This window comes from Clostridium tepidiprofundi DSM 19306 (assembly GCF_001594005.1).
Lineage (GTDB): Bacteria > Bacillota > Clostridia > Clostridiales > Clostridiaceae > Clostridium_AC > Clostridium_AC tepidiprofundi.
Genome location: NZ_LTBA01000004.1, coordinates 1 through 112,033, shown reverse-complemented (window position 1 = coordinate 112,033; position 112,033 = coordinate 1). Strand labels below are relative to the sequence as shown.

Genomic DNA, 112,033 nt, shown 5'->3' with positions numbered 1-112,033 from the left:
AATTATATTTCTTTAGATGTATTAGAGGTTTTAGAAAAAAACGAATGTTACAAATAGATATTATTGAAGATATAAGAGATGAAAGATTTACTATAGAAGAAGACTGGATTAATCCAATATTTGCTAAAACATAATTTAAAAACAAAACTGGAAATTAATTATTAAAATTTCTTGGGGTAGGGGGAGGTGTAACTATTTTTAAGGCCTATCGGTTTGCAGGCTTCCCAGTTATTCAAGTAAATGTTAAAAGAATAAATCTTAGTAAAAACAAATTTTTAACTGGAATTTTGATGCGAAATCTCTGGAAGCATTCTTTTTTAGTAGTAAATTTACAATATTAATGATAATATTAAAACGAGTATGTGTTTAGGGAGTGATATTATTATGAAAGAAAAATATATATTAAAGTTAAAACCATTTTTAAGTGAAAAGATATGGGGATGGGAAAAATGGATGCTATCATCTCACAAATATGGAAATGCTGTAGTTGATAATGGAATTTACAAAGGAAAAAAATTATCAGAAGTATTGGAGAATGGTGATGATTTCCCTATACTGATAAAAATCATTAATGCAGAGAAGACATTATCAGTTCAAGTACATCCAGATGATGAATATGCAATGAAAAATGAAAATTCAAAAGGTAAAACAGAATGCTGGTATGTTCTAGAGGCTGATGAAGGTGCTACTCTTGTTTCAGGTATAAAAAAAGGGTTAGATAAGGAAAGCCTCAGCAAAATAATAAATGATAATAAAATTGAAGAATGTTTAGAGTTTATAGATATTAAAAAAGGAGATTTTATTTATATACCATCAGGAACAGTTCATGCAATAGGTGGTGGGATAAAGGTCATTGAAGTACAACAAAATAGCAATATAACATATAGATTGTATGATTGGGGTAGAGATAGGGAAGTTCATATAGAAAAATCGATAGATGTTATAGATTACGAAGGTAAAAATAAAGGTGGTAAAATAGAAAATTTCAGTAAATTAGAAACACCATATTTTACAGTAGAAAAATTAGATATAAATGATAAATATAGATGCAAAGTAACAGAAGAATTCCACAGTTATACTGTTATAGAAGGTGAAGGAACTATAAAGACTGATTCTCAGTTACTTAAATTAAATAAAGAGGAAACGATATATATTCCTAAAGGAATAGAATATGATATAGAAGGAAAATTAAAATTAATAAAAGCTGTGGTGTAAAAGTATTTGTGTTTACAACTTGCAACCTGCCTGATTGACTGTTATTATAATAAAGTATAAAAACAAATAATATGTAAAGTATTATGATTATATATTTTGCATATGTAGGTTTATATAAAAAATTGAGGTGGAATGATATGCGTTTAAGAAAAAATTGGGCTGCAAGACCACAAATGGAAGCAAGTAGATTTTGTATATATAATCCATATGAATTGAAGGGAAAATGGAATGAAGTATTTCAAAATGATAATGAAATACATTTAGAACTTGGATGTGGAAGAGGAGCATTTATAGCTGAAATGGCTCAGAGAAATCCAGATATAAATTATATTGCAGTGGATTTAAAAGATGAAGTATTAATTTATGTGCTAAGAAAAATTGAAAAGTTGAATTTGGAGAACGTTAGAATACTACCTATAAATATAATGCTTATGGATGGCGTTTTTGATAAAAATGATATTGGAAGAATATTCTTGAATTTTTCTACACCATGGCCAAAACCAAGGCATAATAAAAGAAGACTGACTTATGGTAGGTTTTTGGATATGTATAAGAAGTTTTTAAAGCCAGAAGCAGAGATATGGTTTAAGACAGATAATAAGCCATTTTTTATGGATTCATGCAACTATTTCAAACAAAATGGATTTAAGCTTAAGTATTTAACTTTTGATTTGCATAGCAGCATATATAATTCTGAGAGTCCAATGACAGAATATGAGGAGAAATTTACTAAATTAGGTATGAAGACTATGTTTTTGATTGCCAAACTAAAAAGATAATAAAAAATAGTTGAAATGGATAAAATAAATTCAAAGCATATAAATAGCTTTGAATTTATTTATTATGGGTATAAAATTTACTCATAAAAATGGAGGTATGATTATGAATTTAGAATCAAAACATGTAATAACTAAAGTCGTTAAGGATAATAGAGGTGAGATAACAGCTTATCAACTTGAAAATGGAGAAATCATTATGAAAGATCAAGCTATTGAAATGGCTAGACAGGGTGCAATACAAGGTGTAAATGTAGCTACTTCAAAAAAGGGTGAAGAGTTTTTAAGAGGAGTTGGAGATGGTAACATCACAAATAACTTATCTAATCTTCCAACCATAGATGAAAGTGAAATAAGATAGCATTGAAGTTTTAGAGAATATACACAAGTTGATATCGATAAATCAAAAAAGCATCTCATAGGTAGAAATACATATGAGATGCTTTTTTGTATATGTAAATTACAATTTGTTTTGCAATTTTGACATTAGAGTTGATAATTTAAAGGCTATTAAATTATATAGTAAACTTGGTTTTATAAAAGAAGGATTGTTAATAAATGATATTAAAGACGGAAAAAATTTTTACGATACATTTATAATGAGTTATTTCATTTATTAAAATAATAAAAAGGAGTAAATAATAATGACTAATTTGGATTTTTCAATCGGATTATGTATAATGTCTGTAATATTAATTTTGCTAGGTATTAAAGCACTAGTTATCTCTTATAAACCCACTATGAAAGATTGTGGTGTTGATTCATTAAAACTTAGCGGTAAACATGGCATAATTGAAGGTTTCTTATTATTAGGTGTAAGTTTATCGTTAATATTTTCAAATAATACTTTTATTACCTATATTATAGTAATTATTCTTATAATTACTATGATAATTAATCATTTTAAAATGAAAAAATGTGAAAAACGTGAAGAACATAAAATATATGATTATAATATAAATAATAAAAAATAATTTTATAGAAACATTCTTTTGGTTTTGAATATATCTTTAGATTATTTCAGATGATACAGTTCTAGCAGTACCGATATAATATCACCTCCAAAGATAATTATATCATACAGTTGATTATGTTTCTATGTAGCGTTATTATTAATAAATAGATAACAGTGTAAGGAAGTGATATACATGAAATTATTAAATGAAACATTGAAAAGTATTGAACCTTTGAATGAAAATGCTGTTAAGGATGCATGGAAGTATTTGGATGGTCTTACAAAGCCCATTGCGAGCTTAGGTGAATTAGAAAATATAGCTGCAAAAATGGCTGGAATAACAGGTAATGTGCATAATAATATCAACAAAAAAACGATTATAATAATGTGTGCTGATAATGGAGTTCAAGACGAAGGTGTAAGCAGTTGCCCTCAAGAATTAACATGGATAGTCTCTAACAATTTTACAAGAGGTATTACTGGAGTTAATGTACTTGCTGATTTTGTTAATTCTGAAATTACAGTTGTTGATATAGGAATTAAAGGAGAAATAAATAATACTAAAATTTTGGATAGAAAAATAGCTAATGGTACTAATAATATGCTAAAAGGTCCTGCTATGACGAGAGAAGAAGCAATTAAAGCAATTGAAACTGGAATTGAGATTGTGGACAACCTTGTACAGAAAGGATACGATTTATTTGGAACTGGAGAGATGGGAATTGGCAATACTACTACGAGTTCAGCTATATTGAGTGTATTGTCTGGATTAGATGTTGATACTGCTACTGGTAGAGGAGCTGCATTAACAGATGAGCAATTTGAAAATAAAAAGCTTGTTATAAAAAAGGCAATTGAATTAAATAAACCAAATAGGAATGACATCATTGATGTGATTTCGAAAGTTGGGGGTTTTGATATAGCTGGTTTATGTGGATGCTATTTGGGTGCAGCTAAAAACAGAAAGCCTATTGTTATAGATGGTTTTATTGCATCAGCAGCGGCACTATGTGCATATAGATTAAATCCTCTAGTAAAAAATTACATATTCCCATCGCATTTGTCGGCTGAACCGGGAGCAAAATATATTATGAATGAAATTGGATTAGATCCTTTTTTGAATCTAGGTATGAGATTGGGAGAAGGCACTGGATGTGCATTAGCATTTAACATAATTGAAGCAGCACTTCATGTAATAAATAATATGGGTACTTTTGATCAAGCTGGAATTGTTACAGATTATCTTATTGAAATGAGGTAACAATATTTACATAATTTGGGGTGAAGTCATTGAATATATATTTGCTTAGACATGGGCAAACTAATGAAAACAAAGAAAAATTGTATTATGGTGATATGGATATTGATATGAACGAGTGCGGTAAAAAGCAGATTTATATGGCAGCTAAACATTTAAAAAATATAAAATTTGATAAGGTTTTTATAAGTGAAAGAAAGAGAACAAGACAAACTGCTGATATAATATTTAAATGTAAAAGGAATGATTACATTATTGATCCGAGATTAAATGAGTCAAGTTTTGGAATATTTGAGGGATTAACTTATGAGGAAATAATAAATAAGTATCCAGAAGAATATAAAAAGTGGAGTGAAGATTGGGTAAACTATTGTCCATTAAATGGAGAAAGTTGCAGTGATATGTGCAACAGAGTGAATAGTTTTATGGATGATTTAAAAAATATTGATGCAGAAAATATATTAATAATCACGCATTCAGGGGTGATGAGGGCGATTTATTGTTATTTGTTAGATAAGAATATAAATATGTTTTGGAAATTTGGATGCAAGAATGGAGATATAGCATTGCTAAAATATGAATATGGCAATATGTTTTTGGATTCAATTTTGCATTGCAATTCATAAAAATTATGGCAAGAAAACCGCAGTTGCTTGTCTTAGTGGTGGTTGAGAGAACATATGGTAAAGAAATATATAGTAATAAAACAGAAAGTTTATTATTTTATGGTAATTAATAAGAAGCAAAAAATAGAATAGGGGATGGAAAAATGGGCAAGGTAACGCTTATTACGGGTGGAAGCAGAAGCGGAAAAAGTTCTTATGCTGAAAGTATGCTTAAGGGTAAAGATGATGTTTTATATATTGCTACAGCTATTGTGACAGATAAAGAAATGGAATATAGAATAAAGAGGCACAGAGCAGACAGAAATCAAAAATGGACAACTTATGAAGGATATAAGGATTTAGATTTAGCTGTAGAAAATTGGAATAGCAAGTATGTACTTCTTGATTGTGTTACTGTTATGGTTACAAATTTGATGTTTGATGAAAAAAGAGATTTTGAAAAAATGTCACATAATGATATAGATGTTTTATTGAAACACATTAAGTTTCAGTTCAAAAAATTCATAGATAAATGTAGAGATAAAGATATTAATTTAATAATGGTAACAAATGAAGTAGGGTGGGGATTAGTACCAGAATATAAGTTGAGTAGAATTTTTAGAGATATTGCTGGATTTGTTAATCAGTACATAGCAAGTTTAAGTGATGAAGTTTATATTATTTCATGCGGACTTCCACTTAGATTAAAGTAAAACTAGATTGGGGGTAGCTGCAAATTGTAGCATTTAAGTATGAAGAAATTTATGAGCGAGTTATTGAATGATTTTTTGTTGTATTTTCAATTCTTTACAAGAATACCTATAAATAAAAATTTGAATTGTGATATGGAAAACTTTAAAAAAGGTTCTATATTTTTTATATTTGTAGGTCTCTTCATTGGAGTAAGTCAATGGACAGTTTTTTATTTGTTTAATAAAATTTTTCCACCTAAAATAACCGCTATATTTGTAATTATGGTTTCAATATTAATTACAGGAGCAACTCATGTTGACGGTTTAGGTGATGTTTGTGATGGATTTTTTGCATTTAAAGGAAAGCAAAAAGAAAAAATAATAGAAATAATGAAGGATAGCAGAGTTGGTACATTTTCGAGTATAGCAATTGTGTTTGATATACTCATAAGATATGCAGTAATAATAGCCATTATAGAGAAAAATGTAGCATTTATTATAATAGCGGCACCTGTACTTTCAAAGTTTTCAGTAGTGTTTATATCGTATATAGGAAAATGTGCTAAAAAATCAGGCACCGGAAATCTTTTTATAAACAATATAGATTTAAAAAGAGTTATAATATCGGCATTATTTACATTTGTTTTCATATTTAAACTTATAGGAGTAAAATATTCTATAATACTCATGAGTGTAGCATTAATAATTGCATTATTGTTTAACAAATATTGTGAAAGCAAAATAGGTGGACTTACTGGGGATACGCTTGGAGCTAACAATGAATTAGTTGATATGTTTGTAATGCTTGTATATTTAGCAATTATTTAATCAAATGATAATTAACTCAATTTTAATTATTATTAAAATTGAGTTAATATAATAGTATTAATAAGGAGACAAAATATTTGTATGTGTTAGTGAAAAATGTCTAATACATTGATTTTAGCTTATACTGGAGGTGCATTGGAATTAAGGCATTTTCAAAAAAATAACTAGTCAGTATGCTAGTCTATTTTGCGAACTACTTCATCGTTGGAACCCGTTGATAGAACCTACTATCAGCGGAACCCAACTCTTTGTATTTCACAAAATATACGTCGCATCTTTGACTTGTTATTTTCTTTCAAATGCCTAATGCTACTTTTTATGGCATCAAATATGAAGTTTAGGGAAATAATTAATTTAGATATGGTTTCAGCAGAAATAATAAGAGCGATTGCGGGGAGTATAGGATTGGCACTGACAATACCTCTTACTGTAATAATTGCAGCTAATATTAGAAATCATAAGGGTAATAGATAATTTTCATTTTACTATTTTTGGTTTAGTAAAATTTGTACACTAAAAATATTGTATTAAATGCAAAAATATGTTTATTTTTAGAGATATCAGATATAGAAATGGAGTGAAGTATATGAAAATAAGTTTTTGCGAACACAATAAAGCACGAGGGAAGGTACTAGATATGATAAAAAAATATCATCCTGAATTTGAAACTTCAGTTAATCAGTGTATTGGAGAATGTAATAAATGTGGAAGGCTTTATATAGCAAGAGTTGATGGAAAATTAATAGCGGGTGACACTGCAGAAGAACTCTATAATAAAATAATAAAATTTTATGTATAATTGAAAGGCTGTTATTTTGGAATAACAGCCTATTTATCTGATTTTCTGCCAAGAGAAGTTACTTTTACATTAACGTGAACATTTATTTTTGATTTGCAAAAATTATCATCACTAGCTACGTTTTTTTCCCTTCCGTATTTTGCAACAGCATAATATCCTAAATCAAGCCAATCTGTTTTATATACTTGTTGCATTTTTTGTATTTCTTTATAAAGCACTTTTTCTAGCTTTTCTTCGAATGTAGATTGTATTTTTTCTTTATTGCAAAAGCTGTTATCTTCTTCGCAAATGGAATTTACTGTTAGAACTCCTTTTAATGTTACATAAATATCGTAGACAAATATATTATTTTGTTTTGAAACTTTTACTTTGATGCTATTTTTACCTGTAAAATCAGTATAATTTTCTTTATTTGAAGTATTAATGCTTATATAACCAGTTGATTTATTATTTCTTAGTAGATTGATTAATCTAGCTTCATTTAAAGAAATCTTTTCTATCATTGTAGCACCTTTGAATAGTGCAAGTCCTGTTACTTGGGGTCTGCCTTCTTTTAATTCTATGTAGAGTAATGCCATCTTTCTGCCTTCTTGATTGTATGATAACAGCATATTCATTAATGTTGGATTAGTATAAAAAAAATTAGCTTCTTTTGAAAACTGCAATAATGATGCTATTTCTTCTGAATTTGTTGTTGAATAAAAAGGTTCATTTGTAAAAAACTTTTCTGTGCTTTGCTTGGTTATAGCTATATAGGCATTTTCATTTCTATTAGCATCTCTTAAAGTAGCATCCATAAAATCTTTAATACCACTTCTTGCTCTAGATTCACTTATCAAGTATACAATTTCATCAGCGAGCAACCATTCTTTACTGTTTTTTGTTTGTCTATCGTTTTGTGTAGTGTACAAAGTGTATCCCTTACCTGTTAAAGCTGTATGAGATATATTGTTATTTCCTTTAAAAATTAATGTTTCTAGTGTTGCTGAATATGGATAATCACATTCGGTATCTAAATCGTCCCCTATTCCAACTATTAAGCTCAATTCTTCTATAGGGACTGCATCATAGCAACTACATAAAAAAAATGGTGTAAGTGTAATAATTACAAGGCTTTTAAAAATTAATTTTGTTTTATGCATTTTTTTCACCTCTTGTTTTAAAAAAGACTATTATTACTGTAATAGCAACCCAAATGACGAGTATATACGAGACTATTGTTGCTGTTGGTTTCACTACTTTTTTAAAAAAGTTATCATTTTTTAGAGATATATAGCTTAATAAAAATAATACTGGTACAGGTAATAAGCAGGCTTTTTTATAATCTAATTTAAAGACATAAGATAGTGAATAAACCATAGGATAATCAAAAATTGAAGTAGTTAAAAAAATTGAATTACTCCAAAAAATCAAAAAAACTGCTTTTAAATCGGATATTATGTGAAGTCTTTGAGTTTCAAATATAAAAAGTAGTACATTATTCGTCTTAGATGTTAGCTCCCATCCTAGAAAATATATTGTAATAAACACAATATATGCATAAAAAAATGTTACGACTGATGTTATTAGAATAGCATTTTTTTTTAGACTTTTTCTATTTGATATATAACTTGATAAAAAGAAACATACTTCCCCTCCCTGATATGCAAGTAAACTTTTAGGTACAGCTTTTATTATATCTTTGTAACATGTTGCAAAAGGTTGTAGGTTTTTCACATCGCCTTTATTTGCAAAGAATAGAAGCACTATAACAATAGAGAGTATGAAGTATATAGATATTTCACTTAAACGACCGAGTACTTTAATATTGTGCCATGATGTATATGTCATTATAGAAACAAATATCAATACGACTAGAAATTCAGGCATGAATTTAGATATAGAAGTTTTTAATATTTGAGTATAATTAACTACTATTATAGGTATATAGAGCATTGAATCTATTATAAAAATAAAAGGAATAATTTTTGATAAATATTTTCCATAAGTATTTTCTGCAATATATTTGAATTCGCAATAATTAAGTTTTTTAGATATGTAGGCTGATGATAAAAGTACAAATAATGGAAGAATACCACCTATGATAGCGGAAATCCATGCATTTTGCTTAGCATCCTTGCATAAATCACCTGCTAATGTTATTATTCCTATACCTATAAATGAGTTTAATATTAGCGCTATATATTGACGATTGGTTAATTTGTTGTCCATATCAATGCTCCTTATTATTAGGAAATTTAAATAAATTGGTCATTTTATTAAATGAATTAATTGGCATTTTAATAAAAAGATCTTTGAAACCAGTTATCCTCAATGGTGCTATTGGTGTAAAATAAGGTATTCCAAATGAATCTATGCTTGTTAAGTGCACTAGAATAAAAAATGCACCAATTATTATCCCAAAAAATCCAAATAGTTTTGCTAATATTAACATTGGAAATCTCAAAAATCTAATAGAAAGAGACATTTCATAGTTTGGAATCAAAAAAGAAGCTATTACTGAAAGTGCAACTACAACAAGTGTAGTTGGACTTACTATTCCAGACTTTGTTGCTGCATCGCCAAGTATGATACCTCCAATAATACTAAGCGTTTGACCTATTGGTGTTGGAAGTCTTAACCCTCCTTCTCTAAGAAGTTCAATAAAAAATTCCATAAATATTAATTCTAAAAATGGGTTTAATGGAATTCCTAGTCTTGAATTAATTATTATTTTTATAAGGCTAATGGGAATTAACTCAGCATTATATTCTAGCAATACCAAATACATAGGGCCAAGAAAAATTACAATAAAGGAAGATATAACTCGTAATATTCTAATAACGTTTCCAATGAACAATCTGTTTGAATAATCTTCGAATGCTTGAAAAAATTCTATAAAAACAGCAGGCAAAACTATGACCTGAGGAGAACCATTTACCATGACAACAGCTTTGCCCTGTAGCATATCTGAAATTGCCTTATCTGGTTTTTCTGTGGTTTTTGTTTGAGGAAAAAAGCTGAATTTGTGTCCTTCAATGTATTGAGTAATATATCCTGTATCAGGTAAATATTTTGCATTTATAGAATTTAATTTGTTTTTAATATTACCTAATATATTTGGGTCTATTAAGTTATCAATATACATTAGCACAACATCATTTTCGCTTTCTTTACCCAATATAAATTTTTCTATTTTAAAATGGCTATTTCTTAATTTTTGCTGAATAATTGCAATATTCATTTCTAGATTTTCAACAAAAGATTCCTTATCACCTCTCACGTGTCTTTCAACATTCGATTCAGTTACTGCTCTATGTGTTCCACCAGTTGTGTTGCATATTAAACAATTATCGCTATTATCCACAAGAATAACACATTTGCCTCTTTTCAGTGAATTGGTTATTGATATAACATCTTTTGTTATTTTAATGCTATAACTCGGTATATATTTTTCTGCTAGATATCTTGGAAGGTTATTATCTACAAGCAATTCTTCATCTATTTTAAACAAAAGAGGATAGAGTATACTGTTTTCTATATACTGCTGATTAACTAGCCCATTAATGTATAAGATAGAACATGATATATTACCTTTAAGTTTTATATTTCTAGTTATGAAATTATCATTTAAAGCCATATTTGAATATATTAAATTAAGATTTTTTTCAATGTTTTTATCAAGTGTAGTAACCATGCCTATATTCCCACTTTCAATTAATTTATATTATTTTTTGCACTATTAATCAATTATATGCATTTAACTAAAACTATCTTCAATTCGTAGTTTGAATTTTTATCACATATTACAACGAAAAAATGCAGTATGCAGAGATTTTTATAGTGAATATTACGAATTGAAGTAAAACTAGTTAATATATTTATAAAACATATAAATAATGGTAAAATATACTTAATAGATACTATATATGGAAAGAGGTGAAATTCATGAAGGTTGATGCTGTATTTGAAGGGGGAGGAATGAGGGGCATAGGCATAGTAGGTGCTTTAAGGTATTTTGAGAAAAAAGGATATGTGTGGAGAAAAACAGCAGGAACGTCAGCAGGGGCAGTTATAGCTGCACTAATTATAGCTGGATATACTCCTAAAGAATTAGAAAAAATATTAGTTGATACAGATTTTACAAGATTTTTAGATAGAGAAGGTATGCATAGAATTCCTCTAGTTGGTAAGGCATTAGGTTTTTTTAAGGACAAGGGAATATATTCTGGTGAATACTTTGAAAATTGGATGTATGAATTATTAAAGGCAAAAGGAATTGAGAGATTTAAAGATGTTTGTTTCGAAGATGAATCAAAATTAAAGATAATAGCTTCTGATATAACATTAAAAAAGATGTTAGTAATTCCAGATGATTTATCATATTATGGATTAGATCCATTTGAGTTTTCTATTGCTAGAGCGGTTAGAATGAGTATAAGTATACCTTTTTACTTTAAGCCTATTGAGCTTAAGCATAAAGATGGTATTAGCTACATTGTTGATGGTGGAATATGTTGCAATTATCCAATAAATATATTTGATTCAAAAGAAGAATTGACTATTCCAACAATAGGGTTTAAATTTGATAATAATATGATAGGATATACTTATGAAGGTAAAACAGATGCTATGTCTTTTCTTTTTGATATAGCAGATACTATGTCGGCAGAAACAAATGGTTCTAATTTAAGTGAAAGAGATAAATATAGGACTGTTTTTATACCTACTTTAGGAGTTGAAACGACTGAATTTAATATATCTAAACAGAAAAGTATTAGGCTTTTTCAGTCAGGTTATAGAGCAGCAAGAAAGTTCTTGAAAAAGTGGGATTTTGAAAAGTACCTAAATGAATATTGTAAGGATAAAAAAATGGCTTAAAATATAAAAACAACACCTACAAAAATAAATCTTGTAGGTGTAACTGATTTATTACTACTATGTTGTTATTATTCAGCAACAGGAGCACCAACTGGGCAAACATTAGCACAGTTTCCACAATCGATACAAGTACTTGCGTCGATTACATAGATTCCGTCTCCTTCAGTAATAGCGTTAACTGGACATTCAGAAGCACAAGCTCCACAACTGATGCATGCATCTGTAATTTTATATGCCATACCAATTTCTCCTTTCATATTAAAATTTACACAATAATAATATCATAAAAAATTTAATAAATAAAGCGTTTTTCAAAAAAAGAAATGATATTCATTATCAATTGGCTGGACTTACATTTGAGATCAAAGCAAAGTTAAAACAAAGTGAATCAATGAAATCCGCTTAAGCATCATCTTTCATTGATTCACTCTCTTATGTTGCGCAAGATATATTTTGGCTTACACAACACTTTCAAAGAAAACAACACAGTATTTTCTTTGAAAAATGACAGTTATAACTAATGTATATATATAAAAGATGGATCCATCCTAAAAGCAATTAGCTATCAACTATCTAAATTTATTATATGCAAAGTAATAAAATATATACAAAAAATAAAAAATGATATAATATTGATGTATTAATTATAGAAAAAATAAAGAGGGTGATTCATTTGAAATTGAAGGGTAAAGTGGCTGTTATTACTGGAGGGTCAAGAGGAATAGGGAAGGCTATTGCTATTGAGTTTGCTAAAGCTGGAGCGGCGATTATTATAAATTATAATAAAAATGATGAAGAAGCGTATAAAACGACAGAAATGCTTAGAGGATTAGGTGTATATGCAATTTCTTCAAAAGGAGATATAAGCGATTATAATTATGCCAAAAATCTAATTGATTTTGTAATTGAAAGATTTGGAGTATTAGATATTTTAGTAAATAATGCTGGCATATCAAAGGTTAATCTCTTTATCGATAATACCGAAAAAGATTGGGACGATATAATTGGTATAAATTTAAAAGGAACATTTAATTGCTCACATAATGCTACTAAATATATGATAAGCAAGAAGAAAGGGTGCATTATAAATATATCATCTATATGGGGAGAAGTTGGAGCATCATGTGAAGTCATTTATTCCGCGTCTAAGGGAGGAATAAACTCTTTTACAAAAGCATTGGCAAAAGAATTGGCACCATCAAGTATTAGGGTTAATGCAATTGCACCTGGGGTTATTGATACTGAAATGAATAAATGGCTTACATATGAAGAAAAAGATGAATTGAAAAATGAGATTCCTATGATGAAATTTGGTAAAACAGAAGATGTAGCTAAATTAGCATTGTTTTTAGCTAGTGATGATGCAAGCTATATTACAGGAAAAGTATTTACGGTAGATGGGGGCTTATTATAATTAACAAATTTTTAATACTTTTTTAAAGGTTATATATTACAATATAACATAATGTGTGATATAATATATATAGAGGTATTCGTTATATTCTTAAAACGGTACAGTATTCAAAACAAAATTATGAATTTTAGAAATTGATGAGTATAACATAAAAGGAAAGAAGGGATATTATGGTGTATTTGAATGGATATAATTTAAAGAGTTTTCTTAAGATGCTTTTAGTAGCATTGTTTATACTTGGTGTTGGTATAACTATTTTGCCTATAGCGGTTACTTTAGTTTCAGTAGTTTTGTTGTTTATATTTGGAATATGGGGAATAAATAAGCTTATAACATATTTTTCTAATAAGATATTTAAAATAAAGAAAAGAGCAAATTGTAAAAGTAACAGTTTTTCAAAAACTAATAAAGGTGTTGTTGTCGAGATAGTTACAGTGGATACTTCTTATGATGGAGAAGTAATTGATGTGGAATACAAGTAGTAGTAATTATGATGAATAGAATGGTAAGTGAAAAAACGCCCAATTATCCCCCGGGCGTTTTTTCATAAAGATGTGTTAAGAATACATGTCAAGTGAGTTTGCTTTATTTTATATTAATGTATCTAATTAATATATGATACTTTATTTAGTAGATTTTCGAAATTATCTGCTGACAAGGGTTTGCTAAATAAAAAACCTTGTATTATGTCACAATTTTGAGAACTTAATATTTCTAATTGATCATTTTTTTCAACACCTTCAGCAATAACATCGAGATTTAGAGTATGTGCTAATTCTATTACAGTATTTGTAATAGCTCTATCACGGTTATTTGTACTTATTTCGTCAATAAATGATTTATCGATCTTTAATGAATCAATAGGAAGCTTAGTTAGATAATTTAATGAAGAATAGCCTGTTCCAAAATCATCAAGTGAAATTTTTATACCCAAATCATTGAGTTGTTTTAGTATTTCTGTTGAATGTTTAAAATTCTTTATAGCAGTTGACTCAGTTATTTCGATTTTTAACCATTTAGGTTCTAAACAAGATTCAGTTAAAGCATCTTTAATATTCTTAATTAAATTAGGATTTTGAAACTGTAAAGCAGATATATTTACAGAAACGGGAATAGGATAGTAACCTAAATCTTGCCAAAGTTTATTCTGTTTGCAGGCTGTGCGTATAACATAATCATCAATTTCGGATATCAATCCAGTTTCTTCTGCTATTGGAATAAATTTGGAAGGTGAAATAAAACCTTTCGAAGGGTGAAACCATCTTATAAGAGCTTCCATTCCTACTAATTTACCTGTCTTAACGTCAACTTGGGGCTGGTAGTTTATAGAAAACTGTTCATGTTTTAATGCATAGCGTATTTCATTTTCAAATGATTTATGATGCGAACTTGTATTTATACTTTTTTCATATTTTTTTGCTTTAGTAATATCCATTCCTATGGTCAATATAAATTTTACGTTTTTATATTCATCGTAGATTATTTGATTGGTACAAAAAACATTTATGATTTTGTCGTTTGATTTTATTATAAATTCGTTTTCAAATGAATTAACATCTTCATTTAAACTACTTTTGTATGGAAGGATATTATTTTCCCAATATTCAGACAAAATACTGTTTCGGGATGCTTCAACAAAGTTATTAATATAATTGCTTAAGTCTACTATATTTCCTTTTGTGTCCCATAAAACCATCATTACATTACTTTTCTTAATTGCATCATATAAATTCTTTTCTAAATCATATTGTATAGTAAGCATGAATTATACCTCCGGGTGAGTGAAAGATACAGAAATGTGTAATTTTACATAAAAATCCACACATTCTGCGTCATATACAAAAATAATTCTATATAGTAACTTTGAATTCCTTTTTTTTTGAAATTTTTTATAGGATTTATCAATTCTATAAGGAAAATTAAAGTTTTTTGTTTCAAATGGAGTAGAATCTCCAAATGAATTATCGATGTTTTGCTTTAGAAAAACGAGTTAACAAGATTTCAACTTCTATAAAGGGAATATCAAGGTTTTTGCTTTAATAAAACGGGTTTACTGTACTTTGTCAGAAAGTATAACATCCATATTACTCCATTTGCCGCATCTATCCCCAAAACATCCAATTACATTTTTACCATCATATATTCGTACAACTTCGCATTGGTTAGGACAACCATTGCATTCAAAGCTTTTTGAAATAAAAGTTTTATCAGCAGTATTGAAACCTTTAAATAGAGTTTTAGTGCACTTCTGCATTTTTTCTTTAGCCAATATTGCACTTCCGATAGCACCCATTAAATTGTAATGTTTAGGAATTATTATTTCACAATTTAATGATTTTTCAAATGCTGCCTTCATGCCTTTATTGGCAGCTACTCCTCCTTGAAAGAATATTTTTGGTTTAATATCTTTGCCTTTTGCTATATTGTTGAGGTAATTTCTAACAAGAGCTTCACATAATCCACCAATAATATTTTCTTTACTGTATCCTAATTGTTGTTTATGTATCATATCTGATTCTGCAAAAACTGCACATCTACCAGCTATTCTAACGGGGGAATCTGCTTTTAAAGCATAATCTCCAAATTCTTCAATAGGTATCTCAAGCCTTTCAGCTTGCCTATCTAGAAATGAACCAGTTCCGGCAGCACATACTGTGTTCATGGCAAAATCAGTTACAATACCATCTTTTAATATAATTATTTTTGAATCTTGACCGCCAATTTCAAAAATTGTTTTAACTGATTTGTCAATTTCAAGTGCTGCAACAGCATGTGCTGTTATTTCATTTTTTACAATATCAGCTCCAAGTAAAAACGAAGCTATATGACGACCGCTTCCCGTTGTACCAATTCCTTTGATTTGACTATCTGAATATTTTTCTTTTAATATAGAAATACCATTTTGTATAGCTTTTATTGGACTACCCTTTGTTCTCAAATATAATTTATCTATAACTGTATTATTTATGTCAATTAAAACAATATCTGTACTAACTGAACCTACGTCTACACCCATATAATACATTTTTATTTTTCCTCCTTTCAAGCATATCTAAAAATGCTTCTATTCTTGTAATATAACCTGCTTCGCCTGTCATCTCATCAACTATTAGTGACATTACTGGGAAGTCTTCATTTTTTGATATAGAGGGGAGTATAGATTTGGTAACAATTTCAGGCATACATCCCATAGGAAAAATTTGAATAGCACCATCAAAACCGTATTTTTTAGCTAACATGACTTCGCCAATGCATTCTCGTCCATGTCCACCTATGTAAAAAGGTAAGTACTTTTTTGAAGCTATTCTTAAATCTAAAGAATTTAATTTTAATGGTTTTAAAGCAGCATCTTTTACCCACCAACTAGGTGTAAGATGTCTTGAAGATGAAACACCATAATCCATAAGTTTATCTTCAATGTACAAATTTGAGAAAGGTTCTAGAATAGTATAGATTTCACCTATTATTGCGATTTTAAGTGGATTTTTGTCTTTATTTATGGGTACTTTATCAAGTTTGTTTTTATAGTATTTTAATATATTAATCATTTCCTGTGGGGATGTAGACTTTGCAGAATCGAGTTTGCATTTGTTGAGCAATATTTTGCATTCACCTTTGTTTAATTCATATCCTGCTAAGTAATGTGCTTTTGCTTCTATTTTATCTATTAGCGTAATGACATTATAAGAATACTTTAGTGCTTTGATTTTTTCACTATTTTTTTTAGTACTTGCTGATGAAATTTTATTTATTCTGTTTAAGAATTCTTTTTTGCCAATGCCATTCTTAGTAGGGGCATCGATTACAATAAAATCAAGATCATATCCTAATTTTTTTAGTATGTTGATTTGAAGTTCACAGTATTCCCCAAATCTACAAGGGCCACAACTTCCGGTTATAATTACAGTATCTGCACCTTTTTCTATACTTTGTATGTAATTGCCTATCATAATTTTAAATGGAAGACATATTTCTTCTGGTGAATATAAAGAACCAATTTCCAATGCTTTTTTGTTACTTGGTGGAGGAATTACAGAATCAATTCCTAATCCATCAAACAGTGCTTTGCTTGCTAAGTAGGTATTCCCCAAATGAGGAAAGGTTATTTTCATGCTGAGTCCTCCTTTCAAGCATATCTACAAATGCTTCTATTCTTGTATTAAATCCTGCTTCTCCTGTTTGCTCATCAATTTTTAATACCAACATAGGCGTGTCATATATATGTTCTTTAATCAGTTCTACTACAATGGAGTCTATACCACATGCAAAAGAGGATAAATAAATAATTCCGTCAATAGTTTTTGCGTGTGCTAGATAAACAGAAGAACCATATGATTGTCTAGCAAATGACCAAAAAGGTTTTTTAAATAATATTTTAATTTCTTTGTCGATATATTTTGAAGGTACGAATTCCTCTGTAATAATACCAACGCCTAATGAATTAAGTTTTTTGACTAAATTCATGTTTACGAAGCTGTCATACACATTGTAAGGATGACCAACTAAAGCAATTCTTAAAGGATAACTATTATTCTTTATTCCACATGGAAATTTTTTTTGTTCATTCAATGCGGCTAAAAAAGCTTTCTTAATTCTAAATCTATTATTTGTGATTACAGAACCTGTTTTGATTGCCCATTTATATAAATTATTTTTACTAGTTGCATATATTGGGGCAGATAGCATATTGGGCATGTTTGGTATATCGTTAAATATCATTTCTGGAAGTCCACAAAACTTTGGGCATATATATTCGCCTTCATGTATACTCATAATTCTTGGGATTAAAATAAAATCACAGTTATCTTTTATTTCGGCAACATGACCGTGAAAAACCTTAATGGGCAAACATGCTTCATCAACACAATATTTGATTCCTAAATTGAGTATTTTCTTATTCGTATCGTTTGATATTATTAGCTTGCAGTCGAGTGCTTTGAAAAATGATTCGAAAAATGGATAATATTTATAATATAAGAGTCCTTTTGGAATACCAATAATCATAAAAAACCTGATAATGATTTTATACCAGGTATTCACCTACCTTTCAGAAATATCAGCTATACATCTGAATATTATTGACATAAATATATTGTTTATTCATTGATTAGCAATTTTTCATAATAAAACTTATTTTATGACAAAAGCACAGCTTACACTGTGCTAAAGTATTATTAATCATATATTACCATGAATCATAAAATTTCAATTCAATATAAATGGTGTATTGAAGATTTATGATCAAAATGACTTTACTTTACGATTTCTAATAAAGAATGCTATACTTCCGAGTAGTCTAAAGAATGCAGATGCGTATAAAGCAAAATAAATAGAAAAATGATTTTGAATTATATTACCTACTATTGGTGCTATGGATAGTGTGATGCTTGTAAGAGTTACATGAATACCAACATAAAAAATTCTATCTTTATCAGGAGTAACTTCTAATAGAGAATTCAACAATACTGTTACAGTACCAGAAGTAAAAAATGCAGAAATTACTGAAACAGTGGCTAGTATTTTTAAATTTGGGGAAAATGCATACAACAATGGTGTTGCAGCCATACCAAGAGTGGTTACTGCCATTACAGGTGGATTTCCCTTTTTATCTATGAGTACGTTCCAAAATTTATAACAAAAGAACATTGTTATAGACGAAACTATGCTTATTATAGCTATCCAGTGTTCATCAGCACCTAAATATTTTATTTGATAAATGCTGAAGAGGGGCCAACCCATTTGCCAACCAAAATGATATATTAATGAACATAAAATAAATATCCAATATTTTTTGTTGTTTTTTGTGCTAAGTATAACTTCAGGTGTTTTCATTAAATAATAAAATATGCTCTTTTTATGAGTGCTTGAATTTCTATCAATTGATGATGGGGAATTTTCTTTTAATTTGCTAAAAGTATATATTTCAATTAAGCCTATCAAGAAACTTACAATAAAGAATATTTGATATATTTTTAATATTATATTGTTGGTTTTACCAAAATGTTTTAGTATATAGTCAACAAGAAGAACTGTCATTAACTGTGCAATTATTGAAAACATATTTCTTGATGATATAGCAGTAGCTCTTTTTTGTTCAGGAAATATATCACCAGTAAAACTTTGCAAGGAAGTTACAGATACCGATTCAGGATATTGTTTTAAAGATATTAGTATTACGAATATAATAGGTTGATATTCTACGGGTAAAAGGGGTATAGCAGCAAATAGTAATATGAATAATCTGCTGCTAAAAAAGAATTTATTCATTGTCTTTCTTTTATTAATAGTGTCGTTTATTATGAGAATACCAGGAATAGTCGAAAAAACGGCTACTAAACCAGGTAGTGCATTGAGAAGAGAAATATGGAAATCACTACCACCTATTCTATAAAGAAATTTTGCAGTAAAAGGTTTAAATAAATTCATCATTATAGTAAATAAAAAACCATTTAAAACATAGAACATAATATTATGCTTAAATAAACTTTTAGAATATGTTGATTCTGATTTGGAATTTTCATAGCTCATTAATAGCACCCCCAATTGCATTTATTGAAGCTTTTGCTTCATGTGGAGTAGAGTCTCCACCTAAAGTTTCGATGTTTTGCTTTATTAAAACGAGTTCACTGTATTCAACATAATGTATAGTTTATATTATTTATTGTATGAATTTATTATAGAGGATAAATATTTAATTAGATTTTCTTTATCCTCAATGGATAGCTCAGAAGAATGTTTTTTAATAAAGTCAACCCTTTTTTTAATTACATCATTTATCAATGAATGACCTTTTTCAACTGCTTTTACATTAACAACTCTTCTATCTTTTGTATCTCTTGTTCTTTTAACTAAATTATTTTTTTCCATTCTATCTATTATGTCGGTTATTGTACTAGGAGCTAGATAAAGTTTGTTGCTAAGTTCACTTATAGTAATTTCTCCTTCACTAATTATTATTTGAAGAGCATTAAACTGAGGAGGAGTCATATTAAAGTCGCTTAATAATTCTCTTCCGTTTTGCTTTATTATAAAACATAGTTTTCTGAGTAGAAGTTCAATAGATGCATTTTTATCGCTTTGTTTTGTATTCATAAATATTCCCCTTTCAAATATTTAGATTATCGAATTATTATATACTCAAAATATAATTTAGTCAATATATTTTTGTTTATCATTAACAAATATTGAATATGTTTAATATAATGTACTATGAGTTTAATAAAAAGAATGTTAAATGGGTAGTAGAAGAACATAACCTTATAAAAGAAAGGGGCGAAAATATGTTCAATTCTTTCTGTAATGATGATGTTCTACTGGCCATAATTATAATAATACTTCTATTTGGCTTTTGTGGATTTGGCTTATTTGGATATGGCTTAGGATATGGATGTTGTTGCATGCCATGTTGTTGTTAATTTTTGAGAGTTACAATTGTATATAAAATAAATTAAAGAGCATACAGTGATTTTATGTATGCTCTTTTTGCAACTAATTTTCAATGTAAAACGTTATTTATATGTAGAGGTGTTTTATATATTATTTTGTGTGAAGGTGGTTTATTATATGTTCAATAAGTGTAAAATTCTGTTGTATAGTTTTGCTATACTAATGGTTATGATATTTGTGAATTTTTTCTATACAGTAAATGCTTTGGCAGATGGTGATAAGAATAGCAATATTATTTCTAGTGTTAATTCGTATAAAAATTTAAAGTTGCTTTTTAGTGATTTTAATAAAACTTATTTAGATAATGACTTTGATGAGGATACACTAGTTCCAACTTTAACTTATTCAAATATTGATAATGATGTTATGAATAAGTGTAACTCAATAATATCTGATGGAGAATATATATTTAGAATTAATAAGAACAGTATTGAGATAGTCAAGGTGCTTCCCTGTAATGAAATGATGATAGCAAATACGATTGATTTTGGGGATGAGTTTTCTCCTACAAACATGTATGTAAATGATAATAAGCTTTATGTGATAGGGAATTATAGCATACATCAACAAGTTTTTGAGAAGAAAATTGTTAAGACATATGTATTTGATGTTAGTAATAAGGACAAAATCATAAATATCAGAACATTTGAAGTGTATGGAAATTATGTGGCATCACGTATTGTTGATTCTAAATTATATGTTATTACAAATGAGTTAACTAATTATTATTCCATCAAAAAAGGTGAAAATTTAGTGCCAAAATACAGGGATAGTATATTAAATGATGAGTATAATGAATTGGATTTAAGTAACATTGACTTTATTCCTAATTTTAGTGTGCCAAACTATTTGATTATTTCTAGTATGGATTTGACAGACATTGATAGTGAAATACAATTTTATTCATGTATAGGAACAGGAAATAACATTTATGTTTCTGACAAAAATGTGTATGCTGTGATTAATAGTGATGATTGTCAAAATACAAGTGTTTACAAATTTGCTCTAAATGATGAAAAAGCTGAATTTGAGGCATTTTCAGATATAAAAGGTAACATAATAAATCAATTTTCAATAAATGAATATGATTCATATTTGAGAATTGCAGCGAGTATAAGAGATGAAGATACAAAATCAATAAGCAATAGATTATATATACTAGATAATGAATTAAAAGTTGTTGGTGAGCTATATAATATTGCGGATGGTCAAGAAATAAAAACAGTAAAATTTATGAGTGATAATGTGTTTTTTAGTACATTTGAAGAAAGAAGTCCAGTGTACATTATAAATGTTGCTGAACCTTGTGAACCTAAAAAAGTAGGTAGTACTAATATTCCAGTATTAAGCAGTTATATGTATCAGTACGATAAAAACCATTTTATAGGTATTGGATATGAGAAAGAGGACATGTTTGAAATAACATCAAAAGGTGATATAGAAGATTTAGGTCCTCTTGAAAATGGAATGAAGCTATCAATGTACACTATAGATGATAGTGGTAATATTTCTGAGAAATTTTCTTACAAAATAGGCGATAGTGGTACTTATTCAGAAGTGTTGAATAATTGTGAGGCTATTTATTTCTCTAATAAGGATAATTTGTTAGCATTACCAGTATCTATATTTAAGAGAGGGGATAGTGGTGAAAGCAAGTTTGATTTTCAAGGTGTATATGTATTCAATATAGACCCTCAAAATGGTATAAAATTAAAAGGTAATATTATCAATATAGACAGAAAAACTATTGAATCTGAGAATTACCATAATGTAAATGATGAGATAATACAAAAAATATTTTGTATTCGAGATAATCTCTTTACTATTTCCAATAATAAAGTAGCAGCATATGATATTGAGTCATTGGAAGAGAATATGCATATAAATATTGATAAGTATATAAATATTAAGAAATATATTAAATTCAAAAGAGGATGCTTGAGACTTAATGATGTTTTCTTATGTAAATCAAATATAACTCACAAGGGAAAAGATTATTTTATAGAGTTTACTGAAAAAGCTTCTGGCGAAGATAAGTGGAATGTTGATATTAAAGATAGTGATATAATAGCATTAAAAAATGATAAAGTGTTTGAATTAGGAAATATAAAATCTAATTACGATTATGTAAAACATGTATGGAGATTTAAAGCATTAAAGAGTGGAGATACCAAAATAATATTTAGAAGTACAGATAAAAATAATAATAATACAATTGAATTCATTGTTCATGTTGATAATTAGAATATATTAAAAGTTAAAGTTATATTTTACTTGATAAAATGTGATATATAATTTATTATAATGGTGTAACATAATAATAAATTATACGAAAGGAAGAAATAATATGGATTGTAGCGACTGTAGGAAATTTATTGAATTATTAAAAACAGAAGTTGTACCTGCTTTAGGGTGCACAGAACCGATAGCGGTAGCATTAGCTGCTTCAAAGGGTATACAAGCATTGGAAAAAGAAGCAGAAAGTATTGATGTCTTTGTAAGTGGTAATATATTAAAGAATGGAATGGGTGTTGGAATTCCAGGCACAGGTATGACAGGATTGGATATTGCAGCGGCATTAGGTGCAATAGGTGGTAATCCAGATGCTGAATTAGAAGTGTTAAAAGATATTACTAAAGAAGATGTTAATGAAGCAGTTAAAATGGTTGAAGAAGGTAAAGTTACTATTATCCACAAGAATGTACCTGATAAATTATATATTGAGGTAATTTGCAAAACTAAAGAAGAGTACTCAAAAGTAGTAATTAAACAAAAACATACTAACATTGTTCTTATTGAGCGTAACGGTAATGCAATATTTAAAGATAATTCAAGTGAAGAGAATGTAGTTACGACTACTGAAGATAGAGATTTTGCAACTATTGATAATATACATGAGTTTGCTCATGATGTAGAATTAGATGATATAAAATTTTTATTAGAAAGTGTGAAATTAAATAAAAATGTAGCTAAGGAAGGATTAGAAGGCGATTATGGTTTGAAAGTGGGCAAAACCATTGCAGAGAATGTCAAAAAAGGTATTCTATGCGATGATATTCAATCATATGCTATGAGTTTAACAGCTGCAGCATCAGATGCAAGAATGGCAGGGTGTATGTGTCCTGTTATGAGCAATTCAGGAAGTGGAAACCAAGGAATTACCGTGACATTGCCTATTGTTGCGGTGGCAGAAAAGTTAGAATCAAGTGAGGAAAAATTGCTAAGAGCTTTGGCTATTGGTCATCTTACAGCGATTCATATTAAAACTTATCTTGGTAGATTATCGGCACTATGTGGTGCTACTGTAGCAGCAACAGGTGCAAGTGTTGGTATAACATATTTGTTAGGTGGAAATTGTACTCAAGCAAAATATGCAATTAAGAATATGGTTGGAAATGTTGCAGGAATGATTTGTGATGGCGCAAAAATAGGATGTGCATTGAAGGTATCTACATGCACTAGTGCGGCGGTTCAATCGGCACTATTAGCAATAAATGATATAGTGATTTCTGAAAAAGAAGGAGTAATAGATAGAGATATAGAAAAAACTATTAAGAATTTGGGTACGATTGCTACGCAGGGAATGAATCAAACTGATAATGTTATACTCGATATAATGGTTAGCAAATAGTAATGTAAGGTTGTCTCTTTTAGGGACAACCTTAATTAATATAATTATAATGTAAAATATTATAATTCTTTAAAGAAAAATACAAACAAAAATACGAATTTTATAAATTGACAGGTATATCTTTAGAAAAATAACTTGATAAATTCAATGCAAAGGCATAGAATAGTTCATATAATATTATTTTCAGGGGGTTTTTAGAATGAATCCGATTGCATTTACTATATTTGGTTATGATATAAGATGGTATGGCATTATGATTTCTATTGGAATTATTGCAGGAATTCTGCTTTCAATATATTCTTGTAGTAAAAAGGGTGTTGATAATGATATACTTTTAAATGCTGTGCTTTTAGCACTTCCTATTGGAATAATAGGAGCTAGAATGTATTATGTTGTTTTCAATTGGGATTATTATTCAGGCGATATATTGCGTATGATAAACATAAGGCAAGGTGGATTGGCTATTCATGGAGGAATAATGTTCGGTATTTTGACTGCATTTTTTTACTTTAGAAGCAAAAAGGAAAGCTTCATTAAATATTTAGATGCAGCTGCACCTTCAGTTGTGTTAGCACAAGCAATTGGAAGATGGGGAAACTTCTTCAATCAAGAAGCACATGGTGGACCAGTTTCTTATGAGTTCATAAAACATTTTCCTAAGTTTATTCAAAATGGAATGAACATAGGAGGAGTTTATTATCATCCTACTTTTTTATATGAATCTATTTGGGATATTGTTGTTTGCATAATACTCCTTCTAATTTTAAAAAAGAATGAGAATAGAAGAGATGGCATGGTTATAGTCTCTTATTTAGGGTTGTATTCTATTGGAAGGTTTTATATTGAAGGACTGAGAACGGATAGCCTAATGTTGGGTTCTATAAGGGTTGCACAATTAATGAGTTTAATAGGCATATCTATTTGGGTTATTTTTATTATTGTGAGCTTTATTAGAAATAAAAGATTAAATAGCAAATAGATATTCAGTGAAAAAACTCTCAACATTTTTGTTGGGAGTTTTTTATAATAGACAAGTACTAGTAATTGGAAAGATTTTAGGTTTTTAGCACTTATGCTAACTAGAAAGCTACAGGACGAACATGTCTTCTTAAATATTTATTATGTTGTATGTCATATCTTATGTTTTTATGAATTTTATTTAATCTGTTATTATTATTTGAATATTTAGTTGCATTAAAATTATATCCCTTTATACCATCTTGAATTAAATCTATTGAACCTAGAGCAATATGGGCTATACCGAATCCTATTAAGCCACTTGCTACTTTAGGTGCAATTTTTTTGATGCAAAGTGCTGTACCAATACCTGTAACCAATGTACCTAAGCCTGTTTCAATAAATCCTTCCTGAACATTTTTTACCTTCATAATAGCCCCCTTTAAGAAAATTTATAGTTATTATTATGTTTCTCTAATTTTGAACTTTTATTCATAGAACATTATAAAATGGTTGTAAGTATCTCAGTTGCATTGGTTAGTATTAAAATTAATAACAATATATTACAAATAAAAGAAAATTTTCGGAATATTTTTATGAAGGAAATTATATTAATTTGTGGAATAGTAAATATTAAAACAAGATTAAGTATTGGGGGCATGGAATTTGATAGAATTAATTAATGTAAATAAGACTTATGGAGGAACTGTTAAAGCAGTTGATAATTTGAATTTAACGATTTCAGATGGAGAGATATTTGGGTTTTTAGGACCAAACGGAGCAGGAAAAACAACTACAATAAAAATGATTACTGGAATTTTGGAAAGCGATAGTGGAAGTATAAATATTAATGGAATCGATATAAGCAAGAATCCACTTGAAGCTAAAAAACAATTTGGATTTGTTCCAGATAGTCCAGACATGTTTTTGAGATTGAAGGGAATAGAGTATTTGAATTTTATGGCTGATATATATAATATATCAAAGCAAGAAAGAGAAAAAAGGATTCAAAGCTTAGCAGAAAATTTTGAGATGACATCAGCCATAGGTGATCAAATAAAAAGCTACTCTCATGGTATGAGGCAAAAGATAATAATAATGGGAACTCTTATTCATGAACCACCTATATGGATTTTAGATGAACCTATGACAGGGCTTGATCCTAAATCTTCTTTTAGGTTGAAGCAAATAATGAGAGAGTACGCCGATAGTGGAAAAACAGTGTTTTTTTCAACACATGTGCTTGAGGTTGCAGAAAAAATTTGTGATAGAGTTGCAATTATAAACAAGGGTAATATACTTTTCTGTGGAAGTTTAGATGAAATGAAAGAACACTTTAAACAAAATGAATCACTAGAAAAAATGTTCTTGGAGATGATTGAAAATGAATAGATTCATTGCATTAACAAAAGTATTATTTAAAAATACAGGCAGTTCTATAGTGACAAATGGTAATACTAAGCAAAAGTTAAAATCCTATTTGATTGTATTATTTTTAATAGTATGTTTTTTGCCTATGGCTATAAGTTTAGGAGCATTTACAAATAAGGCTTATGGTGTTTTATCATCAATAAATCAAGAAGGACTTATATTGGGACTCGGTTTTGGAATAGGAAGTATGTTGATTTTTATTTTTGGTATTTTTTATGTTATGGGTACATTTTACTTTTCAATGGATATAGAAAATTTGCTTCATCTTCCTTTTAAGCCGTCAGATATATTGGGTGCAAAGTTTGTCATAGTGCTTGCATTTGAGTATTTAACTGAATTTGTTGTTTTACTACCAATATTGATTGGATACGGTGTTGGTTCAAAAGGCGGAGTATTGTATTATCTATATTCATTTATAACTTTTTTAACACTGCCAGTAGTTCCACTCATAATTGCATCTTTAATTGTTATGGTAATAATGAGATTTACTAATATAGCCAAAAATAAAGATAGATTCAAAGTTGTAGGCGGAATGATTGCTATTGTAATTAGTGTTGCTATTAATCTATTTATACAGAGGACTTCACAGAGTGGAGCAAGTACAGAAGAAATTAAAAATATGATTATAAGTGGAAATAATTCACTGATAGGATTAGCAACGAAAATATTTCCTAATTCTAAATTCGCAGCATACGGTGTGGCACAAAGTAGTAATTTATCTGGTGCAGTAAATATGCTTGTATTTCTAATTATTGCTATTGCTGCAATTATAATATTTATTTTAGTGGGTGATATGCTTTATTTAAAAGGTGTTATTGGAATATCAGAAACCACTTCAAGAAGAAAGAAATTGACTAGTGACGAATTAAAAAAGAATACTAAGCAGAACTCTATTATAAAATCATATACTATTAAGGAAATAAGAATATTACTTAGAACGCCAGCATATTTTATGAATTGCGTTTTGATGAATTTCTTATGGCCTGTAGTTATACTTATTCCTATGTTTACGAATTCAAATGGTATGAGTGATATACATGAATTTGGAAAATTTATTTTAAAACCTGATATAATTGGAACAGCTCTAGCATGTGCAGTTGCGATAGTTGTAGTTATAACAGCATCTAGTCCAGTTGCATCTACAGCGATTTCAAGAGAAGGACATAATTTTTTTACTAATAAATATTTGCCTGTTGATTATAGAATACAGATAATGTCTAAGGTTTTTTCAGCATTTATACTAGGAATTTTCAGCATGCTTATTCTATTAGTAGTTTTGATACCATTTATAAGACCATCTGTTATTTTAGTTGTGCTTATTGTATTAGCGGGTACGCTTGGAATTCTCTTTAGCAGTTTTACTGGAGTACTTGTAGATATAAATAGTCCTAAGCTGAACTGGGATAATGAACAAAAAGCTGTAAAGCAGAATTTGAATGTGTTCTTAGGTATGTTACCATGCTTAGTGTATTCAGGAGCAATTGCGTTTATAGTATTCAAATTTAAATTAAGTATTGTGGTAGCTTCTGTTATTTTAGTTGGAGCATTTGGTGTTATAGATATAATACTTTATAGGTTTTTGATGACAAAAGGAGTAAGTATGTATGGAAAAATAAATTAAAGTTTTAATAAAAAAGTTCTTCAATATGAAGGACTTTTTTTGTTGCATAATATAAACTTTAGGTGTATACTAAAAATAGTTCGTATACGAAATATTTTTAGTATAAGGCATTGAAAAAATTAATAGGTAAAAGTATTTTTGGAAGACGTTTAATAGGGGGAGAGTAATGTGGATAAGCTTGATAATGAGAAAAAGTTATTAGGAGATATGATAGATTTATATTGCAGAAAGAATCATAATTCAAAAGATGATTTGTGTCCAGATTGTAAAGAATTAAAAGAATATGCTTTTTATAGGCTCTCAAAATGTCCTTTTGGAAACGACAAAAAAAGCTGTGTGAATTGCAAAATAAAATGCTATGATAATAAACATAAGGATAGAATAAAAGAAGTTATGAAGTTTTCAGGGTGGAGAATATTTTTTAGACATCCTATATTGACAATTAAACATTTTTAGAATTTGAAGTTTTTATAATGTAAACTTGTTTTAATGAGGCAAAATATAGGAAAATTCAGAGGGGACTCTACTCCATTTGAGGCAAGCAGTTTCAACATTCTATTTATAGAGGTTGGAGTCTTGTGAGATTAATAAAGAGGAAGCGATAATAATGAAAGATAAAGTAAAAGGATTACAAATAGGATTGCTTATAAGAGAAATAAATTCTAAGATAAATAGTAATCTCAGAAGTAAGTTTGAAAACACAGGATTAACACTTCCGCAAATTATGCTTGTAAGAATACTACTAAAGTATAAAAAATTAAGGGTAAGTGAAATAAGTGAAAAGATGAGTCTAGCTAAGAGTACTGTTTCAGGAATTATTGATAGACTTGAGAAGCAAGCTATAATAAAAAGAACACGGGATAGCAAGGATAAAAGAATAGTGTATATAGAGCTTGCAAGTGAAGGATATGAATTAGGTATGAAATTTCGTGACAATATAGAAGGGTATTTTGGTAGCATTTTTGATGATACCAGTGAAGAAGAAATAGAAATTATTATTAATGGGCTTAATACATTAAAAAATGTATTAGATAGAGAATAAGGGGGAAGATTTTATGTTGACTTTTGCAATTGTTTTTATAACTAGTGCATTAATTTGTTATACTATTGGAGTTTGGAGTGAAAAAATAGCAGGAATACTTAAAAAGTGGCATTTAGTATTTTTTTGGATTGGTTTTTGTTTTGATACATTAGGTACAACACTTATGGGAAAGATAAGTGGCGGCTTAGAGTTTAATGTACATGGAATAACAGGAATTATTGCTATTTTGCTTATGCTTTTCCATGCTGTTTGGGCTACAACAGTTTTGGTAAAGAATAATGAAAAATCTTTAAAGAATTTCCATAAATTCAGTTTATTTGTGTGGTTTATGTGGTTGATTCCATATTTAACTGGAATGATGCTTAATATGGTTAAATAATTAATGTAAACTTATTTATGACAACATGAATTTTGATTAGTAGTATGCTTAATACTGTTGAATGGTAAAAAAGTCTCCCATCTCATGTAGGTGGGAGATAAATATATATAGAGAAAATATTTCATACTTAACGAAGTGGGCTTGAAATGAATTTGAATAAAATTCATTTATAGGATAGAATAATAAGTAAGTTGTTTTTAATACAAATATAGATTATAAAAAAATTCATTAGCATGAGGGGTGCTGATATGGATAAAGTAAATAACATTCTTTTATCAAGTTGTGAATTAAGTAGATATGATGAAAATGTTATATCTTTAACTTTGTTTGGAAGTTATAATACCAAATATTGGATTGAAGGTAAAAGCGATATCGATATTTTAGTATTAATTAAACATAAGAATTTTGATTTGGAATATAATATTGAGCAATACTATTATTCATCAATATCAAAACACTTTCAGTATGATAAAATTCATTTTACTTTTATAGGTTTAAATGATTTTGATAAAGTATTTGCAGATATTTATATAGATTTTGAGGATAAGATAATTTTTGATATGGACTTACATTATGATTTCCTTATGTATATCAGTAAATTTAACAGAGTTAATGAAAACCTCATAAATTTAGTAAGAAGGGATTGGGAATCAAAATATGGTATATTATAGATATAAAAAAGAAAGATTAAATGACAAATTTAATAGTGCATATGATTTTTTGATAAAAATTAGAGAAGCGGTAAAGTTATATTGTGATATGCCTAATGATGTAATAGCAAGAGGAATGACAGGCTACTTTTCAGACTTTACAGAATATATAATAGATATTTGTGAAACATATTTAGTGATTAATGATAGATATAATACAAGATTAAGTGGCGTTGATTTGGTGAAAAGTGCTTCAAAATTTGGTTTAATGGATGAATTCCTTTGTGATTTCATGGTTAAATGTATCGTTCTCAGAAATAGATTTACACATGATTATTATAAGAGAGATATTGCAGAAAAAGATATAATAGAGTTTTGTCATTCAAAAATGTTATATCTTGATATATTTTTAGAAACATCAAATGAATTTATTAAGTTAAAATATAAGTTCAATAAAGCATAAAATATTTAGAGTTAGCTATAGTACTCATATGTAAGTGAACTCGTTTTGTTAAATCAGAACATCAGGACTTCAGGTGGAGACTCTACTCCACCTGAAGCAAAAGCTTCAATTTCTAAATTATAGAAGTAGAGGTTTTGTAAAATCGATAAAACGATTTTAAATACACAATAGGTTCATAGGTTTTCATGTCCATGACTATATTCTTTCTATTGGGAAATAATAAATTCATCTGAAATGATATGCTAAATAGGAGGAAAAGACTTTGGGAAAAGGTGATTATTTAATTAGCACAATAGATGAATTTGCAAACAATGATTTGATATGGTACCCATGGGAAGAATATGTGTTTGATAAGGCAAGATGTGAGAATAAACCTATTTTTTTAAGTGTGGGTTATAAAAATAATGAAAGTTATGATATCATATATAAAGAGTGTATAAATAATCAGAAAGTAATAAAAATTTTAAACAATAGTTTTATTCCAATAGAGTTTTGTAGTGCTGTAAACACTAATATTGATGTTTACATGGCAGCGTGTAGACTACTAAGTGGGTGTTGTAGTTTGCCTTCTTCAGTATTTTTAACTTATGACAAAAAACTATTTTATTCAGTCGATATTGGCTTAAATAAAGGAAGCAAATGTAAAGTTGAAAATTTTATTGATATACTAAAGTCTATTGTAGAGGTTTGGAATGATGATAATAAGAGAATAATTGATGCTTCAAATGAATTGACAAAGGCTATTCATACAGTTTTCGACCTAAACACTAATTAAGGCAGCTTTGAGGTGATAATTTTTGAAAAGGAAAATATTCTACAGGATATCTTTATTGGCGTTGATTGTTTTAATACTATCTATGTTTGGTGGTTGTAAAAAAGACAAAAATTGTTCAACAACTGTTACCGAGAGAAAGATTTATGGTTCAAATGATGTTTTTAATGAATACAAAGTTCAACAGGATTTGAAATTTGTTAGAGATAAACTCATAGAGGTTCATCCGTATGTGTATAACACTGTGAATAAAGAAAAATTTTATTCAGAGTGGAATAAAATAATTGAAAGTTGCACTAATTCAATGACTTATGATGAAGTTTATTTCAAAATTTTAGAGGGTATGAAACTTATTAATGATATGAATACTACTGCTTTTTATGATGCAAAAACAGAAAAAATACCTTTGTATTTTACTTGGAAAGAAAATGGAGCATGGATTACTAAGAATGTTAATTATTTAAATGTTGGAGATGAAATAATTAAAATAGGTAATAAAAGCATGTATGAAATATTAAATGAAATACAAGAAATCTACCCATCTAAAGATGAAGTTGATGCTATGTACTTTGCTACTAGTCAAATAAGAAATAGATATTTACTGAAAAAGCTAGGTCTTATTGATAGCAAAGGCAGGGTTAGTGTTGATGTAATAAGCAGTAACAATGATGAAAAAATAGTTATGTTGAATTTTGCTAAAGCAATAGACAGTGATGTGAAAAGTAAATATAAGAATGTAAGTTATGTTGTTAATAATAATGGAGTAGCAATATTAAGATTAAATAGATGCGTCAATGATGAAAATTATAGAAATACTCTACAAAAATTTTTCAATGAGTGTTTTAAAAACAATGTAAAATATATAGCATTGGATTTGAGAAAAAATGTTGGTGGAGATATTTCAGTATTAAATGAATTTTTGAAATTTACAGATATAAAACAATATAGGACGTTTGATGTAAAATATAGAACTTCAAAAGAGGCAAAGGCTGAAGGGTTTAAAAATAAATTATTTAGAAGTACAAAAGTAAAAATCAAGCATAAAGAAGGTAATTTATATAGTGGAAAATTAATGGTTTTGGTATCATCTGAAACAAGAAATGAGGGTAAGCAGATAGCTGTTATATTTAAAGAAAACAATATAGGCAAAGTTATTAGTGATTGTACAGGCTTATATATTGATGATTTTGGCAAGAACATTAAATTTATAACTCCAAACACAGGAATTAGATTTGTAGTTTCGACAGCAGTATTAAAGAAACCTTATTATAATAAAAGAGATAGCAATATTTTAAGACCAGATGAGTATGTACGTTACAAACAAAAGGACATAATGGATGTTAAAGATACTATTATTGAGTGGATTAATACACATCATTAGAAATTTTTATTATAAAATTCAAAATGATACTTGTATAATTGTTTTGTTTTGCGTATAATATTACTATATTTTTTGTTAAGTTAATTTATTATAGAATTGAAAGACATAAAATCTATGAAGAGAAGAGTACTTTCTTAGGCGTTCTTAAAGCGAGCAGATTGTGGTGGGAGTTCTGTAGAAACCTAGGTTAGGAAGAGAGTCTCGGAGATGCTACCTGAAATACAAAATAAATTTTTGTTAAGTAAGGTGTGACGTTAGCTGCGTTAAAGCTTTGAGTGAATTAGACAGTATTAGTGTTTAATTAAATAGAGTGGTACCGCGGAAAATCCGTCTCTACATTTTGTAGAGACGGATTTTTTTAAAAATAATGTACGAGTAAAAATTTATAAAGAAGGAGGCATTTTTGTGGATTATAAAAAGATAATAGCAGAAAGAATAAAAGAAAATGTTGATTTAGAATTAGAGTTTATTGAAAAATTGATTGAAATACCACCACAAGCTGATATGGGAGACTTTGCTTTTCCATGTTTCCAACTTGCAAAAGTGTTAAGAAAAGCTCCACATATGATAGCAGGAGATTTGGTAGAAAAAATTGATAAGTCTGGATTCGAAAGAGTGGAAAACATAGGACCATATTTAAATTTCTTTGTTGATAAGACTACACTAATAAAGGAAACTGTTGAAAAGGTTTTAAATGATGGAGAAAGATACGGATGTTCTGAAATTGGAAAGGGAAAGACTATTACAATTGATTATTCATCACCTAATATAGCAAAGCCTTTCCATGTTGGTCACTTGTTTACGACTGCTTTAGGAAATTCACTATACAGAATATTTACTGCACAGGGATATAAAGTTGTAGGAATAAATCATTTAGGTGACTGGGGAACTCAATTTGGTAAATTGATATCTGCATACAAAAGATGGGGAAATGAAGAAGCACTTGAAAAAGAACCTATCAATGAGCTTTTAAGAATTTATGTTAAATTCCATGAGGAAGCTGAAAAAAATCCATCACTAGAGGATGAAGCAAGAAAATATTTCAAAAATTTAGAAGATGGAAAAGAAGAAGAGACAAAGCTTTGGACTAGATTTAAGGAATTAAGTTTAAAAGAATTCAAGAGAGTATACGATATGCTTGGTGTAAGATTTGATTCTTATGCTGGTGAAAGTTTCTACAATGATAAGATGGATGATATGGTTGAATTAATTGAAAAATCGGGACTTTTAGTTGAAAGCCAAGGTGCAAAAGTTGTAATGCTTGAAGACTACAACATGCCACCATGTATTATAAAAAAGGCTGATGGTGCTACAATATATGCAACACGTGATTTAACAGCAGCTAAATACAGAAAAGACACATATGATTTCTATAAGAATATATATGTTGTTGGTAAAGATCAAACTCTTCATTTTAAACAGGTATTTACTACATTAAAACTTATGGGATACGATTGGGCAGATGATTGCGTACATGTTCCTTTTGGAATGGTAAGATTTTCAGATAAGAAATTATCAACAAGAAAGGGAGATGTAATTTTCCTTGAAGATTTGCTTAATGAAGCTGTTGCAAAAACTTTAGATATAATAGAAGAAAAAAATCCAAACTTAGAGGACAAAGAAGATGTAGCTAAGAAAATAGGAATAGGAGCTGTAGTATTCACATATCTTAAAAACAATAGAGAAAGGGATATTGTTTTTGATTGGAAAGAAATGTTAAGCTTTGATGGCGAAACAGGTCCATATGTTCAATACACATATGCACGTGCAAAGAGTATAATAAGAAAACTTGGTAATGCACCAGAGAATATAGATTATTCAAAACTTACAAGCAAGGAAGAATTTGAATTAGTTAAAGAACTTTCAAATTTACAGAATGCTATAAATTCAGCAGCAGATAAGTTGCAGCCATGCATGATTACGAGATATGTGTTGGATGTTGCAAAGGCATTCAATAAATTTTATAATTCTCACAGCATAGTTAATTCTGAAGATGATGAAACAAAATATGCTAGATTAAAGATGGTAGAGGCTGTTTGTCAGGTAATAAAGAATTCTCTATATTTAATTGGAGTAGATGTTGTTGAAAAAATGTAAAATAATTTGCCGTTGCACTAATGCAGCGGCTTTTATAATTGAAAATTGTTAAAATGTATTAAGGCATTTGAAAGAAAATAACAAGTCAAATATACTAACATACTGACTAGTTATTTTTTTGAAAATGCTTTATACTATTATATATAAATATATTGTATAATAAATAAGGGAAGCTCAAAACAATTACTGATATTAGGCTGGAGGAAAATAATGTTTACTAGAAATCATGAAGGTAAGTTGCATATTTCGCAACAAATTTTTAAGAAATACGATTTAGGGAATATTGCATTTTTTGATATTGAAACAACTGGTTTTAACAGAACTTGCGATATAATAATGTTGATATCCATTGGATATTTTAAAGATTATGAGAATTTTATTATTAAGCAATATTATGCTGAATATATTGAAGATGAAGAAAATGTTTTAAAAGCATTTAAGGAAGAAATAGCTAAATTTGATTCTTGGTGTTCATATAATGGTATCGCATTTGATGAGGACTTTATTATTAAGAGAATGGAAAGAAATAATATTGAATTTGTTCCTCCGAGCAAGCATGTGGACTTATATAGACTTATAAAACCGTACCATAAACAATTTGGATTGGAAAGGTGCAATTTAAAAACTATTGAAAGATTTCTTGGAATAGATAGAGAAGATAGAATTGATGGCGGTCTTAGTGTACAATTGTACAAACAATATTTGTATACAAATAATGATGATATAAGGGACACAATAATGCTTCATAATTATGAAGATGTGTTAAATCTGCCTTTATTATTTAATTTGATTTACAGGATAGGGACTGATCCTAATATAAAAAAAGAGCCAGGAATAACGCCAAATCAGCTTAAATATTTAAATATATTATTGAAAAAGAATAATATTGAAATAGAAAGCGATATAAAAAGTATATCAAAAAAAGCAGCTTCAAGGGCAATAGATAGTATATTAAAAGGAAATGTGGATAATAAAAAAATAGATTTTATAATTAAAGACACATATTAAAAAACTCTCAATTTTTTATTGAGAGTTTTTTCTTGCAAATTTTTTTGTAAAAGAGATAACTTTTATATATTTTTTTCGTATACTATTTGTGATTGAAAATTTTAAAATATAGTTACACAGGAGGGAAATCAAATGAAAAAAATTTTAAGTTTTATTATTTCAGTTTTAACAATTTTCACTATAGCAGGGTGTGGAAAACAAGCAGTAAATGTTTCAGTTAGTAATATAATAACTGATATAAAGGGTGTTATGGCAGAAGATATGAAAAAAGGCGGTGTTGATGAGGAAAGGTTCAAGGATGGCAAGCTTCCTGGATACATAGAAGTTGATTTAACATCAGAGGACAATAAATTCCCAGCTCCAATAAAGATAAATAAGGATGATATAGAAGAAGGATATGTTTTAGCTTCTATGATAAATGTAAGATCAGATGAAATAATTGTATTAAAAGCAAAAGATGAATCTAAAGTTGCAGATTTAAAAGCAAAACTAGAGGAAGAAAAACAAAAGCAAATTAAAATATGGGAACAATATTTACCAGATCAATATGAAAAGGTTAAGAATAATATAATCAAAACAAAGGGCAAGTACCTAATATATATTACTGCTAATAATCCTGAAAAAATTGAAGAAGTTTTTGATAAGGCATTTGAAAGAAAATAACAAATTAAATATATTAGTATACTGACTAGTTATTTTTGAAAATGCCTAAAGCATTAAAATAATATTGAATTGAAGTAATATTAGGATGTGTTCAAATGGTATTTAGCAGTCTAGAATTTTTATTTGTATTTTTACCGATTACGCTTATACTTTATTATTTTGTACCAAGAAATATAAAAAACTTGATTTTACTTATTATGAGCTTAATATTCTATGCTTGGGGTGAACCATTGTATATATTTTTGATGATTTTTTCATCTGTTGTTGACTATATACATGGCATTTTAATAGAAAAGTATAGATATGATAGTAGAAAAGCTAAGCTTATTGTAATGTCGTCAGTGATTATAAATATAGGTTTATTATCATTTTTTAAATATAGCAATTTTATAGTACAAAATATCAATAGTTTATTTAAAACAGGATTTAATGGTGTTAATTTACCTCTGCCAATAGGTATATCATTTTATACATTTCAGACAATGTCATATACAATTGATGTTTACAGGGGAGAGGCACCAGTGCAGAAAAATCCTATTTCACTTGCAATGTATGTAACATTATTTCCTCAATTAATTGCGGGGCCTATTGTGAGGTATCAGACTATTGCAGAACAGATCGAAAATAGAAAAGAAAATGTAGAAAAATTTGCATGTGGTATAAAGCGATTTATTATTGGATTAGGCAAAAAGGTACTTCTTGCAAACAACATAGGTATGCTGTGGAATGAAATACAGCATACCTGTATTAATGATTTAACCGTTTTAACAGCATGGCTTGGTATAATTTCATTTTCATTTCAGATATATTTTGATTTTAGTGGATACTCAGATATGGCAATTGGACTTGGTAAAATGTTTGGATTTGACTTTCTTGAAAATTTTGATTATCCGTATATATCACAAAGCATTTCTGAGTTTTGGAGAAGGTGGCATATATCATTAGGGACGTGGTTTAGGGATTATATATATATTCCATTGGGTGGAAATAGAGTAGGCAATATAAAAACATATAGAAACATATTTCTTGTGTGGCTTTTGACTGGACTTTGGCATGGAGCAAGCTGGAATTTTGCTATATGGGGTATTTATTTTGGAATAATATTATCATTAGAAAAAATTGGGTTATTAAAGCTGTTAAATAGGGTTTGGAAGCCATTAAGGCATATATATGTTATATTTTTATTGTTAATAGGGTGGGTTCTATTTGCATTTGATGATTTGCATATTGGATATAATTATTTAAAGGTTATGTTTTATGCTAGTAACGTAAAAATAATAGATGCACAATTCATAAGTTATATGGCATCGAATATGATACTTTTGATTGTTCTTTGCATAACGTCAACGCCCTTTATTAAAAATATACACGCATATATAATTAAGAAAAGCAAAATCAATAATTTGTTTTATGAAAATATTATTATACCTATAACATATTTTGCAATTATTCTAGTTTCTACTGCATACTTAGTGGATTCAGTATATAACCCATTTTTGTATTTTAGATTTTGAGGAAGTGATTTCATTTGAAAAGGCAATCAGATAAGATATTTATAATAATGTTTATAACATTTTTATTTGGTATGAGTGTGCTAAACATATTAACTCCTGATAAAGTTTTTTCTGAGTCAGAAAATAGGGTGCTTCAACAAATGCCAAAATTAAGCATTAAAAATGTGCTAAATGGCCGATTTATGAATAAATTTTCAAGATACATTTGTGATCAATTCGTTTTTAAGGATTTCTTTGTGAGTTTTAAATCTGATATAGAAAGAATAACTCTTAAAGGTGAAAATAATGGAGTTTACTTTGGACGTGATGGATATCTTCTTGAGAAGTATAAAAAACCGAGTAAAGCATTAGACAATAATATCAATGCTATCAATGATTTTTGTAATAGGAATACTAAGCTATCAACGTATTTTTTATTGGTACCTAATTCAGTAAAAATTTATGATGATAAATTGCCTAAATTTGCAAAACCGTATGATGAATTGAATACTATAAAAAACGTAAAACATAAATTAAATTCAGATGTGAAATTTATTGATGTGTATAAAACTTTAAGGGAACATAAGAATGAATATATATATTTTAGGACAGATCATCATTGGACAATGCTAGGAGCATATTATGCATATAAACAGTGTGCTAGATATATGGGGTTTACTCCCAATAATATTAATGATTTTACATTCAAAACAGTTTCAAATAAATTTTATGGTACATACTATTCAAAAGCAAATAATAGGCATATTGATAGTGATAGTATACAGGTTGCTTTTCCTAAGTTCAAAGCAAATTATGAAATCTACTATCGTGATAATGATAGATGCACAAATTCGTTATATGAATCAAAGTATCTAAATAAAAAAGATAAGTATTCTTATTTTTTAGATGGAAATCACTCACTTGTTACAATAAAGAGCAATGTGAAGAATGGAAAGAAATTAATAATATTTAAGGATTCTTATTCTCATTGTTTTATTCCATTTTTAGCAAATAATTATGAAGAAATTCATATTATAGATTTGAGATATTATAGATTAAATGTTTATGATTATATTAAAGAGAATAATATTAACGAGGCATTATTTTTATACAATGTATCGACATTTTCAAGTGATGACAGCACTGATGTATTAAGTAAATAGGCAAACTCAAATTTGAGTTTGCCTATTTAAATATCAATCTTCTTTTTCTTTTTTAGTTTGAATAGCACATTTGTTAGGGCAATTTGCACATGAATGTCCGCCACATCCACCTTCGCCTTTTATTTGTTTTTTTATGTTTCTATAAATTAAGTAAACTGAAAACAAAAGAATTCCAACTAAAAAAATATATTTAAACAATTTATCACTTCCCCTTAGAACCTAATATGCAGATACTGGTAGTCAGATACCAAATCTGTATTGGAAGCTGGAGATTAGAGACTAATCCAAAGTCACCAATCTCCAATCTCCAGAGCAGATTGTTACTTTGATGAAAATTAATACTTAGAACTTTATTCTTAAATAGGTGTAGTTTTCAAGTTTCAAATCTGTACTAGGGACTGGGGACTAGAGACTGGAGACTAATCCAAAGTCGTTAATCGCTAATCACCAAATCAGATTGTAACTTAGTTAGAATATAAAACCTAGCACCTAATTCCTAAAAGAGTTTGCCTATATTATAAACCAAGAAGGAGACCACCCATGCAAGTGTAAACTGGTATGCAACAGAAAATGCTGCCATTTTGTTTCCATACTCTTTTTTCATAGTAGCTACTACAGAAATACATGGTGTATAAAGAAGTACAAAAACTAGGAAACTGTAGGCTGATAAAGTTGAAAAATATTGAGGAAGTAAAACTGAAAGATTTCCTCCATAAATAACTCCCATGCTGCTTACAACTACTTCTTTTGCCATCAATCCTGTAAGTAATGAAACAGAAGTTTGCCATCTACCAAAACCTAAAGGAATAAATATAGGATTTATAAACTTACCTATTGATGCTAAAAAGCTAGAATTCATATCTGTCATTCCAGAAAAATTGAAGCTCTGTAAAAACCAAATAATGACTGATGCTGCAAAAATAACTGTACCAGCTTTTTTAACAAATCCTTTGCCTTTTTCCCATGTGTGAATCATTAAAGTCTTAATATCAGGTAATCTATATTCAGGTAATTCAATTATAAAAGGTTCTTCATTCTTTTTGAAAATAGTATTTTTAAACAATATACCTATTATAAAAGCTAAAACTATACCTAATAGATATAATGAGAACACTATTAAAGCCTTGTATTTTTTAAAGAATATTGAAGTAAACAATGCATAGACTGCAATTTTAGCATTACATGACATAAGAGGAACTAAAAGAGCAGTAAGTTTTCTATCCTTCTCACTTTCAAGAGTTCTAGCTGACATGATTCCAGGTACAGAACAACCAAAACCTACAATCATAGGTATAAAAGCTTTCCCAGACAAACCCATTTTTCTCATCAATTTATCCATTATGAGTGCGGCTCTTGCCATATATCCACTATCCTCTAAAAAAGAAATACCCAAGAATAGTGTCAATATAACAGGCAAGAATACCAAAATAGAACCTATTCCATTAACTATTCCATCAACTATAAGAGATCTAAACCATTCACTCGAATTAGCCATAATGCTATTAAGGTACGGTATAAAGGAATCATTAAAAAGCTTATCTAAAACATCTGAAAGAGGTTGTCCTACCAAGTTAAAAGTAAACATGAAAATAATAAATAAACTCAAGAAAAACAGTGGAAAAGCTAAAAATTTATTAAGTACAATATTGTCAATCTTATCAGAAACACTCACTTTTGATGAATCTGTGTTTTTAGTTAAGCATTCTTTAAGTATGTTTTCAATATATGAATATGTTTCTTTTTCTGTATTAAACTCTAAAATATTATTTCCAAATCTATCAAATGAACCATTTTCAAGTAATTCTTTAACTTTTTCTATTCCTATTCCCTTAGAAGCAACTATTGGAACAACAATTACGCCCAATTTCTTTGATAATATATCATAGTTGATTTTCATTCCTTTTGACTCAGCAGCGTCAATCATGTTTAAAATCAATATTATTGGTTTATTGAATTGCTTTAGCTGAGTTGTAAGGTATAGATTTCTTTCAAGATTTGAGGCATCAACAATATTTAATATTACATCAACATCATCTCTTTTTAAAAATTGCTTTGATATCTTTTCCTCATTTGAATAGGTATCCATAGCATATATACCTGGAAGGTCGACAATTTTGATATCATCATTCAAGTAACCTTCTATTTTTTCAACAGTAACACCAGCCCAATTACCTATATGTTGCTTAGCACCTGTTAAAGAGTTGAACAATGTTGTTTTACCAACATTAGGATTACCTATTAATGCTGCAGTAATCATATTAGTCCTCCTTGATGTAAATGTTTTTAGCATCATTTTTCCTCAATGCTAAATCAAATCCTCTCAAATTAATAATTATTGGATCACCAAGAGGTGCAGTTCTTTTAACCGATATTTCTGTGCCTTCAATACAACCTAATGCTTGAAGTCTTTTAGCTAATTTTTCATTTCCATATATTTCTTTAACATACCCTTTTTGACCGGGTTTAAGATCGCAAATGCACATGATTATCACCTCGTAATGAAAATTATTCTCAATATCATAATAACACCATATATAGTTTGTGTCAATAGTTTTTACAGATTAGACAATTCACTTTTGAATTTAGTTGTGGTATCATATTCTTCAAGTGGTAGTTTTAAAATTGAAGAAGTTTTGCTAAAGCAAAAAGCTCCACTATCTTACTGATAGATAAAAGGGAGTTTTGTAAAATATATAAAGTAAATAGTAAGTTTATTAAAATGTATGTAGAAAGAGTGATAATGTGATTTATAAAAACGATGTAATAAAAATTGAAAGCTTCTCATTAGAATATGCTTTGTATGTAGATGGCAATAGAGAAGCATTTAGAGATGCAGTATTTTTTGATTTGGAACATTATGTGTATAAAAAACCTATATGTGTAGGAGTTTTTGGAGCCTGCTGTTATAATAATGGTGAATTGCAAGTAACACAGTATATGATTGAGAATAAAAAAGATTCTATTAAAATTTTAGAAATTGCTGAACAATATTTTAAAAAGCAGAAAAATGAAAATGGCAAAAAATATTTGGTTACTTTCTCAGGAAATAATGATTATACTATAATAAAGTATTTATTCGAGAAGAATGGTATAGATTTCGATATTAATGAGCAGTTTATTCATGTTGATTTGCAAAAATACTATGAAAAATATGTGGGCGTTTGTACAGGACTTAAAAAATTAGAAAAGATTTTTGAAATCAATAGAGAGAGTGAACTCATAAGCGGTACAAATTTAGCCAAAACTTTTTCAAAGATAGTTAAAGATGATGACTATATTAATAGAATGTCAAAAGATAAGATAGAAAAGATTTTGCTTTATAATGAGCAGGATATTGTGAGTTTGTTTCATATGTATATTAATTGGAATAAGTATGTGAGCAATAATTAGTAATTATGCATATAAAAATAAATAATAAGTCAATATGCTAGCATACTGACTTATTATTTATTTTTTTGAATGTGCCTTACTAATTATAAGCAGAAATAATCCCAACAAAAACAAAATTTTTACTGGAATTTTGACATTAAATTTCTGTATTTGTAAAAAATGCTTGACGATATAAATTGAGTAATGTAATATTAAGTTAGTATAATATTTCAAATTAAAATAAAATTATGTAATAACGAAAATATTTTCGTAGTGAATAAATGAATTGTAAAATTGTATTATTAAGGGGAGTTATTATGCTTAGAACTAGAAAAAGGCTAGGCGATTTGTTAATAGATACAGGGAAGATAACCAAGGAGCAACTGAAAGAAATATTAAACAAGCAAAGAGGGTCAGGTAAGAAGCTTGGAGAATTGCTTATTGATGAAAAAATTCTTTCTGAAGATGATATAATAGAAGTGCTTGAAAAACAGCTTGGTATAAAGAAAGTTAAGCTTGACATAGTAAAAGTAGACAAAAAAGCTATAGAGACTATTCCGGAATCACTTGCAAGAAAGTACAATGTGATTCCTATTAGCTTTTTGGGTAATAAAATGAGAGTTGCTATGTCGGATCCTCTGAATATTTTTGCTATAGATGATATTAAGATTGCATCTGGATTTGATGTCATACCATTGATAGCTACAATAAGAGATATTTTAGATGCAATAGATAGATACTATTCTAGTCAGTATGTAGAAAAAGTTGCTGCAGAGCTAACAAATGAGAATACAGCTAAGAATAATGATAAACAAGAGGAAGAATTAACTGTTGATGATGTTAGAAATGCTCCTGTTGTTAAGCTGATAGATTCTATTATAATTAATGCTGTTAAAGCTAGAGCGAGTGATATACACATAGAACCATTTGAAAAATATATAAAGATAAGATATAGAGTTGATGGTGTTTTGCAAGAAGTATTGAGGACTTCTAAGGAGTCATTAGCTGCACTTACAGCACGTATTAAAATACTGTCGAATCTAAACATTGCTGAAAAACGTATTCCTCAAGATGGAAGAATAATAACAGAGGTTGATGGTAAAAAAATAGATTTAAGGGTATCAATTTTGCCTACCGTACATGGAGAAAAGATAGTTATAAGAATACTTAAGAAAGATGGTTCTTTGCTTAATAAAGAAAAGTTAGGCATGAGGCAATATGATTTGAATAAATTAGATAACATAATAATGAGTCCTAATGGAATAATTTTGGTTACTGGACCTACTGGAAGTGGTAAATCCACTACTTTGTATGCTATTCTTAATGAACTGAATACTGACGATATAAATATAATAACAGTTGAAGATCCTGTTGAATTTATGATAGAAGGAATTAATCAAGTAAATGTTAATGTTAAAACGGGACTTACTTTTGCTGCAGGATTAAGATCTATATTAAGACAGGATCCAGATATAGTTATGGTAGGAGAAATAAGAGATGCTGAGACAGCACATATTGCTATAAGAGCGGCTATAACAGGGCATAAGGTGTTGAGTACGATACATACAAATGATTCAGCATCTGCAATAGTAAGACTTACAGATATGGGAATTGAGCCATATTTGGTATCTACTGCATTATCAGGTGTAGTTGCACAGAGATTGGTTAGGAAGATATGTCCAAATTGTAGACAAGCCTATAATGCAGAAGAATATGAAAAGAAAATATTGCATTGTGACGTCAATGATGAATTGACATTATACAGAGGAAAAGGCTGTGCAACTTGTAATGGTACAGGTTACTTAGGCAGAGTTGGAATTTACGAAATAATGGAAATCACAAAAGAGCTTAGAGAAGCAATGCAAAGAAATGCAGGAACAGAGGAAATTAGAGAATTGAGCAAAAAACAAGGAATAAAAACATTAAAGAGTGCATGTATTGATTTAGTTATAGATGGAGTAACAACAGTAGATGAGCTAATAAGAAATACTTTTTTGAATGAATAGCAAATTAAGGGGTGTTTTGTGTGCCTTTATACAAATATAAAGTAATAGATGATAAAGGTAAAAAGCAGGAGGGGACTTTTACAGCGAATAGTGAAAATGAAGTTTTGGCTATGATTAGGGAAAATAATTACTATCCCGTTCTTGTAAAAGAAACAAGGAATATTAAAGATGTTGATCTGTCTTTGTATTTCTCTAAGGTTACAACGAAGGATTTGTCGATATTTTGCAGACAATTTTATACAATGATGTATGCAGGTTCAAGTATATTAAACTCACTTAATATACTTAAGCAGCAAACAGAAAACAAAAAATTAAAGGAAACTTTGGAGTTTGTATATGATGATATTCAAAAAGGAGAATCCCTCTCGAGTAGTATGGATAAATACACAAAAGTGTTTCCTCAATTGCTTATAAACATGGTTCGTGCAGGAGAAGTTACAGGTAGGCTTGATTCTATATTGAACAGAATGGCACAGCATTATGATAGAGAAAATAAGATTAATTCAAAAATAAAGGGTGCAATGACTTACCCTATTATATTGACTGTTATGAGTATATCAGTTGTAGTATTTTTGCTGACATTTGTTATGCCTACATTTGTAGGTATGTATGCTGGAACAGGAGTGCAACTGCCAGCACCTACGAGAATTCTTCTAGGCGTTAGCAATACAATAGTAAACAAATGGTACTATATATTTGCTTTTATTGTTGTGATTGTTGTTGTTATTAAATATGCTTTTAGTACAAAAAAAGGAATACAGTTTATTGATTCTTTAAAGATAAATATGCCGCTTATAAAGAATACAAATAAGAAAATCATAATAGCAAGATTTACAAGAAGCTTGGCAACAGTATTGGTTAGTGGTATACCATTAGTTCAATCACTTGAAGTTGTTTCTAAGATTGTTGGAAACAAAATAGTAGAAAAAAGCGTAGTTGAGTTAAGGGGAAAAGTGGTAAAAGGAATACCTTTTGGGGAAGCGATAGATGAAGAGAAATTCTTTCCACCAATGCTTTGTTCAATGGTTAAGATAGGTGAGGAATCGGGTTCTCTTGATAATATACTAGAGAAAACCGCAGATTTCTATGATGAAGAGGTAGAAGCAGCTTTGAAGAAAATGACAACAATGATAGAGCCTATAATGATACTAATAATGGGACTTTTAGTTGGAGGCATAGTTGTTGCAATGGTATTACCTATGTTTAATATGTTTAAATTGGTTTAGATTGATGATTCATACAAAAGAGGTGTAAATTATGGGAAGTATAAGTCAAATCTTTAAAAAATTTAGTCGTGTGTTCAATAAAAGATATGACAGTAAAAAGGGATTTACGCTTATAGAGCTTATTATAGTAATAGCTATTCTTGGAATATTGGCTATGATTACTGTACCAAAGTTGAATGGCATTAAAGAAGAGGCTAAGGAGAAAGCGGATTTGGCAAATGCAAAGATTATTGCAAATGCAACAGCTATACTGATGGCACAGGACAAAATAACTAGTGATATATCTCATACTAGCGTTAATGCTGTATTAGATGAAAACACTAAACATTATCCAGCGGACTTGATCGAAGGATATTTGCAAGAAGTTCCAATACCACAAGAAGGCGGAAGGTTTGCAGTAGATGTAGATGTTAGTACAGGGAAAATAGAAGTTTATAGGGTGAAAGTTGATTTCGGAAAGAATAAGGTAAGTGGCTCAAAGCTGATATATCCGTAGGAATAAGAATAAGGGTACTAGGTGCTAGAAGAGAAAAGAAGGTGCTAGGGAAAAGTAGTTTGCTAGTTTGCTAGGGGCTAGTTTCTAGTCTCCAATCCCTAGTCCCCAGTCTTTAGTACAAATTTGAGACTTGAAAACTAGTATCTATTTAAGAATAAAGTTCTAGGTATTAATTTTCATCAAAGTAACAATCTTCTCTGGCGATTGGTGATTAGCGACTTTGAATTAGTCTCCAGTCTCTAGTCCCCAGTCTCCAATACAGATTTGAGACTTGAAAACTACATTTATTTAAGAATAAAGTTCTAAGTATTAATTTTCATCAAAGTAACAATCTGCTCTGGTGATTGGTGATTAGCGACTTTGAATTAGTCTCCAATCTCTAGTCCCCAGTCTCCAATACAAATTTGGAACTTGACAACCGGTATCTGTTTAAGTACTAGGTGCTAGGAGAGAAAAGAAGGTACTAGGAATAAGGTGAGGAAACAAGGTAGTAGGGAAAAAGTAAGTTTGCTAGATTGCCAGAGGACTAGAGGGCTAGTACAGATTTGTGATTTGACAACCAGCGTCTGTTTAGGTTCTAGGAGAAAGGAAAGGGTTCCAGGGAAAAAGTAAGTTTGCTAGAGTGCCAGAGGACTAAAGGACTAGAATGTTAGGGTGCTAGTTTATTAGAGTGCTAGACTGCTAGTATAGATTTGTTACTTGATTAATAATACTTACAATAAGCAAATACTTTTTCGTTTAGAGATTAATATCTATCAAAGTAATAATCTGTTTTGGTGATTGGCGATTGGTGATTGGTGACTTTGGATTAGTCTCCAGTCCCTAGTCCCCAGTCTCCAGTACAGATTTGAGACTTGAAAACTACACCTATTTAAGAATAAAGTTCTAAGTATTAGTTTTCATCAAAGTAACAATCTGTTTTGGCGATTGGAGATTGGTGATTGGTGACTTTGAATTAGTCTCCAGTCCCTAGTGCAGATTTGTGGCTTGATTACTATATACTTATGGCTGGTCACTAGCCGACTGGTCAACTGGCAATCTTATTAATTTGAAGAAATTGCGTAGCAATTTCAACCTCTACTATTCCTTATTCACTGATTTTTTTGTTGTTTGTTAAAAATATTTATATATAAAATTTTAAAAGTTTAAGGGGGAGAAAGTATGAGAAACATAAAAAAGAGAAAGAAAGGTTTTACACTTATCGAACTTATTATCGTAATAGCTATACTGGGTATATTAGCTGTTATTACGGTGCCTAAGCTTACAGGTATACAAACTAATGCAAAGAAAAAGGCTGATATGGCAAATGCAAAATTAATTGCTGATGCTGCTGCTATGGTTTTAGCTAATGAAGATACTTTTAATGCTGATGCTATTAAGGAAAAACTTCAAGGGGTACCAAAACCTCAGTATAAAACAGGTGTCTTTTGTGTAGCAAAAGATACTAATGATAAGATAGTTATATATGTTAAAGAAGGTTCAAGTAGTAATACTAAATATTATGAAGTATATCCTGACAGCGACTCATATCTAGGTCAATCAGGAGGTTTAAGTAATGTTTCATCTACTGAAATAACATTAGATTAGCATAGAAGAAAAATATTTATTATAATTATTTCAAAATAATGTCCAAAGTTCTTATAGGACTTTGGACTATACTTTAATGGGGAAAAGAAGGGACTAGGAATAAGGCGAGGGAATAAGATACTAGGGAAAAAGTAAGTTTGCTAGATTGCTAGAGGACTAGACTTCCAGTACAAATTTGTAACTTGAAAACCGGTATCTGTTTAGGCTTTAGGAGAAAGGAAAAGGCTCCAGGGAAAAAGCAAGTGTGCTAGATTACTAGAGTGCTAGACTGCTAGCATAGATTTGCTACTTGATTAATAATACTTACAATAAGAGAATGCTTTTTCGTCTAGAAATTAATATCTATCAAAGTAACAATCTGTTTTGGTGATTGGGGATTGGTGACTTTGGTTTAGTCCCAAGTATCTAATACAGATTTGAGACTTGAATGCTGTATACTTATAACTAGTACTATTCCTTATTCTCTATTCAATAAATAGGTTCTCTATTCACAGAATTGATGACTTGTTTTGGTGATTGGTGACTTTGGATTAATCCCCAGTTTCTAGTCTCTAGTCGCCAGTACAAATTTGTGATTTGAAGGGAATTATTTTATTAGGTGCTAGGAGAGAAAAAATAAGGTGAGGAAACAAAGTAGTAGGAAAAAAGTGAGTGTGCTAGATTGCTAGGGTGCTAGAGGGCTAGTACAAATTTGTGACTTGAAAACTACATCTATTTAGGAATAAAGTTCTAAGTATTAATTTTCATCAAAGTAACAATCTGCTCTGGTGATTAGTGATTAGCGATTAGCGATTTTAAAAAGAAAGCGTGGTGCTATACTTGTTTGGTAGGTTCATTTCAATAGAAATAGGAAGTCAAAATATAAAAATAGTTGAGTGTGAAAGAAAAGGAAAAAACATAGTAATACATAAGTCAGTTATGATTAGGACTCCTAGGAATTCTATTAATGATGGTATTATTGTAAATATTATTTCTATAAAAGAGGTAATTCAGAAAGTTTTGCATGATGAAAAAATCAAATGCAAGTCTGTTATTTTTACATCTAGGAGTACATCTATAATTACTAGAATAATTACAATTCCATTTGCGAAGCAGTCTGAAATGCAGTCCATAGTTAAGTATCAAATGCAGCAGTATTTACCTATTAATTTTGATGAGTACATAGTTGAATTTGTATTGTTAGAAAAATTTAAGCAGGAAGATGCTCAAAAGGCGAGAGTAAGAGTTGTTGTATATCCAAAAGATATGGCTGAAAAGTATTTGGAATTAGCAAAAACATTAAAGCTTACTCCAGTTTGTTTGGATATTAATTATAATTGCATTACAAAGCTTTTATGTAACAATTTTTCAAAGAATACTGAAACTCAATTTAAGAATGAGACATTTGCAACAATAGATATGGGAAGCGACTTTTTAGAATTTGCTGTTATACTTAATGGCAAAGTTGAATTTACGAGGATTATTTCATCGGGTGGAAGCTACATAGATGGAGACATTTCAAGACAAATTGGTTTAGACATTGAAAATGCTGAAATAAAAAAAATTGAAAATTGTGATTTGTCAATTGAACAATATGATGATGAAAATAAAGAATTCATAAATAATATTATAAAATCGGTTGTAGACGACTGGATAAGGGAAATTAAGAAATTTGTAGATTACTATAATAACAATAACAAAAACAACAATATAAACAAGATATATATTTATGGAGGAAGCAGTAAATTAAAAGGTATAGATGTTTATATGGCGAATTTATTAAATATGCCTGTTAGTGTACTGAATAATATAGATAATATAAGTTTTAAAGAACATAATTTAGAGGATTCGGTTTTTTATTTGAACAATATTGGTTCATTTATAAGACTTTAGGTAGGTGTGAACATGAAGGATTTTAATTTCTTTGAGCCTTATTTAAAAAATGAAGTATTATCACGAAATAAGAGAATAGCTATTACTGTTTTGGCTATAATTGTGACATTTGTTATGTTGATTGTACATATAACAAATAGCATTAACATAAATAATCAAGAAAAAGAGATTGCTATATTGGAAAATATGATGAATTCAAAGAATGCTAAGGAAGCAATTAAAGAGCTTAGTTCAGAGGAAAAGGAATATGATATTTTAGAAGAGTATTATAAGAGAGTTGCAGTTATAAAAGGGAATATTATAAGCAAAGATAGAATTAATAATGAATTATTGGATAATATACTGTCTACGATTCCACAAAAGGTTTATTTCAATACTATGAGCATGAATGGTAAAGGCATTCAGATACAGGGGTATGCTGATAGCAGAATTTCTATTGCTGAATTAGAACATAATCTTAAAAGTCTTAAAATATTTAGCAAGGTATATATTCCTGCTATAAGCACTAATGAGAAAGAGGATAAATTTATTTTTTCTATTACTTGTGCTTTGAAGGATGTGAACTCGAATGAAAATGAAAAACAACAATAAGATATCACTTGTTATATTATCTGTAATATTGTTGATTACAGCATATTATAAATTTGTGTTTTTGAAACAACAAGAAAAAATTAAATATCTTAGCAGTAAGAAAAGTGAGCTGAATTTACAGTTATCTAAAATGACCAATAGAGCTATTAAAACTAAAAAAATAAGTGAAAATGCTAAAATTATAAATGCAAAGATTCGAGAAGCTACAAAGGATTTGTTTCCTCCTATTGAACAGGAAAATATAATACTTATTTTGAATGAAATAATAAAGAAATCAAATATACATAATACTTCTTTAAGCATATCAGATGTTAATATTGAAAATATCAATCAGTCGACATCAGAACAAAATAAATCAAGTGAAGATAAGTATTTGCTTGATAAACTAATCAGAGAATATACTTCATTAAAAAATAACCAATATATTGAAAAACAAGATGATAAGAAAAGCGATAGTAATAAAAAAGATAAAAATGATTCTTTGGGTTTGAGAAAAGTATCTGTTAGCATGAATTATGCTGGAAGTTATGATAATTTGAGAAAACTTATAGGTGTCATTGAGGATTTTCCTAGAAAGATAATAATAAGCAATTTAAATATAATATCGGGTAACAAAGGTACTGTTATGGGAAGTTTAACGCTTGATTTATATGTTGTACCTAAAATGTATGATGATGAATTTACAAAATGGAATTATAATAATAATTATGGAAAATATAACCCTTTCAAGAGTGGTTATGAATATAATGAAGCTAGTAATTCTAACAAAAATAACAAAGAAAAGAAGTATGACTTTATTCTTTCAGTTAAGCCTATTAGTTCGGATTTGCCTACTATAATACTTGGAAAGAGCAATGATAATACTCAGGATTCGTATATTTATGCGGATAATAAGGATAATGAAGAATTGGAGATTTATTTTACTAAGTTTAATGGCAAATATTATTATAAATACAAAAGCGAAAAAAACTCATATCCTAAAGATTTCAATGGAAATGGTGTGATTTTTAATACCAACGAAAATGATATAAATTTTTGTGTGTATTCATGTTCAAGAAATTCTAGCAGTGATACTGCAGGGGCAATATTGAAGATACACAATAATACAGATAAGAATGTCAATATTGATATAAAATATGATGATAGTGATAGACCAAGAGTGATTGTTAGAAAAATAGAAGGGGATATAGTAGTCAACAGAAATTAGGCATTTTCAAAAAGATAACTAGTCAGTATGCTAGAGTATTTTTAATAGAAATGGATACCTAGAAGGATGGTATATATGAGTAAACAAAAAGGTTTTACATTAGTAGAATTAATAATTACCATTGCTATATTAGGAATAATAATTGTTCCTATTTCGAGTATGGTTTTGACATCAGCTAAGATTACTAAGGATTCAGAAGATAAGTTAAATGCTACAAATATAGCTCAAGAGTATATGGAAAAGATAAAATCGGACGACTCATTGGTTTTGAATAATTCAAAATTGAACTATGAAGAGGGTAAATATAATATTGAGTGTGAAATTCGCCCCATAGATGATTATAAGTTTGGACAAAATGTGGTAGTGGGCGAAAATGGAAGTGACAGTATTGTATGCGATTATAAATTTGTATTTGAAGAGGGAAAAAATACAATTGAATCATATAAAATGTCAGATGGTTCTACATTGATACCTTCTCAAAGTGCGAGTAAACCTCGTATAGATATTACATGTGCAGATAATGCCCAAAATAAAATTAAATTTAGCATATATGATAGTGACTCTTTGTTAAAAAGTGAAGAAATCACCAGAAGTGGAGAGAATGAATCAGGTAAAATTAAAATTAGATTTGATATATTGAGGGACTTGGGAGAACAGCTAGACATTAATTTGGATAATAAGAGCAGTGATGTTTTAGAAATTTATTTAGTTAAATCGGACAAGCTAACACATGAACCCAATATAAACATCAATAAAATTGCGGGTAAGATAAGAAAATATGATGATATTATAAAGATAACAGATAAAAGTTCTGTAGAAAATAAAGCGGATAATAGGCTCTATGAGATTACAGTTAGAGTTAAATATAAAAATACTAATGATATTATTATAGAAGATAAGGGGTATAAAACTTTTTTAAAATAAGGAATGATAGTATGAGAGCTTTAAAAAAAACAAAGAAAGGATCTTCATTAGCACTTTTGCTAATAATATTTAGCATATTAGCTATATTAGGTACTGCTTTTATGTCTGCTGCATTAGGAAGTTTTAGGATGAGAAAGTTGAATGGCACAATAAAAACAAATTTTTATGCATCAGAGGCAGGAGTTGATGAGGCGTATGCTATTATAGGTAAGGTTGTTGATAAAGCCATTGAGAATGGAAATAATGCAGTAAAGAGTGATGAAAGCAATTTAGAGAAAATAATTGAAAACGAAAGATTAAAAATACTTGCAGATGAAAATTATAAAAGTCCTTATATTAATGCTGATGGTTCCATAAATGAAGAAAAGATTAAAAGTTATCAAAATGGAATATTTAAAAATACATTTAAGAATTATGTTAAAGATAATATAAAATCAGAGATTGAGGATAGTGATAATTATAAATTCAATTCTGATGGTACAAAGCCTGATGTTGAAGTTGAAAATACATTGAGTTTTGCTGATGATAAAATGAATATAAATGTTTTATCTACATTTAAACATAAAGATATTGAAAAAAAGGTTGAAGCTGAATATGAAATAAAGGTACCTGATTATAAATCAGTATATTATATAGAGAGCAACATACTAAACATACCAGAAAATAGTGTTTTTTTGAATGGAATTTCTATTGATGGAGATATGAATGTCTTTGGAGGCAATGTAAAAATAAACGGAAATGTATTCATAAAAGGGAGCAATGTTGGTAGTGATGGTGAAATAGCTAATGCATATGAATTTGAAAGCGGATTGATTATTGATGGTAACAAGTCTGATGCTGATAAAAATATTAGTATTAGAAATAATTCTGATGTCAATATAAATGGCGATTTATATACTGATCAAAGTATTTATATAAATGGAATAAATGATAATTTCCATATTGATGGAACTGCATACGTTAGAAATGCTATTATTAGTACTGTTTCTAAAAATTCTAATTTAAAAGTTGATGGTAGTCTTTACACAATGGATGACTTGGAATTAAACGGAAATAAGTCACATGTTATTATAAGCGGAGGATATTATGGAATGAGTGATGGAAGTAAAAGTGCAATGAGTGACCATTCTAGTTCTATAATAATAAATGCTGAAGATATTGGACGAACTGATGGATCTAGTTTAAAAATTGAAGCACAAGGTGAAGAGGACAGCATCATAATAGAAGGTACTTCTTATATACACTTAAACGATAATAATAAATATCAAACAGGTGAATCTGTATCCATAAAAGGAAACTATAAAGCCTATACTCATCCATTGATTGATGGAAATCCTGTAAATAAAGATGGGAAAAGTTTAAAGGGAGATAACATTAAATTTGAATACATTGATCCTCTTGTTCTTGCAACTAAATTTAAAGATGATACTGATTTAAATGTATTTGATAAAGACAAATATTTTAAAGCATATTCAGAGGATAGCAATTACAATAAAGATAATTTTTCAAAACTGAATTTGGGTGGAAATGGAATTGATATAAATACAAAAAAGATATTGCTTAATACAGGAACAGTAATTAGTGGGAATAAAGTAATTGATGGTAGTTATTCAGTAGATAAAATAAATGAGAACATGGCAAAATTATCTGAACTCAAAAGAAAAATATTTTTTATGGGTGATGATAATGTTGATAGTGATACATTAAGGGAAACAAATAAATTAATGTATATGGTAAGCAAATCGGATAATTTAAAAGGAAAAGTGGACTTTAACAGCATTTCTAATAAATTTGAAGGACAAATAGAAAATAATGTGGTAGATAATAGTAAGGACGTAATTTTGTTAAATAATGATTCTAAAACTGATTATGTTTTTGTTGGACCAGATTCAAATGATAATTCATTAAAAAAAATAAATAGCAAAAACACTGGAAATAGCGAAAACAACGGAAGTAATAAAAATAACGAAAAAAACAACAGTACTAGAGAAATAAAGATAAATGTAAACAGTAGCGACGGCAAATTTAGAGGAATAATAATAACTGCTGGAGATGTGTATTTCTGTGGAAAAATTAAATTCAAAGGAACTATTATTTCAGCAGGAGATTTGGTTTTTTTTGATAGCAATTTAAAAGAGATATATTACAATGAAGAATATGTGAAAAGACTTATTGCATACAATTATGGTGATTTCAAAGATATTTTCATTAATAATCTTCCAACTTATTTTAATATGGAAGCAGAAACTGACATTAAAGCAGATAATAGTGTTAAGAGTGATATTACAAGGGATAAACTAATATCTAGAAAAAGGTGGAAAATAATAAAATGATTAAGAGGGGATTTACTCTTATTGAATTGATAATTACATTAGCAATATTAGGTATAATACTGATACCTATATCAAATTTTTTCTTTACCAATTATAAAGAATTAAATAATGTTAATAGACGGCTAAATCTTCAGTATGAAGGAGAAAAGGCAGTAAAGAAATTTACAGATGTTGCAATTGAGTCAAAAGGTATACAAGAAGTAAAAAGTGGACAAACAGATTTAAGTAATGGTATCAATGCTGACAATGTTACAAGGATTGTATTGATGTCTACTGATGATGATGGTAATTATGTATACGACATATTCGAATTGGAAGATGGTAATCTTTGGTATGGAAAGGGTAAAAAGAACGATACAATCAATAAAGATGGAAATTTAGAACAAAATGAGGTTTCTGGAAGTGTTATAGCTAAATATATAAATTCCATAAGCTTAATTGGTGAAAACATAACAAAGTATGAAGGAATGAAGCATGCTTATGTTGTTTTAATAAAGCTCAATTTAAAAGATGGTAATGTTACGTATTCAGTTAAAAGCAAAGTGTATTTTAGAAATAAGTAAGGGGGGAATTTTGTGAAGAAGAATTTAATAAGCTTTATTTTAATTTTTATGATTGTCTTTACTCAGTTTGGTGTTATGCCTGTTTTCGCTGATAAAAATACAGATTATGATTTAGTTAGTGTTAACAGAAGCATAAGTGGAAGTGAATTTAAGGTAGGACAGAAGATAGATGTGAATTATACAATTACCCCGGAAATAATACCAGTTACAAATATAAATTCTGGCAAAGAAAAGGATGTTGTTTTGGTTATTGATACATCAGGGAGCATGTCAGATAAAGTTAACAATTCTAGTAAAACAAAGCTACAAGTAGTTAAAAATGTAATAAAAGATTTCTATAACAAATTTAAGGATAATAAAAATATTAATTTGAGTTTGATTGGGTATAGTAATGCTACAAATTTTATTTATAGCAAAGAAGTTTTATATAAAAATATAAATAAAAAGAATATAAGGAAAATATGCGAGTCATTGCAGATAGATACAAAAAACATATATTATAAGTATGATCATTATAGTTACAAAGTAAATCATATATCATATGTATATGATATTGAGTATAACAATGAATATTATTATGCTATAGACTTAAATATGTATCCTAATGTAAACGAATTAGATTTTTACTATCATAGTAATAGCAATGGAAGTTTTATTAAAATAGATGATGTATGTGATATTATATTAGCTAATATGGAGGCTGATGGTGGAACAAATATAGGTGATGGACTTAGAAAAGCTTATTATATGCTTAACAATAATAATGGACATGATAAATATATTGTTTTGATGACAGATGGTTTTCCTACTGCATTTACTGCTAAAATAGGATATACTGAATATTATACTCCAGCGTGGTATCAGTATGCTCATGGAGAAATATATAGATATTCGGGAGGGGATTTACAATTTTTTGATAAATTCGAAAGTTTAGAATCAACTGAATTTGAAAAAGGTATCAATGATACAAATGTAGATTATATTACAAATTATGGTGAAAATGATGACAAAGGATTTGCACTATCTTATGCTAAGGAAATAGGTAAGCTTATTGCTAATAGTGGAAATATAAAGACATTTATAGTTGGATTTGGGAGTGATGCAAATAAAGATAGTGCTGTTATGAAGAATATGCAGATAGCGAAAAGTGCATGTGGTAAATATTACAATGCGTTAAATGAACATGAAATAAATGGAATTTATGATAAAATAGGCAATATAGTAGAAGTAAGCAAATCAGCTAAAATATATTTTGAGGAAAAAATACCGTATGGGTTGAGTATATCTAAAGAAGATATTGATAAGCTTCCAAGTGGATTGAAAATTGAAGGAAATAAGATTGTAGGTGAGTTAAAGGATGAGGTGTTCTATCAAAAAGTGAAAGATAAGAATGGAAATGTAATAGGGTTAAGAGCAAATCCTATTAGTTTTAATATAACGTACAAAGCCATAAAAGAAAATGAAAATTGTATTTTTAAAGGACAACCTGATTCATTTATTAAATATAGGTTTGAAGATAATGGGAAACAGATAACTAAATATTTTGAACCTATTGCAATAAAAATTAAACGATATATAGAAAAAAAATTAGTAAATGCTCAAAGATATATAACTGATATCGATCAAGAAGAACAGATATTTAATGTTAAATATAGAATTGTTCCAGAAAAAATAGATAAAAATAATGTGCTTAATAATGATAGGAAAAAAGATGTTGTATTGGTTTTGGATACATCAGGTAGTATGAATTATGATATCTATGGTTATGAAGACTGTAATGAGTATAACAAAAGATTGAGTATAATGAAAAATACTGCTGTAAAATTCATTAACAAATTGAGTGAAGATAAAAACATTAGAATTGGATTGATACAATATAACAGAGAAATAGTTGATTTTGTACCAGTATCTAATGGAAATAAGGATAATTTGATACGTAAGATTAATTCCATGAATGCTGAAGGTGGTACTAATATTGGAGAGGGATTAAGAAAAGCATACAGTATGCTTTCTAATAATAGTAATAGAGATAAATATATAGTACTGATGAGTGATGGATTTCCGACAGCTTTTACAGCTAAAAGTGGGACTACAAATTATTCAAGAACTAATAGAGCTCGAGAAAGTATCGGAAAAGTAATAAATGGAAGAATTGCAAGATATTTTAAGGCGCTAAATAGTGTAACATTTGCATATACTAGTTCCCAAAAAGTTGAATATGTTGTTAATTTTGGAGAAAATGATGAATGCGGTTTTTCTTTACAGTACGCAATGAGTATGGGAAATATTATAAGGAAAAGTTCTCAAAATATAAAAACATTTGTCATAGGTTTTAGCAATGGAATAAACTCGGAAAAGCTTCAAAAAATTGCAGATAGTAGCGGAGGAAAGTATTTTGAAGCTTTAGATGAGGAATGTATGAATAATGTTTATAATAGTATTGAAAAAATTGTTAAGGCAGATATCAATGCAAGCTTACATTTTGAAGAGAATATTGGTGAAAATATAAAAATTATAGATAAAGAGAAACTCCCATATGGATTAAATGTAAAGGATGGCAAATTGATTGGAAACATTGATAATATTTACTATACTCTTGATAGAAATGGTGCTTATTTTGAAGCTAAACCTATTGAATTTAATGTAAATTATAAGCCATTAAATAGTGGATATATTAGACTCGGACAGAATGATTCATCTTTTATTGAGTATAAACTTTCAACAGGTAAGTATGAAAGGAATATTTTTAGACCAATAGAATTATATGTACCTGATATTCCTAAAATTACTCAAGATGATATGTTATATAATGGCAAGGTTAAAGTTTCAATAACTGGAGATAGAAATTCAATTATTGAGTACAGGTTTAAAGATCAAAAACAATGGAAAGAATACAGAGAACCGTTGTATTTAGATATTGATACTCTAATATATGCAAGATGCAAAAGTTCGCATTTTGTGAGCAAAGAAGTAAATTTTACGACATATAATCCTAATGCAAAAGCGATAAGTACATTTACAAGAAATCTGCCTGATAAAATTGCTTTGGGTAGTGAGTATGAAATTAAATATATTTTTGATGGAAATAATGTAAAATACGATATTGAAAAACCATTAGAAATAGTTTTAATATTAAATACATCACTAACTATGAAAAATAATCTTGCTAAATTGAAGGAAGCTGCAATAAGCTTTATTGATAATTTACCAAAGGACAGGGAAGTAAAAGTTGGTATTGTTAGATATTATGGTTTTGGTGATATTGTTTCAAAATTAATAGATATTAGAAATACAGAGCAATTGAATACATTAAAGAAAAAAATAAACAATATTGAAGTTGAAAGCGGTACAAACCTTGGAGAGGCATTGCGTTTAGGATATCAGTTGCTCAATAATGGGAGTGATGCTAACAAACATTTTGTAATAATGAGTGATGGTTATGCAAATGTAGGAATAGCAAAAAAAGATTCTAAGTACAACAGTGGATGGGAAAATGCAACCTATGTTGATAATTTGGACAGTTCTATAAATAATCAAATTAAGAAAGAAGAAGTATATACAAGATTTGGGCTCCAGGGAGTGAAAAAATATATAAATAGCGATACTGATGGAGATGGTCTATTAGATAGATTTAATATTGGTCATAAATATGTAACTGTTATTGCTAATAAAATTAATGAATCTAATCTAAATATAAATACTCATATAATTCACTTTAAAAGGGTGAGTGGTGCAGGAGATGATATAGGAGCTAGGGAAAATAACAATGAAGTTGCGACTTTACTAGGAGTTACCAAGGAAGTTAAGCCAGGACAAAAGTTTTATCTTGCTGAAAATGCAGATGAAATCAGAAGGGCATTTAATGATATTGCTGGTGTGATTCAGGATAGTATAAGTTTTGATAAAGTCGAATTTAGTGAAAAGTTTCCTCAAGGTGTTGAAGTGCTTGAATATCCTAATGGGTTAATTTATGATAAGTATACTAACACATTGCATGGTACCATCAGAAATGTAAGAATGTGCAATATAAATAAAGATTTGAAGCTATACAAGGTAGAAGGAGAGTTTTCTATAAAGATTAAATTTAATCAATTAGGTGAGAAAGTATTTAATGAAGGTGAAGTTAAATATATTGAACCATTTAGTAAGTATGAAGAAAGCATAAAATGTAGAGGCGGTAGAGTACATGTTTTAGATGATAGTAAATTATCTATTAAACAAATAACTATTGTATCTAACAATCCTAATAATAGTAATCGTGCTAAGGTTGGAGATGTTATAACAATATTGATTGAGGCAAATAAAGAAATATATGAACCCGTAGTTACTATATTAGGAAATAGTGCGGATGATGTTGTGAAAGTTAATAATGATAATAAAAAATGGAAAGCTTGTTATACGATGAGAGAGACTGATACCGAGGGAAAGGTAAGCTTTGATATTCAACTTAAAGACAAATGGATAGATGATAATATAAATGTAAATGATACAACTGATGGAAGTCAGGTCATATTTGATAAAACGCCACCTACAGTAACTTTAGAGTATAGTACACTGAAAATAACTAATGGCAATGTTGTAGCTACGATTAAGAAACAATATGAGGATTTTAAAGTTATAAATAATAATGGCTCAAGAAACTACACATTTACTGAAAATGGAAAGTTTACATTCAGATTTAAAGATGAAACGGGTAATATTGGTGAATGTACTGCAATTGTTAACTGGATAGATAAAGAAGGTCCCGAAGCAAGTATTACGTATACTCCTAATACTTTAACGAATAAAGATGTTGTTGCTGTATTGAAATCTAATGAAAACATTATTATAACTAATAATAATGGAGACCCAAATTATAAATTCACAGAGAATGGTAAATTTACATTTAAATTTAAAGATATGGCAGGGAATACGGGTTCAAAAACAGCAGAAGTGGATTGGATAGATAAAGAACCACCTAATATTCATGTTGAATACAGCACAACAGAATTAACTAATAGTGATGTAGTAGCAGTTTTGGTACCTGATAAAGATGAACGTGAAGATTTTATTGTAACAAATAATAATGGTTTAAAAAAATATACATTTACAGAGAATGGCGAATTTACATTTGAATATAGAGATAGAGCAGGAAATATTGGCAGTATAACAGCAAAAGTGGATTGGATATACAAGGAAGATATATTGGGGCACGGTGTTTGGGTTAATGGCAAATTTAAAAAGATGGACAAAATCAATATTGTACGGAGTATTCCAACGGAATTGGCAACTTCATTAAAACTGGCATCAAGTAATACTGTTATAACTTTGAGTTTTGATAAACCTATATCTGATGTTAAGTTAAAATTATTAGATTTTGATGGTAATGAAGTTACTGATGGAATTAAGAAATCTTTTGATAAGTCCGATAACAAGTATATAATAAGTTCCTCAAAGGTACTTAAAGGACAATATTATTTAGTATATGAGATAACTGCATTGATTTCAGATGAAAAAGTAAATGCAACTATAGATATTAATTCAACGGTTGATGATGTAACGCAAGTCAATATACTTGATTTACCAAATCTAGAATAAAAACCACCCCAGGGGTGATTAGCCCCCATTGGCATTATTGGGGAGATTTGCCCCCCTTGAAACACCTCAGGGGTGAAAAATCACCCCTGGGGTATTTTTGAGGTGATTATAATGAATATTGTTATTTGTGCATATATTTTTGTAATAGGGCTTATAGTAGGTAGCTTTTTAAATGTTTGTATATACAGAATACCAAGAGGGGAATCAATAGCATACCCGCCATCACATTGTACAGTATGTGGTAGTAGAATTAAATATTATGATTTAATACCTATTGTAAGTTGGATTGCACTGAGAGGCAAGTGCAGAAACTGTGGTGAAAGGATATCTATTAAATATCCTTTAATAGAGTTGTCTACAGGATTACTTTTTGCACTTGCATATATAGAATATGGTTTAACAATTTACAGTTTAAAATATATTGTTCTTATATCCTATTTGATAGTTATTGGAATTATTGATTATAACACAACTGATGTTTATTCTGTGACAACATGGAGTGGAATAATATTGGGAGTAGTATTCATAATTATAAACTATTTTATGGGGCTTCCTATAAAGACGTATATATATGGTGGATTATTATCCGGTGGAATCATAGCAGTTATTATTTTGCTTACTAATGGTATGGGATGGGGAGATGCAGAAATTTGTTTGCTTTCGGGATTGTTTTTAGGGCTTGCTAATAGTATTGTTATGCTTTTATTGTCTTTTATAATAGGAGGAATTGTTGGAGTAATGTTGATTGTTACAAAAAGAAAGACAAAGAAAGATTATATTCCATTTGGGCCATCAATATCTGTAGCAGCAATAATTGTAATATTTATGGGAGATAAAATAATAGATTTGTATATGAAAATATTATTGCCATAATATGGTATTTGGTTTATAATATAATTGTAATTTATTTACAATTATATTTTTTTTATTGTTTTTTTATGAATTTTAGCAAAATAAGTATACTTATTAAGTTATAAAATAAGTTATAAAATAGGTATTTTTATTTAGATTATTATACTGTTTTAAGAACTTTGTAGGTATAACTTTGATGTGTTTAATTGAGGGGGAGAAGATCGTGCGAACAAGCAGATATTATTATACCAAAATATTGTTTTTTAAGATATTATTTATTTGTTTTGTCATTATGATTTTGCCAATGAAATTTGTACAAGCTTTATCGATATATGATATAAATGAATATTCATTTAAACAATTTAACAGTAGTAATACGTGTATTAAAAATGAATATAATATCACAGGAAAACTGTTTTATGTAAAAGCTTATAAGGATTTTTATAAAATTAAGACCAGCGATGGAATATTTATTCTAAATAACGATTCAGTCAAAAAATATGAAATAGCTAAAAGAGATGGAACAATTAAAAAACGTGTTCTAGCTAAAAAACATGATTTAGCTAAAAGATATGAAATAGTTGAAAAAAGCGAACAAACTAAAAAATATGAAACAGTTAAAGGAAATAAATTATTTAAAAATAAATCGTTTAAAAATAAATCGCTGCCATGTGAAGTATTAGAGGATTTAAATGGGGATATATGGTTTTCAATCACTCAGTATGATGAGGATTCTAAAGTGGGTTCTGAAGATTATATGCAGCATAAACTATTTAAAATTGATAAAAATGGTAAAAAGATTTGCTATTCTGTTATAAAAAATCCTCCTCAAGTGTTTTATAAAGATGTATTTTCAAAGCTTAAAGTAGATAAAAACAACAATATTTGGTTCGTGATTAACAAACAGGATTGTATTGAGGAAAATAATGAATACAAAATTGGCAAGGTAACTCAGAAAGGAAATATTAGTTATTATGCATTTTCAAATGATATAAAAAAATATATAATTGCTTCTGATTATATTTGGGTTTTACTTTATAATGATACTGTTGATGTAATTGATTATGAAGGTAAATTGATAAACGAGTATAATATTAAAGGGATTAAGGATATTACAAAGGATAATAAGGAAGATATTTGGATTATACAAAATGGGAGTATAAAAAAATTTTGTGATGGAGAATTTGTTTTTAAATATAGTGTTGATAAAAGTTGTAACAGGTTGAGTGTTTACAACATTAATAGAATAGCGGCATTTGGATATAGAAAAATTACTATAATAGAGAATTCAAAGCATAGAGATATAATTGTTGATAGCTATATAAACGATAATACTTTTGTTTATAGAAACAATAACGGGGGTGTTGTTGCTTTAAATACAGAAAGAGAATATTGGAATTTATCGTGTGAATATAGAGATGATATTCTCGCAGTTACAAATATTGTTAATCAAAATGGAAATAGAATTAGTAATAAAAATAGAAATGGTAACAGAAATGATTTTCAAATACAAAGAATTAATGGAGGCAAATATTTTCCATTTTACTATGCAAGCCATTGTAATGGCAAAATATTTGTACCCTGTTTAAATTCTATATATTTAGTGAAAAATAATGTGTTAGTTAAATATGTTGATTTGTTTAAATCAAGTTCAAGTGAAAATATAATAGAGAATATTAAATGCATTGAAACTGATTTTGATAATAATTTATATGCTATAACTGATAGAAATTTATATATTATAGATACTGATAAAAATGTTAAAAAGATTAATATATGGACATTGATAAAAGAGAATGATAAAAAAAGCGATATGAAAAATAATTTAAAAGGCAACATAAAGAATGATATAAAAAAAGACATAAAAGGTGACAGAATTTTTGTAAAAATATTAAGAGATGGAGAAGGTAGAATTTATATTGATTCTATGCTTGAAAATAATCATATAATATATAGTGTAGAAGGGGAAAATTTAAAGAAGTTACCTAATCAAACAATACAGTTTGAAAATACAATGTATTATCCAATTAACATATTCATAAATTATAATGATAGAATAGACTTGGTTTACAATATTAGGGGTAAGTATCATGTTTATGATTATGACAAGCATAAAATAGATAATGTGTTTAATCATTCAAGTGAACAAATTAATAAGCTTTTTTCAACAATAAAGCATGTTGTAAAGGCTCATGATGGTACAATATTTGCATTAATGGATGAAAATAATTTATATGCTAAAAAGTTAAATGATGATGATTTTAAAAGAATTTTTGCACAGATAGATAATGACTATGTTACGAGTATAGCATGTGACTTAGAGGGGAAAGTTTATATAGGAACTTATGAAAATGGCGTTTATGTTTATCCCTGATATATAAAAATTGAGTTCACACAAGTGTATGAAGAAGTGTGGACTTGCTTTTTATAAGGCATTTGAAAGAAAATAACAAGTCAAAGATGCGACGTATATTTTGTGAAATACAAAGAGTTGGGTTCCGCTGATAGTGGGTTCTATCAACGGGTTCCGACGATGAAGTAGTTCGCAAAATAGACTAGCATACTGACTAGTTATTTCTTTGAAAATGCCTAAAGTAATAAGACTCCTTTTCTATAAGTAGGAGTCTTATTGCTTTCTGATTTAGTAAAATGAAAATATTTTTTAAGCATTTAATTCTTTTTTCAATTTTTCAATACCTATTTTAATTCTTCTTAAAGATTCATCTTTTCCTAGAATTTCTGCCAATTCAAACGCTCCACCAGGCGTGAATTTCTTACCTGATAATGCAGTTCTTATTGGCCATAACATTTGGCCGTTTTTGATGCCTAATTCTTTAACAAATGCAATAATAGTATCATGTAATGAATCTAATGACCAGTCATTTAGATCTTCTAATATTGGAAGTATCTTTTCTAAATTTTCAAGTGCATTTTCAGAATTTGTTTTCATTTTTTTATGAGTGTATAATTCATTATCATAATCAGGTAATTCATTAAAGAAATCTATTGATTCAGGTATTTCAGTAAATACTTCTATTCTAGTTTGAAGTAATTTGCTTACTTTTTCAAGATCAATATTTTCGTTTGTAATTACTTGTTTATAGTAAGGCAATGCTAATTCATGGAATCTTTCCAATGGAAGTCTTTTTATATATTCACCATTCATCCATTTGAATTTTTTCATATCGAAAACAGCAGGTGCTTTATTAATATTTCTATAGTCGAATGCCTCAACCAATTCTTCAAGAGTAAACAATTCTCTGTTGTCTCCAGGATTCCATCCTAGTAGAGCTACGAAGTTTACTATTGCTTCAGTTAAATATCCTTGTTCCAATAAATCTTCATATGAAGAATGTCCGCTTCTCTTACTTAACTTTTGATGTTCTTCATTAGTTATTAATGGACAGTGAATGTAAGTTGGTATTTCCCATCCAAAAGCATTATATAATCTGTTATATTTTGGTGTGGATGAAAGATATTCATTACCTCTTACAATATGAGTTATTCCCATCAAGTGGTCATCAACAACATTTGCAAAATTATAAGTAGGGTATCCATCTGATTTAATCAATATCATGTCATCTAGTTCAGAATTATCAACTGTGATTGTTCCATATATTTCATCTTCAAATGAAGTTTTACCTTCAGTTGGATTGTTTTGTCTTATTACATAAGGGATTCCTGACGCTAGTTTTTCTTCTATTTCTTCTTTTGAAAGTTTTGCACAGTGCTTATCGTACTTGAAAGGTCTTTTTAATGCTTCAGCATTTTCTCTAAGAATATCAAGTCTTTCTTTTGTGCAGAAGCAGTAATAAGCTTCTCCTTTTTCAACAAGTTTTTTTGCATATTCTAAATAAACACCTGATTTTTGTCTTTCGCTTTGTATATAAGGACCATAACCACCATCCTTGTCAGGACCTTCATCATGTATTAAACCAGTATTTTTAAGAGTTCTGTAGATTATATCTACTGCTCCTTCAACGTATCTTTCTTGGTCTGTATCCTCAATTCTCAAGATGAAATCTCCGCCCTCATGTTTAGCTATCAAGTATGCATATAGAGCAGTTCTCAAGTTACCAACATGCATTCTCCCAGTTGGACTAGGGGCAAATCGTGTTCTTATTTTTTTGTTACCCATTATTTCTTCACTCCTATTATAAATTTTATATAAGGTATTTGAAAGAAAATAACAAGTCAAATATACTAGCATACTGACTAGTTATTTTTTTGAAAATGCCTAAATATGAATTATGTATCATAATAATAAATCCTTTCATAGCTCGGTTATGAAAGGGCTATACTTCACAATATTATATCATATTGTTGTTATATTATACAGTACCACATGAGAATTTTTCTCTTATAAAAATTTTTATGATTTATACAACAAAAATAGTTTACTTTTTGTTGTAAGTGGCATAATATTAATATTATACAACAAAAATTTATTATTTAATGGAGGAGATGGTATGATAAAAGCATTTCAACCTCTAAAATTACCAATAGATAATTTAATTAATATTGATGAATTTATTGATGAACTATTAGAAGCGAATAAATTGGTTGGTATATATCAGGTATTGCTAAATAAATCTAAAATAAATCCAGAATTGTTATTAATGCCTATAACATTACAAGAAGCAATACAGTCAACTAGAATAGAAGGAACCCAAGTTACATTAGATGATATGTTGGAATATGGAGTTGATGAAAATAGAAGAACTGATGATATTCAAGAAGTATTAAATTATTCAGAAGCATTAAGAATAGGTGAAAGATTAATAACAAGGATACCTATATCAACAAGATTAATAAAAGAGATGCACAAAATATTATTATCTGGAGATGTGAGAGGGGGAAATAGAAATCCTGGAGAGTTTAGGGCAATTCAGAATTTTATAGGACCGCAGGGATGTACAATTCAAACGGCTTCATACATACCACCAGAGCCTCAACTTGTACCTGAATATATGAGTAATTTAGAAAAGTATATAAACGAACCAACAGATAAATTGCATGATTTGGTAAGAATTGCAATTATACACGCTCAATTTGAAACAATACATCCATTCTTAGATGGTAATGGGAGAATAGGAAGAATACTTATACCACTATATTTGTTTGACAAGGGATTTATTAATTCTCCAAATTTTTTTATAAGTGAAAGCTTAGAAAAAGATAAATTTAAGTATTATAAATTGTTGAATGATATAAGGATAGATGTTTCAGATGATAATAAATCAATAGAATTAATATCACAGAGATGGAATACTTGGATAAAGTTTTTTATGAATGCTATTATAAATCAAGCAAACAAAAATATAAAATTAATTGAAAGAATAGATGAATTGTATAATGAAACTATCAATAGGAGTAGAAGTATAATAAATTCAAATAGATTGATAGATATAGTCAATGTGATGTTCCAAAATCCAATATTTAACAAGAAGAGGGTGTTGGAAAAGGTTGATATTCCGAGTAGTACATTAGGAGTGTATTTGAATAAATTAGAGGAAAACCAAATAATTTATTCAGATGGTAAACCTAGAAATAGGAAGTATTATTTCTATGATTTAATAAATATTCTAAGAGAATAAGATATCTTAAAAAAACAGGTAAGTATGCCAGTATATTCATTAGTATATATTTTATGATTTTTTATATTGTTGTGAAGATGTATGTATGTTATAATTGCATTGTGTATTAAAACTAAATATTAGCAACTAGGGGAGCCTATGGTGATAGGCTGAGATAGAGATATGAGCTCTGACCCTCATAACCTGATTTAGATAATTCTAACGTAGGGAAGTTAATGCGTATGTTTAATTCAGGCACTAGTGTATTTTTATTCACTGTGCTTTTTTATACAATTGACTGTTTATGAGGAGAGCAAATTGCTTTCCTTTTTTATGTTTTTTGAAAATATTTAAAGGAGATGTTAAGAAAATGAATTATTCAACTCAGATGGATGCTGCTAAAAAGGGTATAGTGACAAAAGAAATTGAAATTGTAGCTAAAAAGGAAAAAATGAAAGTAGAGGAATTGATGGAACTTATAAGTGAAGGGAAAGTAGTAATTCCTGCAAATAAGAATCATAAGTCATTAGACCCAGAAGGTATAGGACAAGGACTTAGAACCAAAATAAATGTTAATTTAGGTATATCTAAAGACTGCAATGATGTGCAGAAGGAAATTGAAAAAGCTAAAATAGCTGTAAAAATGAAAAGTGAAGCAATAATGGATTTAAGTTGCTATGGTAAGACACAAGAATTTAGACAAGAGTTAGTTAGTATTTCACCAGCTATGATTGGAACAGTTCCAATGTATGATGCTGTTGGTTTTTATGAAAAAGAATTATCAAATATTTCAGCAAAAGAATTATTGAATGTAATTGAAAGACATGCTAAAGATGGAGTTGACTTCATGACTATTCATGCAGGTATAAATCAAGAAACAGCAAAAGTATTTAAAAGAAACCCAAGACTGACTAATATTGTTTCAAGAGGCGGAGCATTGATGTTTGCATGGATGAATTTGAATAACAAAGAAAATCCATTTTACGAATATTTTGATGATATTTTAGATATATGTGAAAAATATGATGTTACTATAAGCTTAGGGGATGCACTTAGACCAGGTTCTATCGCAGATTCAACAGATGCTAGCCAAATAAAAGAGCTTATGGTTTTAGGAGAACTCACAAAGAGAGCTTGGGAGAGAAATGTACAAGTTATGATTGAAGGACCGGGACATATGGCACTCAACGAAATACAAGCTAATATGCTTCTTGAAAAGAAATTATGTCATGGAGCACCATTTTATGTATTAGGACCAGTAGTTACAGACATAGCACCAGGTTATGATCACATTACAGGGGCAATAGGAGGAGCAATAGCTGCTTCGACTGGAGCGGATTTTTTATGTTATGTTACACCAGCAGAGCATTTAAGATTGCCTGACTTAGAGGATATGAAGGAAGGAATTATTGCAACAAAAATAGCTGCACATGCTGCGGATATAGCGAAAGGAATCAAAGGAGCAAGAGATTGGGATAACAAAATGAGTGAAGCTAGACAAAAACTAGATTGGGATACAATGTTTGATTTAGCTATAGATTCTGAAAAAGCTAGAATATATAGAGCAGATTCCAATCCAGAAGATGAGAAAACATGCACTATGTGCGGCAAAATGTGTGCTATAAGAAATACCAATAAAGTATTGGATAACAAAAACATAAACATACTTAGAGAAGATGATTAAAAAATTTTCCAGAAGCCTATATGGGCTTCTGGAAAATTTTTTTACCCCAGGGGTATTAAATTTGCCATTTCAATAGCTGTTACAGCTGCATCATACCCTTTATTACCTGATTTTGTTCCTGCTCTTTCAATTGCTTGTTCTATACTATCAGTTGTTAGTACACCGAATATTACTGGTTTACCATACTGCAATGATACATTTGCAATTCCTTTTGAAACTTCACTAGAAACATAATCAAAGTGAGATGTTTCCCCTCTTATTACAGCACCTAAGCATATTATAGCATCATATTCTTTTTTTTCGCACATTTTTTTTGCGATTAGAGGTATTTCAAAAGCTCCCGGTACCCATGCAATTTCAATATCGTTTTCATCAGCACCGTGACGTTTAAGAGCATCTAATGCTCCTTGTAATAATTTACTTCCAATAAATTCATTAAATCTCCCAACAACTATACCAAATTTTAATCCTTGTGCAATTAAATTTCCTTCAAATATTTTCATTTATTATTCCTCCTCAAATTTATTTTCCTTCCTCAAATTTAAGCATATGTCCCATTTTTTCTTTTTTAGTTCTTAAATAATACTCATTTTTTTCATTGTGATTCATTTGTATGGGTACTCTTTCAACTATATCTATGCCGTAACCTGAAATACCTGACAGTTTTTTAGGGTTATTAGTCATAAGCTTTACTTTTTTAGCTCCTAAATCAGCTAATATTTGTGCTCCTATACCATAATCTCTCATATCTGGTGGAAAACCTAGAGCTAAGTTTGCTTCTACAGTATCCATACCATTATCTTGAAGAGTATATGCTTTTATCTTATTTATCAAACCAATTCCACGTCCTTCTTGACGCATATATAATAATATTCCACAGCCTTCTTCATTTATCTTTTTTAATGCTTCTTTAAGTTGTTCACCACAATCACATCTTAGAGAACCAAAAACATCACCTGTAAGACATTCAGAGTGAACTCTTACAAGAGTAGGTTTATTTTGAGAAATTTCTCCTTTTACTAGTGCAACATGGTGTTCTCCATTTAGTTTATTAATGTAACCAATTATTCTAAAATCACCGTATTTTGTCGGCATATTAGCTTCTGATACTCTTTCAATTAAGTTTTCATATTTTCTTCTATAGGCTATTAAATCAGCAATAGTTATTATTTTTAAGTTGTGTGTTTTAACATATTCCATAAGCTGAGGCACTCTTGCCATTGTGCCATCATCATTCATGATTTCACATATTACTCCAGCTGGAAATAATCCTGCTATTTTTGCTAGGTCAACAGCTGCTTCGGTATGACCTGCTCTTTTTAATACTCCACCCTCTTTTGAAACTAATGGAAATATATGACCAGGCCTAGTAAAATCATCAGGTTTTGAATCAGAGGCTATAAGCTTCAAAATAGTATTACATCTTTCATGAGCTGATATACCGGTTGTTGCATATTTTGAATCGACTGAAACTGTAAATGATGTTTGCTTTGGATCTGTATTGTGGTTTACCATAGGGTATATATGCAGATTGCTTACTCTTTCTTTTTCCATTGGTACACAAATAAGCCCTCGTCCGTATTTTGTCATGAAATTAATTGCTTCTGGAGTTACCTTTTCTGCTGCAATTATGAGATCCCCCTCATTTTCTCTGTTTTCATCATCTACAACTACAATCATTTTGCCCAATTTTATGTCTTCAATTGCTTCTTCAATGGTGTTGAATTTTAGCATTTTATTTACCTCCATGTATAATCTTTAATTTTCTTTCAATATGTTTATCGATTTTACAAAATTCCCACTTCTATAAGTGGCAGATTGAAGCTTTTGCTTCAGGTGGAGGAGAGTCTCTACCTGAAGTCACTATGTTTTGCTTTAGCAAAACGAGTTCACTTTTAGTTATATAAATCCATTATTTTTTAGAAAATTAACATCTATATTGTTTTTTACATCTTCTTTATAATTTTTATTTTTATTAGTTGAAAATTTTTCAACATATTTGCCTATTATGTCACATTCAATATTGACTTCTTCGCCAATTTTTTTTGTTAATAGTGTGGTCTCATTGCCTGTTAATGGAATAACTGAAACATTGAATATTTCATCATCTTCATAGGCTACAGTTAGGCTAATTCCATCAATAGTTATAGAACCTTTGTATACAATATATCTAAGCAATTCACGAGGAGGTTTAATGCTTATCCATGTAGCATTATCTTCTTTTTTGAAAGATTTGATAATGCCTGTTCCATCAATATGTCCTGATACAATATGACCTCCAAATCTGTCTCCTAGTTTTAAGGCTCTTTCCAAATTGACTTTGCTGCCTATTTTTAAATTTTTGAGATTACTTTTCCTCATAGTTTCAGGCATGACATCTATAGAAAAAGAGCAGTTGTCAAATTGTGTTACAGTAAGACATACTCCATTAGTGCTTATGCTATCTCCAATTTTCAAATTATTAAGTACTTTTTTAGCGTGAATAGATATTTTTGCAGAATGAATTCCTTTGTTAATGCTTTTAACAATACCTATTTCTTCAATTAGTCCAGTAAACATTTTTGATTTCCTTCTTTCTTTAAGGCATATTAAAATAAATAACAAGTTAAATATGCGACGTATATTGATTATTATTTATCGAGTTCACTGTGTCTAAATAACATTCAATCATTATGTCATTATCAAAGTTCGATATATTTATATCAGTTACACAAAATGCATCTTTCACAAATTCTTTTCCAGCACCTTCAACAGGAGTTTTTGAATCTTTACCGCCTATTATTTTTGGTGCAATAAATGAAATAACCTTGTCTACTATACCTTCATTCAAGGCACTCCAGTTTAGTGTACCTCCTCCTTCTAATAGAACGCTGTCTATTTTCATTTTTCCTAACATTTTCATTAATATAGTTAAATCAACTCTACCATTTTTAGTGGGTACAATTATTATTTCTGCTCCTAATTTTTGAAGAGCTTTAATTTTGTTAATATCAGCCTTTTCAGTAACAGCAATTATTGTTTTTGCATTTGATTCAATGTGTAATACATTTGAATCAAGAGGTATTCTAGCACGTGTATCAACGATTATTCTGATAGGGTCAGAGGCTTTAAAAGAGTTAATTTTAATATCATTTTGTAATCGTACATTTAATGAGGGATTATCTCTTATAACCGTTTCAATTCCAACCATTATTGAGGAAACTCTGTGCCTTAATGTATGCACATAATTTCTTGATTTATCATTTGTAATCCACTTGGAATCACCCGTATATGTAGCAATTTTTCCATCTAATGTCATTGCAGTTTTCAAAATGCAGAATGGAGTTTTTGTTGTAATGTATTTAATAAAAATTTCATTTAATTTTTTTATTTCGTCTTCAAGGATACCGCATATAACTTCTATTCCATTTTCTTTTAAAATATTTATTCCCTTTCCAGAAACAAGAGGATTAGGATCTTTCATTCCTACTACAACTTTTGATATACCTTTTCTTATTATTTCTTCTGCACATGGTGGAGTTTTACCATAATGTGAGCATGGTTCAAGAGTTACATACATTGTTGCTCCATGTGTTTTTTCACTGCAATTGTTAAATGCATTTATTTCTGCGTGCCAGTCACCGTATGCTTTATGATATCCTTCTCCTATAACTTTACCATTTTTTACAATAATTGCTCCTACTAAAGGATTAGGATTAGTGTATCCAATTCCTTGTTTCGATAATTCAATTGCTCTTTTCATATAGTAAATATCAGTATTCATTTATTCACCCCCGTATTTGTATGCATAAAAATAGCCCTGAAGAAAATTTCTTCAGGGCTAAACAGCTCACATTTATAATGAATACGTAGTTTATCGATTCTATAAGACTCCCACTTCTATAAGTGAGATATTGAAGCTTTTTGCTTTAGCAAAACGAGTTCACTCTAAAAAATAGCGAATAAACTACACTTTAAGCGTTATCCTTCTCCCATCCAGACTTTACTGTCGGTTCTGGAATCTCACCAGATCAACCATAAGGTTCGCGGACTTTACCGCCGGTCGGGAATTTCACCCTGCCCTGAAGGAATATTCAATTCTTAAATTCAGTATAGCAGTAATTAATTTTGTAGTCAATGAAAATATTTTAGGTGTTACAAATAAAATATGAATTCAAATTATTTGTATAATAGGGTATAATAATTATGTAAACAGTTTAAGGTGGTGTTTTTATGAATACGGCTAAGGAGATATTATTTAATCTTATTGAAGAAATACCAGAAAATGAAATATCAGAAGTTATAGATTTTATAGGATATTTAAAAACAAAGAGGGAAAAAGAATTTAAATAAAGTTTTATACTTTTAAGGAAAATAATGAGTTGACAATAATAAGTAATAAATCTATAATGAAAGTAATTTAATAAATGAACAAGCTAGGGGTGCCGTATGGCTGAGAAGGAAATTTCCTAACTCTTAGAACCTGAATTAGTTAATACTAACGTAGGGAAGCTTAATTACTTGTTAACAAAATATGTTATTTATGAGCTTACCTAATGGTAAGCCTTTTTTATTTTAGTAAGCAATGTACCCCCTGCTTGTTGATACAATCTCAATTAAGAAAGGGGGTAAGGCATTTGAAGGAAAATAACAAGTCAAAGATGCGACGTATATTTCGTGTCAGATAAGGAGGCAGGTTTTGCTGATAGTAGAGCTATCAACGAGTTCTGCCGATGCAGTATGGCACAAAATAGGCTAGTATACTGACTGTTATTATTTTGAAAATGCATGAATTATGTTTGTAAATGGCAAGGAAATGAACATAGAATCAGGGATTACTGTTGATGATTTGATTAATAAGCTCAATATAGACAAGGATAAAATAGTGGTTGAAGTTAATTTTGAGATTATAAGAAAAGAAGAATACTGCGATAGAATTCTTGTTGATTCAGATAAAATAGAAATTATTGCCTTTGTAGGGGGAGGCTAAATTTATGGATATAATTGTGAATGGCAAGAACATAAGTGTAAAAGAAAATACAACTATATACGAAATTAAGGAACAATTTAAAAACGATTCAGACATAGTTATTTTAAATGGATTTCAAGTTACTGAAGATTGTATTTTAAATAAAAATGATAATGTAGTTTTAATAAAAAAGGGAGAAATACCTGACAAAGATGAATTGGAAAGCTTAATGGTTTCTCGTCATACGCCAACTGTGCATAAGAAAGTAAAAAGAGCGTGTGTTGGAATTGCAGGATTGGGAGGACTTGGATCTAATGTAGCAATTTCTTTGGCACGTATAGGAATAGGAAAATTGATTTTAGTCGACTTTGATATTGTTGAACCTACCAATTTAAATAGACAGCAATATTTTATTAAGCATTTAGGTATCTGTAAAACAGAAGCTTTAAAAGAGATTATAGAAGACATAAATCCTTATATAAATATTGAAGTTCATAATGAATATATAACTAGTGAAAATGTTTTAGATTTATTTGATGAGGCAGAAATAATTGTTGAAGCATTTGACAATCCAAAATGCAAAGCTGAACTTGTAAATACTGTGTTGAGTTCAAAGAACAACAAAGTTGTAGTTTCTGCTTCTGGTATGGCGGGATATTTTTCAAATAATACAATAAAAACTTTGAAAATAAATGAGAGATTTTATATTGTAGGAGATAGAATAAATGAGGCTAAAATAGGGTGTGGATTGATGGCACCTAGGGTTGCAATTGCGGCTAACCACCAAGCAAATACGGTTTTGAGAATAATAATGGGTGAAAAAGATGTTTAAGGGGGAAAATGTTTTGAATAAATTAATAATTGCAGGAAATGAATTAGAAAGTAGATTGCTTATAGGTACAGGGAAATTTCCTAATAAAGACATTATAACAGATGTTATAAAAAATAGTGGAAGCCAAGTAGTAACAATGGCTTTAAGAAGGGTCGATATTGGTGCTAATGAAGAAAATATTCTAGAATATATTCCAAAGGAATGTATTCTGCTTCCAAATACATCTGGAGCAAGAAATGCTGAAGAAGCGGTAAGAATAGCTAGATTGGCAAGAGCATGTGGTTGTGGAAACTGGGTAAAGATAGAAGTTATTTCTGATAATAAATATTTACTTCCAGATAATATGGAAACAATTAAAGCAACTGAAATATTGGCTAAAGAAGGTTTTATAGTGCTTCCATACATGAGTCCAGATTTGATGGCAGCTAAAAGATTAGTTGATGCAGGTGCAGCGGCTGTAATGCCTTTAGGTGCACCAATTGGAACAAATAAAGGTATAAGGACAAAAGAATTAACTCAAATAATAATAGATGAAATTGATTTGCCAGTTATAGTTGATGCAGGTATTGGAAAACCTTCTCATGCAGCAGAAGCTATGGAAATGGGAGCTGATGCAGTTTTAGTTAATACAGCAATCGCTACTTCAGATGATCCTGTCAATATGGCAAAAGCCTTTTCATTAGCCGTTAAAGCAGGAAGAATAGCATATGAATCAAAAATGGGATTAGAAAAAAAATATGCAAGTGCTTCTTCACCACTAACTGGGTTTTTACATGAGGGGGATAAATAATGAGTTTTTATGAATATTATCTGGAAAACAAAGATATAGACTTTGAATATTTGTTTAGAAATGTTGATGAGTCAGAAATAATAGGCATATTAAACAAGGACAATATAGATAAATACGATTTTATAAAATTATTGTCTCCTTTGGCTGAAAAATATTTAGAATTAATTGCCCAAAAGGCGTATAAACTTTCTTTGCAGTATTTCGGGAAAGCAGTGCTTTTATACACACCAATATATATTGCAAATCAATGTGTTAATAAATGTGCATATTGCAGTTACAACATAGACAATAAAATATCTAGAAAAAAATTAACACTCGAAGAAATTGATATAGAAGCAAAGAAAATCTCTTATACTGGATTAAAACATATATTGTTGCTTACGGGTGAATCTAAAAAAGATATACCAGTTTCTTATATATTAGATGCTGTTAAAGTGTTAAAAAAGTATTTTGATTCAGTTACTTTAGAAGTGTTTCCTTTGACACAAGATGAGTACAGACAAGCGGTAGAAGCTGGTGTGGATGGAGTGACAGTATATCAAGAAGTGTATGATGAAGAAATATATGATAGGGTTCACATTGCAGGGCCAAAGAAAAATTATAGGTTTAGGTTGGATACTCCTGAAAGGGCATGTAAAGAGAATATTAGAACTGTAAATATAGGTGCATTGTTGGGATTGAATGATTGGAGAAAGGAAGCTTTTATGACTGGGCTTCATTGTAGATATCTTCAAAACAAATATACAGCTGTTGAATATAGCATTTCATTACCTAGAATTAGACCACATGTAGGAAGTTTTAATGAAATAGTAGAGGTAAATGACAAAAATTTGGTTCAGATAATGCTAGCTTTAAGAATATTTCTTCCTCAAGTTGGTATTACAATGTCTACTAGAGAAAAGAAAGAATTTAAAGATAAATTGATACCACTTGGAGTTACCAAGATTTCCGCTGGGGTATCTACTGAGGTAGGAGGACATAGCCTTACAGATAAAGGAGATTCGCAATTTGAAATAATTGATAATAGAAATGTTGATGAAACGAGAAGGGATATTCTAGCACTTGGATATCAACCAATATTTAAGAATTGGATGAGTATATAGCTAGAAAACTTTAAATGAGTAAAAATCATTACAATAATTTACAAATGACTTGACAACTCAATTTGTAATATTGAATTTTACTGTTTTCCTATATTAGATGATGCTAGAGAATCGCACTAAAATGTTATTTTACATTTAATGGATTGGAATTTGCTCATTTATAGTAGAAAACATATATTTTAAAAATTTTGGAAGTATAACTTGATTAAGTGTAGTTATAGTCTAGTATGAAAGGGAAAAACTATGTTATATGTCATAACAAATAGAAAAATTGTAAGAGACAACAATTTGATTAAAGTCATAAAATCCGCTGTAGATGCTGGAGTGGATGCGATTATACTTAGAGAAAAAGATCTAATGTACGATGAATTGATTAATTTGGCAAATAAGATAAAAAAGATAATATATAATAAGAATATACTCCTGATTATAAATAGCAATAAAAGAGTTGCACAAGAAATTAAAGCTGATGGATACCATGTAGGATTTAGCGATTTTATTGAGCAAAAACCTGATTTTGATGGATTAGTTGGGGTTTCAGTTCACAGCATTTCAGAAGCAGTTTTAGCAGAGCAGAATGGAGCAGACTACATACTTATAAGCCATATTTTTGAAACGGATTGTAAAAAAGGGTTAAAGCCAAAGGGAACAATTTTTATTAAAGAAGTTAAAGAACTTGTTAATATACCGGTGATTGCTCTTGGTGGAATCAATGTATCAAATGCAAAACAAGTTTTTGATGCAGGAGCTGATGGCATCGCGGTTATGTCGTCTATAATGACTGCAGATGAACCATCAAAAGTTGTGCGAGAGCTGAAAGAAAAGTGTACCCGTACATTTTGAAATGCTCATAGTGTTTGGTATAATTTTGTTGAGGAAATTTTAAAGAAATATAAAATATATATAAATATATCAGGAGGTAACAATAATGGAAAGGTATTCATTAAACAAAAATTTAGCACAAATGCTTAAGGGCGGAGTAATTATGGATGTTACCAACGTTGAACAAGCTAAAATAGCTGAAAAAGCAGGTGCATGCGCTGTTATGGCATTGGAAAGAGTACCAGCGGATATAAGAAAACAAGGTGGAGTTGCTAGAATGTCTGACCCTAAAATGATAAAAGAAATAAAGGAAGCTGTATCTATTCCTGTAATGGCGAAGGTTAGGATAGGACATTTTGTAGAGGCACAAATACTTGAAAGTCTTGGAATTGACTTCATAGATGAAAGTGAAGTATTGACACCTGCTGATGAAGATTATCATATTAACAAGAAAAATTTCAAAGTGCCTTTTGTGTGTGGTGCTAGAAATTTAGGGGAAGCATTAAGAAGAATAGGTGAAGGTGCTGCTATGATAAGAACAAAAGGAGAAGCAGGTACTGGGAATGTTGTTGAAGCAGTAAGACATATGAGATGCATGGTGGATGAGATAAGAAGGGTTAAAAATGCTCCAGAAGAGGAATTAATGAGTATTGCTAAAGAATTAAATGCTCCATATGATTTAGTTAAATACGTTTGGCAAGAAGGTAAACTTCCAGTGGTTAATTTTGCAGCTGGAGGCGTTGCAACACCTGCAGACGCAGCATTGATGATGCAACTAGGTTCGGAAGGTGTTTTTGTAGGCTCAGGAATTTTTAAATCTGGAGATCCAGAAAAAAGAGCAAAGGCTATTGTAGAAGCTGTGACATACTATGATGATCCTAAAGTGCTAGCTGAAATTTCAGAAGATTTAGGTGAACCAATGTCTGGATTAGAGATTGATACTTTGGAAAACAAATATGCTCAAAGAGGATGGTAATATTAAAAATACCTGCACTATTTTCCAATTGCTATTTGTACTGTAGTGGCAGCGGCGAAATGGAGGAAGCAACATGAAAATAGGAATTTTAGCACTTCAAGGAGCATTTGTTGAGCATGCGAGGCATATAAAAAAGCTTAATTGTGAGTGTGTATTTGTAAGAAATAAAGAACAATTGAACGATATTAATGGGCTCATAATACCTGGTGGAGAAAGCACAGCTATAAGCAAATTGCTGGTAAAAAAAGGACTCATGGAGCCAATAAGGGAAAAAATACTTAATGGCTTACCTGTATGGGGTACTTGTGCAGGTTTAATATTGCTTGCTAAGGAAGTTGAAAATGATATAGTTTCAGGCATTGGAGTAATGAATATAAAAGTTAGAAGAAATGCATACGGAAGCCAAATAGATAGTTTTAAACAGTATGCTGTAATAAAAGAAGTGTCTAATGAAGAAATACCTTTGGTATTCATACGTGCTCCATATATTATAGATGTTGGAGATGATGTTAAAGTATTATTTAAGTTAGATGGCAACATAGTTGCAGCAAAAGAAAATAATGTTCTCGTAACATCTTTTCATCCAGAATTGACTGATTCATTAGAATTTCATAAATATTTTTTATCTATGATAGAGTAACAGTTATATATAATTATGTGTGATAAAGAAGGTGATTTCTAAATTGGATAGGAGTCATCTTTTTTATTATATTTGTATTGAAGTTTTTGCTTCAGGTGGAATAGAGTTTTTACATGAAGTACTGATATTTTGCTTTAGTAAAACGAGTTCATTTTTTCTCGAAAATGCATACGAGATAGCACGTTGTAAGTATTAATTTTTATATTTATGATTAAACCACAATAAGTAACTTAAATTTCTCTAGAAAGAAACTTTAAATTCTTTGTAAGTAACAAATTTATAAATTTGATTACAGAATATGTTAAAAATTGTTAGTACAAATGAAATTTAAGAATATCTATTGATACAAAAGATAGAGTTAAGATTGGTCAATTTTCAAGAGGTGGAAAAAGCAGAGTGATCGTAACGGCAGCTGATCATGACTTTGGATATGAATATCTAACTCCCTTTGGGATACTTGATGTAACAAATGATAAAGTAGATTTACCATTTACAAAATCGAAGGTTACAGCTGATTTTATGGTTGATGCTATAGAGGCATACCTAATTAGAAATAATTATCATATAACAAAGTATACAATCATAATAAATGCTGACAATGGTCTAGAAAATAATAGTCGCAGAACACAATTTATTAAGACAATGATAGAACTTTCTGCAAAATATGATTTTAAAATTATAAGTGAAATGGTATAATATAAAATAAATGATAGCAATTTGAAATTGACTTGTTATTTATTTTAAATTGCCTAATAGTTAAAAGCAATCAACTCAATTATCTTTTATTAATATAGAAAGGATAGAACAATGAAAAAGAAATTTTTAAATCATAAATTTATAATTTTTTTAGTAGTAGCTGTAATAGTAATGATATTTACTTGTCAATATAAAAGTGATAAGAAGGTTATGTTAGGACAATTAACAACAGAACAAAAACTTGAAGATTTTAGATATATGTATGATATATTAAAGGATAATTATGCTTATTTTGATGTTAAGAAGAGAAAAAATGGGTATGATTGGATTTTATATAAAAAACAATTTGAGCAGCAGATTATAAAAACAAAAAATAATTATGAGTTTTATTGTGCACTAGAAAATATTATAGATGTATTAAAAGATAGTCACACAAATTTACTTAATCCATATAGTTTTAATTATCATAGATCTTTATACAATAATGTTTCTAACACAACAGAGTGTGATTTTACTTCATGGATAAATATTTTGAATAATAATACAACAATAAAGAAATATTGTTATTGGGGAGAAGTATTAACTGAAAAAAAACCTGGGTATAAAGAATTTTCAAAATATTATTCAAACTCTTTTAAAGATATTAAGAAAAATAGTAATTATAAAAATTTTGATGTTAAAGTAATTGAGCCAAATTCAATAGCTTATATAAAAATTAGAACTATGAGAAGTGAATATATTGAACATGATATAAAAGAAATAAAGAATTTTTTAAAAAAAGTGAAAGATTATCCTTATCTTATTATAGACATAATGGGTAATAGTGGTGGAGATACAAGATATTGGGGGAAAATTGTGGAGTCATTAGTAGATAAAGAAATAAATTATACATGTTATTCTGTATTTAGAGGAAATGATTATTCATTAAAATTTTATAAGGATATATACAAAAATGAAACATTTAAGTCTATAAAGGATATACCTTATATGAAAAACTATTCACCTGAATTAAAAGAAGATTTTAAATATTATATTGAAAATAATATAGAAATTCAACCATATAATTCTATAAATTATAAAGGAAAAATATTTTTACTCATAGATGATCACGTTTTTTCTTCAGCAGATGCTCTTGCTCAATTTTGCAAAAGAACCGGTTTTGCTACTTTAGTAGGTGGAATTACTAAAGGTGATGGGATTGGAACATCACCTGTACTAATGACATTGCCAAACAGCGGGTTAGTTATAAGATTTGCTGCAGAAATGGGGCTAAATTCAGATGGCTCTTCTAATGCAGAATATGGCACAGTACCTGATATTTTTGTGCTACCAATAGATAATGGTCAAAATGTTATAGATGAAACTGTTAAAATGATACATAAAATAGATAAACAAAATAATCAACAATAGATGGTTATTTTGTTTATCTATATAGTGTATTTAAATCAGAGCACTTTGTTTATCGGATTGACCCCTTCTTATTAGACATATCTTCGTTTTCCTATCGAATTCTTAAAATATCTACTACTTCAATAATTTCTTGAATATATCTCCATAATTAACATTTGCTATTCCAATATGGTAAAATGTTATATTCGTATTTCTTGTTTGTCGTTTTTTATAAGACTATTATCTTTATATACTTCATATGGTGTATTGTAATTCAAGCTTGAATGTAATCTTTTAGTGTCTTGTCCAAATAATATACTTTTAAATTGAGGACCATTACCTGTTCTTATAATGGGTTTTTCTTTTGAATCATATAGGTCTCTTCTTAACATACCATGTCTTATAACACCTATAGCGTCAGCTGCTTCGCATTTTAATCCTATATGGTAATCTACAATACTTCTATCATAAATATCAATCATAGCCATTACATAAAAAAAATATCTTTTCCATGAATATATCCATATTTAAGATCCATTTCCCATAATTGATTTGAACCTGTTATTGTCCTGTTTACAGCTATATGTTTCTTTGTTTTTTCTTTTATTTCTCTTTGAAGCCTTAGGATATCTAACTCTTTGCATAACCTATGCATTTTCTTATGATTTACAATAACCCCATGTTCTCTTTTTATATGATGCTTAAGCTTTATATATCCGTAGGCAATGGCTTCGCCTTCTACATCGTAAGAGTATCCTGGCACATCTTTGCCTTTAGGCTTATTTTTTATCTTATCCCTATTACGTAAATTATAATAGTAAGTTGCTCAAGCTAGACCTACTATTTTTAAAACTAGAACAGCTTTATAACCTTGTTTTATATACTTTTCAGCAACTTCTACTTTTTCAGTTATAGTAGGTTCTTTTTTAAAAATAAGTCCTTTAATATAGCTATTTCAAGGCCTTTTTCTCAAGGAAAGTAATTAAGGCATTTTCAAAAAAATAACTAGTCAGTATGCTAGTCTATTTTGCGAACTACTTCATCGTCGGAATCCGTTGATAGAACCCACTATCAGCGGAACCCAACTCTTTGTATTTCACAAAATATACGTCGCACCTTTGACTTGTTATTTTCTTTCAAATGCCTAAGAGGGCATCAGTAGGAATGGAAAAAATTTATTGCAACTTATGCTTGTATTAGAATACTTGCAGAGTCAATTGTACCACTTCCACTTTATCTTTATAAACATAATGAAGATGGGGGTAATGAGAATAATTCATTTTATTACTGATTTTTACAGTTCTTTATTACATAGGTGTATACAAAATTTGGGTACAATAAAATGATTCATGTTCATATCATTTAGATGGATAAATTGAACAATTTGCAGTCTATAATGTAATAATAAATTACACAAATATAATTCACTATGTGATAGTAGCAGAGGAAACATAGCTGTAGAAGGGAAAACTGTCAAAGAGTAAAAAATAAATTTTGATAGTTTATTTTTTATGATTAATTGTAAATATGAATGAAATTGAGATATAATATAAGTAGAGGAGTGATAATGTGAAAAGATTAAAACCTTTAAATGATTTTATTTTTAAGAAACTTTTTGGAGAAAATGAAGTAAAAGATAATTTAATTGCATTTTTGAATGCAGTGTTAGATAGAAAAGATAGAGATAGATTAGTTACATTAGAAATAATAGATAATAAAGAACTAACTAGAGAAATGATGGAAGATAAAACAGGAATTTTAGATGTAAGAGCAAAAACAGAAGATGGAACACAGCTCAATATAGAAGTGCAGCTAACAGATCAAAGAAATATGGATAAAAGGACTTTATTCTATTGGGGAAGATTGTTTAATGAAGGAATAAGTAAAGGAGAAGATTATAGGAAATTATGTAAAGTGATAACGATTAACATATTGAATTTTAATTATTTACCATTGAATAAATTCCACTCAAAGTTTCATTTATGGGAAGATGACGAGAAAGATTATATGTTAACTGATTTAGTTGAGATACATTTTATTGAAGTGCTAAAGTTCAATGAATTAAAAGAGAAAAATTTAAAAGAAGATAAGCTTCAAAGATGGTTGACATTTTTTAATAAAGACATATCAGAAGAAACTTTAAAGGAGTTGATGGATATGGATCAAGATATTAGAAAAGTAGAAGAAAGATTAGAATATTTAAGCAGTGATAAAAAAACTATTGAGTTATATAAAGCAAGAGAAAAATCACTACATGAAAGAGCAAATATGATAAGTAGTGCAAAGGAAGAAGGAAGAGAAGAATCTGCGATAGAGGCATTAAAATTAGGTTTAGATATTGATATGATAGCTAAAATTTCAAAATTATCAGTAGAAAAAGTAAGAGAGTTAAAGAAAAGATTTCTTCAATAAGTAAAATGTGGTAAATTATGACTAACGAGCAACAAAAATTATTCATTTCGTTGCTAAATTTTGAAGGGTGTAAGGTAACTCATACTATTTTCTGTTCACTATTCTTTGAAGAAATGTACTTATGATAGTGACAGTTGTGAAAAACTAATATCCATTATTTAATAAAAGGACTTTAATCATTGGTGTTTACACTTTGATTAAAGTCCTTTTTATGCTTTTTAAGAAATTTTACTAAATGACATGGATTTTGTAAGCAGAATTATACCGAAAATATTACATAATAACATCAAAATAATCCCAATTTCAACAGTACCTTTCGTTGCAAAAATAAATATTCCTGCAATTATCCATAGAAGCGATATTCCAAACAATACATAAATTATTATTGCAGGAATAGATATAACTTTTTTAATATTAAGTATAGCAATAATTGATGCTAAACTCAAAAGGAGCATTATAATGTAATTTGGCAATTTTATATGCATAAAAGTAATTGAACCATTGAATCCATTAAGAGTAAGAGAAAAAGTCATAGTACCAAAAACATTGATTTCAGATTTGAAACTTCCCCAAGGTGTAAAGCCGCAAATAAATGTAACTACAATAATGATAATAAAGCCCAAAATAATATTTCTTTTTTCCATTTTGTCCCCTCCAAAATTAATAATGTTTTATAATATTTGTCATAATTTGTTTAAATTATAACAGATATTGAAGCGGAAAACAAGTTATTCAATTCATTCTAATAATTCTAATTATTTTAAAACTAAAGAAAGTTAGAAAACTGGGGAAGTGTTTAAATACCTTAATTATTGTAATGAATAATTGTAAATAGTATAATTAGATAAAGAAGAATTGGTATGTAAAATTTGTACCTATTTTGATATTATAAAATTGGAGGCACTATTAATTATGTTGAAAGTTTATCATGGAAGTTCAGTAGAAGTAAAAAAACCTGAATTAGTAAAAACAGTTTTTAATAAAGATTTTGGATTAAGTTCCTCTGAGGTACAACCAAAATTTGGTTGCACCTCAGAGGAAGTGGATAAGTGGAGGCAAAAATGCTAGAAAATATTATGAATTTCATAAATGAAGATAATTATGACAGAAGTATAATGTGGACAGAACATAGAAATAAAATATGCAAACTAATATCATGCTCACTAAAAAGTGAGTATGATATTAGTGAAGATGACGCTGATACCGACATCAATAATGAAAGAAAAATTATTGTGTTTGGTGCAGGCAGATGTGAAGATTTAGATTTCAACTATTTGTATGATAACTTTAGCGAAATACACTTGGTTGATATTGATGAAAAAACACTAATAAGTTCTATTGAAAAATTGCCTAGTTCAATAAAAAACAAAATTAAAGTACTTGAAGGTTTTGATTTTTCAGGACTAGACAAATTTAATTATTATGAAAAGCTAGAAGAACTTATAGAAGAGGGAAAATTAAAGAAAATAATAAAATATATAAGGAAAACAGCTCAACAAATAAATGCATATGACAATATAGGAAGAATAAAGCACAAATACAATATTGCTATGTCAACGGCTGTGTATACTCAACTTTGTTATATACCATCCTTATTTATAATAATGCCTAAAGTATCTGATTTTACTAAAAGTGAAATCAATATTATAAAAAAAGAACTTGTGTATTTAACAAATATAGTGGTAAAAAAATATAATGATTTATTAATATCAAGTGTTATTGATGGTGGGAGTGTAATTGCGATTTCAGATATTTTAGAGCTGAGTAATAATATGAGCAATAATATGCCCTATAGAAATGAAGTTATTAGTAAAAATCAGTCTATTAGAAACTTAGCAGTGGAAAGGTTATTAAAAGAAGGATATGGATTGGTAGGGGGTGAGGAAGGTATAAAAGATATTTCAAGCAAGTTAATAGAACAAACGGTTGAGAGTGAAGAATGGATATGGAATTTTTCAAGCAATAGAAAATTTCTTACCAGAGGAATCATAGGTAAAATTTGAATAAATATTATGGTAATTAGTAGTTGAATTTTTCTCAAAAAAGGTGTATGATTCATATATATCGTATTATTCGAATATAACAATATATAGATTGGGAGGAGATATGGAAGCGAAATTAAAAAAACTAGAGAGGATGGCAGATTTGCTAAAGACATTAGGTCATCCGGTAAGATTATTTATAATTATTTGTTTAATGAACAAAAAATGTAATGTTTCAGAAATTCAACAACAGCTTTCTCTTCCGCAGTCTACTGTTTCTCAACATCTAAGAATTTTAAAGGCTAAAAAGATAATTGAGGGTGAGAGAAGCGGTATAGAAATCAAATATTCATTAATAGATGATTCAGCTAAAAAAATAGTAGAATTTTTGGTTGATAATTATGAAGAGATGGCTACTAACAAGTGGTATTAGCACTAATTTTTTTATATTTTATATCGTTAAATTTGAATATTACGATTATACAGTATTGTAGTTTAATTGGAGGTGTGTAAAGGTTGGTTAATTTAGTATTACTCTTTATTTCGCTCTTTTTATTGTGGACAGGTTTGGTTTTCCCTTTATCTGGACAAGAAGCAATTGCAGGAGCTATTTTAAGTTTACTCATTTCTAGTGCAGTTTCTTTTTATACAAAAGGTAAAGAGTCATTTAAAGTATCAGGAATATTTTATTTAATAATTTATTCATTTGTTTTTATTAAGGAATTAATAAAAGCGAATTTAAGTATGGCAAAAATAGTTTTGACACCAAGTCTACCTATTTCTCCTAAAATTGTTGAGGTTAAGACATCAATAAAGTCCAATGTAGGAAGAGCATTTTTAGCAAATTCAATAACATTAACTCCAGGTACATTATCAGTTGATTTAGAAGGTGATACTTTATATATTCATGTGGTTGATGGAAATGCATTAGGTAGTTCAGCTGATATAGTTAAACCATTTGAAAGGCTTTTGAAAGGAGCGTTTGACAAATGATGTACGTTATTATTGGACTTGTTTTTTTAGGTATCATTCTTAGTATTATTAGACTTATAAAAGGAAAAGAATTAGAAAATAGAGTTGTAGCAATTGATACAGTAACTACCATGATTACAGGTGTGCTGGTTATTTTTGCGCATATTAGTAATAACTCCTTATTGCTTGATGTTGCACTGGTATATGCTATTTTAGCATTTATTTCTGTTGTTGCAATAGCAAGGTATTTGGAAGGAGGTATGTAGAATGAACATAATTGGTTGGGTATTAGTTACAATAGGAGCTACATTCCTCTTCTTAGGAGGATTAGGTATTTACAGAATGCCTGATGTGCTTAATCAGTCACAAGCAGGTACAAAAGCTTCTACTTTGGGAATAGTTTCACTACTGATTGGACTGATATTTTTTCATCCAAGCTGGGGTTTTAAGTTATTTATAATAGCAGTATTTTTCTTATCTACCTCACCTATTGCTTCACACAATATTACAAGAGCTGCTTTAAAGAGGAAAAAAGAAGAATTTGTTTTAAATGAAAATGCTTATGAAAATAGGGGGGAAGAGTAATGTTATTTGCATTAGCATGTGCGCTATCAGTAATAATGGTAGCAGCGGCAATATGGGTTGTGATAACTCCTGATTTATTAAAAGCAATAATAGTATTTGCAATAGTTTCATTGATTGCATCTGCATTATTCTTGTTTATGCAAGCACCAGATGTTGCTATTACAGAAGCTTCAATAGGAGCGGGAATAACTACAGCAATTTTCATTTTCTCTTATAAGGCATTTTCAAAAAATAATCAGTCAAAAAATAATTAGTCAGCATGCTAGTTTATTTGACTTGTTATTTCTTTTCAAATGCCTAAGAGAAATTATCAGTAAGGAAAATTATTTTTTTGGAGGGCAGTAAGCATGAAAAATGAGAGATCATTACTTATGAATATCTTGGCGATTGCGTTTTTAGCTGTGCTTATGTATTTTGTTTACAATGTTGCAAATAGCAATGGAACTGGTATAAAGCTATTAGATAGCAATAAGGTTGAGAACAGGGTTGCAAATAGATATTTAAATAAAAATGTATTAGATAAAAATAGTAAGTATGAATGGGGCGGACAAGCAGAAGATAGTGCAGCAAATATTGTTACTTCAGTTGTAGCAGATTATAGATTATTCGATACATCACTTGAGGTAATAGTTCTTTTTGTTACAATTATGGGATTCGGACTTGTATTACCTAAAGAAAGCAGAAGAATGAAACAACCTTCTAAAATACTTTATTATTGGGCACCAATTCTTATGGTATTTATGCTTTTAGTTGGTGGATACATGTTCTTAAATGGTCATCTTTCACCGGGTGGAGGATTCCCAGCAGGTGCAATACTAAGCACTGCAATTCTTCTTGGAGTTTTAGCAGGTAAAAAGACAGTATCTAAACATACTTTAAAGGTTACAGAAGCTATTGCAGGGACATCAATATTTGCATTAGCGATTGCAGGATACTTTATTAAAGGAACTTTTTATGCGAATTTTCTTGAAGGTGGAAGAGTTGGAGATTTGTTCTCAGCAGGATTAATACCAATTCTTTATACACTTGTTGCATTTAAAGTAGCTGCAGAGCTTTCAGGAATTTATTTTGAATTTTATGAGGAGGGAAAAGAATATGACAATGCTTAATCTTTTCCTTATTTCATCATTAGCTTTGGTTTTTATAGGGCTATTTGGTGTTTTGACAAGGAAAAATATCGTAAAGATACTTCTTTCTCTTAATATCATTGAAACAGGAATCAATTTGTTATTGGTAGCTTTTGGATACAAGAATGGAGGAATAGTACCGATTTTAGGTTCACCAGATAGTATAAAAAAATTATCTTCAATGGTTGACCCAGTACCTCAGGCACTAGTTTTGACATCTATAGTAATAGGTCTAGGAACTACTGCTTTTGCTCTTGGTTTAACCATAAGATATTACAAAACTCATGGTACACTCTCTATAACTTCGAGTGAAGAAGAGGAGGTTCATACTAATGAATAGTGTTTTATTTTTGATAACTATACCTCTTATAGGAGCGTTTTTGGCACTTTTCACTAAGAAGGCAAACCGTAGCATAGCCACATTAATTGCGTTGTTTATGGAAATATTTACTATAAGCATTTATATTAGCGGAAAGCTTCCAGCATCAGTTGCAATAGGTGGATGGCCAGCTCCATATGGTATTAACTTTGTATTGACACCGCTATCAGTTGGATTTGTAATATTAATCAATTTAGCAGCAATTATTTCTCTATTGTTAATAAGAGAAGAAAAGAGTTATCAGTTTTACTCGACTTTTTTGGTATTATTAGCGGCTTCAAATGGTATTGTTCTTACAGGAGATATATTTAACTTTTATATATTTTCTGAATTAACAACATTTGCCATAACTGCTCTTATTGCTTATACAAGAGATAGAAAGAGTACAGGAGCTGCAATAAAGTACTTAATATTAGCATCTGCTTCATCTGCATTCTTGCTTATAGGAATTGGTGTGCTTTATAAAACATTAGGTACATTAAACATTGCGGATATAGCTTCAAAAGTTACTTTATTGAATTCTGCTACATTACAATTGATAATGATATTAATGTTTGCTGGTATATTCGTAGAATTAGAATTGTTCCCATTTAATATGTGGGTTCCTAAGGCATATATTGCTGCAAAAACTAGTGTTAATATAATGCTGCATGGTATGCTTGGAACAGCAGGTGCATATGTAATAACACGTATATTGCTTACAATGTTTTCAAATGGAAATGCAGTATTTATTGATGGAAACATTGCAAAAATAATCTTGATTATAGCAATGCTTACAATAATCATTAGTGAAACAGCTGCGTTTGCTGAGAGAAATATTAAAAAAGTTTTGGCTTTCTCTTCTATGGGTCAAATGGGATTAATATTGTTTGGATTTATGATAGGAAATGAACAAGCCATTAGAGGAGCATTCTATGTAGTAATTGCGAATTTCTTAGCTAAGACAGTATTGTTTATTTTGACTGGTGAATTTATGACTATTGTTAAAAGTGATAAATGGGAAGATATGAAAGGCTTAGGAAGAAAGTATCCAGTTGCAGGGGTAGCATTTATAATAGCTTCATTAAGTTTAATGGGAATGCCTTTATTTGCTGGATTCTGGGGAAAGCTTGGAATTATACAAGGAGCAATGTCTGGAAATGGTGTTATTATGACAGGGGTAGTTATTATATTGATAACTGCTGTTATTGAAGGAATTTACTTCTTAAAAATAGCTCATACTTTATTCCTTGAAAAAGATGAAAATATAGAATTTACATCAAAATTACGAGTACATTCAACTATAATTGCTGGAGTATTAGCTCTTGTTATAGTAATAATTGGTGTGCATCCAGGCTTGCTTGGAAGCAATATTGATAAAGCTTCAAATGAACTTTTAAAATCTGTTCCAAATTATGTACAGATAGTTTTCCCAGGGAGGTGATTAAATGGATAAGATGTTGATGTTATTAGTAGTACCTTTATTAGCAGCACTTCTTTCCACTTTACTAAATAAATACCACAAGGTTGTTTGGACATTGTTTGTAGTAGTATCTGGATATATCAGCTATACTTTATTTACTATGTTTGGTAATTGGGATTTGGTGTGGAGTACTAAATTAAACTTTGAGTTGTTTAACAGTAATATAACTTTAGCATTTGCAAACAATCCTTTGGGATGGTTCTTTGCATTCTTTGCTTCTGCTATAACTTTATTGATATCTCTATTCTCATTAGCTTATAATGATGAGAAACATAATAGCAAGATTACTCCAATATGGTTTATGCTTATATTTGCAAATTTAGGAATTTTCTTTGCAAAAGATTGGTTATTATTCTTTATGATGTGGGAAGTAATGGGATGGACATCTTACTTTATAGTTGCACATGGAAAGAAAATTTCAGCTAAGGCAGCTAGATTTTATCTTTCATTATCTTTGGTAGGAACATCTTCATTATTACTAGGTATTATGTTAATTGCTCAGAAAACAAAAACATTTGATATACAGACATCTATTAAAGCTATGATTGATTTATTTTCAACAAATCATAGTATGGCATTGTTTTACTTAGGATTATTTGGAATTACATTCTTTATAAAATCTGCGGTGTTCCCATTTTATATGTGGCCTTCAAAGGCTTATGCTGAGGCACCAGATGATTTTACACCTTTCTTATCAGCTGTAATGAGTAAATATGGCGTTTATGGAATTGCATTATTTATTCTGCCAATATTACAAAAGGCTAATATCCCTGCTTTAGGTAGAATTAATGGACCAGCATACTTATTAGCATGGATGGGTGCAATAACAGCTGTACTTGCAACAATACTAGCAATATTCCAAACAGATATGAAGAAGCTTTTTGCATATTCTTCAGTATCGAATATTGGATATATCGTAATGGGATTATCTACAATGAGTATTGCAGGAGTACAGGGAGCTTTATTCCATTCAGTAAACCATATGGTATTTAAGACTGCTATTTTCTTATCTCTTGCTGCTGTTATTTACAGAACAGGTGAAAGAGATATGCATAAGGTAGGTGGATTGGTTTACAGAATGCCATTAACTTTTATGACATATTTATTAGCAATTATTGCTGCTGCGGGTATACCACCACTTAATGGTTTTCCATCTAAATGGCTTATTGTACAAGCACTTATATCAAAAAGAATGTTGTTTGTTGTAATAGCAATGATATTTGCATCAACTGGAGCATTTATGTATCTATTCAGATGTTTGGCATCAGTTTTCTTAGGACAATTGCCTGATCATTTGAAAGATGTTAAAGAAGCACCGGTATTTATGGCAATTCCTATGGTTATACTAATGATATTGATGCTTGCAATTGGTGTTATACCAGGAATAGTATTAAAGCCTTTGAATACTGTACTTGCTGCTTTAGGATATAAAGTATCCGTAGCTTCATGGACTACACTTCATAGTTCATTATCAAATTCAGATGTAAACATTACTGTTTTATTTGGAATATTTGTTGCTGGATTTGTAGTATCTGCTATATTGTATATTATTTCTGGAAAGCAAACTAAGGTTGCTCAAGAAGATAATTATACAGCAGGTGAAGAGCCCCTAGACTGGGGTACTACTCCAGATAGATTCAATTTTTCTTATGGTTTCTATCAACCATTTAAAGAAATCTTTAATCCTTTGCTTGATAAGATATCATTTGATAGATGGATGAGTGCATTTGGTAGAAATGTTGAGAGAGTAAGTTGTGCTTTAAGTAGTTTATATACAAAAGGTGAGGGTGCGGTTCTTATGTTTTGTATAGGTGTAGTACTCTTTATAGTTGGAGGGTGGTTAGTATGATGACAGTGCTTAATATTTTCTTATATGCAGTGGCTTCTATATTGATTGGACTTATATTTATGGGTATTGGGAGGAAGGTTTCAGCCCGTGTGCATTTAAGATACGGCCCTCCTTTTTATCAGTCTATTATGGATGTAATAAAACTTTTAAGTCGTAAATCAATTACTCATAATTTTGTTATGGATCTAGGTATGGTAATGTCCCTTGCGGGATTGATTGGTACAATGTTATATGTCCCTATTGCTTCGCATACAGCTTTTCAATCAAATACTAATATAGTAGTAATTATGTATTTAATGAGTATAGGATATTTAGGAATGGCAATGGCTGTTGCAGCGAGTGGAAATCCAAATGCTACAATTGGGGTTTCTCGTGCTTTGACTATGATGCTAGGTTTTGAAGTACCATTCTTTACAGTTGTGTTAGGATTAATAATATTTAATCATTCATCATCAGTTGCAGTTATTGCAGCTTCACAATCTGGTTCAATTTGGAATTGGAATATATGGCATATGCCTATTGGGTATTTAGCGGCGGAAATTGCACTTCAAGCTATGCTTGGTGAGAAGCCATTTGACGCAATGATAGCACCAGCTGAAATAGCATCAGGTCCTATGGTTGAGTTATCAGGTAAATATTTAGGACTTGCGTTTTTGACACATGCAGTATCTATTTTTGTTGAGACTGGATTGATTGTTAATTTCTTCTTTGGAGGCGGAGCAAATCCTATTGACTTTGTATTTAAACAGTTAATTGTATATCTTGTTGCTGTTGTGTTTGATAATGTATTTCCAAGATATAAAATTGAACAAGCGGTTAAATTCTTATGGATATTTCCAATGGCACTTGCAGTAATACAATTACTTTTAATAGTATTTTAAGGAGGAGCCTATGTTAGAACTAAATTTAAATCAAGATAATCAAAAAATACAAGATAATCAAAAATTGTGGGATAAAGCTATTAACTTTTTCAGAAAACGTTCTTTATGGATGCTTCACTATTGTACAGGATGTGGAGCTATGGAATTACCTCCAACAATGACGTCAAGATGGGACGTTGAAAGATTTGGGGTAGGTCCTATGGCTACTCCAAGACAGGCTGATATACTATTAGTTACTGGATATGTGTCCACTAAAACATTGAAAAGAATAATTAGAACATATGAGCAAATGCCAGAGCCCAAATGGGTATTAGCATTTGGTTCATGTGCAATTAATGGAGGAATGTATTGGGATTCTTACAATACAATAACTAATGTAGGTGAATACATACCAGTTGATATATCATTAGCTGGATGTATGCCAAGGCCAGAGGCTGTATTGGATAGTTTGCTTAAATTAATGGATATGATTCAGCGTGGTGAAGCAAAAGCTTATAAAAAATACAAAGAGAATTATGCTTATTACAAAGCAAATCAAGATAGAATATTCAAAAATGCTGAACCTGTTTTGGAAAGTGCTAAATTAAAGTTTGAATACAAAGAGCAAAATTCCAGTGAGATGGGAGTTGAAAAGTAGAATGTTAACAATAGAAGAGTTGATAAAAAAGCTTGAAAATAGAGGTTTAGAAACGTATAAAATTTGTGATGGTGAAATAAAAGTTACTGTTTCAAAAGATGAACTTCTTAATCATCTTCAGTACCTCCAATCCATTGGATTTGAACATCTTGCAAATATAAATGGTGTAGACTATATAGATGAAAATGAATTTGAGGTTGTTTATCACACATACTCATACACTCATAAAATTCATATTATAAATAAAGTTAGAATTCCAAGAGAAAAACCCTTAATTTCAACTGTGGTTGGATTATGGGAGCAAGCACAATTTTATGAACAAGAAGTTCATGAATTCTTTGGTATAGTGTTTGAAGGGAATAAGGATTTATCGGGATTATTCCTTGAAAATTGGAGAGATCTTCCGCCACTTAGAAAAGATTTTGATACTGAAGCATTTTCAGAGAAACTCTATGGTTCAAAGAGGAATGGAGGTGCTAAATAATGAATTTTGATTCTTATACACTAACTAAGATAGCTAAAAAGGATAGAGCTACTGTTTATGATTTATTCTTTGGTCCTAATCACCCTGGTATGCATGGTAACTTTGGATACGTTTTTGAAATGATTGGAACTGAAATATCAAATGTAAGACCTAATGCTGGTCATTTGCATAGAGGATTCGAAAAAATAATGGAACAAAGACCGTGGCTTCACAATATTACATTAGTTCCAAGAATTTGCGTTATGGATCCTGATCCTAATGAAGTTGCTTATTGTATGGCTATTGAAAAGATTATGGGAGTTGAAATACCTGAAAGAGCAAAATATTTGCGTACAATTACTCTCGAAATGAGCAGATTGACAGCTTTTTTAATAGGTATAGGTGGAGCTGGTGCTTCTCTAGGTCTTTATACAATTATGTATTGGACAATGGCGGATCGTGATAAAATACTCGATATGTTTGAATGGATAACAGGTGGACGTGTATATCACATATACAATATTCCTGGTGGAGTAAGAAGAGATGCACCAGAAGGATTCTTTGAAAAATTAAGTGATGTTCTAGATTATTTAGAATCAAGATTACCAGAATATGATAGATTGTTATTTGAAAATCCAATAATTCATAAAAGATTAAAAGGAATGGGATATGTATCTAAAGAAGATGCTGCAAGAACTGGTCTCAGTGGACCAAACTTAAAAGCTTCTGGAAATCCATATGATGTTCGTAAGGATACACCATATGCTGCATATCCATATTTGGATTTTGATGTTATAACTCAAGAAGGTGGAGATGCTTTAGCTAGGGTTATGCAAGTTAGAATGGAATACGAACAGAGTATTAACATAATAAGACAATGTATTAAACAAATACCTGAAGGTGAGGTAAGACTTAATCTTGGAAATTTAAATATGCTAAAGGTTCCTGAAGGTGAAGCTTATGCAAAAGTAGAATCATCTAAGGGTGAATTTGGATATTATGTTGTTTCGAAAGGCGAGCCTAAACCATACAGAGTATCTGTTAGAGGACCATCGCTTCCAGCAGGATTCCTTTGGGCTCAAAAACATCTACCAACAATGAAAATAGATGATGTTGCAGCGTGGATGAGTGCATTTGGAATATGTCCACCTGACTTTGATAAATAGGAGGGGTAATATGGCATTAGGTGAAAAGAGTGTAAGCTCTCCACTTTCAGCTTTTAAAAATCTTTTTAAAAAACCTGTAACTGTGCGTTATCCTAAAGAAGAATTAAAAGTATTTCCTAATAAAGATGGAGTTTCTCCAAGATACAGAGGTATGCACACAAATGAACTTAGCAAATGTATAGGATGTGGAAGCTGTGCAAGGGTATGTCCAGTAAATGCAATTGTAATGGAATTACCAGAAGGAAAAGAAGATATCAGAAAAGAATACAGACCTGTTATAGATTACGGTAGATGCTGTTTCTGTGCATTCTGTGTTGATATGTGTCCAACTGGTTCATTAAAGATGTCAAGAGATTATATTTATACTGTATCAGCACCACAGTCACTAACTGATGGTGAAGAAGTTGAATATGTAATTGATAAATTCATAGTACAGCCAACAGAAGAACATGGCGATAACATTGGATATGCTACAGGAAAGAAACAAAAAGTACTAGGATAAAACAAAAAAATAAATACCCCTGGGGTGGTTTTAGATTACCCCAGGGGTATTTATTTTTTTAAAAACACCCCTGGGGTAATCAACACCCCAGGGGTACATTTACCCCTGGGGTACTATTTTATAGTAAATCCTCTAATTTAACGTACTTAGGAAGTCCGTTTTCAATTTTGATTTTAGATGTTCCACTGATTAATGGTAAAGCATAATTTACTGCATCAATAGTTACATTATTTCCTTCTTTGTTAACCCATTCTCTTGGGAAGTATTTAATGGAATTTGCAACTTTTGAAGTATGAAGCGAGAATGTTTCAGAAACATATGGTGAATCGGAAACTCTCTTAATACCAATCATATAACCATTTTCACCATCAATAGAATATTCAAGTGCTGCTTCTCCTACTTTAAATGATTCATCTATATCTGTTTGTGAAGCACAATGCATAGCACATCTTTGAGAAGTTGACAGTTCAACAGCTCTTGCTTTTGATACTACTCCACTGTTTAAAAGAATTTGCTTAATATAATTTCCAACTCCTCCTAATTGAACATGACCAAATATATCTTTGCTTGTTTCAGCAGAAAGTTCACTTAAGAATTTACCATCTTCATTTTTAATTCCTTCTGATACTACTATGAAAACATTATTTTGAGTCGCTAGTTTCTTTGATACATCTTTTATAAATTGTTCTTCATCAAAAATAATTTCAGGTAGATAAATGAAATCAGCAACTTGCTTATTATTAACTCTAGCTAAAGCTGCACTTGCAGCAAGCCAACCAGTATCTCTTCCCATTGCTTCTAGAATGAAAGCACTTTTTTTAGCGTAAACAGTAGCATCAAAGTAATTTTCAAGCACTGTTGTTGCAATATATTTTGCTGCACTTCCGAAGCCAGGAGTATGATCCATCACAGGTAAATCATTATCAATTGTTTTTGGAATACCTATGAACTTTATGTCTTCTCCTTTTTCCTTTACATAATTACTTAACTTATGCACTGTATCCATAGAATCATTTCCACCAATGTAGAAGAATGTTTCTATTTCAAATTCTTTTAATATTTGAAATAATTTTTGATACTCTTGATCATTTTCGGTAGCATCTTTAAGTTTATATCTACAAGAACCAAGACCAGCAGCAGGAGTATATTTCATATTTTCAATTTCTTCATACGATAGAACTGATAAGTCTACTAGATTCTTATTTAGTATACCTTCAACTCCATTTATTCCAGCATAAACTTTATCATAATATTTTAACTCTTTATTCTTTGATACAACTCCCATAGCACTAGCATTGATTACAGAAGTAGGACCTCCTGATTGAGCGATAACGCAATTTCTCATTAATATTCTCCTCTCGTTTTAAAATACAAAGTTACTATCTAAAATTATAATATACTTGAAGCTAGTTCTCAAGCACCCCAGGGGTGTAAAATATGGAAATTATTTTTAGAGAAATGTATTGACTATTTTGTAAATTAGTATTATAGTTGAATTAAATACTAATATACACATGTGAGTATATAATGATATAGTAGCGATATTATTTATAGGAGATGATATTTGTGGAAGAAGGTATCAAAGTCGATATTGCAATACTTGGAGGTGGTCCTGCAGGATATGTCGCTGCAATTGAAGCAGCACATTTAGGAGCAAGTGTTGCACTTGTTGAAGAAAGAGAAATAGGAGGAACTTGTCTTAATAGAGGATGTATTCCCACAAAAGCATTGCTTAGAACAACAGAAATATCAAATTTAATACAAAAATCTAAAGAATTTTCAATAGATTCGGTATTGAAGAATATAAACTGGAATTTAGCTGGTATCAGAAAAAACAGAGTTGTCAAAAATCTCAGAATGGGATTAGAACATTTGATGAAGAAAAATAATGTTCAAATAATAAATGGTAAGGGCAGAATAATTAGTTCAACAGAAGTAGTAGTTGAAACGGATGATAATAATATATATATCAAATGTAAAAAATTAATAATTACAACGGGTTCTAAGCCTTTAGTTCCAGAAATTTTCGACGTTAAATTTGATAATGTTTTAACGAGTGATGAAGCATTAGAATTAGAAGAGATACCATCTAATATAGTTATAATTGGTGCTGGTGCAATAGGTTTGGAGTTTGCAACAATGTTTAATTATGCAGGATCAAGAGTTAACGTAATTGAAGCTATGGAAAATGTACTTCCATTGGAAGACAAAGAAATAACGAATGAACTCATTAAGATTATGAAGAGACAAGGCATTAAATTCAAATTGAGTACTAAAGTAAAACAAATACGAAAAAATAATGATGTATTAGAAGTGGTTATTGATGAAAATAATACAGAAAAAATAATACAGACTGAAATGATATTGGTTGCTGTTGGAAGAAAATTAAATAGTATATCAAGAGATATTGTAGAATTAGGGATTAAAGTTGATAAGGGTAAAATTGTTGTTAATGAACACATGGAAACAAACATTGAGGGAGTTTATGCTGCTGGAGATGTTATTGGAGGAAAGCTTTTGGCACATATTGCATTTGCAGAAGGAAAATGTGCAGTAAGAAATGCTTTAGGAATCAACTGTAAAGTTAATTATAGTGCAGTACCTTCTTGTGTTTATACAAATCCAGAAGTAGCATCAGTTGGCATGAATGAAGAAAGTGCAAATGAAAAAGGTATTGATATAAGTGTTGGTAGATTTAATTTTAGAAATAATGGTAGGGCATTATGTCTTGGTGAGAGAGAAGGATTTGTTAAAGTAATTGTAGATAAAAATACAAATATTATTCTTGGAGCTCAGATTTTAGGTGCTAATGCTTCTGAAATGATATCAGAATTGACTTTAGCTGTTAGTTTAGGTGTGAAAGCAGAATTAATTGCTGATATGATTCATCCACATCCAACATTAAGTGAAGCTATTATGGAGGCATGTGGTGATGCTGTCGGCAAGGCAATTCATAAATAATTGATAAGGCACATTTAAATGAATAATAGGTCAATATACTAGTCGCATTTTTAACTTGTTATTCATATTCATATGCCTAATTCTTTGCATATGCAAAGTTTTGATAAAAATAAATATATTGGGAGGAATAATTATGGAACAAAAACAATTACCAGGTTTTATTATGTGTGTTTGTACAGGTAAATGTCCAGGTTTTCAAGCCATGGATATATGGGATTTTATCAATCAAGTAAGGGTTGAATTACCTGTGGAGTATGGTTTTATTCATCCACAGTTATGTGAAGAAGATGGTGATAGATTTTTAGCAGATTTCTTAAAATCCCACAGAAAATTAGTTATAGGTGCATGTGCACCAAATATGCAAAAGAAAATGTTTAGACAGGCTTTTAAAGATGCTGGTTTAGATATAGAAAAAGATGCAGTTATGTTGGATATAAGAGATATGACTAATGAACAAGCGTTTAAAGTAGTTGAAGAAGCATTAGAAAAATTAGGTTTGGAGGTATAGATATGAGTGAAGAAACTTTTATGGGAGTTCCTAGAGATACTATTGATTGGAGTCCGAGAATTGATTATGATAAATGCAATTATTGTATGGAGTGCGTAAAATTTTGTCCTCATAATGTTTATGGAATAGTTGAGAATGAAGATAAAAAGCTAATAATTAAAAATCCTAACAATTGTGTTGTATTTTGTAGGGCTTGTGGAAAAGCATGTGGTTTAGATGCTATAACATTTCCTAATAAAGCTGAAGTAACTAAGAAAATAAAACAAACAAGAAAGGATATGAAATAGTATGAGTAAAAAATATTCTATTCTTCCATGCAATGGACTTGACAAGTGTGCAGGCTGTGTTTCAAGGGAAATAGCTATTAAAATAAGTGAGCAATCTGAAAGTGAAATAATTTGTCCAGTTTTATATAGAGTGGCTGATGCAAGATATAATAAAATAGCAGAAGAAAATCCATTGTTAGTAATTGATGGATGTGCCACTAGATGTGCAAGTAAATTAGCAGCAGAAAAAGGATTAAAAGTGGCTAAAAAAATTAATGTTACAGAGGAAGCAAAAAATAAAAACATTAGCATAAATAAAGATTTAAGAATAGGTTCAGAAGAAAGTAAATTGATTGATTTATTAACAGAAGAAATTTTAAAAGGGGAAGAAAAGAATGAAAATAAGGAACAAAGCAATGTAAGCTTTCCTGAAAATATTGAGTATGAGATTTATAAGAAGGATAAATTTATATTTAGAGTTCCTAAGGAAGGCTTTTATTTCAATGAAAATGATTGTTGGGTTTATATAGTTGGAAATATTGCTAGAATTGGTGTAACAGATTATGTACAACAAAGTCTTTCTGATATTATGTTTTTTAATCCACCAGCATTTGATAGTGAAGTGGAACAGTTTGGAGAACTTGGAACAATAGAATCTGGAAAAGCAGTATTTGAAATTGTTTCTCCAGTTTCAGGTAAAGTTATATCTATAAATGATGATATAATATCAGCACCTGAATTAATAAATGAAAATCCTTATGAAAAAGGATGGATTGCTGAAGTTGAACTTACAAATATTGATGAAGATAGAGATTTCTTGTTGAATTTTGATGAATATTTTGAAATATTGAAGAGAAAGGTGGATGAGTTCCATGTCTAATAAAGTTAAGGTTATTCCATGTAGTGGCATGGGAAAGGTATTTGGACTTGCTTCTAGGGAAGCCGCCTTAAAGGTAGTAACAGAGTTATGTGTAGAACAGGCTGAAACTATGTGTCTTGCATATTTGGTTACTGGTGATGATGAAGCTAAGGAACAGATAAAAGGATGTAATTGTATAACAATAGATGGATGTCCAAAAATGTGTTCTGCTAAAAATGTATCAGAAGCGGGTGGTATTGTTAAACAAAAATATAGAGTTGTAGATACATTTAGAAAGCATAGAGGGGCACAGGCAGGGACTGCAACTTCACTTACTGATGAAGGATGGCAGATAGTAGATGAATTAGCAGATGAAATCGCTGAAAAAGTAAAGGAATTGAGTGAGGAGGAATAATCAATGGGTAGTAACAAATTTAAGATTGGTGTAGTATCCTGCAGTGGTGAAAACTGCCTAGGAGGTACAATATCAAGACTTGCAACAAGAAAGATGCTTGATGAAATAAGACCAGATGAAACAATAACAATTTGCTTACCTCTTTTCTTAGCTGGAGGAGAGGAAGAGAGAGGATTTGCTGAGGCTTATCCAACAATTGCAGTTGATGGATGCGATAAGTGTTGTGCAAAAATAGCAACTGAAAAATACAGTGGAAAAGTAAGTGATACTGTTGTTATTTCTGATATTATTGGTAAAGATGTTGCAGAAGGAGATATATTATCAACACGTAATTTAACAGAAGAGCATAAAGAAATGGTGGATAAAGTAGCAAAAGAAATAAGAATAAAGTTTGAGAAAATATACAATGATTATATTAAAAAGCAATCAATGAATTTACTCAATAATACTGATAATAAATCAGGTGGATGTGGCTGAGGATGCGATTCGTAGAAAAACTGCTGGTTAGTAGTTAACGTAACTATTTTTTACTGATTTTACAAGATTCCAATTTTTGTAAGTGGGAGATTGAAATTTTTGCTTCTGGTGGAGTAGAGTCTCCGCCAGAAGTTTCGATGTTTTGCTTTAGCAAAACGAGTTCATTGAACAGTAATCAATTTGAAAATTTTTGTTGGTTGATTACTGTTTAATATTTGAATTAATATTAAATTAATATGATATGCGAGGTGCAGTATGCTTTGTTTATATAATGATAACACTAATCCTTATTTTAATTTAGCTTTAGAAGAGTATATATTGAAGGAATTCGAAGATGATTGCTTTATGCTTTGGAGGAATTCACCATGTATAGTTGTTGGGAAAAATCAAAATACCCTATCAGAAATTAATTTAGAATATGTGAATAAGAATAGCATACCTGTAGTTAGAAGGCTTTCAGGTGGCGGAGCTGTTTTTCATGATTTGGGAAATTTAAATTTTACTTTTATAATTAATGATAATGGCGATAGTTTTAATAATTATAGAAAATTCACAGAACCCATTATAGAGGTGCTGCAAAAGCTTAATGTTAATGCAGAACTATCTGGAAGAAATGATTTGGTCATAGATGGTAAGAAATTTTCGGGAAATGCTCAGGTTAAATACAAAAATAGAATTTTGCATCACGGTACATTGCTTTTTTCAGCGAATGTTTCAGATATATCTTCCGCACTTATATCAAAGCCTATTAAATTCGAGGATAAAAGTGTAAAATCAATAAGTAGCCGTGTTACAAATATAAGTGAACATATTAATAAACCTTTAGATATTTTAGAATTTAAAGATTTAATTATGAATAATATAATGGAGAAGCATAATGAATTCACTTTTTATTCTTTATCAGGAAATGATGTGAATAAAGTTAATAGATTAGTCTACGAAAAATATAGTACATGGGAGTGGAATTTTGGAGAATCCCCACAGTATAATTTTAGGAATCAAATGAGATTTTCAGGGGGACTTGTTGAAGTCAATATAATTGTAGATAAGGGAATATTAAAGAATATCAAAATATATGGTGATTTTTTTAGTAAATGTGATATAGCAGATATAGAAAATGCCCTTGTTAATGTTAAACATAATAAAGATGACATAAAAAAAGTACTTTCTAAATTTAATATAGAAGATTATTTTTCAAATATTTCTTTAAATGATTTAATAAACATATTTTTTTAAGGAGTTGTTTAAGTTTGACTACGTACATTTTATATGGAATTACTATTGTACTTCTCATTCTCTCTTTTTATAAGGATAGAAAGAAGACAAAAAAGGCTTTAAAAAAGTCTTGGAAAGCATTTGAAAATATTTTACCAGAGTTTTTGGGAGTGATTATGCTCGTTGGACTGCTCTTAGCGATTTTAAATCCACAGGTTATTTCTAAAGTTATTGGAAATGAATCTGGGTGGTTTGGAGTAATAATTTCTGCTGTAGTAGGGGCTATTACTTTAATTCCTGGATTTGTTGCTTTCCCAACAGCGGCTATGCTTCTTCAAAGAGGAGCAGGGTACATGCAAATTGCTGCTTTTGTATCTACTTTGATGATGGTGGGTATAGTTACAATGCCAGTTGAAATCAAGTATTTTGGTAAAAAAGTTACTGTATTAAGAAATATATTGGCATTCTTATTTTCATTTGTTATAGCATTTATTATAGGAAAGGTGGTAGGTGGTATATGAAAAAATTACTAAAAAGATATAGTTTTTTTATAATTACAATTATAGTAACTATTGTTGTCATCTTGCTTAATAAAAGCATTGGAGTGAAGGCACTAGAGATATCCACATATAGTCTTAAGGAAATGGCTTTGGTTATACCACCTATATTTTTACTTTTAGGACTTTTAGATGTATGGGTTCCAAGGGAAACCATGATAAAATACATGGGAGAAAATTCAGGACTTAAAGGTATAATATTATCTATAATACTTGGTTCAGCGGCAGCAGGACCTCTTTATGGTGCATTTCCAGTAGCAGCAGTTTTTATGAAAAAGGGAGTTAAATTTAGCAATATACTTATATTTATTGGTGCATGGTCAACAACTAAAATACCTATGTTTTTGTTTGAACTATCTGCACTAGGCAGAAAATTTGCATTTACAAGATTATTGATCGATATACCTGTTATTATTTTTATAGCATTTATTTTAAATTCAACGATATCAAAAGATAAAAAAGATGAAATTTATAGAAAGGCAGAAAACATAGCATAGAATTACTAATTTCCAACAAAAACACAAACTCTCCTAATTACTGGGGCGATTGGCGACTTTGTTTTAGTCTCCAGTCTCCAGTCTCCAATCTCCAGTCTCTAGTACGGAGTTGACATCTGTATACCAGCATCTGTTTACAGGTACTAGGAGGAAAGTAAGTGGACTAGTTTGCTAGAGGGTTAGACGGCTAGTACAAATTTGCAACTTGAAAAATAGTATCTTATTAGGTGCTAGGACTTAAATCAAGTTTGCTAGATGCCTAGACCGCTAGTCTGCTAGTACAGATTTACAACTTGAAAACTACTATCTATTTAAGAACAAAGTTCTAAGTGCTAATTTTCATCAAAGTAACAATCTGCTTTGGCGACTGGTTACTGGTAATTAGCGACTTTATTTTAGTCTCCGATCTCCAGTTTCCACTCTCTAGTACGGAGTTGATATCTGTATACCAGCATCTGTTTACAGGTACTAGGAGCGGAAAGTACTAGGAGAGGAAAGAAGGTACTAGGAGGAAAGTAAGTGGACTAGTTTGCTAGAGGGCTAGATTGCTAGTACAAATTTGTGACTTGAGAACTAGCATCTTATTAGGTACTAGGTGCTAGGAGGAAGGAAAAGGTACTAGGGAATGAGAGCAAGTTTAACCTGTTGCATTAATTGATTTTAAAGTTCAGTAGCAACAGTAGTATAAATTCAAGGTACTCTTAATGGGCGTAATTTGAATTATTTAGATAATTTTAGCAGGAAAATAAAATTTTTTGTCGAATATATAGTAATTATATGGTAGCTAGTGTTATAGGTAATGTTATGCTTGGAGGTAATGTTATGCTTGAAGGTAATGTTATGCTTGAAAGGAAAAAATTTAACAAATATTGCAAAATGTATTCAGAACACTTTAATGCAAAAAAAGTTGAATATGAAACTATTAATTATGAAGACTTAATAAAAAAAATATATATAAGGTACGAGAAGAAAACAGAAGAAGAAAGAGAGATAGAAGAACTAATATTAAAAGATAAAATACATGAATATAATTATATGAAAGTAGATTTCACTGTTTATAAAGTTATGTTATTATCATTTTTAAGTGGTATAACGATTGAACCTTTTAAAAAGTATATAAACGATGGTAAGAGCATGTGGTTTGAAATGTTTTTATATTATTTTTTATTTTTCGGTTGGTTCACTATATGGCAGATGTTTGATGATTTGGGGTCTAAAAAGGGAAAAACTACTCTTGCTGGGTTTTACAACTTGTGTTTCGAAATTTTAGAAAAAGTTAAAAATAAAGATTTGAAATCTAATAAGAAAAATATTAAAAATAAAATTATAATTGAATATGAACTTAAACTTAAAGAAATAGATATTGAAGTTGTAAACAATGAAAATAATAAGGATACTCAGTAAGTGGGTGTCTTTTTTATTGATTCCATAAGAATGGATACCGCATTAGCAATTTTAAATTACTAACGCGGTATCTACTTGCATATTTCAATTGAGAACTAAATGATTTCTCTTAGTTTTTTAAGTACCGTTTCCTTCATCCTAACTGCAATAATACCTAAATATTGCAATTAAAAGCGACTATCTTCTAAAATATAGAACATTGCTATCAGCTACCTTTTCTGCGGTTCTAGCAATAAAAATTACATTTCAGTTTATGCAAGGGAACAGATACATTATACAAACTAGAAGTGAAGTGAACAATCTTTGTCATTATTTTCATAAACATTACTTTTTTCTATGCTTTTTTATAAACAACCCCGAAGATACACCGATTAAACCACATGCAATTATAATTACTATAGAAATGTATTTTTCCATATTTCACCCTCCCATTATAATATGATAGTGTAAAGTATCTACACTATCTATAATACTGATATTTCCAGATAAAGAAGTTTCGTACCCTTGTAATCTGAGTAGTTCACATATTAAATGTTAGCTAAAAAACTCATTAACTTTGCTCTAGCTATATTAAGTGATTATTTGAAGTAACATTTAATTCTTAAAAAATAAAATTCTTTCATTATTAAAAATTCGCACTAAGCTCACAACAAAAATTGATACTATAAATATATTTGTCATGATTATTAACAATACTTTCTTTAAAGAGAATATTGAGAAAATACTCATCTGTATCAAATCATAAAAGTTAATTATAGGTATAAAATCAAGCCAATAAATTACTTTGCTATAAATATTTAATGCTCTTAAATCACTAGCAAAAACTAAAGTTAATGGTATGACTAAAAGCAAAGGAACATAGACAAGAAACACTTGTGCTTGCTTGGAACTTTTAGAAGCAAACCCCAATAGCAGCTGAAACAAAGAAAATACTATAGCAAAACCAAAAAGAACTAAAGCCAATATAGGTATTTTACTAAATAAATTTATGTCTACTTTCAAGAATACCTGAAATAACAATGCAAACCCAGTATATAGCGGTAAAAATATAGCAATAGTGATAAGGTAACATGATGCAAAATTTGAAATCCACTTTCCTAGCACTATTTGAAAACTTTTTACAGGTGAAATAAGTAATATTTCTAAAGTTCCTGATAATTTTTCCTTTGTTGTTAAATAGTATGCATTAGAATTATTTATTCTCATAACTAGCAACATAATAACATAAGCACATATCGTAGCTATTGATTTAAGTACTATCGTTGAATAATCCTTTTTTACAACTATGGAATCTATGTGGACATTGGCCAAATTTATGTTAGGAGTAATAGCTAACCGAGTAACTCTTACAATATTATCTTTTATGATTTTAATATAAGGATCGTCCTTATTACTTTCATTCTCAATAAATGTTATATTTTGATTAGAATCATCCCAAATAACTCCCAATTTAAAATTATTTACTTTTACCTCTTTAACAATGTCATCTTTTGACTTTTCAACTATTGTATATGAATCTGGTAAGCCTTTTAACATATTTTTTAATGAAACACTATTTACCGCAAGTGTAATCTTTTCATTTTGATTTTTATTCTTTATAACTGCTCCAGAAATACCTGAAATGCTTCCTATCACAATAATTATAATTAATGGAAACAATATATTGAGAACAAGATTTTTTTTATCTCTAAGCAATTCCTTAATTTCTTTCAGTGCAATATGAAAATATGGCATTTTATATCATCCTTTTTATATTATTTTGAATTTCAACATAAACCTGTTCAAAATTTTTTTTATCATATTTTAATTTTAAATTATCAACAGTATCATTCTCATATATCTTACCCTTATTCATAATTATTACCTTATCACACAAATTCTCAATATCTTCAGCTATATGTGATGTAATAATAAGAGTTTTCCCTCTTTTCTTTAGTTCAATAGTATATTCACGTATCTGTTTTCTTGAAACAATATCTAATCCACTAGTAGGTTCATCCATTAGCACCACTTGGGGATCCATAATTAATGCTCTAATAAAGGAAATCTTTTGCTTCATTCCTTTAGAGTATGTTTCTACTCGTTTGTTTTCAAAGTCCACATTTAAACTTTTGTACATATCCTTAGCTCTCGCAAGAGCAATATCTTTGCTTATACCAAATAATCTTGCAAAGAATAAAATATTTTCTTCACCTGTTAACTGCTCGTACAATCGAGGAGTTTCAAATACAAATCCTATTAGTTTTTTAACTTCGTTAGGTTGTTTTACAGTATCAAAGCCTCCAATTTTAATGCTCCCCTTGTTTGGTCGATACAACGTAGCTAGTAATTTCATAGTAGTTGACTTACCAGCACCATTATTTCCAATCAGACCAAGTATAGTATTTTTTTCTACTTTGAAACTAACATCATTTACACTATAAAAATTATTTGTTTCATACTTTTTTGAGACATGTTTTAACTCAATCATAAAAGCTTCCTCTCATTATAATAATTTTTCGGAATTACCCGAGCATATTGTTCCAAGGGTTCAATTAAAATACATTTGTTCACTCAAAACACGTTTTATAATTTTCTTACTTTTCTTCTTAAAAATGATATAATAATTATTTTGAAAGTTTTAACGTTAAGTCCAATATAAGACTCAAATACAAAAAAATAAAAAGAAAAAACTTACAAAAATATTATACCATATGATAACTCTATTAACAATTTCTTAAATTTTGAAATTAAATTTATACTTAGCAATTAGCGTACAATTACGACTTCACTGCAATTAAGCAATCTTAATAGTATCTTTTTCGATTCAAACACTATCAAATTTTGTGCATTCTTTCTTTTTGAATTAGTACATCTGCAGAGTTGCCTCTTGTTTTTTATTGAACTTGCATTCAAATGCTTACAAATGCTGAAAACAAGCTGTTTCAAAGATGCCAGATGTTTTAATAGAATTGTAGGCATGTGTTTTTTATGGGGAAAAGAAGAAGCAAAGAGCAATGGGCAACTTTAGTAAAAGATTTAATAAATAAATTTATGTTTTTGCGCAATAATCATAAATTTTTCCTTGATACTTGAATATCAAAGTTCACACTTCCTCAACTATGGGGAATAGTAATTGAATTACAAAATTTTTTCCATACTCAGACTCAACTTCAATTTCAATTTGTAATTCATCGCATAATTTCTTTACAAGATATAGTCCTATTCCAGTGGATTTGCTTCGTTCAGAATTATCTCCTGTAAATCCTTTATCAAAGATGAAAGGAAGATCAGATGCCAACACCCCAATACCATTATCAGAAATCCTTAAATAATACCTTTTCTTTACACTATCAAGACCAGTTTTTAACCAAATAAAGCTTTGGATTTCTTTATTGGAATATTTCACTGAATTAACGAATATTTGTGTAAAAATAAACTGAAGCGCCTTCTTATCCGACACAATTGGAACATCTTCCATATGAGAAATAACTTTAACTTCATTTTCTTCAAGTAATGCTTCAAGTTCCAACAGTACATCTTCACAACAAAGATTTAATGAAACTCTCTCTAAACGATAATCAACATGTGATGCCTGTAATCTTGCATAAAATAATATCCGTTCAACATTATCACTGATATCAATTCTTGCATGCTCAAGTCTTTGATATACCAGCTTCGACATTTCTTCTTTACGATTTTCCAAAACAAAGGTTGCTAAAGAAATAGGTGTTTTTATTTCATGAACCCAACTTTCAATAAACTCTTCATAATTTAAGGATTGGAGTTTTGCATCATTTAATTGATCATTTTGCATTCGTAATTTATTGGCTAAATATTTCACTTCTTCTTTATACAAATTACCCATAGATTCTATCAATCTGCATTCATGCTCCGTTGAAGGATCTCGAAGAAAATCATAGAATACTTTACTTTGTTTTTCCTTGTTTTTAGAAATAAATAGCATACCAAATACAATACTAGTTACAGAAAAAATAATCATGATACCAACCAAAAGTCCAAATGTTTTTGGATATGCTAACCAAGCCATAAAAATGAAAAAAACATCATTTATGCAAAGAAGTAGTATCCAAGGATGTGATTCACTCAAAATATTAAGCCAATCTCTTGACTTCATTCACAGTCACCACCTTTTAATTGATAACCAATTCCTCTTACCGTTTTGATTCGATCACACAATCCAACCTTATCAAGTGTCTTGCGTAATCTGGTCATATTTACTTGTAATATATTCTCATCAACATAGTTACTGCTTCCCCACAACAGGCTAAAAAATTCCTCTTTTTTTACTATAGAAGGAGCAGCTTTCACCAAAGCTTTAATAATAATTCCTTCATTCTCCGATAATGAAATAGACTTCTCACCAACATATAATACATTTGCATTCTCATCTAACTTAAAGTCACCAGCATCTAATAAAACATGCATATTTGCATATAGATAAATCAACTTTTTAATTCTAGCAATTAGACGTTTAGGATGGCATGGCTTCGTTAAATAGTCATCTGCACCTAAATCTAATGCATGTAATTCATCACGAAGTTGATTACGTGAAGTCAGTACTAAAATAGGGCATATTCCTCTGGCTTTAAGTGCACGACAAATGTCAAATCCAGAAAGTTTGGGCAAATTCAAATCTAATACAATTAGTGAAGGAGAAGTCGACGCAATGTCTTCCAAAACATTATCAAAAGAAGAGATACACTCTACAGAGTATCCCTGTTTCTCTAATATATTTTGTATCTCTTCACGTAGAAAAACGTCGTCCTCAATAATGACTATCTTTTTCACACTTTCACCGCCTATTCAACTTCTTTTAATTTCTTGATTTCTTCATCACTCTTTCTCTGAATCATCCATATATAACAAAGTTCAAAAACTATAAAAACAATAAGTGTAATTACTACCATCAAAGTAATGGTGTTGATATTTAAATTCGATGTCCTTGGAATTCTCAGAAAAGATCCTAACATGGACCAAATACCAAAAATAGAACTAATCAATGCTATAGAAATTACTAAACCAAAATACCACCAAATTTGTATTCTTGCTGACGAACACAGAGATTTAACACTTGCTCCTAACATAGATAAAGTTACATACCTATGTCTTGTACTTCTTTGCTGCATAAGAAACTTTAAGCCTAACACCGTATTTCCAATGATAAGGAACATTACTCCTAAATAAAGTGTAATGTAACTTCCTGCAACTATATAAAACAACTGTCTTCCCATGCTGGCAAGATAACTTTCATATTTTAAATCAGATGTACTAAGCAATTCATCTACTTGTTGCATTGCTTGCATTAAACCTTTTTCACGAACAAAATCAGAATCTAAAATCATATTCCAAAGTAATGATTCTTTCGAATCTCCAATCAATCTATTATACATGTCATCAGGAACAATCAAGCCATAAGAAATAGTAATAGCTCGATCTGCAACAAGATTGCTTGTATATAGTGTTGATTTCAATATATATTGTTTTTTATCAATGCTAATTGTTGAATTACATTCTAATGCCTTCCTCAATAAATCATGGGAGTATGAAAATTCCTCATTAGAATACATAGCAACTTCACTATCTCCTAATACAATGGGAGATTTATTAGTAAATTTAAGCAGTGTATTATAACTGGAAAGAGAAATTAAATAAGGAGTATATAAATTTCTTAGTAAATTTTCTTTTTCTTTTGAATTTTTTTCTCTGGAAATGGATTTTTTTAATCCTCCCCAAGAAAAAGTATGTGAGGTAGTATTTTCAGACATCTCTCCACAACACGCCTCAAAATTACTTAGTTTCATAGGATAATAACCCTCCACATAAGGTTTTAATTTACTAGATTCCAGTACAGAAACAATTTCTTTCTTTGATCCTTCAAATGTAAAATCTACAGTTCTGGCAGATGATCCCCCTCGAGCTAAACTTGTAGAAATACCATAAGCAAAACAAAGCATTGCCAAAAGAATTAACAATGATGATATAGCAAGCGAACTCCATTGATGCAAAACATTCTCTTGAAGTTGTCTTCCCGTAAATGTAAATAATCCCGTAGAAGAACTACTTTTGCGTCTTATCCATCTTCCAATCAAACTTCCCAATCCACAAAATAGCATAAAAGTTCCACTGATACCAACAAATAATATTAACGCAAACATTCGAACACCAAGATTACGCAAATATAAAATTGCCAATATATAAGCTGTGCATAAAAAAACTGCTCCAAGAAGTAAACTAACCCAGCCCCATGTAGACGAAAGAATTTTTTGCACTTTTTCCTTCTGTTCATTTAGCAAATTTACAGGTTCTTTCTTGCTCATCTTCAAGCTAAGAATAAACACAGCTAATAGTTGCACAATAATGAAACCAAAAACAGTTAATGCTAGGCCATCCCAGGAGATATGAAACCTATGACCAATAATTCCTATTCCAATTAGTCTAGAAGTTGTTAGGGACATTAAAATAAATAACAAGTCAATTTTATAAATAAATATACAGAGATTTCGCATCAAAATTCCAGTTGAAAATTTGTTTTTACTAAAATTTATTTTTTTTACATTTACTTAAATAACTGGGAAGCCTGCAAACCGATAGGCCTTAAAAATAGTTACACCTCCCCCTACCCCAAGAAATTTTAATGATTAATTTCCAGTTTTGTTTTTAAATTATGTCTTAGCAAATATTGGATTAATCCAGTCTTCTTCTATAGTAAATCTTTCATCTCTTATATCTTCAATAATATCTATTTGTAACATTCGTTTTTTTCTAAAACCTCTAATACATCTAAAGAAATATAATT

The 112,033-nt window shown here is 29.5% G+C and carries 113 protein-coding genes, 3 riboswitches and 1 other annotated feature; of the genes, 85 read left to right on the top strand and 28 right to left on the bottom strand.

Annotated features, from left to right (window positions below; translation table 11 throughout):
- The first annotated feature begins 384 nt into the window (after positions 1-384).
- From CLTEP_RS03795 to CLTEP_RS03750, 11 genes are all read left to right on the top strand, one after another.
- Positions 385-1,215, top strand: coding sequence for a type I phosphomannose isomerase catalytic subunit (locus tag CLTEP_RS03795; RefSeq protein WP_066822886.1), 831 nt, complete (start codon positions 385-387; stop codon positions 1,213-1,215).
- A gap of 137 nt (positions 1,216-1,352) precedes the next feature.
- Positions 1,353-1,994 carry a tRNA (guanosine(46)-N7)-methyltransferase TrmB gene (gene trmB / locus CLTEP_RS03790; RefSeq protein ID WP_066822883.1) on the top strand — a complete coding sequence of 214 codons (642 nt, stop codon included), beginning with the start codon at positions 1,353-1,355 and terminating at the stop codon, positions 1,992-1,994.
- Positions 1,995-2,097: 103 nt separating this feature from the next.
- On the top strand, positions 2,098-2,352 hold the full coding sequence (locus CLTEP_RS03785; RefSeq protein WP_066822882.1) for a DUF3892 domain-containing protein: 255 nt from the start codon (positions 2,098-2,100) through the stop codon (positions 2,350-2,352).
- Between the two features lie 73 nt (positions 2,353-2,425).
- Complete coding sequence (locus CLTEP_RS03780) at positions 2,426-2,611, top strand: GNAT family N-acetyltransferase (RefSeq protein ID WP_066822879.1); 186 nt, start codon at positions 2,426-2,428, stop codon at positions 2,609-2,611.
- A 24-nt stretch (positions 2,612-2,635) separates the two neighbouring features.
- A complete protein-coding gene (locus tag CLTEP_RS03775) occupies positions 2,636-2,965 on the top strand; it encodes a hypothetical protein (protein WP_066822876.1) in 330 nt (109 codons plus the stop codon).
- Between the two features lie 174 nt (positions 2,966-3,139).
- Entirely contained in the window at positions 3,140-4,207 is a 1,068-nt protein-coding gene (gene cobT / locus CLTEP_RS03770) for a nicotinate-nucleotide--dimethylbenzimidazole phosphoribosyltransferase (RefSeq protein ID WP_066822874.1), read from the top strand.
- Between the two features lie 29 nt (positions 4,208-4,236).
- The gene (cobC, locus tag CLTEP_RS03765; protein ID WP_066822872.1) at positions 4,237-4,830 is read left to right on the top strand and encodes an alpha-ribazole phosphatase; all 594 of its coding nucleotides are present in this window, start codon (positions 4,237-4,239) and stop codon (positions 4,828-4,830) included.
- Between the two features lie 143 nt (positions 4,831-4,973).
- Positions 4,974-5,522, top strand: a complete 549-nt coding sequence (cobU, locus tag CLTEP_RS03760) for a bifunctional adenosylcobinamide kinase/adenosylcobinamide-phosphate guanylyltransferase (protein WP_066822870.1) — start codon at positions 4,974-4,976, stop codon at positions 5,520-5,522.
- 39 nt (positions 5,523-5,561) lie between these two features.
- Positions 5,562-6,329, top strand: a complete 768-nt coding sequence (cobS, locus tag CLTEP_RS03755) for an adenosylcobinamide-GDP ribazoletransferase (RefSeq protein ID WP_242863863.1) — start codon at positions 5,562-5,564, stop codon at positions 6,327-6,329.
- A gap of 306 nt (positions 6,330-6,635) precedes the next feature.
- Positions 6,636-6,803, top strand: coding sequence for a YibE/F family protein (locus CLTEP_RS14330; RefSeq protein ID WP_084364617.1), 168 nt, complete (start codon positions 6,636-6,638; stop codon positions 6,801-6,803).
- A gap of 112 nt (positions 6,804-6,915) precedes the next feature.
- Positions 6,916-7,128 carry a DUF1450 domain-containing protein gene (locus CLTEP_RS03750; protein ID WP_066822862.1) on the top strand — a complete coding sequence of 71 codons (213 nt, stop codon included), beginning with the start codon at positions 6,916-6,918 and terminating at the stop codon, positions 7,126-7,128.
- A gap of 29 nt (positions 7,129-7,157) precedes the next feature.
- Here the strand turns inward: CLTEP_RS03750 and CLTEP_RS03745 are convergent, their stop codons facing one another.
- Genes CLTEP_RS03745 through CLTEP_RS03735 form a run of 3 tightly spaced genes read right to left on the bottom strand, consistent with a single transcriptional unit; the run spans position 7,158 to position 10,804 of the window.
- Positions 7,158-8,270: a Ger(x)C family spore germination protein gene (locus CLTEP_RS03745; protein WP_066822860.1), complete on the bottom strand. Its 1,113-nt coding sequence runs from the start codon at positions 8,268-8,270 to the stop codon at positions 7,158-7,160.
- Positions 8,263-9,339 carry a GerAB/ArcD/ProY family transporter gene (locus CLTEP_RS03740; RefSeq protein ID WP_066822858.1) on the bottom strand — a complete coding sequence of 359 codons (1,077 nt, stop codon included), beginning with the start codon at positions 9,337-9,339 and terminating at the stop codon, positions 8,263-8,265. The genes CLTEP_RS03745 and CLTEP_RS03740 overlap by 8 nt, the downstream gene beginning before the upstream one ends.
- A 1-nt stretch (position 9,340) precedes the next feature.
- Entirely contained in the window at positions 9,341-10,804 is a 1,464-nt protein-coding gene (locus CLTEP_RS03735) for a spore germination protein (protein ID WP_066822856.1), read from the bottom strand.
- Between the two features lie 251 nt (positions 10,805-11,055).
- Here CLTEP_RS03735 and CLTEP_RS03730 point away from each other — a divergent pair, with 251 nt between their 5' ends.
- Complete coding sequence (locus tag CLTEP_RS03730) at positions 11,056-11,988, top strand: patatin-like phospholipase family protein (RefSeq protein ID WP_066822854.1); 933 nt, start codon at positions 11,056-11,058, stop codon at positions 11,986-11,988.
- A 68-nt stretch (positions 11,989-12,056) separates the two neighbouring features.
- On the opposite strand, the gene CLTEP_RS03725 is transcribed toward CLTEP_RS03730, so the two are convergent.
- Complete coding sequence (locus CLTEP_RS03725; RefSeq protein WP_066822851.1) at positions 12,057-12,227, bottom strand: DUF362 domain-containing protein; 171 nt, start codon at positions 12,225-12,227, stop codon at positions 12,057-12,059.
- A 434-nt stretch (positions 12,228-12,661) separates the two neighbouring features.
- On the opposite strand from CLTEP_RS03725, the gene ymfI reads away from it, so the two are divergent.
- Both ymfI and CLTEP_RS03715 read left to right on the top strand, forming a co-directional pair.
- Entirely contained in the window at positions 12,662-13,402 is a 741-nt protein-coding gene (gene ymfI, locus CLTEP_RS03720; protein WP_066822848.1) for an elongation factor P 5-aminopentanone reductase, read from the top strand.
- A gap of 170 nt (positions 13,403-13,572) precedes the next feature.
- Positions 13,573-13,884 carry a hypothetical protein gene (locus CLTEP_RS03715; RefSeq protein WP_066822845.1) on the top strand — a complete coding sequence of 104 codons (312 nt, stop codon included), beginning with the start codon at positions 13,573-13,575 and terminating at the stop codon, positions 13,882-13,884.
- A gap of 122 nt (positions 13,885-14,006) precedes the next feature.
- On the opposite strand, the gene CLTEP_RS03710 is transcribed toward CLTEP_RS03715, so the two are convergent.
- The 6 genes from CLTEP_RS03710 to CLTEP_RS03685 all read right to left on the bottom strand — a co-directional run bounded on the left by CLTEP_RS03710 (position 14,007) and on the right by CLTEP_RS03685 (position 20,494).
- Positions 14,007-15,164, bottom strand: a complete 1,158-nt coding sequence (locus tag CLTEP_RS03710; protein ID WP_066822843.1) for a putative bifunctional diguanylate cyclase/phosphodiesterase — start codon at positions 15,162-15,164, stop codon at positions 14,007-14,009.
- Positions 15,165-15,452: 288 nt separating this feature from the next.
- Entirely contained in the window at positions 15,453-16,427 is a 975-nt protein-coding gene (locus CLTEP_RS03705) for an acyl-CoA dehydratase activase (protein WP_066822842.1), read from the bottom strand.
- On the bottom strand, positions 16,393-17,514 hold the full coding sequence (locus CLTEP_RS03700) for a 2-hydroxyglutaryl-CoA dehydratase (protein ID WP_066822840.1): 1,122 nt from the start codon (positions 17,512-17,514) through the stop codon (positions 16,393-16,395). The genes CLTEP_RS03705 and CLTEP_RS03700 overlap by 35 nt, the downstream gene beginning before the upstream one ends.
- Positions 17,456-18,406: an acyl-CoA dehydratase activase-related protein gene (locus CLTEP_RS03695; protein ID WP_066822838.1), complete on the bottom strand. Its 951-nt coding sequence runs from the start codon at positions 18,404-18,406 to the stop codon at positions 17,456-17,458. Before CLTEP_RS03695 ends, CLTEP_RS03700 begins: the two co-directional genes overlap by 59 nt.
- Before the next feature lie 237 nt (positions 18,407-18,643).
- Positions 18,644-19,930 (bottom strand): MFS transporter, encoded by a 1,287-nt coding sequence (locus CLTEP_RS03690; RefSeq protein ID WP_066822835.1) that lies wholly within the window; start codon positions 19,928-19,930, stop codon positions 18,644-18,646.
- A gap of 126 nt (positions 19,931-20,056) precedes the next feature.
- Positions 20,057-20,494 carry a MarR family winged helix-turn-helix transcriptional regulator gene (locus tag CLTEP_RS03685; protein ID WP_066822832.1) on the bottom strand — a complete coding sequence of 146 codons (438 nt, stop codon included), beginning with the start codon at positions 20,492-20,494 and terminating at the stop codon, positions 20,057-20,059.
- Between the two features lie 98 nt (positions 20,495-20,592).
- Here CLTEP_RS03685 and CLTEP_RS14610 point away from each other — a divergent pair, with 98 nt between their 5' ends.
- The 4 genes from CLTEP_RS14610 (at position 20,593) to lgt (ending at position 25,458) form a co-directional block, all read left to right on the top strand.
- Positions 20,593-20,817, top strand: a complete 225-nt coding sequence (locus CLTEP_RS14610; RefSeq protein WP_153016274.1) for a hypothetical protein — start codon at positions 20,593-20,595, stop codon at positions 20,815-20,817.
- A gap of 148 nt (positions 20,818-20,965) precedes the next feature.
- Complete coding sequence (locus tag CLTEP_RS03680) at positions 20,966-23,092, top strand: beta-propeller domain-containing protein (RefSeq protein ID WP_066822829.1); 2,127 nt, start codon at positions 20,966-20,968, stop codon at positions 23,090-23,092.
- Between the two features lie 103 nt (positions 23,093-23,195).
- A complete protein-coding gene (locus CLTEP_RS03675; RefSeq protein WP_066822826.1) occupies positions 23,196-24,479 on the top strand; it encodes an L-cysteine desulfidase family protein in 1,284 nt (427 codons plus the stop codon).
- Between the two features lie 199 nt (positions 24,480-24,678).
- On the top strand, positions 24,679-25,458 hold the full coding sequence (lgt, locus tag CLTEP_RS03670; RefSeq protein ID WP_066822823.1) for a prolipoprotein diacylglyceryl transferase: 780 nt from the start codon (positions 24,679-24,681) through the stop codon (positions 25,456-25,458).
- Positions 25,459-25,558: 100 nt separating this feature from the next.
- Here the strand turns inward: lgt and CLTEP_RS15530 are convergent, their stop codons facing one another.
- Positions 25,559-25,867 (bottom strand): hypothetical protein, encoded by a 309-nt coding sequence (locus tag CLTEP_RS15530; RefSeq protein WP_066822820.1) that lies wholly within the window; start codon positions 25,865-25,867, stop codon positions 25,559-25,561.
- A 235-nt stretch (positions 25,868-26,102) separates the two neighbouring features.
- Between CLTEP_RS15530 and CLTEP_RS03660 the strand changes: the two genes are divergently transcribed.
- The 14 genes from CLTEP_RS03660 to CLTEP_RS03595 all read left to right on the top strand — a co-directional run bounded on the left by CLTEP_RS03660 (position 26,103) and on the right by CLTEP_RS03595 (position 39,599).
- Positions 26,103-26,828, top strand: a complete 726-nt coding sequence (locus tag CLTEP_RS03660; RefSeq protein ID WP_066822818.1) for an ABC transporter ATP-binding protein — start codon at positions 26,103-26,105, stop codon at positions 26,826-26,828.
- On the top strand, positions 26,821-28,488 hold the full coding sequence (locus CLTEP_RS03655; protein WP_066822816.1) for a putative ABC transporter permease subunit: 1,668 nt from the start codon (positions 26,821-26,823) through the stop codon (positions 28,486-28,488). The genes CLTEP_RS03660 and CLTEP_RS03655 overlap by 8 nt, the downstream gene beginning before the upstream one ends.
- A 168-nt stretch (positions 28,489-28,656) precedes the next feature.
- Positions 28,657-28,944 (top strand): nitrous oxide-stimulated promoter family protein, encoded by a 288-nt coding sequence (locus tag CLTEP_RS03650; protein WP_084364609.1) that lies wholly within the window; start codon positions 28,657-28,659, stop codon positions 28,942-28,944.
- 151 nt (positions 28,945-29,095) lie between these two features.
- Positions 29,096-29,530 (top strand): MarR family winged helix-turn-helix transcriptional regulator, encoded by a 435-nt coding sequence (locus tag CLTEP_RS03645; protein ID WP_066822814.1) that lies wholly within the window; start codon positions 29,096-29,098, stop codon positions 29,528-29,530.
- Between the two features lie 13 nt (positions 29,531-29,543).
- Positions 29,544-29,909 (top strand): HsmA family protein, encoded by a 366-nt coding sequence (locus CLTEP_RS03640; RefSeq protein ID WP_066822810.1) that lies wholly within the window; start codon positions 29,544-29,546, stop codon positions 29,907-29,909.
- 248 nt (positions 29,910-30,157) lie between these two features.
- Positions 30,158-30,580, top strand: a complete 423-nt coding sequence (locus tag CLTEP_RS03635) for a nucleotidyltransferase domain-containing protein (RefSeq protein WP_153016272.1) — start codon at positions 30,158-30,160, stop codon at positions 30,578-30,580.
- Positions 30,567-31,022, top strand: a complete 456-nt coding sequence (locus tag CLTEP_RS03630) for a hypothetical protein (RefSeq protein ID WP_066822805.1) — start codon at positions 30,567-30,569, stop codon at positions 31,020-31,022. Before CLTEP_RS03635 ends, CLTEP_RS03630 begins: the two co-directional genes overlap by 14 nt.
- A gap of 262 nt (positions 31,023-31,284) precedes the next feature.
- Positions 31,285-31,797 (top strand): DUF255 domain-containing protein, encoded by a 513-nt coding sequence (locus tag CLTEP_RS03625; protein WP_066822802.1) that lies wholly within the window; start codon positions 31,285-31,287, stop codon positions 31,795-31,797.
- Positions 31,798-31,819: 22 nt separating this feature from the next.
- Positions 31,820-33,175, top strand: coding sequence for a S41 family peptidase (locus tag CLTEP_RS03620; protein WP_066822799.1), 1,356 nt, complete (start codon positions 31,820-31,822; stop codon positions 33,173-33,175).
- 105 nt (positions 33,176-33,280) lie between these two features.
- Positions 33,281-33,513: a binding site (T-box leader), on the top strand.
- 67 nt (positions 33,514-33,580) lie between these two features.
- Positions 33,581-35,272, top strand: coding sequence for an arginine--tRNA ligase (argS, locus tag CLTEP_RS03615; protein ID WP_066822797.1), 1,692 nt, complete (start codon positions 33,581-33,583; stop codon positions 35,270-35,272).
- Positions 35,273-35,482: 210 nt separating this feature from the next.
- The gene (locus CLTEP_RS03610; RefSeq protein ID WP_066822794.1) at positions 35,483-36,280 is read left to right on the top strand and encodes a ribonuclease H-like domain-containing protein; all 798 of its coding nucleotides are present in this window, start codon (positions 35,483-35,485) and stop codon (positions 36,278-36,280) included.
- A gap of 132 nt (positions 36,281-36,412) precedes the next feature.
- Positions 36,413-36,943, top strand: a complete 531-nt coding sequence (locus CLTEP_RS03605) for a DUF4358 domain-containing protein (protein ID WP_066822791.1) — start codon at positions 36,413-36,415, stop codon at positions 36,941-36,943.
- A 95-nt stretch (positions 36,944-37,038) separates the two neighbouring features.
- Positions 37,039-38,457: an MBOAT family O-acyltransferase gene (locus CLTEP_RS03600; RefSeq protein WP_066822788.1), complete on the top strand. Its 1,419-nt coding sequence runs from the start codon at positions 37,039-37,041 to the stop codon at positions 38,455-38,457.
- A 14-nt stretch (positions 38,458-38,471) separates the two neighbouring features.
- Positions 38,472-39,599, top strand: coding sequence for a DHHW family protein (locus tag CLTEP_RS03595; RefSeq protein WP_242863861.1), 1,128 nt, complete (start codon positions 38,472-38,474; stop codon positions 39,597-39,599).
- Positions 39,600-39,632: 33 nt separating this feature from the next.
- Here the strand turns inward: CLTEP_RS03595 and CLTEP_RS14320 are convergent, their stop codons facing one another.
- The 3 genes from CLTEP_RS14320 to CLTEP_RS03585 form a co-directional block, all read right to left on the bottom strand.
- On the bottom strand, positions 39,633-39,797 hold the full coding sequence (locus tag CLTEP_RS14320; protein ID WP_084364607.1) for a FeoB-associated Cys-rich membrane protein: 165 nt from the start codon (positions 39,795-39,797) through the stop codon (positions 39,633-39,635).
- A 298-nt stretch (positions 39,798-40,095) separates the two neighbouring features.
- Complete coding sequence (gene feoB / locus CLTEP_RS03590) at positions 40,096-41,856, bottom strand: ferrous iron transport protein B (RefSeq protein WP_066822785.1); 1,761 nt, start codon at positions 41,854-41,856, stop codon at positions 40,096-40,098.
- A gap of 1 nt (position 41,857) precedes the next feature.
- Positions 41,858-42,082 carry a FeoA family protein gene (locus tag CLTEP_RS03585; RefSeq protein ID WP_066822783.1) on the bottom strand — a complete coding sequence of 75 codons (225 nt, stop codon included), beginning with the start codon at positions 42,080-42,082 and terminating at the stop codon, positions 41,858-41,860.
- Positions 42,083-42,341: 259 nt separating this feature from the next.
- Between CLTEP_RS03585 and CLTEP_RS03580 the strand changes: the two genes are divergently transcribed.
- From CLTEP_RS03580 to CLTEP_RS03515, 14 genes are all read left to right on the top strand, one after another.
- Complete coding sequence (locus CLTEP_RS03580; protein ID WP_066822779.1) at positions 42,342-42,989, top strand: ribonuclease H-like domain-containing protein; 648 nt, start codon at positions 42,342-42,344, stop codon at positions 42,987-42,989.
- A gap of 296 nt (positions 42,990-43,285) precedes the next feature.
- On the top strand, positions 43,286-44,974 hold the full coding sequence (locus tag CLTEP_RS03575; RefSeq protein ID WP_066822776.1) for a GspE/PulE family protein: 1,689 nt from the start codon (positions 43,286-43,288) through the stop codon (positions 44,972-44,974).
- A 20-nt stretch (positions 44,975-44,994) separates the two neighbouring features.
- A complete protein-coding gene (locus CLTEP_RS03570) occupies positions 44,995-46,200 on the top strand; it encodes a type II secretion system F family protein (RefSeq protein ID WP_066822770.1) in 1,206 nt (401 codons plus the stop codon).
- 31 nt (positions 46,201-46,231) lie between these two features.
- Positions 46,232-46,696 carry a prepilin-type N-terminal cleavage/methylation domain-containing protein gene (locus CLTEP_RS03565; protein WP_066822767.1) on the top strand — a complete coding sequence of 155 codons (465 nt, stop codon included), beginning with the start codon at positions 46,232-46,234 and terminating at the stop codon, positions 46,694-46,696.
- A 1,161-nt stretch (positions 46,697-47,857) separates the two neighbouring features.
- Positions 47,858-48,283: a prepilin-type N-terminal cleavage/methylation domain-containing protein gene (locus CLTEP_RS03560; RefSeq protein ID WP_066822764.1), complete on the top strand. Its 426-nt coding sequence runs from the start codon at positions 47,858-47,860 to the stop codon at positions 48,281-48,283.
- Positions 48,284-49,102: 819 nt separating this feature from the next.
- Positions 49,103-50,155: a type IV pilus assembly protein PilM gene (gene pilM / locus CLTEP_RS03555; RefSeq protein ID WP_066822761.1), complete on the top strand. Its 1,053-nt coding sequence runs from the start codon at positions 49,103-49,105 to the stop codon at positions 50,153-50,155.
- 12 nt (positions 50,156-50,167) lie between these two features.
- Complete coding sequence (locus CLTEP_RS03550) at positions 50,168-50,746, top strand: PilN domain-containing protein (RefSeq protein WP_066822758.1); 579 nt, start codon at positions 50,168-50,170, stop codon at positions 50,744-50,746.
- Entirely contained in the window at positions 50,724-51,953 is a 1,230-nt protein-coding gene (locus tag CLTEP_RS03545) for a hypothetical protein (protein ID WP_066822755.1), read from the top strand. The genes CLTEP_RS03550 and CLTEP_RS03545 overlap by 23 nt, the downstream gene beginning before the upstream one ends.
- Positions 51,954-52,028: 75 nt before the next feature.
- Positions 52,029-52,877 carry a type IV pilus modification PilV family protein gene (locus CLTEP_RS03540; protein WP_066822752.1) on the top strand — a complete coding sequence of 283 codons (849 nt, stop codon included), beginning with the start codon at positions 52,029-52,031 and terminating at the stop codon, positions 52,875-52,877.
- Positions 52,878-52,888: 11 nt separating this feature from the next.
- The gene (locus CLTEP_RS03535) at positions 52,889-55,210 is read left to right on the top strand and encodes a pilus assembly PilX N-terminal domain-containing protein (RefSeq protein WP_066822749.1); all 2,322 of its coding nucleotides are present in this window, start codon (positions 52,889-52,891) and stop codon (positions 55,208-55,210) included.
- Positions 55,207-55,773: a prepilin-type N-terminal cleavage/methylation domain-containing protein gene (locus CLTEP_RS03530; protein ID WP_066822747.1), complete on the top strand. Its 567-nt coding sequence runs from the start codon at positions 55,207-55,209 to the stop codon at positions 55,771-55,773. Before CLTEP_RS03535 ends, CLTEP_RS03530 begins: the two co-directional genes overlap by 4 nt.
- Before the next feature lie 12 nt (positions 55,774-55,785).
- On the top strand, positions 55,786-61,350 hold the full coding sequence (locus CLTEP_RS03525; RefSeq protein ID WP_066822744.1) for a vWA domain-containing protein: 5,565 nt from the start codon (positions 55,786-55,788) through the stop codon (positions 61,348-61,350).
- 111 nt (positions 61,351-61,461) lie between these two features.
- Positions 61,462-62,223, top strand: a complete 762-nt coding sequence (locus tag CLTEP_RS03520; RefSeq protein WP_066822741.1) for a prepilin peptidase — start codon at positions 61,462-61,464, stop codon at positions 62,221-62,223.
- Between the two features lie 202 nt (positions 62,224-62,425).
- A complete protein-coding gene (locus tag CLTEP_RS03515; protein ID WP_066822739.1) occupies positions 62,426-64,576 on the top strand; it encodes a ligand-binding sensor domain-containing protein in 2,151 nt (716 codons plus the stop codon).
- 288 nt (positions 64,577-64,864) lie between these two features.
- Here the strand turns inward: CLTEP_RS03515 and gltX are convergent, their stop codons facing one another.
- Entirely contained in the window at positions 64,865-66,340 is a 1,476-nt protein-coding gene (gene gltX / locus CLTEP_RS03510; protein ID WP_066822737.1) for a glutamate--tRNA ligase, read from the bottom strand.
- Between the two features lie 331 nt (positions 66,341-66,671).
- On the opposite strand from gltX, the gene CLTEP_RS03505 reads away from it, so the two are divergent.
- Positions 66,672-67,799, top strand: coding sequence for a Fic family protein (locus CLTEP_RS03505; RefSeq protein ID WP_242863860.1), 1,128 nt, complete (start codon positions 66,672-66,674; stop codon positions 67,797-67,799).
- Positions 67,800-67,917: 118 nt separating this feature from the next.
- Positions 67,918-68,026, top strand: a riboswitch (TPP riboswitch).
- Positions 68,027-68,148: 122 nt separating this feature from the next.
- Positions 68,149-69,462 carry a phosphomethylpyrimidine synthase ThiC gene (gene thiC / locus CLTEP_RS03500; RefSeq protein ID WP_066822735.1) on the top strand — a complete coding sequence of 438 codons (1,314 nt, stop codon included), beginning with the start codon at positions 68,149-68,151 and terminating at the stop codon, positions 69,460-69,462.
- A gap of 41 nt (positions 69,463-69,503) precedes the next feature.
- Here the strand turns inward: thiC and ribH are convergent, their stop codons facing one another.
- The 4 genes from ribH to ribD form a co-directional block, all read right to left on the bottom strand.
- Positions 69,504-69,965, bottom strand: coding sequence for a 6,7-dimethyl-8-ribityllumazine synthase (gene ribH, locus CLTEP_RS03495; protein ID WP_066822723.1), 462 nt, complete (start codon positions 69,963-69,965; stop codon positions 69,504-69,506).
- A 19-nt stretch (positions 69,966-69,984) separates the two neighbouring features.
- Positions 69,985-71,196, bottom strand: coding sequence for a bifunctional 3,4-dihydroxy-2-butanone-4-phosphate synthase/GTP cyclohydrolase II (locus CLTEP_RS03490; protein WP_066822720.1), 1,212 nt, complete (start codon positions 71,194-71,196; stop codon positions 69,985-69,987).
- Between the two features lie 165 nt (positions 71,197-71,361).
- The gene (locus CLTEP_RS03485) at positions 71,362-72,021 is read right to left on the bottom strand and encodes a riboflavin synthase (protein WP_066822717.1); all 660 of its coding nucleotides are present in this window, start codon (positions 72,019-72,021) and stop codon (positions 71,362-71,364) included.
- Between the two features lie 46 nt (positions 72,022-72,067).
- Entirely contained in the window at positions 72,068-73,225 is a 1,158-nt protein-coding gene (gene ribD, locus CLTEP_RS03480; protein WP_066822714.1) for a bifunctional diaminohydroxyphosphoribosylaminopyrimidine deaminase/5-amino-6-(5-phosphoribosylamino)uracil reductase RibD, read from the bottom strand.
- Positions 73,226-73,421: 196 nt separating this feature from the next.
- Positions 73,422-73,535: riboswitch (FMN riboswitch) on the bottom strand.
- A 139-nt stretch (positions 73,536-73,674) separates the two neighbouring features.
- On the opposite strand from ribD, the gene CLTEP_RS03475 reads away from it, so the two are divergent.
- The 10 genes from CLTEP_RS03475 (at position 73,675) to CLTEP_RS03430 (ending at position 81,679) form a co-directional block, all read left to right on the top strand.
- Positions 73,675-73,794 carry a DUF2281 domain-containing protein gene (locus tag CLTEP_RS03475; protein WP_242863859.1) on the top strand — a complete coding sequence of 40 codons (120 nt, stop codon included), beginning with the start codon at positions 73,675-73,677 and terminating at the stop codon, positions 73,792-73,794.
- 75 nt (positions 73,795-73,869) lie between these two features.
- A riboswitch (TPP riboswitch) is annotated at positions 73,870-73,968 on the top strand.
- Between the two features lie 268 nt (positions 73,969-74,236).
- Complete coding sequence (gene thiS, locus CLTEP_RS03470) at positions 74,237-74,431, top strand: sulfur carrier protein ThiS (protein ID WP_066822712.1); 195 nt, start codon at positions 74,237-74,239, stop codon at positions 74,429-74,431.
- Positions 74,432-74,435: 4 nt separating this feature from the next.
- Complete coding sequence (thiF, locus tag CLTEP_RS03465) at positions 74,436-75,242, top strand: sulfur carrier protein ThiS adenylyltransferase ThiF (protein ID WP_066822710.1); 807 nt, start codon at positions 74,436-74,438, stop codon at positions 75,240-75,242.
- Between the two features lie 13 nt (positions 75,243-75,255).
- On the top strand, positions 75,256-76,032 hold the full coding sequence (locus tag CLTEP_RS03460; RefSeq protein ID WP_066822892.1) for a thiazole synthase: 777 nt from the start codon (positions 75,256-75,258) through the stop codon (positions 76,030-76,032).
- The gene (thiH, locus tag CLTEP_RS03455; RefSeq protein ID WP_066822708.1) at positions 76,032-77,135 is read left to right on the top strand and encodes a 2-iminoacetate synthase ThiH; all 1,104 of its coding nucleotides are present in this window, start codon (positions 76,032-76,034) and stop codon (positions 77,133-77,135) included. Before CLTEP_RS03460 ends, thiH begins: the two co-directional genes overlap by 1 nt.
- A 243-nt stretch (positions 77,136-77,378) precedes the next feature.
- Complete coding sequence (locus tag CLTEP_RS03450) at positions 77,379-77,978, top strand: thiamine phosphate synthase (RefSeq protein WP_066822689.1); 600 nt, start codon at positions 77,379-77,381, stop codon at positions 77,976-77,978.
- A gap of 85 nt (positions 77,979-78,063) precedes the next feature.
- Positions 78,064-78,933 carry a pyridoxal 5'-phosphate synthase lyase subunit PdxS gene (pdxS, locus tag CLTEP_RS03445; protein WP_066822685.1) on the top strand — a complete coding sequence of 290 codons (870 nt, stop codon included), beginning with the start codon at positions 78,064-78,066 and terminating at the stop codon, positions 78,931-78,933.
- A gap of 73 nt (positions 78,934-79,006) precedes the next feature.
- Positions 79,007-79,573, top strand: a complete 567-nt coding sequence (gene pdxT / locus CLTEP_RS03440; RefSeq protein ID WP_066822682.1) for a pyridoxal 5'-phosphate synthase glutaminase subunit PdxT — start codon at positions 79,007-79,009, stop codon at positions 79,571-79,573.
- 333 nt (positions 79,574-79,906) lie between these two features.
- The gene (locus CLTEP_RS03435; protein WP_084364599.1) at positions 79,907-80,269 is read left to right on the top strand and encodes an ISAzo13-like element transposase-related protein; all 363 of its coding nucleotides are present in this window, start codon (positions 79,907-79,909) and stop codon (positions 80,267-80,269) included.
- Between the two features lie 111 nt (positions 80,270-80,380).
- Positions 80,381-81,679 (top strand): S41 family peptidase, encoded by a 1,299-nt coding sequence (locus CLTEP_RS03430; RefSeq protein WP_066822676.1) that lies wholly within the window; start codon positions 80,381-80,383, stop codon positions 81,677-81,679.
- A gap of 179 nt (positions 81,680-81,858) precedes the next feature.
- Here CLTEP_RS03430 and CLTEP_RS03425 read toward each other — a convergent pair whose 3' ends face one another.
- Together CLTEP_RS03425 and CLTEP_RS03420 are read right to left on the bottom strand one after the other, a co-directional pair.
- Positions 81,859-82,140 (bottom strand): hypothetical protein, encoded by a 282-nt coding sequence (locus CLTEP_RS03425; RefSeq protein ID WP_153016271.1) that lies wholly within the window; start codon positions 82,138-82,140, stop codon positions 81,859-81,861.
- Between the two features lie 5 nt (positions 82,141-82,145).
- Positions 82,146-82,421, bottom strand: coding sequence for an IS3 family transposase (locus tag CLTEP_RS03420; RefSeq protein WP_066822669.1), 276 nt, complete (start codon positions 82,419-82,421; stop codon positions 82,146-82,148).
- Between the two features lie 806 nt (positions 82,422-83,227).
- On the opposite strand from CLTEP_RS03420, the gene CLTEP_RS03415 reads away from it, so the two are divergent.
- On the top strand, positions 83,228-84,070 hold the full coding sequence (locus CLTEP_RS03415; RefSeq protein WP_066822665.1) for an Rpn family recombination-promoting nuclease/putative transposase: 843 nt from the start codon (positions 83,228-83,230) through the stop codon (positions 84,068-84,070).
- A 218-nt stretch (positions 84,071-84,288) separates the two neighbouring features.
- Here the strand turns inward: CLTEP_RS03415 and CLTEP_RS03410 are convergent, their stop codons facing one another.
- Positions 84,289-84,714 carry a hypothetical protein gene (locus tag CLTEP_RS03410; RefSeq protein ID WP_066822662.1) on the bottom strand — a complete coding sequence of 142 codons (426 nt, stop codon included), beginning with the start codon at positions 84,712-84,714 and terminating at the stop codon, positions 84,289-84,291.
- 268 nt (positions 84,715-84,982) lie between these two features.
- Between CLTEP_RS03410 and CLTEP_RS14830 the strand changes: the two genes are divergently transcribed.
- From CLTEP_RS14830 to CLTEP_RS03335, 16 genes are all read left to right on the top strand, one after another.
- The gene (locus CLTEP_RS14830; protein WP_161938347.1) at positions 84,983-85,138 is read left to right on the top strand and encodes a DUF3990 domain-containing protein; all 156 of its coding nucleotides are present in this window, start codon (positions 84,983-84,985) and stop codon (positions 85,136-85,138) included.
- Positions 85,132-86,073, top strand: coding sequence for a hypothetical protein (locus tag CLTEP_RS03405; protein WP_066822660.1), 942 nt, complete (start codon positions 85,132-85,134; stop codon positions 86,071-86,073). Before CLTEP_RS14830 ends, CLTEP_RS03405 begins: the two co-directional genes overlap by 7 nt.
- A gap of 103 nt (positions 86,074-86,176) precedes the next feature.
- Positions 86,177-86,485 carry an ArsR/SmtB family transcription factor gene (locus CLTEP_RS03400; RefSeq protein WP_066822657.1) on the top strand — a complete coding sequence of 103 codons (309 nt, stop codon included), beginning with the start codon at positions 86,177-86,179 and terminating at the stop codon, positions 86,483-86,485.
- Positions 86,486-86,568: 83 nt separating this feature from the next.
- Positions 86,569-87,045: a Na+/H+ antiporter subunit E gene (locus CLTEP_RS03395; protein ID WP_066822655.1), complete on the top strand. Its 477-nt coding sequence runs from the start codon at positions 86,569-86,571 to the stop codon at positions 87,043-87,045.
- Positions 87,042-87,290, top strand: coding sequence for a monovalent cation/H+ antiporter complex subunit F (locus CLTEP_RS03390; protein WP_066822653.1), 249 nt, complete (start codon positions 87,042-87,044; stop codon positions 87,288-87,290). The genes CLTEP_RS03395 and CLTEP_RS03390 overlap by 4 nt, the downstream gene beginning before the upstream one ends.
- 1 nt (position 87,291) lies before the next feature.
- A complete protein-coding gene (mnhG, locus tag CLTEP_RS03385) occupies positions 87,292-87,609 on the top strand; it encodes a monovalent cation/H(+) antiporter subunit G (protein WP_066822651.1) in 318 nt (105 codons plus the stop codon).
- Complete coding sequence (locus tag CLTEP_RS03380; protein WP_066822648.1) at positions 87,609-87,863, top strand: hydrogenase subunit MbhD domain-containing protein; 255 nt, start codon at positions 87,609-87,611, stop codon at positions 87,861-87,863. The genes mnhG and CLTEP_RS03380 overlap by 1 nt, the downstream gene beginning before the upstream one ends.
- Before the next feature lie 93 nt (positions 87,864-87,956).
- A complete protein-coding gene (locus tag CLTEP_RS03375; RefSeq protein WP_066822645.1) occupies positions 87,957-88,718 on the top strand; it encodes an MnhB domain-containing protein in 762 nt (253 codons plus the stop codon).
- Positions 88,705-89,076, top strand: a complete 372-nt coding sequence (locus CLTEP_RS03370) for a sodium:proton antiporter (protein WP_242863858.1) — start codon at positions 88,705-88,707, stop codon at positions 89,074-89,076. Before CLTEP_RS03375 ends, CLTEP_RS03370 begins: the two co-directional genes overlap by 14 nt.
- Positions 89,069-90,538, top strand: a complete 1,470-nt coding sequence (locus CLTEP_RS03365) for a complex I subunit 5 family protein (RefSeq protein WP_066822642.1) — start codon at positions 89,069-89,071, stop codon at positions 90,536-90,538. Before CLTEP_RS03370 ends, CLTEP_RS03365 begins: the two co-directional genes overlap by 8 nt.
- A 4-nt stretch (positions 90,539-90,542) precedes the next feature.
- Positions 90,543-92,426 (top strand): proton-conducting transporter transmembrane domain-containing protein, encoded by a 1,884-nt coding sequence (locus tag CLTEP_RS03360; protein WP_242863857.1) that lies wholly within the window; start codon positions 90,543-90,545, stop codon positions 92,424-92,426.
- Positions 92,423-93,307 carry a respiratory chain complex I subunit 1 family protein gene (locus CLTEP_RS03355; RefSeq protein WP_066822639.1) on the top strand — a complete coding sequence of 295 codons (885 nt, stop codon included), beginning with the start codon at positions 92,423-92,425 and terminating at the stop codon, positions 93,305-93,307. The genes CLTEP_RS03360 and CLTEP_RS03355 overlap by 4 nt, the downstream gene beginning before the upstream one ends.
- A 10-nt stretch (positions 93,308-93,317) precedes the next feature.
- Complete coding sequence (locus CLTEP_RS03350; protein ID WP_066822637.1) at positions 93,318-93,944, top strand: NADH-quinone oxidoreductase subunit B; 627 nt, start codon at positions 93,318-93,320, stop codon at positions 93,942-93,944.
- 1 nt (position 93,945) lies between these two features.
- The gene (locus tag CLTEP_RS03345; protein ID WP_066822635.1) at positions 93,946-94,428 is read left to right on the top strand and encodes an NADH-quinone oxidoreductase subunit C; all 483 of its coding nucleotides are present in this window, start codon (positions 93,946-93,948) and stop codon (positions 94,426-94,428) included.
- Complete coding sequence (locus tag CLTEP_RS03340; RefSeq protein WP_066822633.1) at positions 94,428-95,573, top strand: NADH-quinone oxidoreductase subunit D; 1,146 nt, start codon at positions 94,428-94,430, stop codon at positions 95,571-95,573. Before CLTEP_RS03345 ends, CLTEP_RS03340 begins: the two co-directional genes overlap by 1 nt.
- Before the next feature lie 10 nt (positions 95,574-95,583).
- A complete protein-coding gene (locus CLTEP_RS03335; protein ID WP_066822631.1) occupies positions 95,584-96,075 on the top strand; it encodes a 4Fe-4S binding protein in 492 nt (163 codons plus the stop codon).
- Between the two features lie 118 nt (positions 96,076-96,193).
- Here the strand turns inward: CLTEP_RS03335 and CLTEP_RS03330 are convergent, their stop codons facing one another.
- Complete coding sequence (locus tag CLTEP_RS03330) at positions 96,194-97,420, bottom strand: 6-phosphofructokinase (protein WP_066822628.1); 1,227 nt, start codon at positions 97,418-97,420, stop codon at positions 96,194-96,196.
- A 212-nt stretch (positions 97,421-97,632) separates the two neighbouring features.
- On the opposite strand from CLTEP_RS03330, the gene lpdA reads away from it, so the two are divergent.
- The 10 genes from lpdA to CLTEP_RS03280 all read left to right on the top strand — a co-directional run bounded on the left by lpdA (position 97,633) and on the right by CLTEP_RS03280 (position 105,234).
- Positions 97,633-99,036, top strand: coding sequence for a dihydrolipoyl dehydrogenase (gene lpdA / locus CLTEP_RS03325; protein ID WP_066822625.1), 1,404 nt, complete (start codon positions 97,633-97,635; stop codon positions 99,034-99,036).
- Between the two features lie 133 nt (positions 99,037-99,169).
- The gene (locus CLTEP_RS03320; RefSeq protein WP_066822622.1) at positions 99,170-99,544 is read left to right on the top strand and encodes a hypothetical protein; all 375 of its coding nucleotides are present in this window, start codon (positions 99,170-99,172) and stop codon (positions 99,542-99,544) included.
- 2 nt (positions 99,545-99,546) lie between these two features.
- Complete coding sequence (locus CLTEP_RS03315) at positions 99,547-99,831, top strand: 4Fe-4S dicluster domain-containing protein (protein WP_066822619.1); 285 nt, start codon at positions 99,547-99,549, stop codon at positions 99,829-99,831.
- Position 99,832: 1 nt separating this feature from the next.
- Positions 99,833-100,690 carry a putative zinc-binding protein gene (locus CLTEP_RS03310; protein ID WP_066822609.1) on the top strand — a complete coding sequence of 286 codons (858 nt, stop codon included), beginning with the start codon at positions 99,833-99,835 and terminating at the stop codon, positions 100,688-100,690.
- A complete protein-coding gene (locus tag CLTEP_RS03305; RefSeq protein WP_153016270.1) occupies positions 100,683-101,084 on the top strand; it encodes a putative zinc-binding protein in 402 nt (133 codons plus the stop codon). The genes CLTEP_RS03310 and CLTEP_RS03305 overlap by 8 nt, the downstream gene beginning before the upstream one ends.
- Before the next feature lie 3 nt (positions 101,085-101,087).
- Positions 101,088-101,561 carry a putative zinc-binding protein gene (locus CLTEP_RS03300; RefSeq protein WP_066822603.1) on the top strand — a complete coding sequence of 158 codons (474 nt, stop codon included), beginning with the start codon at positions 101,088-101,090 and terminating at the stop codon, positions 101,559-101,561.
- 255 nt (positions 101,562-101,816) lie between these two features.
- Complete coding sequence (gene lplA, locus CLTEP_RS03295; RefSeq protein ID WP_066822601.1) at positions 101,817-102,797, top strand: lipoate--protein ligase; 981 nt, start codon at positions 101,817-101,819, stop codon at positions 102,795-102,797.
- A 14-nt stretch (positions 102,798-102,811) separates the two neighbouring features.
- Positions 102,812-103,297 (top strand): permease, encoded by a 486-nt coding sequence (locus CLTEP_RS03290; RefSeq protein ID WP_066822598.1) that lies wholly within the window; start codon positions 102,812-102,814, stop codon positions 103,295-103,297.
- The gene (locus CLTEP_RS03285; RefSeq protein WP_066822595.1) at positions 103,294-103,830 is read left to right on the top strand and encodes a permease; all 537 of its coding nucleotides are present in this window, start codon (positions 103,294-103,296) and stop codon (positions 103,828-103,830) included. The genes CLTEP_RS03290 and CLTEP_RS03285 overlap by 4 nt, the downstream gene beginning before the upstream one ends.
- An 822-nt stretch (positions 103,831-104,652) precedes the next feature.
- Positions 104,653-105,234, top strand: coding sequence for a hypothetical protein (locus CLTEP_RS03280; RefSeq protein ID WP_153016269.1), 582 nt, complete (start codon positions 104,653-104,655; stop codon positions 105,232-105,234).
- Between the two features lie 594 nt (positions 105,235-105,828).
- On the opposite strand, the gene CLTEP_RS03275 is transcribed toward CLTEP_RS03280, so the two are convergent.
- The 5 genes from CLTEP_RS03275 to CLTEP_RS03255 all read right to left on the bottom strand — a co-directional run bounded on the left by CLTEP_RS03275 (position 105,829) and on the right by CLTEP_RS03255 (position 111,590).
- Positions 105,829-106,968, bottom strand: coding sequence for an ABC transporter permease (locus CLTEP_RS03275; protein ID WP_066822590.1), 1,140 nt, complete (start codon positions 106,966-106,968; stop codon positions 105,829-105,831).
- A gap of 1 nt (position 106,969) precedes the next feature.
- Complete coding sequence (locus CLTEP_RS03270) at positions 106,970-107,704, bottom strand: ABC transporter ATP-binding protein (RefSeq protein ID WP_066822587.1); 735 nt, start codon at positions 107,702-107,704, stop codon at positions 106,970-106,972.
- 615 nt (positions 107,705-108,319) lie between these two features.
- Complete coding sequence (locus CLTEP_RS03265) at positions 108,320-109,351, bottom strand: sensor histidine kinase (RefSeq protein ID WP_066822578.1); 1,032 nt, start codon at positions 109,349-109,351, stop codon at positions 108,320-108,322.
- On the bottom strand, positions 109,348-110,025 hold the full coding sequence (locus CLTEP_RS03260; protein WP_201786582.1) for a response regulator transcription factor: 678 nt from the start codon (positions 110,023-110,025) through the stop codon (positions 109,348-109,350). Before CLTEP_RS03260 ends, CLTEP_RS03265 begins: the two co-directional genes overlap by 4 nt.
- 11 nt (positions 110,026-110,036) lie before the next feature.
- Positions 110,037-111,590: an ABC transporter permease gene (locus CLTEP_RS03255; RefSeq protein WP_201786581.1), complete on the bottom strand. Its 1,554-nt coding sequence runs from the start codon at positions 111,588-111,590 to the stop codon at positions 110,037-110,039.
- Positions 111,591-112,033: the final 443 nt, after the last annotated feature.

What these genes read in the sequence shown, in the direction of transcription:
- CLTEP_RS03280 (WP_153016269.1), top strand. Translation starts at nt 104,653, where the DNA reads ATGCTTGAAGGTAATGTTATGCTTGAAAGGAAAAAATTTAACAAATAT.
- CLTEP_RS03505 (WP_242863860.1), top strand. Translation starts at nt 66,672, where the DNA reads ATGATAAAAGCATTTCAACCTCTAAAATTACCAATAGATAATTTAATT.
- CLTEP_RS03540 (WP_066822752.1), top strand. Translation starts at nt 52,029, where the DNA reads ATGAGTAAACAAAAAGGTTTTACATTAGTAGAATTAATAATTACCATT.
- CLTEP_RS03730 (WP_066822854.1), top strand. Translation starts at nt 11,056, where the DNA reads ATGAAGGTTGATGCTGTATTTGAAGGGGGAGGAATGAGGGGCATAGGC.
- CLTEP_RS03475 (WP_242863859.1), top strand. Translation starts at nt 73,675, where the DNA reads ATGAATACGGCTAAGGAGATATTATTTAATCTTATTGAAGAAATACCA.
- CLTEP_RS03705 (WP_066822842.1), bottom strand. Translation starts at nt 16,427, where the DNA reads ATGTATTATATGGGTGTAGACGTAGGTTCAGTTAGTACAGATATTGTT.
- CLTEP_RS03375 (WP_066822645.1), top strand. Translation starts at nt 87,957, where the DNA reads ATGAAAAATGAGAGATCATTACTTATGAATATCTTGGCGATTGCGTTT.
- CLTEP_RS03535 (WP_066822749.1), top strand. Translation starts at nt 52,889, where the DNA reads ATGAGAGCTTTAAAAAAAACAAAGAAAGGATCTTCATTAGCACTTTTG.
- CLTEP_RS03425 (WP_153016271.1), bottom strand. Translation starts at nt 82,140, where the DNA reads ATGATTGATATTTATGATAGAAGTATTGTAGATTACCATATAGGATTA.
- CLTEP_RS03430 (WP_066822676.1), top strand. Translation starts at nt 80,381, where the DNA reads ATGAAAAAGAAATTTTTAAATCATAAATTTATAATTTTTTTAGTAGTA.
- CLTEP_RS03565 (WP_066822767.1), top strand. Translation starts at nt 46,232, where the DNA reads ATGGGAAGTATAAGTCAAATCTTTAAAAAATTTAGTCGTGTGTTCAAT.
- thiH (WP_066822708.1), top strand. Translation starts at nt 76,032, where the DNA reads ATGAGTTTTTATGAATATTATCTGGAAAACAAAGATATAGACTTTGAA.
- CLTEP_RS03675 (WP_066822826.1), top strand. Translation starts at nt 23,196, where the DNA reads ATGGATTGTAGCGACTGTAGGAAATTTATTGAATTATTAAAAACAGAA.
- CLTEP_RS03410 (WP_066822662.1), bottom strand. Translation starts at nt 84,714, where the DNA reads ATGGAAAAAAGAAATATTATTTTGGGCTTTATTATCATTATTGTAGTT.
- CLTEP_RS03285 (WP_066822595.1), top strand. Translation starts at nt 103,294, where the DNA reads ATGAAAAAATTACTAAAAAGATATAGTTTTTTTATAATTACAATTATA.
- CLTEP_RS03330 (WP_066822628.1), bottom strand. Translation starts at nt 97,420, where the DNA reads ATGAGAAATTGCGTTATCGCTCAATCAGGAGGTCCTACTTCTGTAATC.
- CLTEP_RS03365 (WP_066822642.1), top strand. Translation starts at nt 89,069, where the DNA reads ATGAATAGTGTTTTATTTTTGATAACTATACCTCTTATAGGAGCGTTT.
- CLTEP_RS03390 (WP_066822653.1), top strand. Translation starts at nt 87,042, where the DNA reads ATGATGTACGTTATTATTGGACTTGTTTTTTTAGGTATCATTCTTAGT.
- CLTEP_RS03340 (WP_066822633.1), top strand. Translation starts at nt 94,428, where the DNA reads ATGAATTTTGATTCTTATACACTAACTAAGATAGCTAAAAAGGATAGA.
- CLTEP_RS03530 (WP_066822747.1), top strand. Translation starts at nt 55,207, where the DNA reads ATGATTAAGAGGGGATTTACTCTTATTGAATTGATAATTACATTAGCA.
- CLTEP_RS03780 (WP_066822879.1), top strand. Translation starts at nt 2,426, where the DNA reads ATGAGATGCTTTTTTGTATATGTAAATTACAATTTGTTTTGCAATTTT.
- feoB (WP_066822785.1), bottom strand. Translation starts at nt 41,856, where the DNA reads ATGATTACTGCAGCATTAATAGGTAATCCTAATGTTGGTAAAACAACA.
- ribH (WP_066822723.1), bottom strand. Translation starts at nt 69,965, where the DNA reads ATGAAAATATTTGAAGGAAATTTAATTGCACAAGGATTAAAATTTGGT.
- lgt (WP_066822823.1), top strand. Translation starts at nt 24,679, where the DNA reads ATGAATCCGATTGCATTTACTATATTTGGTTATGATATAAGATGGTAT.
- CLTEP_RS03550 (WP_066822758.1), top strand. Translation starts at nt 50,168, where the DNA reads ATGAAGGATTTTAATTTCTTTGAGCCTTATTTAAAAAATGAAGTATTA.
- CLTEP_RS03355 (WP_066822639.1), top strand. Translation starts at nt 92,423, where the DNA reads ATGATGACAGTGCTTAATATTTTCTTATATGCAGTGGCTTCTATATTG.
- thiF (WP_066822710.1), top strand. Translation starts at nt 74,436, where the DNA reads ATGGATATAATTGTGAATGGCAAGAACATAAGTGTAAAAGAAAATACA.
- CLTEP_RS03520 (WP_066822741.1), top strand. Translation starts at nt 61,462, where the DNA reads ATGAATATTGTTATTTGTGCATATATTTTTGTAATAGGGCTTATAGTA.
- CLTEP_RS03380 (WP_066822648.1), top strand. Translation starts at nt 87,609, where the DNA reads ATGTTATTTGCATTAGCATGTGCGCTATCAGTAATAATGGTAGCAGCG.
- CLTEP_RS03350 (WP_066822637.1), top strand. Translation starts at nt 93,318, where the DNA reads ATGTTAGAACTAAATTTAAATCAAGATAATCAAAAAATACAAGATAAT.
- CLTEP_RS03740 (WP_066822858.1), bottom strand. Translation starts at nt 9,339, where the DNA reads ATGGACAACAAATTAACCAATCGTCAATATATAGCGCTAATATTAAAC.
- CLTEP_RS03485 (WP_066822717.1), bottom strand. Translation starts at nt 72,021, where the DNA reads ATGTTTACTGGACTAATTGAAGAAATAGGTATTGTTAAAAGCATTAAC.
- CLTEP_RS14830 (WP_161938347.1), top strand. Translation starts at nt 84,983, where the DNA reads ATGTTGAAAGTTTATCATGGAAGTTCAGTAGAAGTAAAAAAACCTGAA.
- CLTEP_RS03630 (WP_066822805.1), top strand. Translation starts at nt 30,567, where the DNA reads ATGGTATATTATAGATATAAAAAAGAAAGATTAAATGACAAATTTAAT.
- CLTEP_RS03680 (WP_066822829.1), top strand. Translation starts at nt 20,966, where the DNA reads ATGTTCAATAAGTGTAAAATTCTGTTGTATAGTTTTGCTATACTAATG.
- CLTEP_RS03655 (WP_066822816.1), top strand. Translation starts at nt 26,821, where the DNA reads ATGAATAGATTCATTGCATTAACAAAAGTATTATTTAAAAATACAGGC.
- lplA (WP_066822601.1), top strand. Translation starts at nt 101,817, where the DNA reads ATGCTTTGTTTATATAATGATAACACTAATCCTTATTTTAATTTAGCT.
- CLTEP_RS03360 (WP_242863857.1), top strand. Translation starts at nt 90,543, where the DNA reads ATGGATAAGATGTTGATGTTATTAGTAGTACCTTTATTAGCAGCACTT.
- CLTEP_RS03745 (WP_066822860.1), bottom strand. Translation starts at nt 8,270, where the DNA reads ATGCATAAAACAAAATTAATTTTTAAAAGCCTTGTAATTATTACACTT.
- CLTEP_RS14610 (WP_153016274.1), top strand. Translation starts at nt 20,593, where the DNA reads ATGTTTAATATAATGTACTATGAGTTTAATAAAAAGAATGTTAAATGG.
- ribD (WP_066822714.1), bottom strand. Translation starts at nt 73,225, where the DNA reads ATGAATACTGATATTTACTATATGAAAAGAGCAATTGAATTATCGAAA.
- CLTEP_RS03635 (WP_153016272.1), top strand. Translation starts at nt 30,158, where the DNA reads ATGGATAAAGTAAATAACATTCTTTTATCAAGTTGTGAATTAAGTAGA.
- trmB (WP_066822883.1), top strand. Translation starts at nt 1,353, where the DNA reads ATGCGTTTAAGAAAAAATTGGGCTGCAAGACCACAAATGGAAGCAAGT.
- CLTEP_RS03690 (WP_066822835.1), bottom strand. Translation starts at nt 19,930, where the DNA reads ATGAGCTATGAAAATTCCAAATCAGAATCAACATATTCTAAAAGTTTA.
- CLTEP_RS14330 (WP_084364617.1), top strand. Translation starts at nt 6,636, where the DNA reads ATGCTACTTTTTATGGCATCAAATATGAAGTTTAGGGAAATAATTAAT.
- CLTEP_RS03775 (WP_066822876.1), top strand. Translation starts at nt 2,636, where the DNA reads ATGACTAATTTGGATTTTTCAATCGGATTATGTATAATGTCTGTAATA.
- CLTEP_RS03270 (WP_066822587.1), bottom strand. Translation starts at nt 107,704, where the DNA reads ATGATTGAGTTAAAACATGTCTCAAAAAAGTATGAAACAAATAATTTT.
- cobU (WP_066822870.1), top strand. Translation starts at nt 4,974, where the DNA reads ATGGGCAAGGTAACGCTTATTACGGGTGGAAGCAGAAGCGGAAAAAGT.
- CLTEP_RS03315 (WP_066822619.1), top strand. Translation starts at nt 99,547, where the DNA reads ATGAGTGAAGAAACTTTTATGGGAGTTCCTAGAGATACTATTGATTGG.
- CLTEP_RS03300 (WP_066822603.1), top strand. Translation starts at nt 101,088, where the DNA reads ATGGGTAGTAACAAATTTAAGATTGGTGTAGTATCCTGCAGTGGTGAA.
- CLTEP_RS03490 (WP_066822720.1), bottom strand. Translation starts at nt 71,196, where the DNA reads ATGCTAAAATTCAACACCATTGAAGAAGCAATTGAAGACATAAAATTG.
- CLTEP_RS03640 (WP_066822810.1), top strand. Translation starts at nt 29,544, where the DNA reads ATGTTGACTTTTGCAATTGTTTTTATAACTAGTGCATTAATTTGTTAT.
- CLTEP_RS03450 (WP_066822689.1), top strand. Translation starts at nt 77,379, where the DNA reads ATGTTATATGTCATAACAAATAGAAAAATTGTAAGAGACAACAATTTG.
- CLTEP_RS03560 (WP_066822764.1), top strand. Translation starts at nt 47,858, where the DNA reads ATGAGAAACATAAAAAAGAGAAAGAAAGGTTTTACACTTATCGAACTT.
- CLTEP_RS03685 (WP_066822832.1), bottom strand. Translation starts at nt 20,494, where the DNA reads ATGAATACAAAACAAAGCGATAAAAATGCATCTATTGAACTTCTACTC.
- CLTEP_RS03575 (WP_066822776.1), top strand. Translation starts at nt 43,286, where the DNA reads ATGCTTAGAACTAGAAAAAGGCTAGGCGATTTGTTAATAGATACAGGG.
- CLTEP_RS03600 (WP_066822788.1), top strand. Translation starts at nt 37,039, where the DNA reads ATGGTATTTAGCAGTCTAGAATTTTTATTTGTATTTTTACCGATTACG.
- CLTEP_RS03305 (WP_153016270.1), top strand. Translation starts at nt 100,683, where the DNA reads ATGTCTAATAAAGTTAAGGTTATTCCATGTAGTGGCATGGGAAAGGTA.
- CLTEP_RS03695 (WP_066822838.1), bottom strand. Translation starts at nt 18,406, where the DNA reads ATGATTATTGGTATTCCAAAAGGACTCTTATATTATAAATATTATCCA.
- gltX (WP_066822737.1), bottom strand. Translation starts at nt 66,340, where the DNA reads ATGGGTAACAAAAAAATAAGAACACGATTTGCCCCTAGTCCAACTGGG.
- CLTEP_RS03785 (WP_066822882.1), top strand. Translation starts at nt 2,098, where the DNA reads ATGAATTTAGAATCAAAACATGTAATAACTAAAGTCGTTAAGGATAAT.
- CLTEP_RS03795 (WP_066822886.1), top strand. Translation starts at nt 385, where the DNA reads ATGAAAGAAAAATATATATTAAAGTTAAAACCATTTTTAAGTGAAAAG.
- CLTEP_RS03735 (WP_066822856.1), bottom strand. Translation starts at nt 10,804, where the DNA reads ATGGTTACTACACTTGATAAAAACATTGAAAAAAATCTTAATTTAATA.
- CLTEP_RS03610 (WP_066822794.1), top strand. Translation starts at nt 35,483, where the DNA reads ATGTTTACTAGAAATCATGAAGGTAAGTTGCATATTTCGCAACAAATT.
- CLTEP_RS03710 (WP_066822843.1), bottom strand. Translation starts at nt 15,164, where the DNA reads ATGCTTACTATACAATATGATTTAGAAAAGAATTTATATGATGCAATT.
- CLTEP_RS03275 (WP_066822590.1), bottom strand. Translation starts at nt 106,968, where the DNA reads ATGCCATATTTTCATATTGCACTGAAAGAAATTAAGGAATTGCTTAGA.
- pdxS (WP_066822685.1), top strand. Translation starts at nt 78,064, where the DNA reads ATGGAAAGGTATTCATTAAACAAAAATTTAGCACAAATGCTTAAGGGC.
- CLTEP_RS03320 (WP_066822622.1), top strand. Translation starts at nt 99,170, where the DNA reads ATGGAACAAAAACAATTACCAGGTTTTATTATGTGTGTTTGTACAGGT.
- thiC (WP_066822735.1), top strand. Translation starts at nt 68,149, where the DNA reads ATGAATTATTCAACTCAGATGGATGCTGCTAAAAAGGGTATAGTGACA.
- CLTEP_RS03605 (WP_066822791.1), top strand. Translation starts at nt 36,413, where the DNA reads ATGAAAAAAATTTTAAGTTTTATTATTTCAGTTTTAACAATTTTCACT.
- CLTEP_RS03750 (WP_066822862.1), top strand. Translation starts at nt 6,916, where the DNA reads ATGAAAATAAGTTTTTGCGAACACAATAAAGCACGAGGGAAGGTACTA.
- CLTEP_RS03700 (WP_066822840.1), bottom strand. Translation starts at nt 17,514, where the DNA reads ATGAAAATAACCTTTCCTCATTTGGGGAATACCTACTTAGCAAGCAAA.
- pdxT (WP_066822682.1), top strand. Translation starts at nt 79,007, where the DNA reads ATGAAAATAGGAATTTTAGCACTTCAAGGAGCATTTGTTGAGCATGCG.
- CLTEP_RS03335 (WP_066822631.1), top strand. Translation starts at nt 95,584, where the DNA reads ATGGCATTAGGTGAAAAGAGTGTAAGCTCTCCACTTTCAGCTTTTAAA.
- CLTEP_RS03545 (WP_066822755.1), top strand. Translation starts at nt 50,724, where the DNA reads ATGAAAATGAAAAACAACAATAAGATATCACTTGTTATATTATCTGTA.
- CLTEP_RS03405 (WP_066822660.1), top strand. Translation starts at nt 85,132, where the DNA reads ATGCTAGAAAATATTATGAATTTCATAAATGAAGATAATTATGACAGA.
- lpdA (WP_066822625.1), top strand. Translation starts at nt 97,633, where the DNA reads ATGATATTTGTGGAAGAAGGTATCAAAGTCGATATTGCAATACTTGGA.
- CLTEP_RS03370 (WP_242863858.1), top strand. Translation starts at nt 88,705, where the DNA reads ATGACAATGCTTAATCTTTTCCTTATTTCATCATTAGCTTTGGTTTTT.
- mnhG (WP_066822651.1), top strand. Translation starts at nt 87,292, where the DNA reads ATGAACATAATTGGTTGGGTATTAGTTACAATAGGAGCTACATTCCTC.
- CLTEP_RS03345 (WP_066822635.1), top strand. Translation starts at nt 93,946, where the DNA reads ATGTTAACAATAGAAGAGTTGATAAAAAAGCTTGAAAATAGAGGTTTA.
- CLTEP_RS03265 (WP_066822578.1), bottom strand. Translation starts at nt 109,351, where the DNA reads ATGAAGTCAAGAGATTGGCTTAATATTTTGAGTGAATCACATCCTTGG.
- thiS (WP_066822712.1), top strand. Translation starts at nt 74,237, where the DNA reads ATGTTTGTAAATGGCAAGGAAATGAACATAGAATCAGGGATTACTGTT.
- cobT (WP_066822874.1), top strand. Translation starts at nt 3,140, where the DNA reads ATGAAATTATTAAATGAAACATTGAAAAGTATTGAACCTTTGAATGAA.
- CLTEP_RS03645 (WP_066822814.1), top strand. Translation starts at nt 29,096, where the DNA reads ATGAAAGATAAAGTAAAAGGATTACAAATAGGATTGCTTATAAGAGAA.
- CLTEP_RS03400 (WP_066822657.1), top strand. Translation starts at nt 86,177, where the DNA reads ATGGAAGCGAAATTAAAAAAACTAGAGAGGATGGCAGATTTGCTAAAG.
- CLTEP_RS03585 (WP_066822783.1), bottom strand. Translation starts at nt 42,082, where the DNA reads ATGTGCATTTGCGATCTTAAACCCGGTCAAAAAGGGTATGTTAAAGAA.
- CLTEP_RS03725 (WP_066822851.1), bottom strand. Translation starts at nt 12,227, where the DNA reads ATGGCATATAAAATTACAGATGCATGCATCAGTTGTGGAGCTTGTGCT.
- CLTEP_RS03715 (WP_066822845.1), top strand. Translation starts at nt 13,573, where the DNA reads ATGGTGTATTTGAATGGATATAATTTAAAGAGTTTTCTTAAGATGCTT.
- CLTEP_RS03310 (WP_066822609.1), top strand. Translation starts at nt 99,833, where the DNA reads ATGAGTAAAAAATATTCTATTCTTCCATGCAATGGACTTGACAAGTGT.
- cobS (WP_242863863.1), top strand. Translation starts at nt 5,562, where the DNA reads ATGAAGAAATTTATGAGCGAGTTATTGAATGATTTTTTGTTGTATTTT.
- CLTEP_RS15530 (WP_066822820.1), bottom strand. Translation starts at nt 25,867, where the DNA reads ATGAAGGTAAAAAATGTTCAGGAAGGATTTATTGAAACAGGCTTAGGT.